The sequence below is a fragment of the Bacillus timonensis genome, from assembly GCF_004799755.1.
GTDB classification, from domain to species: domain Bacteria; phylum Bacillota; class Bacilli; order Bacillales; family Bacillaceae_L; genus Ferdinandcohnia; species Ferdinandcohnia timonensis_A.
The window spans coordinates 1-115,343 of the sequence record NZ_SLUB01000003.1 but is presented as its reverse complement, the minus strand read 5'-3'; the positions used below and the strand labels follow the sequence as shown (position 1 = coordinate 115,343).

Annotated in this window: 112 protein-coding genes, 1 riboswitch and 3 other annotated features (1 of these 116 running past the window's edge); of the genes, 89 read left to right on the top strand and 23 right to left on the bottom strand. The window is 37.3% G+C overall.

Features of this window, described 5'->3' with window-relative positions; genetic code table 11:
- Positions 1 to 2,845, bottom strand: the 5' portion of a protein-coding gene (locus E1I69_RS02905) for a transglycosylase domain-containing protein (protein ID WP_136378135.1). It extends 71 nt beyond the left edge of the window; the window shows 2,845 of its 2,916 coding nt (coding positions 1–2,845); it begins with the start codon at positions 2,843 to 2,845; its stop codon lies off the left edge, out of view.
- Between the two features lie 151 nt (positions 2,846 to 2,996).
- Between E1I69_RS02905 and tyrS the strand changes: the two genes are divergently transcribed.
- On the top strand, positions 2,997 to 4,256 hold the full coding sequence (gene tyrS / locus E1I69_RS02900; protein ID WP_136378134.1) for a tyrosine--tRNA ligase: 1,260 nt from the start codon (positions 2,997 to 2,999) through the stop codon (positions 4,254 to 4,256).
- Positions 4,257 to 4,346: 90 nt separating this feature from the next.
- Here tyrS and rpsD read toward each other — a convergent pair whose 3' ends face one another.
- Positions 4,347 to 4,949: a 30S ribosomal protein S4 gene (rpsD, locus tag E1I69_RS02895; protein ID WP_136378133.1), complete on the bottom strand. Its 603-nt coding sequence runs from the start codon at positions 4,947 to 4,949 to the stop codon at positions 4,347 to 4,349.
- A 403-nt stretch (positions 4,950 to 5,352) separates the two neighbouring features.
- Between rpsD and E1I69_RS02890 the strand changes: the two genes are divergently transcribed.
- Complete coding sequence (locus E1I69_RS02890; RefSeq protein ID WP_136378132.1) at positions 5,353 to 6,774, top strand: sensor domain-containing diguanylate cyclase; 1,422 nt, start codon at positions 5,353 to 5,355, stop codon at positions 6,772 to 6,774.
- A gap of 183 nt (positions 6,775 to 6,957) precedes the next feature.
- Positions 6,958 to 8,133 carry a methionine gamma-lyase gene (megL, locus tag E1I69_RS02885; RefSeq protein WP_136378131.1) on the top strand — a complete coding sequence of 392 codons (1,176 nt, stop codon included), beginning with the start codon at positions 6,958 to 6,960 and terminating at the stop codon, positions 8,131 to 8,133.
- Between the two features lie 35 nt (positions 8,134 to 8,168).
- Here megL and E1I69_RS02880 read toward each other — a convergent pair whose 3' ends face one another.
- Positions 8,169 to 8,648: a GAF domain-containing protein gene (locus E1I69_RS02880; protein WP_136378130.1), complete on the bottom strand. Its 480-nt coding sequence runs from the start codon at positions 8,646 to 8,648 to the stop codon at positions 8,169 to 8,171.
- Positions 8,649 to 8,791: 143 nt separating this feature from the next.
- Here E1I69_RS02880 and refZ point away from each other — a divergent pair, with 143 nt between their 5' ends.
- Complete coding sequence (refZ, locus tag E1I69_RS02875) at positions 8,792 to 9,442, top strand: forespore capture DNA-binding protein RefZ (protein WP_136378129.1); 651 nt, start codon at positions 8,792 to 8,794, stop codon at positions 9,440 to 9,442.
- Here refZ and hisJ read toward each other — a convergent pair.
- Positions 9,432 to 10,253: a histidinol-phosphatase HisJ gene (gene hisJ / locus E1I69_RS02870; RefSeq protein WP_136378128.1), complete on the bottom strand. Its 822-nt coding sequence runs from the start codon at positions 10,251 to 10,253 to the stop codon at positions 9,432 to 9,434. The two genes, refZ and hisJ, sit on opposite strands and share 11 nt — an antisense overlap.
- 173 nt (positions 10,254 to 10,426) lie before the next feature.
- Here hisJ and ezrA point away from each other — a divergent pair, with 173 nt between their 5' ends.
- The 5 genes from ezrA (at position 10,427) to mbcS (ending at position 16,602) form a co-directional block, all read left to right on the top strand.
- Positions 10,427 to 12,121, top strand: a complete 1,695-nt coding sequence (ezrA, locus tag E1I69_RS02865) for a septation ring formation regulator EzrA (RefSeq protein ID WP_136378127.1) — start codon at positions 10,427 to 10,429, stop codon at positions 12,119 to 12,121.
- A 95-nt stretch (positions 12,122 to 12,216) separates the two neighbouring features.
- Positions 12,217 to 13,374 carry a cysteine desulfurase family protein gene (locus E1I69_RS02860; protein WP_136378126.1) on the top strand — a complete coding sequence of 386 codons (1,158 nt, stop codon included), beginning with the start codon at positions 12,217 to 12,219 and terminating at the stop codon, positions 13,372 to 13,374.
- The gene (gene thiI, locus E1I69_RS02855; protein ID WP_136378125.1) at positions 13,364 to 14,563 is read left to right on the top strand and encodes a tRNA uracil 4-sulfurtransferase ThiI; all 1,200 of its coding nucleotides are present in this window, start codon (positions 13,364 to 13,366) and stop codon (positions 14,561 to 14,563) included. Before E1I69_RS02860 ends, thiI begins: the two co-directional genes overlap by 11 nt.
- An 87-nt stretch (positions 14,564 to 14,650) precedes the next feature.
- Complete coding sequence (locus tag E1I69_RS02850) at positions 14,651 to 14,854, top strand: alpha/beta-type small acid-soluble spore protein (RefSeq protein ID WP_136378124.1); 204 nt, start codon at positions 14,651 to 14,653, stop codon at positions 14,852 to 14,854.
- Between the two features lie 173 nt (positions 14,855 to 15,027).
- Complete coding sequence (gene mbcS, locus E1I69_RS02845; RefSeq protein WP_136378123.1) at positions 15,028 to 16,602, top strand: acyl-CoA synthetase MbcS; 1,575 nt, start codon at positions 15,028 to 15,030, stop codon at positions 16,600 to 16,602.
- A 59-nt stretch (positions 16,603 to 16,661) separates the two neighbouring features.
- On the opposite strand, the gene E1I69_RS02840 is transcribed toward mbcS, so the two are convergent.
- From E1I69_RS02840 to E1I69_RS02830, 3 genes are read right to left on the bottom strand one after another with little or no spacing between them, the layout of a single operon-like run.
- Positions 16,662 to 17,696 (bottom strand): ABC transporter permease, encoded by a 1,035-nt coding sequence (locus tag E1I69_RS02840; protein WP_136378122.1) that lies wholly within the window; start codon positions 17,694 to 17,696, stop codon positions 16,662 to 16,664.
- Positions 17,683 to 18,642: an ABC transporter ATP-binding protein gene (locus tag E1I69_RS02835; RefSeq protein ID WP_136378213.1), complete on the bottom strand. Its 960-nt coding sequence runs from the start codon at positions 18,640 to 18,642 to the stop codon at positions 17,683 to 17,685. The genes E1I69_RS02840 and E1I69_RS02835 overlap by 14 nt, the downstream gene beginning before the upstream one ends.
- Before the next feature lie 5 nt (positions 18,643 to 18,647).
- Positions 18,648 to 19,802 (bottom strand): COG1470 family protein, encoded by a 1,155-nt coding sequence (locus E1I69_RS02830; protein ID WP_242634523.1) that lies wholly within the window; start codon positions 19,800 to 19,802, stop codon positions 18,648 to 18,650.
- A gap of 113 nt (positions 19,803 to 19,915) precedes the next feature.
- Here E1I69_RS02830 and E1I69_RS02825 point away from each other — a divergent pair, with 113 nt between their 5' ends.
- The 3 genes from E1I69_RS02825 to E1I69_RS02815 are packed head-to-tail and all read left to right on the top strand — an operon-like array spanning position 19,916 to position 22,810.
- The gene (locus tag E1I69_RS02825) at positions 19,916 to 20,497 is read left to right on the top strand and encodes an RNA polymerase sigma factor (RefSeq protein WP_136378121.1); all 582 of its coding nucleotides are present in this window, start codon (positions 19,916 to 19,918) and stop codon (positions 20,495 to 20,497) included.
- Positions 20,490 to 21,191: an anti-sigma factor gene (locus E1I69_RS02820; RefSeq protein WP_136378120.1), complete on the top strand. Its 702-nt coding sequence runs from the start codon at positions 20,490 to 20,492 to the stop codon at positions 21,189 to 21,191. Before E1I69_RS02825 ends, E1I69_RS02820 begins: the two co-directional genes overlap by 8 nt.
- Before the next feature lie 29 nt (positions 21,192 to 21,220).
- The gene (locus tag E1I69_RS02815; protein ID WP_136378119.1) at positions 21,221 to 22,810 is read left to right on the top strand and encodes an amidohydrolase; all 1,590 of its coding nucleotides are present in this window, start codon (positions 21,221 to 21,223) and stop codon (positions 22,808 to 22,810) included.
- 75 nt (positions 22,811 to 22,885) lie between these two features.
- Here E1I69_RS02815 and E1I69_RS02810 read toward each other — a convergent pair whose 3' ends face one another.
- The gene (locus E1I69_RS02810; RefSeq protein WP_347561766.1) at positions 22,886 to 23,710 is read right to left on the bottom strand and encodes an NAD kinase; all 825 of its coding nucleotides are present in this window, start codon (positions 23,708 to 23,710) and stop codon (positions 22,886 to 22,888) included.
- 328 nt (positions 23,711 to 24,038) lie between these two features.
- Between E1I69_RS02810 and sppA the strand changes: the two genes are divergently transcribed.
- The 9 genes from sppA (at position 24,039) to E1I69_RS02765 (ending at position 31,725) form a co-directional block, all read left to right on the top strand.
- A complete protein-coding gene (sppA, locus tag E1I69_RS02805; protein WP_136378117.1) occupies positions 24,039 to 25,052 on the top strand; it encodes a signal peptide peptidase SppA in 1,014 nt (337 codons plus the stop codon).
- A 17-nt stretch (positions 25,053 to 25,069) separates the two neighbouring features.
- On the top strand, positions 25,070 to 25,561 hold the full coding sequence (locus tag E1I69_RS02800) for an RDD family protein (protein ID WP_136378211.1): 492 nt from the start codon (positions 25,070 to 25,072) through the stop codon (positions 25,559 to 25,561).
- Positions 25,562 to 25,674: 113 nt separating this feature from the next.
- Positions 25,675 to 26,373 carry a DUF2953 domain-containing protein gene (locus tag E1I69_RS24905; RefSeq protein WP_242634521.1) on the top strand — a complete coding sequence of 233 codons (699 nt, stop codon included), beginning with the start codon at positions 25,675 to 25,677 and terminating at the stop codon, positions 26,371 to 26,373.
- A gap of 20 nt (positions 26,374 to 26,393) precedes the next feature.
- Complete coding sequence (gene ytfJ, locus E1I69_RS02790) at positions 26,394 to 26,867, top strand: GerW family sporulation protein (protein WP_136378116.1); 474 nt, start codon at positions 26,394 to 26,396, stop codon at positions 26,865 to 26,867.
- 313 nt (positions 26,868 to 27,180) lie between these two features.
- The gene (gene tpx, locus E1I69_RS02785; protein ID WP_136378115.1) at positions 27,181 to 27,681 is read left to right on the top strand and encodes a thiol peroxidase; all 501 of its coding nucleotides are present in this window, start codon (positions 27,181 to 27,183) and stop codon (positions 27,679 to 27,681) included.
- A 143-nt stretch (positions 27,682 to 27,824) separates the two neighbouring features.
- A complete protein-coding gene (locus E1I69_RS02780) occupies positions 27,825 to 28,817 on the top strand; it encodes a class I SAM-dependent methyltransferase (protein ID WP_136378114.1) in 993 nt (330 codons plus the stop codon).
- A gap of 262 nt (positions 28,818 to 29,079) precedes the next feature.
- Positions 29,080 to 30,267, top strand: a complete 1,188-nt coding sequence (locus E1I69_RS02775; RefSeq protein WP_136378113.1) for an acetate kinase — start codon at positions 29,080 to 29,082, stop codon at positions 30,265 to 30,267.
- Between the two features lie 99 nt (positions 30,268 to 30,366).
- On the top strand, positions 30,367 to 31,200 hold the full coding sequence (locus tag E1I69_RS02770) for an EcsC family protein (protein WP_136378112.1): 834 nt from the start codon (positions 30,367 to 30,369) through the stop codon (positions 31,198 to 31,200).
- Between the two features lie 3 nt (positions 31,201 to 31,203).
- Positions 31,204 to 31,725, top strand: a complete 522-nt coding sequence (locus E1I69_RS02765; RefSeq protein ID WP_136378111.1) for a MogA/MoaB family molybdenum cofactor biosynthesis protein — start codon at positions 31,204 to 31,206, stop codon at positions 31,723 to 31,725.
- 20 nt (positions 31,726 to 31,745) lie between these two features.
- Here the strand turns inward: E1I69_RS02765 and E1I69_RS02760 are convergent, their stop codons facing one another.
- The gene (locus E1I69_RS02760) at positions 31,746 to 32,060 is read right to left on the bottom strand and encodes a hypothetical protein (protein WP_136378110.1); all 315 of its coding nucleotides are present in this window, start codon (positions 32,058 to 32,060) and stop codon (positions 31,746 to 31,748) included.
- A 184-nt stretch (positions 32,061 to 32,244) separates the two neighbouring features.
- Here E1I69_RS02760 and E1I69_RS02755 point away from each other — a divergent pair, with 184 nt between their 5' ends.
- Both E1I69_RS02755 and argH read left to right on the top strand, forming a co-directional pair.
- Complete coding sequence (locus E1I69_RS02755) at positions 32,245 to 33,453, top strand: argininosuccinate synthase (protein ID WP_136378109.1); 1,209 nt, start codon at positions 32,245 to 32,247, stop codon at positions 33,451 to 33,453.
- The gene (argH, locus tag E1I69_RS02750; RefSeq protein WP_136378108.1) at positions 33,450 to 34,826 is read left to right on the top strand and encodes an argininosuccinate lyase; all 1,377 of its coding nucleotides are present in this window, start codon (positions 33,450 to 33,452) and stop codon (positions 34,824 to 34,826) included. Before E1I69_RS02755 ends, argH begins: the two co-directional genes overlap by 4 nt.
- A gap of 25 nt (positions 34,827 to 34,851) precedes the next feature.
- Here argH and E1I69_RS02745 read toward each other — a convergent pair whose 3' ends face one another.
- Entirely contained in the window at positions 34,852 to 35,301 is a 450-nt protein-coding gene (locus E1I69_RS02745) for a universal stress protein (protein WP_136378107.1), read from the bottom strand.
- A gap of 214 nt (positions 35,302 to 35,515) precedes the next feature.
- On the opposite strand from E1I69_RS02745, the gene ald reads away from it, so the two are divergent.
- A complete protein-coding gene (gene ald, locus E1I69_RS02740; RefSeq protein WP_136378106.1) occupies positions 35,516 to 36,637 on the top strand; it encodes an alanine dehydrogenase in 1,122 nt (373 codons plus the stop codon).
- Between the two features lie 139 nt (positions 36,638 to 36,776).
- Positions 36,777 to 37,514, top strand: coding sequence for a hypothetical protein (locus E1I69_RS02735; protein WP_136378105.1), 738 nt, complete (start codon positions 36,777 to 36,779; stop codon positions 37,512 to 37,514).
- A 29-nt stretch (positions 37,515 to 37,543) separates the two neighbouring features.
- Here E1I69_RS02735 and E1I69_RS02730 read toward each other — a convergent pair whose 3' ends face one another.
- Positions 37,544 to 38,638 (bottom strand): M24 family metallopeptidase, encoded by a 1,095-nt coding sequence (locus tag E1I69_RS02730; RefSeq protein ID WP_136378104.1) that lies wholly within the window; start codon positions 38,636 to 38,638, stop codon positions 37,544 to 37,546.
- Between the two features lie 204 nt (positions 38,639 to 38,842).
- Here E1I69_RS02730 and E1I69_RS02725 point away from each other — a divergent pair, with 204 nt between their 5' ends.
- From E1I69_RS02725 to E1I69_RS02715, 3 genes are all read left to right on the top strand, one after another.
- On the top strand, positions 38,843 to 39,526 hold the full coding sequence (locus tag E1I69_RS02725; protein ID WP_136378103.1) for a metal-dependent hydrolase: 684 nt from the start codon (positions 38,843 to 38,845) through the stop codon (positions 39,524 to 39,526).
- Between the two features lie 83 nt (positions 39,527 to 39,609).
- The gene (locus tag E1I69_RS02720; RefSeq protein ID WP_136378102.1) at positions 39,610 to 39,852 is read left to right on the top strand and encodes a hypothetical protein; all 243 of its coding nucleotides are present in this window, start codon (positions 39,610 to 39,612) and stop codon (positions 39,850 to 39,852) included.
- 390 nt (positions 39,853 to 40,242) lie between these two features.
- The gene (locus E1I69_RS02715; protein ID WP_136378101.1) at positions 40,243 to 41,553 is read left to right on the top strand and encodes a CBS domain-containing protein; all 1,311 of its coding nucleotides are present in this window, start codon (positions 40,243 to 40,245) and stop codon (positions 41,551 to 41,553) included.
- A 45-nt stretch (positions 41,554 to 41,598) separates the two neighbouring features.
- On the opposite strand, the gene E1I69_RS02710 is transcribed toward E1I69_RS02715, so the two are convergent.
- The gene (locus E1I69_RS02710) at positions 41,599 to 41,895 is read right to left on the bottom strand and encodes a YtpI family protein (RefSeq protein ID WP_136378100.1); all 297 of its coding nucleotides are present in this window, start codon (positions 41,893 to 41,895) and stop codon (positions 41,599 to 41,601) included.
- A gap of 130 nt (positions 41,896 to 42,025) precedes the next feature.
- Here E1I69_RS02710 and E1I69_RS02705 point away from each other — a divergent pair, with 130 nt between their 5' ends.
- Positions 42,026 to 42,967 carry a DHH family phosphoesterase gene (locus E1I69_RS02705; protein WP_136378099.1) on the top strand — a complete coding sequence of 314 codons (942 nt, stop codon included), beginning with the start codon at positions 42,026 to 42,028 and terminating at the stop codon, positions 42,965 to 42,967.
- A gap of 28 nt (positions 42,968 to 42,995) precedes the next feature.
- Here the strand turns inward: E1I69_RS02705 and E1I69_RS02700 are convergent, their stop codons facing one another.
- The 3 genes from E1I69_RS02700 to E1I69_RS02690 all read right to left on the bottom strand — a co-directional run bounded on the left by E1I69_RS02700 (position 42,996) and on the right by E1I69_RS02690 (position 44,659).
- Positions 42,996 to 43,184 carry a hypothetical protein gene (locus tag E1I69_RS02700; protein ID WP_136378098.1) on the bottom strand — a complete coding sequence of 63 codons (189 nt, stop codon included), beginning with the start codon at positions 43,182 to 43,184 and terminating at the stop codon, positions 42,996 to 42,998.
- Between the two features lie 633 nt (positions 43,185 to 43,817).
- Positions 43,818 to 44,321, bottom strand: a complete 504-nt coding sequence (gene ytrI / locus E1I69_RS02695; protein WP_136378097.1) for a sporulation membrane protein YtrI — start codon at positions 44,319 to 44,321, stop codon at positions 43,818 to 43,820.
- Positions 44,321 to 44,659, bottom strand: coding sequence for a YtrH family sporulation protein (locus E1I69_RS02690; protein WP_116351746.1), 339 nt, complete (start codon positions 44,657 to 44,659; stop codon positions 44,321 to 44,323). Before E1I69_RS02690 ends, ytrI begins: the two co-directional genes overlap by 1 nt.
- A gap of 156 nt (positions 44,660 to 44,815) precedes the next feature.
- On the opposite strand from E1I69_RS02690, the gene E1I69_RS02685 reads away from it, so the two are divergent.
- From E1I69_RS02685 to E1I69_RS02650, 8 genes are all read left to right on the top strand, one after another.
- Complete coding sequence (locus E1I69_RS02685; RefSeq protein ID WP_136378096.1) at positions 44,816 to 48,178, top strand: DNA polymerase III subunit alpha; 3,363 nt, start codon at positions 44,816 to 44,818, stop codon at positions 48,176 to 48,178.
- Between the two features lie 210 nt (positions 48,179 to 48,388).
- Positions 48,389 to 49,618: an NAD(P)-dependent malic enzyme gene (locus E1I69_RS02680; RefSeq protein ID WP_136378095.1), complete on the top strand. Its 1,230-nt coding sequence runs from the start codon at positions 48,389 to 48,391 to the stop codon at positions 49,616 to 49,618.
- Between the two features lie 18 nt (positions 49,619 to 49,636).
- Complete coding sequence (locus E1I69_RS02675; protein ID WP_136378094.1) at positions 49,637 to 50,245, top strand: FadR/GntR family transcriptional regulator; 609 nt, start codon at positions 49,637 to 49,639, stop codon at positions 50,243 to 50,245.
- A gap of 209 nt (positions 50,246 to 50,454) precedes the next feature.
- The gene (gene accD / locus E1I69_RS02670; protein ID WP_136378093.1) at positions 50,455 to 51,318 is read left to right on the top strand and encodes an acetyl-CoA carboxylase, carboxyltransferase subunit beta; all 864 of its coding nucleotides are present in this window, start codon (positions 50,455 to 50,457) and stop codon (positions 51,316 to 51,318) included.
- The gene (accA, locus tag E1I69_RS02665) at positions 51,312 to 52,292 is read left to right on the top strand and encodes an acetyl-CoA carboxylase carboxyl transferase subunit alpha (RefSeq protein ID WP_136378092.1); all 981 of its coding nucleotides are present in this window, start codon (positions 51,312 to 51,314) and stop codon (positions 52,290 to 52,292) included. Before accD ends, accA begins: the two co-directional genes overlap by 7 nt.
- 289 nt (positions 52,293 to 52,581) lie before the next feature.
- The gene (gene pfkA / locus E1I69_RS02660) at positions 52,582 to 53,541 is read left to right on the top strand and encodes a 6-phosphofructokinase (protein ID WP_136378091.1); all 960 of its coding nucleotides are present in this window, start codon (positions 52,582 to 52,584) and stop codon (positions 53,539 to 53,541) included.
- Between the two features lie 78 nt (positions 53,542 to 53,619).
- Complete coding sequence (gene pyk / locus E1I69_RS02655) at positions 53,620 to 55,380, top strand: pyruvate kinase (RefSeq protein WP_136378090.1); 1,761 nt, start codon at positions 53,620 to 53,622, stop codon at positions 55,378 to 55,380.
- 107 nt (positions 55,381 to 55,487) lie between these two features.
- Positions 55,488 to 55,880: an FxsA family protein gene (locus tag E1I69_RS02650; RefSeq protein WP_136378089.1), complete on the top strand. Its 393-nt coding sequence runs from the start codon at positions 55,488 to 55,490 to the stop codon at positions 55,878 to 55,880.
- 33 nt (positions 55,881 to 55,913) lie between these two features.
- On the opposite strand, the gene ytvI is transcribed toward E1I69_RS02650, so the two are convergent.
- Positions 55,914 to 57,029: a sporulation integral membrane protein YtvI gene (ytvI, locus tag E1I69_RS02645; RefSeq protein WP_136378088.1), complete on the bottom strand. Its 1,116-nt coding sequence runs from the start codon at positions 57,027 to 57,029 to the stop codon at positions 55,914 to 55,916.
- A gap of 541 nt (positions 57,030 to 57,570) precedes the next feature.
- Here ytvI and citZ point away from each other — a divergent pair.
- The 25 genes from citZ (at position 57,571) to E1I69_RS02520 (ending at position 82,647) form a co-directional block, all read left to right on the top strand.
- Complete coding sequence (gene citZ, locus E1I69_RS02640; protein WP_136378209.1) at positions 57,571 to 58,689, top strand: citrate synthase; 1,119 nt, start codon at positions 57,571 to 57,573, stop codon at positions 58,687 to 58,689.
- A gap of 84 nt (positions 58,690 to 58,773) precedes the next feature.
- On the top strand, positions 58,774 to 60,048 hold the full coding sequence (gene icd, locus E1I69_RS02635; RefSeq protein WP_207308497.1) for an NADP-dependent isocitrate dehydrogenase: 1,275 nt from the start codon (positions 58,774 to 58,776) through the stop codon (positions 60,046 to 60,048).
- A gap of 83 nt (positions 60,049 to 60,131) precedes the next feature.
- Positions 60,132 to 61,073 (top strand): malate dehydrogenase, encoded by a 942-nt coding sequence (gene mdh, locus E1I69_RS02630; protein ID WP_136378086.1) that lies wholly within the window; start codon positions 60,132 to 60,134, stop codon positions 61,071 to 61,073.
- 253 nt (positions 61,074 to 61,326) lie between these two features.
- Positions 61,327 to 61,803 (top strand): MaoC/PaaZ C-terminal domain-containing protein, encoded by a 477-nt coding sequence (locus E1I69_RS02625; RefSeq protein ID WP_136378085.1) that lies wholly within the window; start codon positions 61,327 to 61,329, stop codon positions 61,801 to 61,803.
- A 116-nt stretch (positions 61,804 to 61,919) separates the two neighbouring features.
- Entirely contained in the window at positions 61,920 to 62,636 is a 717-nt protein-coding gene (locus E1I69_RS02620) for a response regulator transcription factor (RefSeq protein ID WP_136378084.1), read from the top strand.
- Complete coding sequence (gene pnpS / locus E1I69_RS02615; protein ID WP_136378083.1) at positions 62,629 to 64,077, top strand: two-component system histidine kinase PnpS; 1,449 nt, start codon at positions 62,629 to 62,631, stop codon at positions 64,075 to 64,077. Before E1I69_RS02620 ends, pnpS begins: the two co-directional genes overlap by 8 nt.
- A 195-nt stretch (positions 64,078 to 64,272) precedes the next feature.
- A complete protein-coding gene (gene hflK / locus E1I69_RS02610; protein WP_136378082.1) occupies positions 64,273 to 65,241 on the top strand; it encodes an FtsH protease activity modulator HflK in 969 nt (322 codons plus the stop codon).
- Positions 65,238 to 66,167: a protease modulator HflC gene (hflC, locus tag E1I69_RS02605; RefSeq protein ID WP_136378081.1), complete on the top strand. Its 930-nt coding sequence runs from the start codon at positions 65,238 to 65,240 to the stop codon at positions 66,165 to 66,167. Before hflK ends, hflC begins: the two co-directional genes overlap by 4 nt.
- A 158-nt stretch (positions 66,168 to 66,325) precedes the next feature.
- On the top strand, positions 66,326 to 68,956 hold the full coding sequence (gene polA / locus E1I69_RS02600; RefSeq protein WP_136378080.1) for a DNA polymerase I: 2,631 nt from the start codon (positions 66,326 to 66,328) through the stop codon (positions 68,954 to 68,956).
- A 31-nt stretch (positions 68,957 to 68,987) separates the two neighbouring features.
- Positions 68,988 to 69,833: a DNA-formamidopyrimidine glycosylase gene (gene mutM / locus E1I69_RS02595; protein ID WP_136378079.1), complete on the top strand. Its 846-nt coding sequence runs from the start codon at positions 68,988 to 68,990 to the stop codon at positions 69,831 to 69,833.
- A gap of 116 nt (positions 69,834 to 69,949) precedes the next feature.
- Positions 69,950 to 70,585, top strand: a complete 636-nt coding sequence (gene ytaF / locus E1I69_RS02590; RefSeq protein WP_136378078.1) for a sporulation membrane protein YtaF — start codon at positions 69,950 to 69,952, stop codon at positions 70,583 to 70,585.
- A 24-nt stretch (positions 70,586 to 70,609) separates the two neighbouring features.
- Complete coding sequence (gene coaE, locus E1I69_RS02585; RefSeq protein WP_136378077.1) at positions 70,610 to 71,221, top strand: dephospho-CoA kinase; 612 nt, start codon at positions 70,610 to 70,612, stop codon at positions 71,219 to 71,221.
- Between the two features lie 194 nt (positions 71,222 to 71,415).
- Positions 71,416 to 72,447, top strand: coding sequence for a glyceraldehyde-3-phosphate dehydrogenase (locus E1I69_RS02580; RefSeq protein ID WP_136378076.1), 1,032 nt, complete (start codon positions 71,416 to 71,418; stop codon positions 72,445 to 72,447).
- 241 nt (positions 72,448 to 72,688) lie between these two features.
- Positions 72,689 to 73,069: an adenosylmethionine decarboxylase gene (gene speD, locus E1I69_RS02575; protein WP_136378075.1), complete on the top strand. Its 381-nt coding sequence runs from the start codon at positions 72,689 to 72,691 to the stop codon at positions 73,067 to 73,069.
- A gap of 110 nt (positions 73,070 to 73,179) precedes the next feature.
- On the top strand, positions 73,180 to 73,563 hold the full coding sequence (locus E1I69_RS02570) for a cytosolic protein (protein ID WP_136378074.1): 384 nt from the start codon (positions 73,180 to 73,182) through the stop codon (positions 73,561 to 73,563).
- 94 nt (positions 73,564 to 73,657) lie between these two features.
- Positions 73,658 to 74,116: a transcriptional regulator NrdR gene (gene nrdR, locus E1I69_RS02565; protein ID WP_136378073.1), complete on the top strand. Its 459-nt coding sequence runs from the start codon at positions 73,658 to 73,660 to the stop codon at positions 74,114 to 74,116.
- 63 nt (positions 74,117 to 74,179) lie between these two features.
- Complete coding sequence (locus E1I69_RS02560; protein ID WP_136378072.1) at positions 74,180 to 75,562, top strand: replication initiation and membrane attachment family protein; 1,383 nt, start codon at positions 74,180 to 74,182, stop codon at positions 75,560 to 75,562.
- Between the two features lie 25 nt (positions 75,563 to 75,587).
- Positions 75,588 to 76,517 (top strand): primosomal protein DnaI, encoded by a 930-nt coding sequence (gene dnaI, locus E1I69_RS02555; protein WP_136378071.1) that lies wholly within the window; start codon positions 75,588 to 75,590, stop codon positions 76,515 to 76,517.
- A gap of 120 nt (positions 76,518 to 76,637) precedes the next feature.
- On the top strand, positions 76,638 to 77,489 hold the full coding sequence (ytxC, locus tag E1I69_RS02550; protein ID WP_242634526.1) for a putative sporulation protein YtxC: 852 nt from the start codon (positions 76,638 to 76,640) through the stop codon (positions 77,487 to 77,489).
- A 77-nt stretch (positions 77,490 to 77,566) separates the two neighbouring features.
- Positions 77,567 to 77,798: a binding site (T-box leader), on the top strand.
- Between the two features lie 237 nt (positions 77,799 to 78,035).
- Positions 78,036 to 79,967 (top strand): threonine--tRNA ligase, encoded by a 1,932-nt coding sequence (thrS, locus tag E1I69_RS02545; RefSeq protein WP_136378069.1) that lies wholly within the window; start codon positions 78,036 to 78,038, stop codon positions 79,965 to 79,967.
- Positions 79,968 to 80,089: 122 nt separating this feature from the next.
- Positions 80,090 to 80,224: a sequence feature (ribosomal protein L20 leader region), on the top strand.
- An 80-nt stretch (positions 80,225 to 80,304) separates the two neighbouring features.
- A complete protein-coding gene (gene infC / locus E1I69_RS02540) occupies positions 80,305 to 80,823 on the top strand; it encodes a translation initiation factor IF-3 (RefSeq protein WP_161974830.1) in 519 nt (172 codons plus the stop codon).
- Between the two features lie 21 nt (positions 80,824 to 80,844).
- Positions 80,845 to 81,045: a 50S ribosomal protein L35 gene (gene rpmI / locus E1I69_RS02535; RefSeq protein WP_116351718.1), complete on the top strand. Its 201-nt coding sequence runs from the start codon at positions 80,845 to 80,847 to the stop codon at positions 81,043 to 81,045.
- A 39-nt stretch (positions 81,046 to 81,084) separates the two neighbouring features.
- A complete protein-coding gene (rplT, locus tag E1I69_RS02530) occupies positions 81,085 to 81,441 on the top strand; it encodes a 50S ribosomal protein L20 (protein ID WP_010678372.1) in 357 nt (118 codons plus the stop codon).
- A gap of 277 nt (positions 81,442 to 81,718) precedes the next feature.
- Positions 81,719 to 81,988 carry a DUF1294 domain-containing protein gene (locus tag E1I69_RS02525; RefSeq protein ID WP_136378068.1) on the top strand — a complete coding sequence of 90 codons (270 nt, stop codon included), beginning with the start codon at positions 81,719 to 81,721 and terminating at the stop codon, positions 81,986 to 81,988.
- A gap of 71 nt (positions 81,989 to 82,059) precedes the next feature.
- The gene (locus tag E1I69_RS02520; RefSeq protein ID WP_136378067.1) at positions 82,060 to 82,647 is read left to right on the top strand and encodes a TVP38/TMEM64 family protein; all 588 of its coding nucleotides are present in this window, start codon (positions 82,060 to 82,062) and stop codon (positions 82,645 to 82,647) included.
- A gap of 17 nt (positions 82,648 to 82,664) precedes the next feature.
- Here E1I69_RS02520 and E1I69_RS02515 read toward each other — a convergent pair whose 3' ends face one another.
- A complete protein-coding gene (locus E1I69_RS02515; protein WP_136378066.1) occupies positions 82,665 to 83,060 on the bottom strand; it encodes a sigma-w pathway protein ysdB in 396 nt (131 codons plus the stop codon).
- A gap of 109 nt (positions 83,061 to 83,169) precedes the next feature.
- On the opposite strand from E1I69_RS02515, the gene dut reads away from it, so the two are divergent.
- The 3 genes from dut (at position 83,170) to E1I69_RS02500 (ending at position 85,041) form a co-directional block, all read left to right on the top strand.
- On the top strand, positions 83,170 to 83,607 hold the full coding sequence (gene dut, locus E1I69_RS02510; protein ID WP_136378065.1) for a dUTP diphosphatase: 438 nt from the start codon (positions 83,170 to 83,172) through the stop codon (positions 83,605 to 83,607).
- A gap of 79 nt (positions 83,608 to 83,686) precedes the next feature.
- Positions 83,687 to 84,772, top strand: coding sequence for a M42 family metallopeptidase (locus E1I69_RS02505; RefSeq protein ID WP_136378064.1), 1,086 nt, complete (start codon positions 83,687 to 83,689; stop codon positions 84,770 to 84,772).
- A gap of 53 nt (positions 84,773 to 84,825) precedes the next feature.
- On the top strand, positions 84,826 to 85,041 hold the full coding sequence (locus E1I69_RS02500; protein ID WP_136378063.1) for a hypothetical protein: 216 nt from the start codon (positions 84,826 to 84,828) through the stop codon (positions 85,039 to 85,041).
- A 38-nt stretch (positions 85,042 to 85,079) separates the two neighbouring features.
- Here E1I69_RS02500 and sspI read toward each other — a convergent pair whose 3' ends face one another.
- On the bottom strand, positions 85,080 to 85,289 hold the full coding sequence (gene sspI, locus E1I69_RS02495) for a small acid-soluble spore protein SspI (protein ID WP_136378062.1): 210 nt from the start codon (positions 85,287 to 85,289) through the stop codon (positions 85,080 to 85,082).
- A 120-nt stretch (positions 85,290 to 85,409) separates the two neighbouring features.
- Here sspI and E1I69_RS02490 point away from each other — a divergent pair, with 120 nt between their 5' ends.
- On the top strand, positions 85,410 to 86,159 hold the full coding sequence (locus E1I69_RS02490) for a TrmH family RNA methyltransferase (protein ID WP_136378061.1): 750 nt from the start codon (positions 85,410 to 85,412) through the stop codon (positions 86,157 to 86,159).
- Between the two features lie 30 nt (positions 86,160 to 86,189).
- Here the strand turns inward: E1I69_RS02490 and E1I69_RS02485 are convergent, their stop codons facing one another.
- Both E1I69_RS02485 and E1I69_RS02480 read right to left on the bottom strand, forming a co-directional pair.
- A complete protein-coding gene (locus tag E1I69_RS02485; protein ID WP_136378060.1) occupies positions 86,190 to 86,450 on the bottom strand; it encodes a type II toxin-antitoxin system RelE family toxin in 261 nt (86 codons plus the stop codon).
- A complete protein-coding gene (locus E1I69_RS02480; protein WP_136378059.1) occupies positions 86,450 to 86,668 on the bottom strand; it encodes a hypothetical protein in 219 nt (72 codons plus the stop codon). Before E1I69_RS02480 ends, E1I69_RS02485 begins: the two co-directional genes overlap by 1 nt.
- On the opposite strand from E1I69_RS02480, the gene E1I69_RS02475 reads away from it, so the two are divergent.
- The 3 genes from E1I69_RS02475 to pheT all read left to right on the top strand — a co-directional run bounded on the left by E1I69_RS02475 (position 86,650) and on the right by pheT (position 91,431).
- Positions 86,650 to 87,495 carry a TIGR02206 family membrane protein gene (locus E1I69_RS02475; RefSeq protein WP_347561765.1) on the top strand — a complete coding sequence of 282 codons (846 nt, stop codon included), beginning with the start codon at positions 86,650 to 86,652 and terminating at the stop codon, positions 87,493 to 87,495. The two genes, E1I69_RS02480 and E1I69_RS02475, sit on opposite strands and share 19 nt — an antisense overlap.
- Positions 87,496 to 87,554: 59 nt before the next feature.
- Positions 87,555 to 87,792, top strand: a binding site (T-box leader).
- Positions 87,793 to 87,966: 174 nt separating this feature from the next.
- Complete coding sequence (pheS, locus tag E1I69_RS02470) at positions 87,967 to 89,001, top strand: phenylalanine--tRNA ligase subunit alpha (protein WP_136378057.1); 1,035 nt, start codon at positions 87,967 to 87,969, stop codon at positions 88,999 to 89,001.
- Positions 89,002 to 89,016: 15 nt separating this feature from the next.
- The gene (gene pheT, locus E1I69_RS02465) at positions 89,017 to 91,431 is read left to right on the top strand and encodes a phenylalanine--tRNA ligase subunit beta (RefSeq protein ID WP_136378056.1); all 2,415 of its coding nucleotides are present in this window, start codon (positions 89,017 to 89,019) and stop codon (positions 91,429 to 91,431) included.
- A gap of 69 nt (positions 91,432 to 91,500) precedes the next feature.
- On the opposite strand, the gene rnhC is transcribed toward pheT, so the two are convergent.
- Positions 91,501 to 92,436 carry a ribonuclease HIII gene (rnhC, locus tag E1I69_RS02460; RefSeq protein ID WP_136378055.1) on the bottom strand — a complete coding sequence of 312 codons (936 nt, stop codon included), beginning with the start codon at positions 92,434 to 92,436 and terminating at the stop codon, positions 91,501 to 91,503.
- Positions 92,437 to 92,569: 133 nt separating this feature from the next.
- Between rnhC and zapA the strand changes: the two genes are divergently transcribed.
- The 13 genes from zapA to E1I69_RS02395 all read left to right on the top strand — a co-directional run bounded on the left by zapA (position 92,570) and on the right by E1I69_RS02395 (position 107,961).
- Positions 92,570 to 92,839 carry a cell division protein ZapA gene (gene zapA, locus E1I69_RS02455; protein WP_136378054.1) on the top strand — a complete coding sequence of 90 codons (270 nt, stop codon included), beginning with the start codon at positions 92,570 to 92,572 and terminating at the stop codon, positions 92,837 to 92,839.
- Between the two features lie 6 nt (positions 92,840 to 92,845).
- Positions 92,846 to 93,373: a CvpA family protein gene (locus E1I69_RS02450; protein ID WP_136378053.1), complete on the top strand. Its 528-nt coding sequence runs from the start codon at positions 92,846 to 92,848 to the stop codon at positions 93,371 to 93,373.
- Positions 93,374 to 93,498: 125 nt separating this feature from the next.
- Positions 93,499 to 95,217: a DNA polymerase/3'-5' exonuclease PolX gene (gene polX / locus E1I69_RS02445; RefSeq protein WP_136378052.1), complete on the top strand. Its 1,719-nt coding sequence runs from the start codon at positions 93,499 to 93,501 to the stop codon at positions 95,215 to 95,217.
- A 54-nt stretch (positions 95,218 to 95,271) separates the two neighbouring features.
- On the top strand, positions 95,272 to 97,632 hold the full coding sequence (locus tag E1I69_RS02440; protein WP_136378051.1) for an endonuclease MutS2: 2,361 nt from the start codon (positions 95,272 to 95,274) through the stop codon (positions 97,630 to 97,632).
- A gap of 39 nt (positions 97,633 to 97,671) precedes the next feature.
- Positions 97,672 to 98,091, top strand: a complete 420-nt coding sequence (locus E1I69_RS02435) for a DUF350 domain-containing protein (protein WP_136378050.1) — start codon at positions 97,672 to 97,674, stop codon at positions 98,089 to 98,091.
- Positions 98,092 to 98,369: 278 nt separating this feature from the next.
- On the top strand, positions 98,370 to 100,058 hold the full coding sequence (locus E1I69_RS02430; RefSeq protein WP_136378049.1) for a long-chain-fatty-acid--CoA ligase: 1,689 nt from the start codon (positions 98,370 to 98,372) through the stop codon (positions 100,056 to 100,058).
- A gap of 213 nt (positions 100,059 to 100,271) precedes the next feature.
- Positions 100,272 to 100,865 (top strand): TetR/AcrR family transcriptional regulator, encoded by a 594-nt coding sequence (locus E1I69_RS02425; RefSeq protein WP_431731854.1) that lies wholly within the window; start codon positions 100,272 to 100,274, stop codon positions 100,863 to 100,865.
- Positions 100,866 to 101,074: 209 nt separating this feature from the next.
- Positions 101,075 to 101,848: an enoyl-CoA hydratase gene (locus tag E1I69_RS02420; RefSeq protein WP_136378047.1), complete on the top strand. Its 774-nt coding sequence runs from the start codon at positions 101,075 to 101,077 to the stop codon at positions 101,846 to 101,848.
- Positions 101,849 to 101,916: 68 nt separating this feature from the next.
- Positions 101,917 to 102,693: an electron transfer flavoprotein subunit beta/FixA family protein gene (locus E1I69_RS02415; protein WP_136378046.1), complete on the top strand. Its 777-nt coding sequence runs from the start codon at positions 101,917 to 101,919 to the stop codon at positions 102,691 to 102,693.
- Between the two features lie 71 nt (positions 102,694 to 102,764).
- Positions 102,765 to 103,742: an electron transfer flavoprotein subunit alpha/FixB family protein gene (locus E1I69_RS02410; protein ID WP_136378045.1), complete on the top strand. Its 978-nt coding sequence runs from the start codon at positions 102,765 to 102,767 to the stop codon at positions 103,740 to 103,742.
- 384 nt (positions 103,743 to 104,126) lie between these two features.
- The gene (trxA, locus tag E1I69_RS02405; protein WP_136378044.1) at positions 104,127 to 104,441 is read left to right on the top strand and encodes a thioredoxin; all 315 of its coding nucleotides are present in this window, start codon (positions 104,127 to 104,129) and stop codon (positions 104,439 to 104,441) included.
- Between the two features lie 172 nt (positions 104,442 to 104,613).
- Entirely contained in the window at positions 104,614 to 106,386 is a 1,773-nt protein-coding gene (gene uvrC, locus E1I69_RS02400) for an excinuclease ABC subunit UvrC (protein ID WP_136378043.1), read from the top strand.
- A 67-nt stretch (positions 106,387 to 106,453) separates the two neighbouring features.
- Positions 106,454 to 106,632, top strand: a riboswitch (Lysine riboswitch).
- A gap of 84 nt (positions 106,633 to 106,716) precedes the next feature.
- Positions 106,717 to 107,961: an aspartate kinase gene (locus E1I69_RS02395; RefSeq protein ID WP_136378042.1), complete on the top strand. Its 1,245-nt coding sequence runs from the start codon at positions 106,717 to 106,719 to the stop codon at positions 107,959 to 107,961.
- An 89-nt stretch (positions 107,962 to 108,050) separates the two neighbouring features.
- Here E1I69_RS02395 and E1I69_RS02390 read toward each other — a convergent pair whose 3' ends face one another.
- Positions 108,051 to 108,506: a YslB family protein gene (locus E1I69_RS02390; RefSeq protein WP_431731853.1), complete on the bottom strand. Its 456-nt coding sequence runs from the start codon at positions 108,504 to 108,506 to the stop codon at positions 108,051 to 108,053.
- Positions 108,507 to 108,901: 395 nt separating this feature from the next.
- On the opposite strand from E1I69_RS02390, the gene E1I69_RS02385 reads away from it, so the two are divergent.
- The 7 genes from E1I69_RS02385 to racE all read left to right on the top strand — a co-directional run bounded on the left by E1I69_RS02385 (position 108,902) and on the right by racE (position 114,620).
- Positions 108,902 to 109,510, top strand: a complete 609-nt coding sequence (locus E1I69_RS02385; RefSeq protein WP_136378041.1) for a succinate dehydrogenase cytochrome b558 subunit — start codon at positions 108,902 to 108,904, stop codon at positions 109,508 to 109,510.
- Positions 109,511 to 109,581: 71 nt separating this feature from the next.
- The gene (sdhA, locus tag E1I69_RS02380) at positions 109,582 to 111,342 is read left to right on the top strand and encodes a succinate dehydrogenase flavoprotein subunit (protein ID WP_136378040.1); all 1,761 of its coding nucleotides are present in this window, start codon (positions 109,582 to 109,584) and stop codon (positions 111,340 to 111,342) included.
- Between the two features lies 1 nt (position 111,343).
- Positions 111,344 to 112,102, top strand: coding sequence for a succinate dehydrogenase iron-sulfur subunit (sdhB, locus tag E1I69_RS02375; protein ID WP_136378039.1), 759 nt, complete (start codon positions 111,344 to 111,346; stop codon positions 112,100 to 112,102).
- A 167-nt stretch (positions 112,103 to 112,269) separates the two neighbouring features.
- Positions 112,270 to 112,734, top strand: coding sequence for an acyl-CoA thioesterase (locus tag E1I69_RS02370; protein WP_136378038.1), 465 nt, complete (start codon positions 112,270 to 112,272; stop codon positions 112,732 to 112,734).
- A 166-nt stretch (positions 112,735 to 112,900) separates the two neighbouring features.
- Complete coding sequence (gerE, locus tag E1I69_RS02365) at positions 112,901 to 113,125, top strand: spore germination transcription factor GerE (protein WP_010678342.1); 225 nt, start codon at positions 112,901 to 112,903, stop codon at positions 113,123 to 113,125.
- A gap of 231 nt (positions 113,126 to 113,356) precedes the next feature.
- Positions 113,357 to 113,815, top strand: coding sequence for a MarR family winged helix-turn-helix transcriptional regulator (locus tag E1I69_RS02360; RefSeq protein WP_136378037.1), 459 nt, complete (start codon positions 113,357 to 113,359; stop codon positions 113,813 to 113,815).
- A 10-nt stretch (positions 113,816 to 113,825) separates the two neighbouring features.
- Positions 113,826 to 114,620 carry a glutamate racemase gene (racE, locus tag E1I69_RS02355; RefSeq protein ID WP_136378036.1) on the top strand — a complete coding sequence of 265 codons (795 nt, stop codon included), beginning with the start codon at positions 113,826 to 113,828 and terminating at the stop codon, positions 114,618 to 114,620.
- Between the two features lie 532 nt (positions 114,621 to 115,152).
- On the opposite strand, the gene E1I69_RS02350 is transcribed toward racE, so the two are convergent.
- On the bottom strand, positions 115,153 to 115,343 hold a 191-nt coding region (locus E1I69_RS02350), incomplete at its 5' end, for an ATP-binding protein (protein WP_161974828.1).

Below are 115,343 nucleotides of genomic sequence, written 5' to 3'. Positions count from 1 at the left end.
CGTTTCCTTCCTCTGCTGGAGGAGTAACGACTTCCACTTCTGGCTCTGGTTTATAGTCGCCATTCTTAACTAAAACTGAATTTGCAAGTGGCGTTTCTTTACCAGTGACATCAACGGCCGTAACATAATAGGCTCCAACGGAATTTCCAACATTAAATTGTAAATCCTTCGTCGCAGGAATACTTCCAATCTTTTTGAAATCTGCTGTAAAATTAGCAGCGCCATAAACTCGATACCCAATCACGTCATTGTGTTCGTGTTTTGCCCATCTTAAGATCCCAGAAGAAATGGAGGCACCATTTACTTGGGATGGAACAGATCCATTGTCTTTAAGTTCTTCTGTTTCAGTTATAACAAGATTCTTCCAACGATTATTTTTTGGAAGCAGTTGTTCAATAGCTTTTGAATCCTTCAAGTCGTGTTCCTCTAAAAATTCCTTCTTTATCATAATTCCTTCTTGAACAAATTCTTGTGGAGCACTTGCAGGAACTCTATAGGCTTTGCCGTCTACTTCAATGTACTTCCCTTTTACAAGGTTGTCATCAACCTTAGTTGGAACATATTTTGCGTTATAAATATCTGATTGAACTAAGCCAGCTTCCCGACATAAATCAGATGGAAGGAGACCTGAAATTCCACAATAGGAACGTGATACGATTCCACCAGGCATTTTAAAGTTTTCTTTTGGTTGTACAAGTTCAGGCCTAATATCATATACCGCGTTCATTTGTTGGGCCCATAGGAGAGTACTTCTTCTTGAATAGGATAGACCCTTATAGCTTGGAGGTATTGACTTTGGTGTATCATATCCCATCCAAAGGCCGAATGTTACATTCGGGTTTGTTGCAACAAACCATACGTCATGAGTGAAGTTTGTTGTACCCGTTTTACCTGCCCAGTCCGCTTTAAACTTTAAATATCCATTAAGCGATGAAGCAGTCCCGCCATTAATAACATCACGCATCATATCAATCGTTAAATAGGCGGTTTGTGGTGAAAATACATCAACAGGCTCACTTTCATGTTCGTACACGATCTCGCCATCGTTTGTAACGATCTTATCAATCATATAAGCATCTATAAACTTTCCCTCGTTCGCAAATGTCGCAAACGCATTTACATTCTCTTCGACAGAAACACCATATGTCATCCCACCGATGGCAAGTGCAGGTGCGTGGTAATCTTGTTCAACTAAGGAAGTGAACCCCATTTTTTCTAAAAACGTAATTGGTCTCTGATCAAACGCTTTTAAATATGTTTTGATAGCTGGAATATTCTTTGAGATTTGTAATGCATGTCTAACAGACATTAAACCATCAAAGTCGAATTTACCGCCCACGTTTTGTGGGGTGTAATTTCCATAGCTGAATTTCACATCGGCTATGACACTTCCTGGTTGTACTAATCCTAATTCCATGGCTGGTGCATAATCCAAAAGGGGTTTCATTGTTGACCCATTAGGACGAGGGCTTAGCGCATGGTTTGTTTGTTCACGTTCGAAATCACGTCCGGCTACAAAACTAATAATTTTACCTGTGCTATTTTCAATCAGAACAGAACCCGTTTCTTCCGGTTCCATCACTTTTTCCTTTTCACCTGTTTCCGTATCAATAACCTTATCTTCAGGTTGATCTGGACCAAAATATTGATAGTTTTTTACTACCTCTTGCATCGTGTCAAAAATTTCCTTGTCAATCGTAGTATGAATTTTATATCCATTTTGACGAAGGTTTTTGTCAGCTATTTCATGGTAGTGACTTTGTAGTTCTTTGTTCTCTTCAAGATCTTTTTCCTCGTATCCGTCGTCTTTAGCCAATTTTTTCATTAGAATATCTCTGGCACGCTTTTCTACTTCGGCAGTTAACCATGGATATTTTTCAGTAGGCTCTGACTTTGGTGGAGCAAAGTTTGCACGAACATCATACGCCAACGCTTCCTCATATTGCTGTTGGGTGATGAAGCCACCTGTAAGCATCCGCTCCAACACCGTTTTCATTCGGTTAAGTCCGGGTTCTATGTTTTCTTTTACTTTTCCTCCCTGATTTGAGAAGGGAGTATAGACATATGGGTTTTGTGGTAGACCGGCGATAAAGGCTGCTTGTGGCAGATTTAAATCCTTTGCATCTACACCGAAAATCCCCTGTGCTGCCGTTTGTACACCTGCAATATTTCGACCAGATGAATTACGGCCATAAGGAATAATATTAAGATATGCTTCTAATATTTCATTTTTATCAAAAAACTTTTCAAGCCGTAATGCAATTAAGATTTCCTTTGCTTTTCGATCAAACGAAACTTCATTTGAGAGAATTTGGTTCTTAATCAATTGCTGGGTGAGTGTACTTCCACCAGTTTGGATAGGTGAATTTGTCACATCCTGCACGATTGCACGTAAAATGGATTTGGGCACAACCCCATTATGCTTATAGAAGTACTGGTCTTCGGTTGCAATTACTGCATCCTTCACATATTGAGAAATTTCATCCAAGGATACTTCTTCACGCTGAAGGTCTGCTCTCAATTGACCAAGATAGATGTCGTTTGCAAAATATACTTCTGTATTTTCTTCATAATTATAAATATCTTTCTGTAAACTTTCATAGTCTCGAACAGGTTCGTCCTTTACTAGGGATGCAAAGTAACCAGCACCTGCCCCTCCTGCAAAGCCAAGACCGAGTATTGTGATGATAAAGAACAGTAAAAATAAATTCCATACAACACCATATGTAACTCTGACACCTTTACGGGTCTTCTTGCCAGTAATTGCTTTAGCTACTTTATTCGATGTGACTCTTTGCCAAAAAGAGTTAATTTTTTCAAATAGTTGTGATTTTTTAAAATTCATAATCATCCCCCTAAAAATCCAAGTTTATTATAGCATATACCATAGTGACTTTAGTATTTTTTTGTGAATTTCCAGTATTTAATTTGACAATATTAGACATAGTGTGATAGAAAAACCTTATTATAAGGTTAAAAGGAGAATTGAAAAGATAATGAATGTTATACAGGATTTGACCTATAGGGGGCTTGTAAATCAAGTAACCGATCAAGAAGGGTTACAGAATATATTAGCGAATGAAAAAATTAAATTGTATTGTGGGTTTGATCCAACAGCAGATAGCTTACATATCGGCCATTTAGTAGGGATCTTGACATTGAGAAGATTCCAGTTGGCTGGACACCAACCGATTGCTTTAGTTGGGGGCGCTACTGGACTAATCGGTGACCCAAGCGGAAAAAAAGCGGAAAGAACGCTCAATCCGCAAGAGGTTGTTGTACAATATAGCAATAGCATCAGGGAGCAACTTTCTCGCTTTTTAGACTTTGAATCAGAAGGAAATCCAGCTCAAATTGCGAATAACTATGATTGGATCGGAAGCTTGGATTTAATCACTTTCTTGCGGGATATTGGAAAAAGTTTTGGACTCAATTACATGTTGGCTAAAGATTCAGTCCAATCACGTTTAGATGCCGGTATCTCATTTACAGAGTTTAGTTATATGATTTTACAATCCTATGACTTTTTAAAGCTGTATGAAAATGAAGGCTGCCGACTTCAAATTGGCGGAAGTGACCAATGGGGAAATATCACGGCTGGATTAGAATTAATCCGTAAGACAGTCGACGACGCCAAAGCATTTGGTTTAACCATTCCACTTGTAACAAAAGCAGATGGAACAAAGTTTGGCAAAACTGAAGGTGGTACGATTTGGTTAGATAAAGAAAAAACGTCACCATATGAGTTTTATCAATTCTGGATCAATACGGATGACCGCGATGTTGTTCGTTATTTGAAATACTTTACATTTCTTTCTAAAGAGGAAATTGAAAATTTGGAAGCAGAAATCCAACATGCACCAGAAAAACGTTTAGCGCAAAAGACGTTGGCGGAAGAGGTAACCAAATTGGTACACGGTGAGGCTGCGCTAGAACAAGCGGTGAAAATTTCTGCAGCATTGTTCAGTGGTACGATTAATGAGTTAAGTGCGGAGGAAATTAAGCAAGGCTTTAAGGATGTACCTTCCTTTGAATTTGAAGGGGAAGCAGAGGTTAGTTTAGTTGATTTATTGGTTATGAGTAAGATTTCTCCTTCGAAGCGTCAAGCACGCGAGGATATTGGTAATGGTGCCATCTATGTAAATGGTGAGAGAATCCAAGAGGTAGATGCGGTTCTTAACGAGCAACATCGTATTGAAGGTCAATTCACAGTGATTCGTCGTGGTAAGAAAAAGTATTTCTTAATCAAATACTAAAAACTAAAAATGCAAAGGTGTTCCTTTAGGGGCACCTTATTTTATATATAAAAAAAGAGAAAAGGGATGTCCCTTTCCTCTTTAGGAAGATTAACGTGAGTAGAACTCAACGATGAATGCTTCGTTAATTTCTGCTGGTAGTTCAGAACGCTCTGGTAAACGAGTGTAAGTTCCTTCTAACTTTTCAGCATCAAAAGTTAAATATTCTGGTACGAAAGTAGTAGCTTCGATCGCTTCTTTGATTGTAACTAGGTTACGTGACTTTTCACGAACAGCAATAGTTTGACCAGGTTTTACACGGTAAGATGGAATATCAACACGGTTTCCATCAACAAGAATATGACCATGGTTAACTAATTGACGTGCTGCACGACGAGTGCGAGCAAGACCAAGACGGTAAACTAGGTTATCTAAACGTGATTCAAGAAGAATCATGAAGTTTTCACCAAGAATTCCTTGCATTTTGCTTGCATTTGAAAATGTGTTGCGGAATTGGCGCTCATTCACACCGTACATATGACGAAGCTTTTGCTTTTCTTGTAATTGTAAACCATATTCAGAAAGCTTCTTGCGTTGGTTTGGACCATGTTGTCCTGGAGCGTAAGGACGCTTTTCTAATTCTTTACCTGTACCACTTAATGAAATGCCAAGACGACGGGATAATTTCCAGCTTGGACCTGTATAACGAGCCATGAATGACTCCTCCTTCAGTGTTTTTATTTTGTTGTAAAATAAAAACAGATGTGATTAATGCCCTTGACTATTTTGTTTTCATGTATCTTCGCCCTAGCAGCCAAAGGTTACGTGATACACCATCTATGAGCTAAAGCTCATAAGAGGAACAAAATAAAACAAAAACTACTCACATATGCTGCAATATTTTACACAACGACCATTATATGATTTTTAGATTAGGAAGTCAAGTTTTCATAAAATGATATAAAAATCAGTAAGAACTGCATCATTTTCCGTGAAATTTGAGATTTAACATGAAATTTGTAATAAATTTGGATTTTTTGATAGATAATGAGACATTTTCGTGCATTTTCTATTATAATAAATGTATTAAGTACAAATGTCAGATGGGTGATTAATCGTGAAGTTTCCAAATGAAGAATTAAGATATGAGCAACTATTTAGAGTAACCTCGAAGTTTCATTCAACGATGGATATTGATGCTGTGCTTGAAGAGGTTTTAAATACATTGCAAGATGTATACCCATCGTTTACATATACCTTATTTCTTGCACATGATAATACAAGACATAATGTTATTCCTATTAAGGAAATTAAAGAATATGAACATGGCGACAACTCGCCTGTCATGCAAGCGTTTGTAACAGGAAGTTTGCAACTTGAAAATTTGGCTGCTGAAAACATGTCCAATATTTATGCTCCGCTAAAAGGGCGGCAAGGAGTTTATGGAGTATTACAAATCAATGCTTATGATGTGGTGGAATTTCCTACATCAGAAATTCAGTTTATTGAATTATTGGCCAACACTGCTGGACATGCATTTGAAAATGCGCAACTGTACCAACAATCTAAGCAATTAATAGCGGATCTTCAATTAATTAACGAAACTTCACATAAATTAAATTCGAATTTGCGTTTAATAGATACATTGACATTTATGTCATCCCAAATCAGAAATTCTTTTGGCGCCGATGAGGTAGGTTTCTTTTTACAATCGAATGAGCAAATAGAGGTACTTCCTGGAAGTACTACTTTTTTTGAAGAAGGGCATGGGGAGCCTTATGTTTTATATAGCCTTGACCGGATCCTCTCAGAAAAAGAGCCTCTTTTTATCGGAGATTTACAGGTAGAACCAGCATTTAAAAGTTCCTCTTATCGTTCGATGATGTCCGTTCCAATGGTACAACGTAATGAAATTTTGGGAGTTGCCATTGTCTTACATGAATCACCATATTTCTTTTCTTTCGAAAAATTTAAGCTTCTCCAATCATTAATTCACCATTCATCCTTGGCTTTTACAAATTCGATTCTTCGAGAAGAACTTGAAAAGCTTGTGATTACGGATTATTTAACAAAACTCTACTCTCGTAATTATTTAGAGGATTGTGTCCAAGAATCATTGGAAACAGACGCTTTTGGTACGTTTATTTTAATTGATATTGATGATTTCAAAAGAATTAATGACACGTATGGTCATCAAGTCGGGGATGAAGCGCTCGTTCAAATTGCCAATCTAATTAAGGAAAACATCCGTGATCACGATATTGGAGCAAGATGGGGCGGAGAAGAGTTGGCCATTTATTTGCCGAAAGTTGGTTTAACGTCAGGGATTGCCGTTGCCGAGCGACTTGGAAAAAGAGTCGAGCAGTTATCAAATCCAAAAGTAACAATTTCATGTGGTGTTGCAACATGGTACAAGGAATCTAAAGAAACATTCCAAAGTCTTTTCCACCGTGCAGACAATGCGTTATATGTTGCAAAACAGTCAGGAAAAAATCAAGTCATAGCAAGTGAAAATAAAGTGGTTGAAGGACATTCTTAATCGAATGTCCTTTTTTTAATTGACCTAACGGCAGGTGCACAATTTCTGTTTTTGGAGGCAGGACCTGTCAAAAGCATCCCCAAAAACCAAGTATTCCACTAAGAAATAAGAAAACGCTTTCAAAACAAGCATACTTGTCATATGCTAATGATAGAATTGAAGGCTTAAGGGGGAGAAGGGAGCATGAGTGAAAGTAAATCTTTTGATACATTAGCGATACATGGAGGCGGGGCAGTATCCCCAAATGGGAGCTTAGCACCACCGCTTTACCAAACGTCAACCTTTACTTTTGAGTCGGCAGAACAAGGAGAAGCTCGTTTTGCAGGTATAGAAGAGGGATATATATATTCACGTTTAGGCAATCCGACAGTAAAGCTTTTAGAAGAAAGAATTGCAATCCTCGAAGGTGGAGAAGCAGGACTTTCATTTGGATCAGGGATGGCTGCGGTCTCTGCTGTATTGCTTGCCCTAACAAAATCTGGTGATCATATTCTTTGTTCACAAGGGCTATACGGGTGCACGTTTGGTCTTCTTCAAATGATGGAGGAGAAGTATAATATCAATCATGATTTTAGCGATATGGACGATGAGGAAGAAATACTTTCAAAAATAACTCCACATACAAAATTAATCTACATCGAGACACCCATTAATCCAACCATGAAGCTTATTGATTTACAAAAAGTGGTTACAATCGCTAAACGACATCATATTCCAGTTGTCGTTGATAATACCTTCTGTTCGCCATATTTGCAACAGCCGATAAAATTAGGCTGTGATATTGTTGTTCACAGTGCGACAAAGTATATCGGAGGACATGGTGATGTGATCGCAGGACTTGTCATCGGGAAGAAGGATTTTATCCAACACGTTGCGATGACAACGAAAAAGGATATAGGTGGGATTATGTCTCCGTTCGATGCTTGGCTTTTACTCCGCGGATTAAAGACCTTACCGGTACGAATGGACCGCCATTGTGACAATACAGAAAAAATTGCATCTTTACTAAAAGAACATAAAAATGTGGAGCGGATTTTTTACCCAGGAGATCCAGAAAGTCCTGCCTATGAGATTATGAAAAAACAAATGCGTCGGCCTGGAGGGTTAATTTCCTTTACCATTAAGGGTACAAAGAAGGATGCGCAAAATATTTTAAACCGTGTCAAATTAATTAAAATAGCAGTGAGTCTTGGAGATACTGAAACCCTTATCCAACACCCAGCCACTATGACACACGCAGTTGTTCCGGAAGAAGCACGGTTGAAAATGGGAATTACCGATCATTTAATTCGTCTTTCGGTTGGACTAGAAGCATGGGAGGACATTTGGGAAGATTTAAAACAAGCGTTAAATGGGTAACAAAAAACCAGTGGGGACCCCACTGGTTTTATTTTTTATATATGTTTTTCCAAGACTTTCACAAATTCTTCTAAACATTGCTGGTCCACTTCATCAAAGCGTTCCTTGATAGGACTGTCGATATCCAACACACCAAACACTTCACCATTTTTCATAATTGGAACAACGATTTCTGATTGGGATGCACTGTCACAGGCGATATGTCCTGGGAAAAGATGAACGTCTGCAACTCTTTCAGTTTTTTGATTTTGTGCGGCAGTACCACAAACGCCACGTCCCATCGGAATTCGTACACAAGCAGGTAACCCTTGGAAAGGTCCAAGAATAAGCTCATTTCCTTTTTTTACATAAAAACCAACCCAATTAATAGTGTCTAAAAATTGGTTAAGCAATGCTGAGGCATTGGCTAAGTTTGCGATTTGGTCTTGCTCATCTTCTAGTAGAGCTTTAAGTTGTTTTGTTACGAGTTTATAGTCTTCGGCTTTCTTGCCTTTATATTGTTCGACATGAAACATGTTTCTTCCCCTCCATTTGAGTTAATCCTACATAAATAATATCAAATCATAACGTATCGTGCGTGACTTGTCGATAAAATCTTAAAGGAATCTACCGTGGCATAGCGAAATCTATACAATATTAAGGGTGAGGTGGGTTCGTTATGAAAAAAAGTATGAAAGACAAAATTATAGATTCATCTGTTTTTTTATTTAATACAAAAGGCTTTGATGGCACAACAGTTCGTGAAATCGCTAGAAAAGCAAATTGTAATGTTGCCAATATCTCCTATTATTTTGGGAATAAAGAAGGTTTACTTGAACATCTTGTTTCCTCTTATTTAGAAGGATATTTGAGATTTGTTGAACTTGCCTATATTGAATTGGATAATAAAACGGCCAGAGAATGTTTATTGCTTGCGATCAGAGGCATTATGGAATACCAAAAGGAAAATCGACAGCTATCGCGATTTGTCCAAAGGGAAATTTCCTTTGATACCACATTGATTCGTGAAATCATGACCACCTATATGGCAAGGGAAAAATACTATTTTCAAACCATTTTTGAAACCGGGATGAAGCAACAGGAATTTGCCCTTATACCAATTCCGTATGCCATTATGCAGTTAAAGGGTATGTTATCAATGCCATATTTATATCCTCAATATATGTCAGAGGTTCTTCATTTAATGCCTTATGAACTGTATGTGAATGAGCAATATTGCCATGAAATCGAAAAATGGGTCAACACGACTATTTGTAAACATCCACAATCGGTAAAGAATAATGTAACCCCATTCCCTGTCAATATGTAGTCGGCGAAACGAGAACAGCACCTTTATATAAATCATTAAACCCTTGATTTAAATCCTTCCTGCTGTGGGCATCGGAACCATAGACAAGAGGGATTTTTCGTTTTATGGCTTCTTTAATAATTTGTTCGTAAGGATAAACCTCCCGACAAAGAGGTTTATTAATACCAGCGCCATTATAGTCCAAAGATAGCCCTTGTTCAGCTATCATATCTAGAATCGTGTTTGTTCTATCGGTGAAACTTTTGGATGCAGGAAATTTTTTTTGAAACTTATGAACAAGCGTCATATGACCTATTCTTTTTGGTTTATATGGACCCAGGTCTGATGTAACTGAATTTAATAATGTATGAAAGTAAGCTTCATAAACGGCCTCTACTGATGAAAAGTCCCGTACCATCGTTTCAAACACATCAGGGCTGTAATCAAGACAATAGTATTGATTTTCTCTTTTTAGGAAGTGAACAGATAGAATACTATCATTCAAGTAGCGACCATACTCATTTAAAAAGGCTTTTGTATCCACTTCATATCCCTCAATAAAGTCGACCTCCAACCCGATATTAATTTTAATCTCGGATGCAAATCTTTTTTGAAGCTCAGTTAAAACGGTAAAATAATTTTCTAATTTATTTGGATCCATTCCACTGTCCATTTGGGGCGTGGGATCAACAAATCGTGTGGGAAGTGGTGCGTGCTCAGTGAACGAAATTTCATCAAATCCTAATTGCCTTGCCTGTGCAATATAATCCTCAAATGCATCCTTTGTACCATGTGGACAAAAGGGTGTATGGACATGACCATCTGCTTTCATCGACAAATCCCTCATTTTTTTATAAAATTTGTAAAAAACTTTAAAAGTTTTAGTCAAAAATTGTCGTTTACATGGTATCATAAATACATTATAAAAACATTTCAATAGAAATTTATATAAAAAATACATAAATGTTTAGAATAGATTGATTGTGGGAGCAAGGAGGCCAAATTATGGAAATCATAATCGGCATAATCGTAGTAATAAGTGTAGTTGCTATTTTTGGATTTTATTCAAGAAAAAAGATATATAAAGATGTAGATAGGTTAGAAGCCTGGAAGATAGATATGATGAATCGACCCGTTACCGATGAAATTGCAAAGGTAAAAGATCTCAATATGACAGGTCAAACTGAGGAATTATTTGAACGCTGGCGAAAACAGTGGGATGAGATCGTCACAGTTGGACTTCCCGATGTAGAAGAATTATTATTTGATGCAGAAGATCTTGCAGATAAATATCGATTTGGGAAAGCGAAACGAGTACTTTCTCAAATCGAAGCCATTTTAAACGATGCTGAAAGCCACATTGCAGTGATTTTAGAAGAACTTAAGGATTTAGTTGGCAGTGAAGAAAAAAATCGCGTAGAGGTTGATGAATTAAATCAATTATATCGTGAGATAAAGAAAATTTTACTTGCGCATCGACATACCTTTGGTTGTGCGGAAAAACAACTTGAAACAAAACTAGAGGGTATTTATGGGAAATTTAAGGAATATGAAGAAGCTACCACTAATGGGAACTATTTCGAAGCAAGAGAAATCGTACTTCTCATTAAGGATGCTCTTGCTGTAACAAAACAGCAGATGGACGACATCCCTCATTTGCTGCATGAAAGTGAAACCGCGCTCCCGAACCAATTAAATGAAGTTGCAGAAGGATATAACCAGATGGAACAGGAAGGTTATTCTCTTGAACATCATCAAATTGAAAAAGAAGTCGAGAGAATGAAGGAGCAATTAACTCAATATATTGTTTTAATTGAAGAGCTAAAGCTTGAAGAAGCGAAAAAAGGGTTGGATGAAACACGAGAATCACTTGATACCATCTATGATTTACTAGAAGCGGAAGTAAAGGCAAATCAGTTTGTTAAAAACGAGGTTGAAAAAATCGAACAGGATCTTGAAGACTTAATTGAAGGTAGTAAAATCACAGAGGAAGAAACATCATTTGTGCAGCAAAGCTATCATGTGAATGACCAAGATCTTGAGCGCCACCGTAATATCGTGAAACAAATCAAACTACTTGTAAAACAATATGTTTCGATTCAAGCAAAGCTTGAGGAGGACCAAATTGCCTATTCTTTAATTAGAAATGAACTTGAAGAAATTTACGGGAAAATCCAAGATGTAAAGCAAGAGCATTTACAATACTCTGAAATGCTGAAAACTCTTCGCAAAGATGAACTGCATGCACGGGAACAAATCTTGGAAATGAAGAAGCAGCTTGCGGATGCAAAACGTCTTATTTCAAAAAGTAATATACCAGGTCTGCCTGTTAAATATTCGGAACTTATGTCGGAAGCAAAATTATCTTTAACACAAGTCATGTCAACGCTTGAGGAAAAGCCACTAAATATGAATACGGTCAATCAAGCCTTGCAAATTGCCCTTGATTTAATTTCACAGACATATAAAAATACAGAAGAAATGATTGAGCAAGTATATCTTGCAGAAAAAGTCATTCAATATGGCAACCGATATCGTAGCCGAAATCCGAAAATTGCAGTAAGTTTACTAGAAGCTGAAAACTCCTTTAGGAATTTTGAGTATGCACTTGCACTAGAGCAAGCAGCAACTGCAATTGAGGATGTGGATCCGGGAGCACTGAAGAAGATTGAAGTTTTACTTGATGACAATCGTGAATAAACAATGGACCTCGAAACTTGGGGTCCTTTCCTTTTTTCATCCAATCCATTTTATGATATGATTTTGATGCAAATAAGCTTATTAGGGGAAATTTGATGATCTACTTAGATAATAGTGCAACAACAAAACCATTTGATGATGTCATTGATTCATATGTAAAAGTTTCAACTAGTTATTTTGGGAATCCTTCTTCTTTACATGGCATAGGTGGGCAAGCTGAAAAGCTTCTAAGTCAGTCACGCACACAAATTGCATCCCTCTTACATGTAAAACCACAGGAGATTATTTTTACATCCGGTGGGTCTGAGGGAAATAATTTTGCAATCAAGGGGATTGCTTTACAATATCAAAATCGAGGTAAACATATCATTACAACATCAATTGAGCATCCTTCTGTAAGTGAAGCCTGCAAGCAATTGACAGACCTTGGGTTTGAAATAACCTATCTTCCAGTTGATAAAAATGGAGTCGTATCGATTGAAAGCTTAAAAGATGAAATCCGTGAAGATACAATCTTAGTTTCAATTATTCATGTAAATAATGAGGTTGGGTCAATCCAACCGATAGAAGAAATAGGTCGGCTTTTAGAAAAATATCCGAAGATTATTTATCATGTTGACCATGTACAGGGAATAGGTAAAACCTATTTAGATTTTCATAAGGCGAAACTGGATTTATGTACGATTTCAGGACATAAGTTTAATGGCCTAAAAGGAACGGGAGTACTTTTTGTTCGCCAAGGTGTTCGAATCCAATCCTTAATCTCTGGTGGGGATCAAGAAATGCAAAAAAGAGCAGGCACAGAAAATGTAGCCGGCTTAGTGTCTCTTGCCAAGGCATTAAGGTTAACAATGGAGAAAAGAGATGAAGCTATCCATCATCTCACGGCTCTAAAAAAGGCGATTATCCAAAGTTTATTAAAAATGAATGGAGTCAAGATTCATACACCCGAGGATAGTAGTGCTCCACATATTATAAATTTTTCAATTGATGGGTTAAAGCCTGAGGTTTTTGTACATTTATTGGAGGAGCAGGAAATATACGTGTCGACAACCTCCGCATGCTCATCGAAAAAAAATGAACCAAGTAAAACGTTGCTTGCTATGGGAGTACCAGAAGTTGAAGCAAATAGCTCAATTCGGATCAGTCTATCCCACGAAAGTAAAATGGAAGAAGTTCCGATTTTAATAAATGCGATTGAGATTGCAATACAGAAATTACAAAATGTAATGGGGGAAAGAAATGGAATATGATCACATATTAATACGATTTGGCGAAATCACAACAAAAGGTCGAAATCGCAATTTGTTTATAAATAAACTTTCAACTCAAATACAAAGAAAACTGACAAAACATCAGGGACTCACATTTGAAAAAACAAGAGACCGAATTTATATCAAGCTTAATGGAGAACCCCATGAGGAAATTGTGGAAGTCCTCAAAAATATCATTGGTATTCAATCCTTTAGTTTAGCATTAAAGGTTATCAGTGAAATGGAACATATTAAAGAAGGCGTTCTAGCAGCCTTTAAACAGTTAGATCACAAAGGAAAATCATTCAAAATATCAGCTAGACGTTCAGATAAGAGCTTTCCACTTGATTCCAATCAGTTAAATTATGAATTAGGGTCACATATTTTAAAGAATATCCAGGAAATCAGTGTCGATGTGCATAACCCTGATATCAATATGCGTGTAGAGGTTCGTAAGGAAGCAACTTACATTACCTTTAAGGATGAGAAAGGCTTAGGTGGACTTCCAGTCGGCTCAAGCGGGAAAGCCATGCTCATGCTTTCAGGAGGTTTAGATAGTCCTGTTGCAGGCTTCCTAGCAATGAAAAGGGGATTAACACTTGAAGCAGTGCATTTTCATAGTCCACCATACACAAGTGAACGTGCACGCCAAAAGGTAATTGACCTTGCACAGCAGCTAACTGATTTTGCAGGTACGATTAAGCTGCATATTGTGCCATTTACTGAAATTCAGACCACCATTCAAAGGCAAATTCCGGAAAACTATACATTGATTTCAACTAGACGAATGATGCTTCGTATCACCGATGAAATCAGAAGAAGGCGCAATGCGCTGGCGATTGTAACTGGAGAAAGCCTTGGACAAGTAGCAAGTCAAACATTAGAAAGTATGCATGTCATAAACAATGTCACTAATACACCGATTATTCGACCACTGGTCACTATTGATAAGTTTCATATTATTGATATGGCAAAGAAAATCAATACACATGATATTTCGATACGTCCATTTGAGGATTGCTGTACGATCTTTACTCCAGCTGCACCAAAAACAAGACCAAGACTAGAGAAAATAACACACTATGAAAGCTATACTGATTTTGAAAGCTTGATTGAAAAAGCAGTGAATGAAACAGAAATAATTACTTTAGATGGTTCTAAAAAAGAAGAGATTGAAGACCTATTCTAACAATTTGTTGTGAACATTTACCAGTGGTATAAATGTATTTTGCTATGTGATTTTACACATTATATACTCACAAGGAGGTGAAGTCACATGGCAAACAACAACAATAGCAATCAACTTCTAGTAGCTGGTGCACAACAAGCTATTGATCAAATGAAATATGAAATTGCAACAGAATTTGGTGTAAACCTTGGTGCTGATACAACTTCTCGTGCTAACGGTTCTGTTGGTGGGGAAATCACTAAGCGTTTAGTATCTTTCGCTCAACAACATATGAGCGGAGGTAACTTCTAAAAAATATATATAAATGGCTACAAGGACGGGCTCATACCCGTCCTTTTCTATTTGATTCATCAAAATTGGAATCAAGTATTATAACCTGGTCATAATTTTTTCACAAAACCCCTTCCAAATTGGTTGAAATATTATATATAATTAGACTATAAAAAAGTGGAGGAGGAATGATCGTGAAAAGAGAAGATTTAATTGCACCTGCAAAGTATAATCTTGTACAGGAAATTGAAAAATTTGCAAATGACCCAAAGAAGCTTGCATTAAAATGGGAAGATGAGCAGGGAACCAAAAAGGAAATCACATACGTAGACCTCTTCAAAAAAGTTAATCAAATTGGAAATACTTTAATGAACAAAGGCCTTAAGAAAGGTGACAAAGTATTAATTATTGTTCCTCGTCTAGTCGAAGCATACATGGTTTATTTAGGAGCGTTAAAAGCTGGATTAGTGGTTATCCCGAGTTCTGAAATGCTCCGTACGAAAGATCTTCAATATCGAATTACTCATGGAGATGTTAAGGCGATTATTAGCTATCACCCATATTGTGACCAATTTTTATCCATTGAAGGTATCGACCATATTCAAAAGTTTGTAGTGGGGGATAAAGTAGATGGATGGGATTCTTTAGAAGAGAATATGAAAAATCAATCTGATCAACTACATGCAGTAGAAACAAGTAAGGACGACATGGCTTTCTTATCTTACACATCTGGGACAACTGGTAATCCAAAAGGAGTCGTTCATACACATGGGTGGGCATTTGCACATCTAAAAACAGCAGCACCCTATTGGCTAAGTATCAGTGAATCAGATACTGTATGGGCGACAGCAGGTCCTGGTTGGCAAAAATGGATTTGGAGTCCATTCCTTTCGACGCTCGGAAGTGGTGCAACTGGATTTGTGTATAACGGTAAATTTAATCCAAATAAATATTTGGAATTGCTTAGTTCATATAAAATCAATGTCTTATGTTGTACGCCAACTGAGTATCGCCTCATGGCAAAGGTAGAAAATCTATCTGATTACTCACTGCCGGATCTACATAGTGCTGTATCAGCGGGTGAACCTTTAAACAGGGAAGTAATTGACACATTCAAAAGAGAATTTAACGTAGAAGTTCGAGATGGGTATGGACAAACAGAAAATACATTACTAGTAGGTGTATTAAAAGGAATGACAATTAAGCCTGGTTCTATGGGCAAGCCAACACCAGGTAATAATGTAGAAATTGTTGATGAGTTTGGTAAGCCTTGTGCACTAGGGGAAGTGGGCGATATTGCTGTCCATGTAGACACTCCAGCTCTTTTTAAAGAATATTACAAGGACCCTGAAAGAACAGCCATGCAATTTAGAGGCGATTACTACATTACAGGAGACAAGGCGAAAAAAGACGAAGATGGCTATTTTTGGTTTGAAGGGCGTGGTGATGATATTATCATTAGTTCAGGCTATACCATTGGGCCATTTGAGGTTGAAGATGCACTTGTTAAGCATCCATCTGTAAAAGAGTGTGCAGTTGTTGCAAGTCCTGATGAAGTGCGAGGGAATATTGTAAAAGCATTCATTGTATTACGTGAAGGTGTTGCTTCCACTGAGGAACTAGTAAAAGAGCTACAGGACCATGTCAAACAAATGACAGCACCTTATAAATATCCAAGAAAAATAGAATTTGTAAATGACTTACCGAAGACAACATCAGGAAAAATTAGAAGAATTGAGCTTAGACAAGCGGAAATTGCAAAAGCTTAACATAAATATAAAATAAGGAAAGCCAATCCTCTACTAGTGGATTGGCTTTTCTTCTTCTACTATGCCCGAATTTCTTGTCTCATAAATAAGATATAGGCAATAGCAAAGCATACTAATGATGCAGCAACTAAACCAGTTAGTTGAGGCCAAATTAGTAATAGACTCTGTGTCAATGGCAATGGACTAGCAACAGCCCCTATCGTTTGCTCCATGGTTAGTGGACCAAGACTTCTTACAGTAGGTGAAAGAAGTGTAGTTGTCGATTCATTAAATAAATAGCTTGGTGATAATCGAAGCATATTTAAAACCATGCCCTGCTTACTTAGGATTTCCTCAGTGTTCGGATTCTCAGCAGGATTTAAAAGGGATTTTGAAATTAGCCCTACAATCATGGAATAAAACAAACTGAAAAATAACCAGACAGCGATACTGGACAAAGCAGAAGTAGCAGCCTGCCTAAAATAGATTGAAAACAAAATACCAAGATTTAACCAGAAAGCAATATATACAATGCATAAAAATAGGAAAAAGAATATTCTACTAAACTCTTCCAACGTAGGTGGAATTCCTAAAATCAAAATACCAAGGGCCATCACAAGAAAACCCAATGAAAAAAATAATACAATGTTAATTAACAGGGCTGCAACAAATTTTCCATTGATTACAAAATCTCTTGGGATTGGCTGTGCCATCAGCCGGCTTAACGTTCCTTTATTTCGTTCTGAATTTATCGCATCAAAGCCTAATGCAATTCCAAGAAGGGGGCCAAGAAAACCTACAAACGTGATAAAGGATGGCAGTGTACCGTCTGATACTGTAAATAACTTTAAAAACAAGTATGAATCTCTTGCTATTACTTGGGCATCTTCAGTTGACTCAAGTGAATCTTGAATAGTCAAAACTGCAGTATAAAGTGAACCAATGCAGGTAAGAGTAATAATTCCTAGTAGAATGATGATTCGCCAGCTCGTAATATTATCCGTAAATTCTTTACGAACTATGGCTAAAAATGCACCGGGATTCTTGATTATCTGATTTGTATTTAAACTGCTTCGATTGTGAAAGATTTTTTTCGGTAAATTAGCGAGATTCATGAACATCACGCCCTTCAAAATAACGGTGGTAAATTTCATCTAGTCCAAAATCTTTTTTGCTAATATGGTACAAAAAGGCCCCTGAATGAATAATGGTACGACTAATAGAGGCAGTCATATCCTTCTTACAGTATATCTCAAGCGAGTTTTCGTTTAATACTTCAACTTTATTCACATCTGCAAGCATTTTTAATTCATTTAAAACTCGTTCATGAATTGAACTAGCAATCACTTTAATCACAAAGGTATCCTCTAATAAAAGCTGCTGGATAAGTTCTTCCAAATTACCATGAGCCAGCAACTTGCCATCAACAAAAATTCCGACACGGTCACAGATTTGTTGAACTTGGTGCAGATGGTGTGAAGAAAGTAAAATGGTTTTCTGATCTTTTTCTTTTAATTCTTTAATAAGATGTAAAAAGTCTCTTACACCTTCGGGGTCAATGCCAAGTGTTGGTTCGTCTAGAATAATAACTTCAGGGTCTTTCATAAGCACATCTGCTAAACCAAGTCTTTGCCGCATCCCTCTCGAGTATTTACCTGTCTTTTTATGTGCCGCATCCATAAGATTTACCCTCTTTAACAGTATCTCTGCTCTAGCAATTGCTTGTTTCCGATTAATATTATTTAGACTTGCCGTATAGAGAAGATTTTCTAGGCCTGTCATATGATGATAAAAGTCTACATCATCTGGTAAATACCCTACCTTTTGCTTAACCTTAATTGGATTACGCGTAGAATCAATGCCACAAACTTGAACTACTCCTGAGCTTGGGCTGCTTAGCCCTAGCATCATTAAAATAGTTGTAGTTTTACCGGCACCATTTGGTCCAAGTAAACCAAATATTTCACCTTTCGATATGGAAAGAGACAGATTTTGCACGGCAAATTGATGTTCATAACGTTTTGTTAGCTGTTCTAGTTTAATAATAGAATCAGTTTCCAGCAACTTTATCTCCTCCCATATTTTCGAAAGATGTAATATAATCCGCCAAGTACTCCAATTATTATAAGGATTGCAACTACACCCCACAAAGTGGACGTTTCAACAGATACACGGAACGTCGCTTTTGAAGAAGTTTCAGCTGCTGATGCAGTAAATTCAGTGACATAGTCTCCTGCAATTGCTTCATCAGGAGCAATAATGGTCGCCTTAATGGTCTTAGAATCTCCAGGCTTAAGCTCAGCTATAGAACTAGAATCGAATTCAGTTTCCCAATTTGGAGGTGTGTTGGACGTAATATTTACATCAACTAAAGGAGCTGTTCCAGTATTTGTGATTACAAGATCAATGACTCGGTCATTACCTGCTGTTATATCTGTACTTAGATTTCCAGTTGGTGTACTGATTTCTATTCCATAAGAACCTGTTATAACTGCTTCTAATAGTAAATCTGCCGAGGTAGTACTTGTTGAGGCACTTATTGGAATCTTATAAGTTCCCGCTTTTACATCTTCAGGAGGAGTAACCTCAACGGTAACATCTTTTGTCTCATTGGGTTCAATTGTGATGGAAGAAATGGCGTCCGACCCTGTTTTAAATCGAACTCCCCATCCTTTCTCTACTGTTGAATTTAGCGCATAATTTTGTTGTTCTGCAGTACGATTTCGTAACTTTACCGTATAGGTGAAATTTGAATCGGCATGACCTTGTAAATTTTTTTGATCAGATGTTAGCTCGGATTCAAAGGAACCTTGTTCAGTTAGCGTTATAAGCAATGGTAATCTACTTTTGTTACCCTCGTCAGAAGCAACTAAGGAAAAACGATAATCAGCCTTTTTTGCATCTAATGGGACAATAATATCAACATTCACTGTTTCCTCACTATTTCCTTTCACGGAAAGTTCACGGATATTTCTTCCACCTGATGCAATGGTATAGTCCCATCCTTCCGGCATGTTTTCAAATTCAAAAGACATGTTTTGAATAGTTGAACCAGTATTGATTACATCAATGGAATAAGAAATCGTTTCACCGGGAGTTGCCGAAATTCCCGTGAAAGGAGTAAATAAGGAAATATTTTCGGCAGCATGAACTTTTTCAACACTTAAGATTGACAAAGTAACTACAAAAATTGAAATAATCCGAATAAACATTGGCTTCATTTTCTTACCTCCTACATTTTTTCATCCTTGATACGAGAAAAATAGATAAATGGATTTATCTTTTTGAAAAAAGTTTGTAAAATTTATTTAAAAGATAATCAGAGGCGATTTTTATGGACCAAAATCAGGAAAGCATTGAATTATTGCAAAACATTCTAAATGGTTCTCGCGAAGCTTTTGACCTTTTTTATGAAAAGCATTATTCGTTTGTGTACAATATTGCATTACACATAGTAGGGGACCATAAAGAGGCAGAGGATGTAAGTCATGATGTGTTTCTAGAGGTTTTTCAAAAAATAAGACAATACAATTCTTCTAAAGGGAGTGTAAGAGCATGGCTAGCAATAAAAACAAAAAGTCGTTCACTGGACCGATTGCGAAAAAATAAGCCTTTCCTAATCAACCGATTAGAAGACATTTTAACGAAAAAAGAAAAAGGGGCCGATCTTCAATTTCTTTCAGAGTTACAAAAAAGCATTATTATTGAAGCATTAAATCATCTTCCAGATGAACAAAGGGAAGCCCTTATTAGGTCCTATTTTCAGGGAGAAACTCATAAAGAGATTGCGGACTCGATGGAAAAACCATTAGGGTCAATTAAATCATTAATTCGCTATGGGATTAACAATCTTAGAAAGCAGAAGCCGCTAATAAGGTGGATGGAATCTAGTGGTGGTGATAATAATAATGGGTAAACATGTTGCAGAGCAAAAATTAATAGACTTTACATTAGGCCAACTAAATGAATTGGAATCCAATGTAGTTAAACTACATATGGAACAATGTCCCCGTTGTCATGAAAGAATGAATCATTGGGCTAAAATAGTATCAGTTGAAACAAATTTAGCTACATTTACTCTAGATAAAAAAGAAGATGTTTGGAAAAAAATTCAACAAAATATAGAGGGGAAGAAGAAACGACAATCAAACATGTTTCTTAAATTCTGTAGTGTGGCAGCGAGTGCAGTTCTATTAATAGGCTTGGCAAACCTATATTCTATTAATAATAAGCTTACAATGGAAGATTTACAGGAACAACCTGCTACAACTTTCTTAGAAAATCCAGATACGAGGCAGTTTAATATTGTACCTCTTTCTCAAAGAGATAACATAAATGGCGGAATTTGGATTAATAACGTTACGAAAGAGTTGCTTATTGAAATCAATGGGCTGGCAAATTTGGAAAGTCAAGATCACCAATTGTGGATTATTTATAAAAATGAAGATATGCAAGGTGCCATAATACCAACTAAAAATGGTTCGTCGAAAATGTATATGCAAGGGATGGATATCAATGAATTTAAAATGATTAAAGCAAGTGTTGAGCCCAAAGGTGGAAGCCTCTATCCAACTGGACCAGAAACTTTTTTAGTAGAAATAAAAGACTAAAATGCAAAAAAAGATAGGTGAGATGTAATATGGGAACTTTATGGACGGGTGAACGAATATACACAATGGAACGAGAACAAAATGTGGTTGAAGCTGTATTTGTAGAAGATGGGATCGTCATTGCTACCGGTTTTAAGGATGAATTAGAGAATAACTATAATTCTCTAATTACAAAAAGAATGGACCTAAAAGGAAATACGATGTTTCCGGGGTTTGTAGATAGCCATATGCACCTCATCGGCCATGGCGAAAAGCTGTTAAAGCTCGATTTTTCTAACATGACATCTTCCACGCAAATTTCGAACGCCATTCAAGAATATATAAAAGATAAGCCAGCAGGCCAATGGATTATTGGGGAAGGGTGGAATGAAAACCAACTTCCTGATCGAAAGATTTTCCATAGAAGCGAACTCGATGAACTTGCACCTAATTATCCGCTCATGTTAAAAAGGATTTGCAGACATGCTGTTGTTGTAAATACAAAGGCATTAGAATTGGCAGGCATTACAGACGATACGCCAAATCCTGAAGGTGGAGTAATTGTAAGGGATCTTAATGGAAATGCTACAGGCTACTTGTTAGATCAAGCACAGGAGCTTGTTAAAAAAGTAATTCCAGAGGTAACCGAAGAATACATTCAAAATGCGCTTCATGTGTCAATTGAAGATTGTCTTCGAGTAGGTCTTGTTGGTGGACATACGGAGGATTTGAATTATTATGGCGGATTTTTACGTACCTATAAAGCATTTCAAAAAATAATTAATGAAGACAATTGTAAATTTCGTGCAAATCTTTTAGTACATCATGAGGTAGTTGAAGATATGCACCATTTAGGGTATAAATTTGGCGAGATGGAAGATTTACTAGAATTAGGTGCAATGAAAATTTTTGCCGATGGGTCTCTCGGAGGCAGAACGGCATTGCTCAGTCATCCGTATAATGATTCACCTGATACGTCTGGAGTAGCCATCCACCCACCTGATGAACTCAAAGCACTTGTTCAAAAGGCCAGACGTTATAAAATGCCAGTTGCTGTACATGCAATAGGAGACCTCGCGTTTGAATATGTGCTAAATGCGATAGAAGAATTTCCGCCATTTGGAAATCAACGAGACCGTCTGATACATGCTCAAATTTTGAGGAAAGAGTTAATCGAGCGAGCAAAACAATTACCACTTATTCTCGATATTCAGCCAAGATTTGTCGTTTCAGATTTTCCATGGGTAGTTGAAAGAATTGGTGAAGCGAATATGAAAAATTGTTATGCATGGAAGACTTTGTTGCGGGAAGGCCTTTATTGTGCAGGAGGATCTGATGCACCGATTGAACCGATTGATCCCCTTTTAGGTATTCATGCAGCCGTTACAAGACAGAAACCTGGCGAAGAAGAGGTATACATGCCTGAACAAAGGATTTCCGTCTACGAGGCTGTTCAGTTGTTTACAACGGGAAGTGCTTATGCTATTGGAAAAGAGAACAGTCTGGGAAAAATAGCTCCAGGGTTTAAAGCGGATTTTACAATTCTAGATAAAGATCTTTTTCAAATCAATGAAGATGAAATTCTGAATACAAATGTAATGATGACAGTAGTTGATGATACTGTAATGTATGAACGTTAAGCAAAAAGACCAAGTGGTAAACTTGGTCTTTTAGATTACTTTCTTGTCTGGTTCTAGGCGCGCCTTGCACAATCCTTACAAAAAAGTTCGTTTTACTTTTTCCCAGAAAGAATTATCTTTTAATTTTACAGTTTTAATTCTTTTCTCACTTAACTTAATATCAATTTGCTTTACATTACGGATGCTAAGTGCTTCATTGTCCATCCCAATGGTAGGAAAGTCGTTTCCATCCTGAACATCACGTAATGTTAATTTTCTGGTTCCGCTTAAAATAAATGGAGAATCGAGGGTTCGATATTGATTTGTATTTAATGATGCAAGTTCAGTAACTTGCATACAAGGAAGCAGTGGGTCCACAACAGCCCCTCTCACTGATTTATTATAAGCTGTACTTCCAGTTGGGGTCGAAATAATCATGCCATCACCACGGAATGTTTCGAAATGCAAATCATCAATATAGACTTCTAAAACCAAGGTTTTAATGATAGCTGAACGAATCGAGCATTCATTCAAACAATAAAAGGATGGGTTGTTATCCACTTTCACTTCAATGATTGGGTATCTGCGAACTTCGACTTTTTCATGTAACATTGCTTCAACCATCTTGTCAGTCTCATCGGCATGGAAATCACAATAAAGGTTTAATGCGCCAGTTGTAGAGATTCCAACATAAAGACAGTCCTGGCGGAAGTTTGTTTTGCGAACGGCTTGTAGGAAAGTCCCATCTCCTCCTATACTGACAATAATGTTAGCCTTATCAGCGTCATCTACAACTGTAAATTGATGCTCTTTCGCAAGTTGATGTAGTTGTTCAACATATTCAATTAGTTTATCTTCTTTTCTATAAAAGAAATAGAGATTTCGACGTTCCATTTTAATCTCCTCCTGATTTTTTAAAATGAAATGGTATAAACTATTAAAACTATTATGTGACTTTATTTTAAGTTTATCAATTAAATGAAACTATTTTGGTTCTGATTCGTATTTATTTTTGAACAAACTTTAAACTTTATTCGATGGGGGTGGGACCCCCATCGAATAAAGTTTAAGCCTCCGGCGGATGCCACAGATTTTCAAAGGAAACTTTTCGAGCATGAGATCAAAGACTAAAAACGCCACATCCTGTGGCAACGTCTTTGTGACCCACCTCATGTGGGCCTAAAAAATCTGGGCACAAATACGCCAAGGCACATTTGATACAGTATCCATCATGTAGGAGGAAAAAGAAATGAATGGGAAACGGTGGGCAGCATTAGGTATTGCTGCAGTCATATTTGTATTTTCAATCTTTTTTAATTTCGCAACAAATTTAGCCTCGAAAAACTTCAGTAGTCTATCAGATGAATTTCTAGCAACTTCAAATGAAGATTTTCTCGAAAATGTAGTAATCGAAGGTAAAGGCATGGATAAGATTCTCGTATTATCTGTTAATGGAGTCATCCAGGATACAGGTGAAGACGTAACTTCTTTCTTCCAAACAGCCGGTTATCAACACCAGACATTCTTAAAAATGATTGAAAAGGCGGAAAAGGACAATACAGTGAAGGGAATTATCCTTAAAGTGAATTCACCTGGTGGCGGTGTTGTTGAAAGTGCGGAAATACATAAAAAGTTGACAGACCTAAAAGAAAAAACGGATAAACCAATTTACGTGTCAATGGGAGCGATGGCAGCTTCTGGCGGCTATTATATTTCTGCCCCAGCAGACAAAATTTTTGCTACTCCCGACACCATGACAGGTTCACTTGGAGTGATCATGCAAGGGATTAATTATAGCGGGCTAGCTGAAAAATATGGTGTGAAATTTGAAACCATTAAAAGTGGTCCTTACAAGGATATCATGTCTCCAAGCAGAGAAATGACAGAAGAAGAAAGAAACATTATGCAAACGATGGTCAATAATGCCTATCAAGGATTTGTGAATGTAATCGCAGATGGACGTAATATGTCTGAGGATGAGGTTCGTCGTATTGCAGACGGACGAATCTATGATGGGAGACAAGCCAAGGAAAACCATCTAATTGATGAACTAGGGTATTTTGAAGATACGGTTGAAGCCATGAAACAAGATTTCGATCTTGGAAATATCAAAGTTGTCGAGTATGAAACTAATTTTGGTTTTGGCTCCCTCTTTTCGATGAGTGCGAAAAAAATGTTCAATGATGACATCGAAATGGCAACTTTAGTTCATCTCTTATCACAGCCAAATTCACCTAGAATGATGTACTTGTACGCGGAATAGGGGGGACTAAATTGAATATGGATCTAACACATGGAGGAGTTCGGGACAGTCATTATGTTCACGATCATACAGATCGGCCAGTCATTCAAGACAAGCCGAGCTATGTTGGCTTTTGGATGCGGTTTTGGGCCTATTTATTAGACTTAGTTGTGATTGGAAGTATAAATCGTATCTTAATCTATCCAGCCTTCCGAGCCCTAGACATACCATTATCTGAAAGTCATATATTTAGTGCGACATCAATTGCAACTGCTGTTGTCTTTTATTTATATTTCATATTGATGACGAAATTTTTTAACCAAACATTAGGAAAAATGGTGTTTGGGATAAAGGTTGTTTCTCTAGACGGAAAAGCCCTCAGCTGGGTGACAGTTCTCTTTAGGGAGTTCATTGGCCGATATATTTCAAAGCTCTTTTTCATCGGCTATATCATCGTCGCTTTTCTACCAAAAAAACAAGGAATTCATGATCTTTTATCTGATACAACTGTCATACATGCGAAGAAGTAAGGGTGTCCTCTGGGCACTCTTTTTTTATCGAGAAATATTACCAAAGATACCCTTTTTGTGTATTTTTTTCAAGATGGTAGGTGATAATGAAACATTGAAAGGATGTGAGTGTTGTGAAGTGGTTATTATTCATTTTATTATTTCTGGTCCTCCTTATCCTTCTTATTATGATAACAAGACTAACCATTTTTATCGAAGCAAATCACTCACAGGACGATGACCATATTAAGATCAGATTCAGTATTTGGTTTGGGCTGATAAGATATACCATTAATGTCCCTATGGTAGCAGTTGACAATGAATCGCCAAGCGTCGTGTTCAAGAAGGAGAAAAAAGGAAATGTCGCCAAAGATGAGAAAAAGAAAAAGGAGAAATTCTCTGTACATAATTTAATGGATAATCTCCATGATACTAAAGTAATCATTCAACGTGTCATTGATGTAGTACCAATACTTAAGAGCTTTTTAAAGAAAATTACTGTTTCAAAATTTGAATGGCATTCCCATATCGGGGTGGGAGATGCTGCCAATACTGGAATGATCACGGGGCTTGGATGGTCTATTAAAGGGACAATTGTCGGAGTGATGAGCCATTATTTCAGCCTAAAAACCCCTCCTGATTATTCCATCACACCCTCATTTCAGGTAGCCGTATCCGAAACTAGGCTAAGATGCATGATTCATTTTCGAATCGGGTATGCTATGGTTGCTGGAATCAAAGCAATTAAAAGATGGCGAGGGGGTCTACCGAAATTTAAGTCCCAGACCCTTTCAAAGCTTAATGATGCCGATTCGGATAAAAAATCAGTTTAGATTGTCGGGAGGAATGTATGATGTCTGATCATCCAATACAGGGTTTAATGAAGACCGCAATGGAAAATTTAAAACAAATGATCGATGTGAATACAATCATCGGAGACCCTGTTGAAACGCCTGATGGGAGCGTTATTTTAACTGTTTCAAAAGTTGGCTTTGGATTTGCTGCAGGTGGTAGTGAATTCAAGGGACAAGGTGAGGGTGGAAAAGATAGTGGTAGCGGTAGTAGTGGAGAACAACAACAACAACAGCAACAAGGGTCTAATCTCCCATTTGGTGGAGGTAGTGGTGGCGGAGTTTCAATTACACCAATCGCTTTTTTAATTGTTAGTTCAAATGGTGTTAAAATGCTTCATCTGGATGAAAGCACTCATTTATTTGAAAAACTACTTGAACTTGCACCACAGGCTGTTGATAAAATCCAACAAATGATGAAAAAGAATAATCAAGATCAGCAAAATCAACAGAAACAACAGGATTTTGATATATAAAAATTGGTAGAGAGTTAGCTGTCTTACAGTTGACTCTTTTTTACTTTAATCAGCCGCAAACCTAGCTGATTAAAGTAAGCCTCCGGCGGAGACATGCGATTTTCAAAGGTAATTTTTCGAGAGTGGGATCAAAGACTAAGAGCGCCACTTCCTGTGGCAACGTCTTTGTGACTCACCTCCTGTGGGCCAAAAATCTGGCGCAAATACGCTAAAGCGTATTTGCTTTTCTTTTTCATTCGAATTCATTGCAATCCTTTTGAATTAAAGATATCATTTACACTGTACATATAATTTAAAGGAGGATTTTGGAAAAATGGCAAATATCACATTTAAAAACAATCCAGTCACTTTATTGGGCAATGAAGTAAAAGTTGGGGACAAGGCTCCAGATTTTACTGTATTAGCAAATGATTTAACACCAGTCACACTTGCAGACTCAAAGGATTCTGTACGTTTAATAAGTGTTGTACCGTCACTAGATACAGGTGTTTGTGATGCACAAACTCGTCGTTTTAACGAAGAAGCTGCTGGTTTAGGTAATGTTAAGATCTTAACCATAAGTGTTGATTTGCCATTTGCACAAAAGCGTTGGTGTGGTGCAAACGGTATTGAGAATGTTCAAACTCTTTCTGACCATCGTGATCTATCTTTCGGAGAAGCATATGGTGTAGCTATTCAAGAACTACGTTTATTAGCTCGTGCCGTATTCGTCGTTGACAGCAGTGATACAGTAACATATGTAGAATACGTAAGCGAAGCAACAAATCATCCAAATTATGAAGCAGCATTAGAAGCAGCAAAAGCAGCTAAGTAACATAGAAAAGCGCAAGCGCCTAATGTAGTTAAGTTAAGGGAATCCCAATCTAAATTGGGGTTCTTTTTTTAACTTTGTTGAACTACTTCACTATTTCTTTTAAAATAAAAGGATATGTTAAGTGTACGAAAGGGAGAAAAAAAATGGCACAAATATCAGCAGTTGAAAAACTATTTACCGTTATCGACAATACAGCAACAATACTTAAAGAAGAATTAGCATGTACATATTTAGAGGCAGTTGCAGAAACGGGAGAAAACCTATTTCAAAACACCATCCTACAAGAAGAATTAAGTGAACTATCCAAAAAGCGTATCGAAAAAGAATATACCCATGTCAAACTAGATCAATATGCAGTTGAAGAAATTCGCAAGTCCTATCAGCTTGCTGCTTTAAAAGGAATGAAAGAAGCCACACAGGCAAACCATGAAATGACACCAGACGCCATTTCTATCTTTATGGGATACCTTGTTTCAAAATTCACTGAAGGTTGGAAAGGATTCAGCATTTTTGATCCGGCTGTTGGTACCGCAAATCTCTTAACAACTGTACTCAACCAAAATCAATCGAAAGAAATTGACGCATTTGGGATTGATGTCGATGACCTTTTAATTAAAGTGGCATATGTTAGTGCGAATCTACAACGGCATTCCATCCAATTTTATAACCAGGATAGTCTACAGCCACTATATATAGACCCTATGGACGTAGTTGTCAGTGATTTGCCTGTCGGCTATTATCCAAATGATTTAGGAGCAGCGAGTTTTGAACTTCACGCTAAAAAAGGTCATTCATACGCTCACCATCTTTTTATTGAACAAAGCCTTAAATATACAAAAGAGGGTGGTTATTTATTTTTCCTTGTTCCAAATCACTTATTTACAAGTGAGTATGCAAAGGAATTAAATTCATTTCTTAAAGAGCATGCTTATATCCAAGGAATGATTCAACTCCCACTTACGTTGTTTAAAAATGAAAAGTACGCGAAAAGTATTTTTATGATCCAGAAAAAAGGACCTAATGTCAAGGCGCCTAAGCAAGCCCTGCTTGCCAACCTGCCAAAGCTTTCAAACCAAACAGCAATGGCAGGAATTATCAAACAAATCGATGATTGGTTTAAGCAAGAGAAATATTAATTGTAGATAAGGAGATCCAAGCGGGTCTCTTTTTTATTGTGATTAGCAACTACTTTAGGATTTTCTTAGGTTTATAGCGCTTTCCATTATCTGAATATAAGAACATTATGGCGAAAACGGTACCAAACCGGCGAACTCCTTGAAAAGTTTTTGTACCGATGTTTAAATGAAAATGGCATCAATGAAACTGTGTCGTTTTGCATAGAATAATGTAGAACAAAATTTTACATATAATAGTGATTTAAACAAAGGAGCGGACGATATGTCGAAAATCATTGCGATAAATGCAGGAAGCTCTTCACTAAAATTTCAATTGTTTGAAATGCCGAGTGAGGAAGTTATTACGAAAGGAATCTTTGAAAGAATTGGACTTGAAAGAGGAGTTTTTACAATTTCAGTTAATGATGAGAAGATAACAACAGAAACTGAACTTCCTGATCATGCTATTGCAGTTAAAATATTACTAGATAAACTAACTGAATTAGGCATCATAAAATCCTTAGATGAAATTGAGGGAATTGGGCATCGTGTTGTACACGGTGGTGAATCATTTGCTGATTCAGTTGTGATTAATGATGAAGTTTTAGCAGAAATAGAAAAGCTATCGGAATTGGCACCATTGCATAATCCAGCTAATGTTACTGGAATCAGAGCCTTTTATAAAGCATTACCAAATGTTCCAGCAGTAGCCGTTTTTGACACAGCCTTCCACCAAACAATGCCTGAAAAGTCATTTTTATATAGTCTGCCTTACGACTATTATAAAGACTTCGGGATTAGAAAGTATGGTTTCCACGGAACATCCCATAAATATGTATCACAACGTGCAGCTGAACTTTTAGGCAGACCGTTAGAAGAGCTTCGCCTATTATCATGTCATCTAGGAAATGGTGCAAGTATTGCTGCAATTGAAGGCGGAAAATCAATTGATACATCCATGGGCTTTACACCACTTGCTGGAGTAACGATGGGAACACGTTCTGGTAATATTGACCCTGCGTTGATTCCATTTATCATGGAGAAAACAGGGAAAACAGCAGATGAAGTGTTAAATGTGTTAAACAAAGAAAGTGGAATGCTAGGTGTTTCTGGATTCTCAAGTGACTTGCGTGATATTCAGGAGCAAGCGGACCAAGGAAACAATCGTGCTGAATTAGCTCTTGAAGTTTTTGCTAGCAGAATCCATAAATACATTGGATCATATGCAGCACGTATGCATGGTGTGGATGCAATCATTTTCACAGCAGGTATTGGTGAAAACAGTGACACAATTCGTGCAAGAGTATTAACTGGTTTAGAATTCATGGGCGTATATTGGGATCCAATTCTAAATAAGGTAAGGGGGAAGGAAGCATTTATTAGCTATCCGCACTCACCTGTAAAAGTTATTATCATTCCTACTGATGAGGAAGTTATGATCGCCCGCGATGTCATGCGTTTAACAAAATAAAGATTGATGGACAAACTCTCTGAGGGTTTGTCTTTTTTATTACCTATTCTTGCAATATGATATAATACACATAGTCAAAGTTGGAAACGGAGGATGAATATGGATTTTACAGAACGGGAACGACAAGTTTTAACAGATATTGAAAAATGGTCAGCCCAAATGCATCATGAACAAACGGATTTTGAAATGACCTACGACAAATGGCTTGAAAACTCGTTAAGTCTTATTCCAGAGAATATCCGGACCGAGTTCTTTTCAAAACTAGATAATTGGCTATTTCATTTACATGCGATCCTTCAAGGCTCACAATTTCAAGTGGACGCAAGAGAACGATTAATCGGTTCGGCACGAATCTTTAAACAAGACATAGATGACATTTCGGATTTGAAAGAACTCACAATCGATGAGCTTACATACCTCGCTGAAAATCAGATAGCGAAGCATCACCTTTATTCATTTGCCCACGGAGGCTTGTCAGGTACTGGGGGATTATTGCTGCTTGGAACGGATATACCAGCGATTACAATCCTAAATCTTCGCATTGTCCAATTAATTGCGATGACATATGGGTATGAAGTAAATACACCATATGAAATGATGACATCATTAAAGGTATTCCATGCGGCGACATTGCCAAAACGGATGCGCTATCAAGGATGGGAAGCTCTTATTAGGGATGCGGATGGAAACAATCAAAACCAATATTTTTACAATGGGTCAGAGGAGTTAACCGATGAAACTTGGCTTGAGTTGCCTTTAAAACATATAGTAAAAGCAATCGCCATTTCAGTTTTACGTAAGCGAATGATTCAAGGGATTCCTCTTATTAGTATGGCAATTGGTGCTGGAATGAATTATCAACTTACAAGGCAGGTCAGCGACTTTGCCCATAATTATTACCGTTTTCGTTTCTTGAATGAAAAGGAGTCATAAGATATGAGTGTGCAAGAACACAAGCAAACAACACCAACCTCTGTCACATGCAAAGTTATTACAATAAGTGACACTAGAACAAAAGAAACAGATAAAAGTGGCCAACTAATGATTACTCTTCTTGAAGAATATGGCTTCAAAGTATTAGACTATAAAATAGTGAAGGATGAGGAAGTTCATATTGAAAAAGCTATACGTGAAGGCTGTGAACACGAAGAAATTGATGTTGTTCTAACGAATGGAGGCACTGGCATTGCTAAACGTGATGTGACCATTGAGACCGTTTCAAAATTGTTAGATAAAGAAATCGTTGGATTCGGGGAATTGTTTCGAATGCTAAGCTATACGGAGGATATTGGGTCGGCCGCGATTCTTTCAAGAGCCATAGCAGGCGTTAGTAATGATACGGCCATATTTTCAACACCAGGTTCTTCTGGAGCAGTAAAGCTTGCAATGAAAAAATTAATTTTACCTGAACTTGGTCATGTTGTTAGGGAAATAAACAAGGATATTAAAAAAGTCTAATCGTTGAGATTAGACTTTTTCTATTGGTGTATTTTCGTTGATATACCTTGATTCATTCTGTACCAAATCCATAAATCATTGATGATGGAGGCACATTCTGAAATTTCGTTGTTTAGTTCACAGGAACGTACAAAATCAGGCTCATTGCTTAGTTGTTCTTGTTTTTTATTAATAACGGTTTCAATTTCTGAAATGCGATCAGGGATATGCCCCCTGATTTTTTCCCATTGAAACAATATATATTGCTGGGCTTCCTCAGAATACTCTTCCCACTCCTTTTCTAAATAAGGAAGTAGAATTCCAAGTCGCTCATCAAAAAGAAAGTAATCCCCCATCATTACCACTCCTAGTAAGTCTTGCTCCTATTCTACATGACCGGGTAGCTATTATCTATGAAAAAAGTTTTTTTATTTTTCTTTTAGTTTGCTATTGAAAAATGTAGAAAGAGTTGCTAAAGTAATACATTATAAATGTATAAATATAAAAGTATATGAATTATTATTCGAAAGGGAGATACAGATGAGCAAAAATAAAGTGGTTTTAGCCTATTCAGGTGGTCTTGATACAAGTGTTGCTGTTAAATGGTTACAGGAGCAAGGGTATGATGTCGTTGCTTGTTGTTTAGATGTTGGAGAAGGCAAGGACTTAGGGTTTATTAAAGAAAAGGCAATTACAGTGGGTGCTGTATCTTCATATGTCATTGATGCGAAAGAAGAATTTGCAAATGAATTTGCGCTTGCCGCTTTACAAGCACATACACTTTACGAAGGGAAATATCCGTTAGTGTCAGCATTATCTCGTCCATTAATCGCAAAAAAATTAGTTGAGGTGGCGGAAGCAGAAAATGCAGTTGCAGTTGCACACGGCTGTACTGGAAAAGGAAATGATCAGGTTCGCTTTGAGGTTTCAATTAAGGCATTAAATCCTAATCTTGAAGTTTTAGCACCAGTTCGTGAATGGAGCTGGTCACGTGAAGAAGAAATCGAATATGCGAAACAACATAATATTCCGATTCCAATTAACTTGGATAGTCCATTTTCAATTGACCAAAATCTTTGGGGACGCAGTAATGAGTGTGGTATTTTAGAAGATCCATGGGCTGCTCCACCAGAAGAAGCATATGAATTAACAGCATCTCTTGAAGAATCGCCAAACACACCTGACATAATTGAAATTGGTTTTGAACAAGGTGTACCAAAAACAATCAATGGTCAGCAATATCCATTATCTGAACTAATTCTTGAATTAAACCAAATTGCTGGAAAACACGGGGTGGGTCGTATCGACCATGTCGAAAACCGACTTGTTGGGATTAAATCTCGTGAAGTTTATGAGTGCCCTGGTGCAATGACGTTAATAACAGCACATAAGGAACTCGAAGATCTTACACTTGTAAAAGAAGTGGCACATTTCAAACCAGTTATCGAGCAAAAGTTAACTGAATTAATTTACAATGGATTATGGTTCTCACCATTAAAGGATGCATTACTTGGCTTCTTAAAAGAAACACAGAAAAATGTCAATGGGACAGTTCGTGTAAAACTCTTTAAAGGGCATGCAATTGTGGAAGGACGTAAATCGGATAATTCATTGTACGATGAAAAGCTTGCGACTTATACGTCAGATGATGAATTTGATCATAATGCTGCAGTTGGTTTCATTTCATTATGGGGCTTACCAACAAAGGTGAATAGTATCGTAAATAATAGCAAGAAGGTAGAAGTATGAAAAAGCTTTGGGGAGGAAGATTCACCAAAAGTGCTGAAGCATGGGTAGATGAGTTCGGTGCATCGATCTCCTTTGATCAGGAACTGGTGAAGGAAGATATTGAAGGAAGCATTGCCCATGTAACCATGCTTGGTAAATGCGGAATACTTTCAACGGAAGAAACAGATACAATTAAGTTAGGGTTACTTACCTTATTAGAAAAAGCCAAAAATGGTGAATTAGAATATTCTGTTGCAAATGAAGATATTCATTTAAATATCGAAAAAATGCTTATTGACGAGATTGGGCAGGTCGGTGGTAAGCTTCATACAGGGCGAAGTAGAAATGACCAAGTTGCAACAGATATGCATTTATACTTGCGTCAACAAGTCATTGAAATCATCGATCTCGTTGAAGAACTACAGGATGCAATCGTGGAACAAGCAGAACTCCATGTTGAAACAATAGCGCCTGGATATACACATTTACAGAGGGCACAGCCCATTTCATTTGCCCATCATTTGTTGGCCTATTATTGGATGCTTGAACGCGATAAGGAGCGTTTAACAGACTCATTAAAAAGAATCAATATGTCACCATTAGGAGCGGGAGCCTTAGCAGGCACTACTTTTCCTATCGACCGTTACTACAGTGCAGAGCTTTTAGGCTTTGAAAAGATTTATGAAAATAGTATTGATGCTGTTAGTGATCGAGATTTTATCGTCGAGTTTTTAAGCAATGGCTCGATGATTATGATGCATCTTTCGCGTTTTTGCGAAGAGTTAATTCTCTGGTCTTCTCAAGAATTTAATTTTATTGAGATGGATGATACTTTTGCAACGGGAAGCAGTATTATGCCACAAAAGAAAAACCCTGATATGGCTGAGTTGATCCGCGGTAAAACAGGTAGAGTTTATGGAAATCTCTTTGGCTTATTAACTGTCCTTAAAGGAACACCACTTGCGTACAACAAAGATATGCAAGAAGACAAAGAAGGCATGTTTGATACTGTGAAGACGGTAAAAGGATCCTTGAAGATTTTTGCTGGAATGGTGTCAACTATGAAGGTGAAAAAAGAAGTGATGGCAACCGCTGTTAAAAAGGATTTCTCAAATGCGACAGAGCTTGCGGATTATTTAGCCTTAAAAGGACTACCGTTTAGAGAAGCTCATGAAGTGGTTGGAAAGCTAGTGCTAATTTGTATTGAACGCGGTGTCTTTTTAGGAGATTTACCTCTTGAAGTGTTTAAAGAATCATCTGCACTCTTTGATGAAGACATTTATGAAGTGTTATTACCTGCAACTGCTGTAGCTCGTCGTAAGAGTGCAGGAGGAACAGGATTTGATGAAGTATACAAGGTTTTACAGCAAATAAAACAAACAAAAAAATCGTGATTGCTCACGATTTTTTTGTTATATCTTAAAGATCTTTTTCTGTTCGAACAACCATGACATCACATTTTGCGTAGCGTGTAATGTTTTCAGAAACACTGCCTAAAAGGAACCGTTCGACAGCGTTAAGACCAGTCGCACCACAAATGATTAAATCAACTTGATGCTTTGGCGCAATATCCTTTGCAATTTTTATTTTAGGAGATCCGTATTCTAATAGTGTATCTATATCTTCAATACCTGATTCTTCAGCCATTTGCTCATAGCGCTTCAGCAATTCTTTCCCGAATTTTTCAGATTCCTCTGTAAGGTTTAGCTGGTATGCACCAATTGTTGCAAATTGTTTTAAGTCAATCACATGAGTAATAATCAGTTCTGAATGGTACCGCTTACAAACGTCGATTGCTTTTTTAAAAGCCCATTCAGCTTCCTTAGAACCATCAACAGCAACAAGGACTTTTTTATAGGAAACTAGCATTTTAATGCCCCCTAAATATAGATATAGTCTATCTACTATTAGTATAGCACTGCATATGGCTTGAAAAGGGAAATATATTGTATAAAAAATGAATTTTTTATGGATTATTAGAAAGAAAAATACTGTTGTGTAAGTGTTTTCATTATTGTTATAATAAGGTTTGTAATTTTAAGGAAAAAAAGATAGTTGATCATAATTAGAGGAGTGTTTTTACATGCGTATTGGTGTACCCCGGGAGATTAAAAATAACGAAAACCGCGTTGCGATGACGCCGGCTGGTGTAGTGAGCCTTGTAAGCGCCGGCCATGAAGTTTACATAGAAACCAACGCTGGTGCTGGATCTGGTTTTACAGATCAACAATATGCCGATGCAGGGGCAATAATTGTGAATACACCAAGTGAAGCATGGCGAACGGAAATGGTCATGAAGGTTAAAGAACCGCTGCCAGAGGAGTATCAATATTTTCGTGAAGATTTACTCTTGTTCACGTATTTACACTTAGCTGCAGAGCCGGGACTGACAAAGGCTCTTGTTGAGAATAAAGTCATTGGACTTGCCTATGAGACCGTACAGTTACCTAATGGTTCCCTTCCATTGCTAACTCCAATGAGCGAAGTTGCAGGAAGGATGGCAACGCAAATCGGTGCTCAATTTTTAGAGAAGCCACATGGTGGTAAAGGTATTTTACTAGCCGGAGTACCTGGAGTACATCGTGGGAAAGTGACGATCATCGGTGGAGGAGTTGCAGGTACTAATGCGGCTAAGATGGCAGTGGGTCTTGGAGCACAAGTGACGGTTATCGATTTAAATCCAGACCGTCTTCGCCAGCTTGATGATATTTTTGGTGCAGATGTAACAACACTTATGTCAAACCCACTTACTATTGCAGAAGCAGTGAAGGATTCAGACCTTGTAATCGGGGCAGTACTTATTCCAGGAGCAAAGGCTCCAAAACTTGTAACAGAAGAAATGATTGTTTCAATGGCACCAGGTTCTGTAGTCGTAGATATTGCCATAGACCAAGGCGGGATTTTTGAAACCACGGACAAGATTACAACACATGATAATCCAACCTATATCAAACATGAAGTAGTCCACTATGCGGTTGCGAATATGCCTGGCGCTGTACCTCGTACATCAACTTTTGCATTAACGAATGTTACTGTTCCATATGCATTGATGATCGCAAACAAAGGCTTCAAGAATGCATGTTTGGAAAATGATGCTTTGTTTAAAGGAATCAATACGCTTGATGGGTATGTAACGTATAAGGCGGTTGCAGAAGCACATGGAACTTCCTATTCAGATGCAAAAACACTTATAGAAAATAGATAAATCATAAGGATACCTGTTAGGTATCCTTACTTCGTTTTCAGTAACTAATCATTGTCACCTTTTATTATGCATAAAAATAAGATAAAGAAGAGTCTGTAGTGAGTAATACGTCTACTAATGAGTAAAGGAGTGCACAAGTATGGGTTCATCCGTTTTTTATAATGGATCATTAGCACCCTATGTTCACCGACCAACGCCTTCCGAAACAAAAAATCCCAATCAATCAACCTATTATTCGAATTTTGTATCTGAACATATAAAGTTGCAGGAAAAATACAATGAAACCATTAAAGAATATATAAAAAGTAATGAAGTGTTAATCAAAAAGTTAGCGGAGGAACAAAAGGGGTTTCAACATCAATTTTTTCATTATGAACAGAGACAAAGGGATAACGATGAAAAGCTTACAAAGAAAATGAGGGAACAGAAAAATTTATTGGAGGTATTTGTTGGCTTTATGAAGAAACAGGAAAAATTGAATGAGACAGCAGCTAAGCAGCATGTGGAACATAAAGACCAGCTTGAGATTTTAGGAAGAATTGTTCGAAATCAAGAAATCTTCAACGAAAAAGTTGCTGAGAATATGAATCTCGTGAAGGAGCAATTTGACCAAATCATTGCTTCCTTAAAAAATCACGAATTGAAAAATGAAACGATTTCAAAACAATTTGAAGAAAAAGATGAAAAAGATCAGGAAATCGTAAATACCATTTCAGAACAAAAGGAATTGTTTTTTAAGGTGTTAAATGGGTTACAGGATAATAAAGAACAATATAATATTTTATTTGATTATGTGCGTAATCAGGATAACTTTAACCATAAGTTATTTGAATACCTTTGTTCAAAATTTGAGGAAGAAGAAAATGCAATCAATTAAAAAGGACCCCAAGGGGTCCTTTTTCATCTTTATTTCGTAATAAGTTCCTTAGGGAAATTAGTTAAGGTTTTAGCTCCATCAGTGGTGATAATCATATCATCCTCAATTCGGACGCCGCCGATTTCTGGAACATAAATGCCTGGTTCTATGGTAAATACCATTCCCTTTTGTAAAAGCAAATCATTCGTTTCATTCATGGATGGAAATTCATGAACGTCAATTCCAAGCCCGTGCCCAATTCGATGTGTGAAATATTCCCCATAACCAGCATTTGAAATAATCGATCTTGCAGCCACGTCGATATCTCCAACTCTTGTTCCAGGTTTACATGCATCAACAGCTGCTAATTGAGCTTTTAATACGGTGTTATAAACCTCACGTTGTTGATCTGAAATCTCACCAAAAGCAACAGTTCTTGTAATGTCTGAACAATATCCATCGAGAATAACACCTAAATCAAATAGAACAAAATCACCTTTTTTGATTGTTTCAAGACCAGGTTTTCCATGTGGTGCTGCTGTTTTTAGTCCTGTTAATACCATCGTATCAAAGGACATTTGTCGGATTCCTTTTTTCTTTAATTCAAATTCGATTGTCGCTAACACATCTAGTTCTGTTTTTCCTTCAGCGATTGCTTCTACCCCAACTTCTACTCCGTAATCAGCAAGCTTTGCTGCTTCTTGGAGAATAGCTACCTCTTGGTCTTCTTTAATCATGCGTAACATATGTAATTTTTCTTCAGCAGATACGAATGTCGTCGAAGGGAATAACTTTTGAATTTGCTCAAATCGCTCCACGGTTAAATGCTCTTTTTCAAGAGCCAAGGTGGATACATTTACATTTCGTTTTGAAAGGGAATGTTGGATAAGTTCCCATGGATTATCTGTATCACTAAATCCGATGATTTCATATTGCCAGCCTGCATTTCGTGCTTGCCCAAGCTCCATATTAGGACAAATTAAGATAGGCTCCTCGTCTTGAAAAACGAATAAACCGAGAAGTCTTTCATGTGGATCTGTATAAAAATTTGTTAAGTAAAATACATTTGGAGTAGACGTAATAAAACTACACGCAATGTCCCTTTCCTTTAACCAACTAGAAAGCTGTTGTAATCGTTGATTCATATTTGACACATCCTTTTGAATAATAAAGAATACTGTTCAATTTTATCACTTTGTAGGTTGAAGCGAAAGGTTAGGACATCATTTGAAAAATAATTTAGGGTTTGTTTTCATTAGGAAAAGGGTATAAAAAAGAGGGAAAGTACGCATGAAAAAAGAAGTAATATAATATGGTTTCTACATACAATTTTGGAAGGGGAGATCCATATGAAGGTATCGTATCATGGACATTCTGTCGTCAAAATTGAAACGGGTGGTAAGACTATCATAATTGACCCGTTTATTACTGGTAACCCGATTACAGACTTACGTGCTGCTGATGAAAAAGTCGATGTCATTTTACTCACACATGGGCATGGAGACCATGTTGGCGACACTGTAGAACTTGCTAAGCGTAACTCGAGCCTGGTGGTTGCACCAAATGAACTTGCTGTTTATTTAGGATGGCAGGGATTGAAGGTACATCCAATGCATATTGGCGGAGCGCACCAATTTGATTTTGGAAAGGTGAAGTTTACTCTAGCTTTTCACGGCTCAAGCGTAGAAATTCCTGAGAAGAAGGAGTTCGTTTATACTGGTATGCCAGGTGGAATTTTATTTACGGCTGAAGGAAAGACTATTTATCATGCAGGAGACACTGCCTTATTTTATGACATGAAGTTAATCGGTGAACTTAACGACATCGATGTTGCGTTCTTACCAATTGGGGATAATTTTACAATGGGACCAGATGATGCTTTAATCGCAGCGGAGTGGTTAAAAGCAAAGACAATCATTCCAATTCACTACAATACATTCCCGGTTATTCAGCAGGATGCCGATGACTTTGTCTCAAGGCTAACCTCTACTGAAGGAAAAGTTTTATCGGCAGGGGAGTCAATTGAATTATAAACTTACAAAGACGCGACGTTTCGCGTCTTTTTTCTAGGCTTGCCTCATAGAATAATACAAGCATAGGTAAAGGAGGAAAAGGTATGCACAATAGATTATTACTATGTTTATTGCTTTGTGGGGTTTTGCTTTATTATGGGGTTCCACGCTTATCGATAGGAGCAGAAGGACTAGAAGGTATTTTTTCGATTTCGTGGCTAGTTTTTGCATTAATTGTAGTAAGTGGAAATCTAATTGGTCTATTGTATAATCCAAAATCTGCTCAAAAAGTGACAAACCTACAAGGAGCGTCAGCAAAACGTAGACAAAGAATGAGGAATTACTAACATCGACCAGCTTATGCTGATTGATGTTAGTAATTAGCCTCCGGCGGATGCCACGATTTTTCAACGGAAACTTTCCAGCATTAACTGGCACTAAGCCCTCACTGAGGGCAATTGCCAGTAAAAGCCTGATTGGTTCAACTAACAATCTGCGGAAAAACACATCCACAGATTGAAGTTTCACTGTATCTCGCGTAAGATCAAAGACTAACAACGCCACTTCCTGTGGCAACGTCTTTGTGACCCACCTCGTGTGGGCCTAAAATCGGGCGCAAATACGCCTCGGCGTATTTGATTTCTATATAAAATTGAATAAACCGCGCTTCACCCGTATAATAAAGGTAAGAAAATAACGGAAATAGATAAAAGAATGATTATTAGAGGGTGAAGAGCTTGGCGACAAAGCATGAGCAAATATTACAGTATATTGACACACTTCCGATTGGTGAGAAAATTTCGGTTCGACAAATTGCCAAGGATATGAAGGTGAGTGAGGGTACGGCCTACCGTGCAATCAAAGAAGCCGAAAATAAGGGGTATGTTAGTACAATTGAACGTGTGGGAACCATTCGAATTGAACGTAAGAAGAAGGAAAACATTGAAAAGCTGACCTTCGCAGAGGTAGTTAACATTGTCGATGGACAAGTGCTTGGGGGAAAAGCCGGTCTGCATAAAACCTTAAATAAATTCGTCATCGGTGCAATGAAGCTTGAGGCCATGATGCGTTATACGGGTGCTGGAAACCTGTTGATAGTTGGTAACCGTACAAAAGCACATGAATATGCATTAAATGCGGGAGCTGCTGTATTAATTACAGGTGGATTTGACACAGATGAGCAAGTAAAAAAACTTGCTGATGAGCTACAACTCCCTATTATCTCGAGTAGCTATGATACTTTTACGGTTGCAACGATGATTAATCGCGCAATTTATGATCAGCTCATTAAAAAGGAGATAGTATTAGTTGAGGATATATTAACACCAGAAACTGAGACAGTAAGCCTTCACCTTTCTGATAAAGTGGAGAAATGGTATGAACACAATACTGAAACAGGACACGGACGTTATCCAGTAATTGATCGCCAATCAAAGGTAGTTGGTATGGTGACTGCAAAGGACATTATGGGACAAGACCCTAATACATCAATTGAAAAAGTAATGACAAAAAACCCGATGACGGTAAACGGAAAAACATCTGTTGCATCTGTATCTCACATGATGGTATGGGAAGGAATTGAAATGCTACCGGTCGTTGACCAATCAAATCGTTTGCAAGGAATCATTAGTCGTCAGGATGTATTAAAAGCTCTTCAGATGATTGGGCGTCAACCTCAGGTAGGAGAAACAATCGATGATATTGTTACAAATCAATTAATGGATATTTCTGCTGATGGAGAACCTATTTATCAATGTGAAGTAACTCCACAAATGACTAATTACTTGGGGACCATTTCCTACGGTGTGTTTACTACAATTGTCACTGAGGCGGCCAATAGGGTACTTAAATCCTTTAAAAAAGGTGATCTTGTTATTGAAAATATGACAGTTTATTTTATGAAGCCTGTTCAAATTGATAGTATGATGGAAATTCATCCGCGAGTATTAGAGGTTGGAAGAAGATTTGGGAAAGTCGATGTTGAAGTTTTCAATGGTGGAGTCGTTGTTGGTAAGGCAATGATGATGGCCCAATTAATTGAAAGGTAGATTAGTAAGAGAAAAAAAGAGACGCTAACGCGTCCTTTTTCATTCTTACTTTTGCTCTGCTTCTTTTATAACTAATGGCTGATAATGCTTATAGGCACGAAACCCTGCCCATGTACTTCCCCCACCAACAATGATCAGGATCGTTCCAATTACATATGAGATTGTAGAAGGATGAACAAAGAAGGCATTTAAACCAAATAGACCAACAAATAGTCCGAGTGCCATACTAGACTTCGCAGAGAGCCATTGTTTTTCAACGGGGCGTCTTGTGCGAAAGTATTTTGTTTTATAATAAAAATAAAATACAAGTGCAAAAATGATAAACAAAACAAGTATTTTCATAAATAGCTTCCTCCAATTCTAGATTGCTATACCTATTGTAACTAGAACAAATCTAAATTGCTAGTGAATAGAATGTGGAAACTTCGTGAAGAAAAGAGAACAAAATGGGTATTAAATAAGGAGAACTGAAATGATTCAAGAGATTCTAAGAACAATAACAGAATTTGAGACGATTATCATTCATCGCCATGTAAGACCTGATCCAGATGCATATGGGTCACAATGTGGTTTAGCAGAAATCTTGACAACATCCTATCCAACTAAAAATATATTTGTTGTTGGTGAGGATGAACCCTCTTTACTCTTTCTAAAGGAAATGGATAAGATATCTGATGAAACTTATAAAGAGGCTTTAGTGATCGTTTGTGATACTGCAAATCAGGACCGGATTTCAGATCAGCGCTATAATCAAGGCAAAAAACTAATTAAAATTGACCATCATCCAAATGAAGACCTATATGGAGACCTTTTATGGGTTGATACAAAGGCAAGCTCCTGTAGTGAAATGATTTATGAGCTTTACCTTCAAGGGAAAAATCAAGGTTTTACCCTCTCACAGGAGGCTGCGAAACTTCTATTTGCTGGAATGGTCGGAGACACCGGTCGATTTTTATTTCCAAATACAAATCCAAAGACATTTACATATGCAGGAGAATTACTCAAATCTGGTTTTGATTTTCCGCTAGTGTATGAAAATTTGTATAAAATAAAGGAAAATGTCGCTCGTCTAAGTGGGTATGTTTATCAGAATTACAAAGCTACCGATGATGGTGTGGGCTGGATGACAATTCCAAATGATGTTTTGAAAAAATACAATGTAACACCTGCTGAAGCATCGCAGCTTGTAAGTAATTTAGGAAATATCGAAAATCTTAAGACATGGGTGTTTTTCGTAGAGGAAAAGGATCAAATTCGTGTCCGTTTACGCTCTAAAGGACCGATCATTAACGAAGTTGCCAAAAAATATAATGGTGGTGGTCATCCCCTTGCATCAGGAGCTACCATCTATTCATGGGAAGAGGTAGAGCAGGTCATTGCTGATTTGCAGGAGGTTTGCAGACGAAAAAAATAAAGTCGCTCCATTTGCATGCGACTTTTTTTTAGTTATCTACCTTCACGGGGATGAACCAAGAGCCTAAATCTGTTACTTCTTCAAGAACATTAAGGTTTAGTGCTTGAATCTCTTTCTTTAGCGCATTGATGACATCTGGGGATTCTGCGTAAGCAGAGTACCCATTTTTTAAATGTGTCATTTTTTCATTTAAGAGTTTTCTTCGGTTAATATACATATTTTCCCTCCTCGTATGTTTTAATTACATTTTATTTCAATTTCCCTCAAAAATGCTACATGTTTTTTAAATTTTTGAAAAATTTAAATATATCTGTAACAAAATGTTCACTTTATAATGATAATTGGTCTGTTTTGCACCTCAAAATGGAACCTGTTACTCCAAAGTCAGTAAATATTCGGACAAGGAAAAGCAAAAACATCGCGGTTGTGTCCGAAGTCGAGGCATCTTCAGACAAAGGAAAGCAAAAACATCGCGGTTGTGTCCGAAGTCGAGGCATCTTCAGACAAAGGAAAGCCAAAAAATCGCGGTTTTGTCCGAAGTCGTGTAACTCCTTTAATATTAGAATTTACTTCACCCAGGAAACACACTGTTGCATCTTTAACTTTGGACTGAAAAGCAATTCACCGACAATATCACACCTATTTTCAAAAGCATATTCTCATGTACAACAAGTATTGTCATACCCCAAAAAACTGATGTGAGATTTAATTATTTTTTTACAAAAACTGAATTAAACGTTATTATAACAAGAAAATTAAAGCGTGAATTCGTATGTGAATTCACGCTAAGAACGTATTGTAATTTACTGTTTTGCACCCTGAATCGACCAGTTAAAATTGGAGGCTTCAATTATTTAACCTGTTCGATATTGAGTGTGATTTCAAGCGTTGTATCAAAAAAGACGGTGTGAATTTTGAGTCTATACTTTTTATCGTCCAGTTCATACACACTATTTTCAATGGTCCTAAAAAGGAGCTGTTTATTTTGGGAGACTGTTTGAATATCCTGTCCAATTAAAGAGTTCAGGTCTTCAATTACAGCGGTTTTCATGTGATGAAGATTGAGTGAGCTAAGATCAAAATTCTTTTTATTCGCAAAATCCACCTTGAAGTCTTGAATTTTAAGTTTATTTTTGTTTTCATCATTTAATTTTTGCATATCTTCAATAAGAATATCCTTACTTTTTTTTAGGTCTTTAATTTCGTCCTCCTGTTGTGTAATCTTTCGAATTTGATTCTCCTGCAACACTCCAAACTGAAACAAAAAGATAAACCAACTTAATAAGGCGCCGATTACAATACCAGCGAAAAATCGTTGCCAACCGGGTTTTTGATGATAAGGTGGGACTCTCATTAGGTGATGTGCTCCTGTGTAAACCACTCAATAATTCTCCACCCGAATTGAGCTCCTCCCATAGCCGAGACAATAAGAAGAAATTGTTTAAAGACATCTTTTGTCTGTCCAAGAAAAATACCTTTTTCAAAGCTATAAAAGGTATCGAAAGTCCCGCCAATTGCAGCAACAAGGGCCCAAATTTTCAACTTACTTGCCACCGAATAGATTTCAGATAAAGGTGCTTGACCTGACATAAAGGCACCGAGCCCGCCGATTAATGATCCACCTAAAAGAACCCCGAGCGCAATAAAAAAGCTATGAATAAATGCAGGCATAAAAGCATCTTTTATTTCCATTTGGACACCCTCTTTTTGAAATTGATAATTATTAAATGTTTTAATACATGTATATGGACAAACCGTACAAACTATGAGTTTTGTTTTGCTTGTTTCATAAATAGGACTATAATTAAAGTAATCAATAGAACGATTAATGAAAGAGGTGGGATTTCATTGCCTTTTGTTCATCTACAGGTTCAAAGCGCATACAGCCTTTTATCAAGTGCTGCTAAAATAGAAGCGTTGGTTGAAAAGGCGAGCAACCTTGGGCTTAAAGCATTGGCGTTAACCGATGAAAATGTAATGTATGGTGCAATAGCTTTTTATAAAGAATGCAGGAAGCGTGGAATCAAGCCAATTATAGGAATGACTGCCTCCGTGTTGTCGGAGGAAGAACACATATCTTATCCTGTAGTATTGCTTGCAAAAAACAACAAAGGATATCAAAATCTACTAAAAATTAGCAGTGCCATCCAGACGAAATCTAAAGAAGGAATTCCTAGAAGATGGTTATCCCAGTATCGCGAGGGATTAATCGGAATTTCACCGGGTCTTAAAGGGGACATTGAGCAAAGTCTCAAGAATGGAAATTACGAGGAAGCCACCAAGCGGGTGATATCTTATAAAAAAATCTTTGAACAAGAAAGCTTTTATTTATCTGTGCAGGACCATGGCTTGCGAGAAAACGTTGAAATAAACAAAAACCTTTTCGCAATAAGTGAAGAACTAAAAATACCATTGGTTGCTACAAATAACGTTCAATACATAGAGCAAGCAGATTCATTCGCTCACGAATGCTTGTTATCCATTAAAAATGGGTCTAAGCTCTCAGATGAAGATCGACCCGTTCTACCAAGTAAGGAATATTATTTAAAATCTCCATCACAAATGAGTGAGCTTTTTGCTGAAACTCCAGAGGTTCTTGAAAATACAATACGCATCGCTGGACAGTGTCATGTTGAAATGGAATTTGGTAAATTTGCATTACCTAAATACCCAGTTCCGACTCAAGAATCGGCAGAGGACTATTTATCTAGAATCTGTCTCAACGGATTGAAAGAAAGGTATCAAACTCCTTCTGATGAACAATTTGAAAGACTCCAATATGAGCTTCAAGTCATCAAAAAAATGAATTTCAGTGATTATTTTTTAATTGTTTGGGACTTTATGAAATATGCTCATGAAAATGGTATTGTGACGGGACCAGGAAGAGGGTCGGCAGCCGGTTCATTAGTCGCATATGTTCTTTATATTACGGATGTTGATCCACTGGAACATCAGTTATTATTTGAACGATTCTTAAATCCTGAAAGAATATCTATGCCAGATATTGATATTGACTATCCTGATAACCGAAGAGATGAAATGATTGACTATGTCTCAAAAAAATACGGAAGACTGCATGTTGCACAAATCATTACTTTTGGAACGTTAGCTGCAAGAGCTGCGCTTCGGGATGTTGGTAGAGTGATGGGAATCTCTCCTAAGGAAGCGGATTTTCTTGCCAAACAAGTTCCTAGTAAGCTTGGAATTACTCTGCAACAAGCCTATGAAGAATCACAAGGGCTACGGGAATATATTCAAAATATCGAAATTGGACGAAAAATCTTTGAAACAGCAAAAAAAATAGAAGGTTTGCCAAGACATACTTCTACCCATGCTGCTGGGGTTGTCATAAGTGAACAACCGTTAACCGATTTAATTGCTATTCAAGAGGGGCATAATGACGTTTATTTGACACAATACCCGATGGATATACTCGAGGAAATAGGCCTCTTAAAAATGGACTTTCTTGGCCTTCGCAATTTGACCCTAATCGATAATATCAGATCAATGATTAAGCGGGGGACTGGAAAGAGTATTGACCTATCGACCATTCCATTGGATGATCCAAAAACATTTGCCTTGTTAAGTAAGGGCGATACAACCGGGGTTTTCCAACTAGAGTCAAGTGGAATGAGAAGTGTTTTAGTCAGACTTCAGCCGAATGTCCTGGAAGACATCGTGGCTGTAAATGCTTTGTACAGACCGGGTCCAATGGAAAATATCCCATTGTATATTGCACGTAAGCATGGAAAAGAAGCTGTGGAATATCCGCACTCTGACTTGAAATCGATTCTGCAAATGACATATGGCGTTATTGTGTATCAGGAACAAATTATGCAGATTGCCTCAAAAATGGCTGGATTTAGTTTAGGAGAGGCTGACCTTTTAAGGAGAGCCGTCAGTAAAAAGAAGAAAGAGGTTCTTGATAAGGAGCGGGAGCATTTTATTCAAGGTAGTTTGAAGAAAGGCTATACCGAAAAAACAGCAAATGAGATTTACGATTTAATTGTTAGATTTGCTAATTATGGTTTTAACAGGAGTCATGCTGTTGCCTACAGTATGATTGCTTATCAGCTTGCCTATTTAAAAGCTAACTATCCGCTTTATTTTATGGCTGCATTACTTACAAGTGTCATCGGAAACGATGACAAGTTAGGACAATATATTCGTGAATCAAAGCAAATGGGGATAACCATTCTGCCTCCTTCGATTAATAAAAGCTATTATCCATTTATAGTTGAAAAGAAGGCGATTCGCTTTAGTTTAGCGGGAATCAAAAGTGTAGGGGTTGCCGCATTAAAAGAAATGATTGAAACCCGAAAAGTTAAGCCGTTTTCGGATCTGTTTGATTTCTGTGTGAGAAATTCCATGAGAAGCATAAACCGACGGACGATAGAATCGTTAATTTGTTCTGGCGCCTTTGATGAATTTGGTGAACATCGGGCAACTCTGTTAGCTACTTTAGATGTGGCAATTGAGCACGCAGAACTTGTTCGACCGAAAGATGATGAAAATCAGTTTGAGATGTCTTTTGGTGATGATTTTGGACTTAAGCCAAAATATGTTGAAGTTGAACCTTTTAAGGAAATGGAAAAATTACGCTTTGAAAAAGAAGCACTCGGCTTTTATTTATCCAGTCATCCCATTTCAGCCTATTCGACTTATTTAAAGAAAAACGGAGCAATCGCAATTTCGGATGTTTCCCATTATCTACACCAAAATGTTGTGATAGGTGGATTCATCACAAAAGAGAGAACCATACGCACAAAAAAAGGTGAAGTAATGGCCTTTTTGACAATTAGTGATGATACAGGTGAAGTAGAAGGTGTTGCCTTTCCAAGAACATATACTCAGTCTGCAAATCTTTTAAAAAACGAGGCGTTATTATTACTAAAAGGCAAGATTGAAAATCGGAATAATCAATTGCAGATGATTATTAATCAAGTACAGGCATTACCTGATCAAGTAGATTTACCGGAGGAAGAGAAGAAACTGTTTATAAGGATGGAAAAAAGGCACCAAGAAGATCAAGCTTTTATCAATTTAAAAGAATTGTTAAAAGAATATCCTGGGGAAATTCCAGTTGTGTTATATTACCAGGAATCTCAAAAAACAATTCAGCTTCAACAAGAACTTTGGATTAGTCCTAATCCGAAATTTTTAGCCGAAATTAAGAAATTAATGGGTCAACAAAATGTGGTGTTTCAATAACAAACTCTTTACAGGAATAGCATATATGTTATATTGTAATAGAAAAGCGAGTGGTCATACCACTATTCATTCGTGTAAAAGGAAATTCTAATTTACTAGTTTTCATGAAAAAGGTTGGACAAGTTTTTAACCATTGCTTTTATGACTCTAACTGGTGCCAAAATGTAAGGTTACCAAGTTTTCTTTATAACAAGGAGTGAAAAAAAGGAAATGACTCTAAGAGAAGAAGCTCTACATATTCATCAAATTCATAAGGGAAAGCTTGAATCAAAATCAAAAATTCCAGTAAGAAATGCAAAGGATTTAAGTTTAGCATACTCACCTGGTGTAGCTGAACCATGTAAGGTTATTTACGATGACAAGTCCAAAGTGTATGAATACACAATGAAGGGGAATATGGTAGCTGTTGTTTCTGATGGGACCGCAGTCCTTGGCCTAGGAAACATTGGTCCAGAAGCCGCTCTTCCAGTAATGGAAGGAAAGGCCGTATTGTTTAAGAGCTTCGCAGGTGTAGATGCATTTCCAATTTGTTTGAATACAACAGATGTTGACAAGATTGTGGAAACTGTAAAATTACTAGAGCCAACTTTTGGTGGAGTCAACTTAGAGGATATCGCTGCTCCAAATTGCTTTGTCATTGAGGAGCGTCTTAAAAAAGAAGCCAATATTCCAGTTTTTCATGATGATCAACACGGTACCGCGATTGTTACAGTTGCTGGACTAGTGAATGCATTGAAGCTTGTTGGGAAGAAAATGTCAGAAATAAAAGTGGTTGCAAACGGAGCAGGTGCTGCAGGTATTGCCATTATTAAACTTTTATACCGTTATGGTGTTCGTGACATTATTATGTGTGACTCTAGAGGTGCGATATATGAGGGGCGTACCTTTGGTATGAATGATGTAAAAGCAGAGGTAGCGAAATATACAAATCGTCAACGCATTGAAGGCTCTCTTGCGGATGCCCTTCAGGATGCAGATGTCTTTATAGGAGTGTCTGTAGAAGGTGCCCTCACAGCAGACATGGTTAAAACAATGAATCAGGATGCAATTATATTTGCTATGGCAAATCCTAATCCTGAAATTATGCCCGATGTAGCGTTAGAAGCGGGTGCTAAGGTTGTCGGAACAGGAAGATCTGATTTTCCGAACCAAGTAAATAATGTACTTGCATTCCCAGGAATTTTTAGAGGGGCTTTAGATGCTAGAGCAACTCATATAAATGAACAAATGAAAATTGCGGCTGTTGAAGCAATTGCATCATTGATATCTTCCGAGGAACTTCGACCTGAATACGTCATCCCTGCACCATTTGACCCGCGTGTTGCACCAGCAGTTGCAGCAGGTGTGGCGAAAGCAGCAATGGAAACAGGGGTAGCAAGAATCACTGTTAATCCAGAAGAAGTTGCGGAGAAGACAAGACGTATGGCCATTATTGAATAATTGATCGGGTGTGGTAATGTGACAACCCATAATTCTAAGGTTTACATTGAAATTGTGAAACAAATTAGGTCCATCATTCAAGATGATGGACTTTCCACTGGGGATAAAATCCCTTCTGAACGAGAGCTTTCTGATCGTCTTAATGTGGGGCGTTCCTCGGTAAGAGAAGCATTAAGGTCGCTTGAATTATTAGGCCTTATTGAGACAAGAAGGGGTGAAGGTACCTTTTTAAAGGATTTCGGGGATCACCAGTTGATTCATTTACTAGGTACCTTTATTATCCAAGGAGATAAAACAAAAGACGATCTCCTCGAAACAAAACAAACTCTTGAAAAATCCTGTATTGAATTAGCAATTTATCAAATAAACGATCAAATGATTACAGAATTAAAAAGGACCATTTGGGATGCTGACGATCCCGAGGAATACCTATTTAAAACCATTGCCGAAGCAACAGGTAATCGACTTTTACTGCGAATCTGGGTCGTTATTAATGAATATGTGAAGTTTATTAATGAAAAACAGACACATGAAATAAACAAAGAAGGTTTTGATGAGTTACTTGACGCACTTTGTAAAAGAGATGTGGAAAAAGCTTTATCTGCCTATGAAAAAATCACTTTGTAGGAATTTGTCGCGCTCTTATTGACATATTCCTACAAAAAATAAAGAAGACATTCAGTAAAGTATAAGTACATGCTTTTTTGGCAACGAAGGAAGATAGAGATTTTCCTTTTTTTCGTTACTCAACTTTATGTCTTAAAATCATGATTATTATAAGGTGATAAATTCCAACGAAAAAGCCATTTCCATTGAAATGTGTGAGGAGGTTTATTTTGTTAAAAGACTTTTTTGTAAAGAAGAAAAAATATGCTTCAATCCCTTCAGAACAGGCAAGACAAGATGTTCCAGAAGGAATTATGAGCAAATGCCCAAACTGTAAAAAAATCATGTATACAAAGGAATTAATGAAAAACGATAAGGTTTGTATGAACTGTGGCTATCATTATCAAATGACTGCTTATGAAAGAGTCGAGAGCTTACTTGATGAAAATTCTTTCGTCGAGTTCGATCATGATATGGTGTCTGAAAATCCGCTTGGATTCCCGGATTATTTAGAAAAGCTAAAGAAGGACCAAGTTAAAACAGGTATTAATGAAGCTGTTGTTACTGGTGAAGGAACTATTGATGGTAATCGGGTTATTTTAGCCATCATGGATTCAAGCTTCCGAATGGGCAGTATGGGTTCTGTTGTTGGTGAAAAGATTACAAGAGCGATTGAAAAAGCAATGGAGGAAAAAGTGCCATTTCTGATTTACACGGCTTCAGGTGGAGCAAGAATGCAAGAAGGTGTGCTTAGTTTGATGCAAATGGCAAAAACGAGTTCAGCCTTAAAGCTCTTTAGTGATCAAGGTGGACTGATTATTTCAATTATGACTCATCCCACGACAGGCGGTGTCTCAGCAAGCTTTGCTTCTTTAGGAGATTTTAATTTTGCAGAACCTGGTGCATTAATTGGGTTTGCTGGAAGAAGGATTATTGAGCAAACCATCCGTGAAGAGCTTCCAGAAGATTTTCAAACAGCCGAATTTTTATTAAAACATGGTCAATTGGATGCTGTTATCCACCGTCATGAATTAAAAAATACATTGGCAAATATCGTAGACATTCATATGAACGGGGGTGCGGTAAATTGGTAGGTGAACTAGAATTTGAGAAACCAGTTGTGGAATTGAAAAAAAAGATAGCTGAATTAAAAGAGTTTACAAGTGACTCGAATGTTGATCTTTCAGATGAAATTTCAAAACTTGAATCAAGACTTCAAAAACTAGAGAATGACATCTATAGTCATTTAAAACCGTGGGATCGTGTGCAGATTGCTCGCCATCCTGAAAGACCAACAACCCTTGATTATATTGAACATATTTTCACGAACTTTTTCGAGTGTCACGGTGATCGCTTCTACGGGGACGATGCTGCCATAGTTGCTGGTATTGCTAAATACCATGAATTACCTGTAACCGTAATTGGGCACCAACGTGGAAAAGATACGAAAGAAAATATTAAAAGAAACTTTGGTATGCCACATCCCGAAGGATATCGGAAAGCACTTCGATTAATGAAGCAGGCCGAGAAATTTCGACGACCAATCATTTGTTTCATTGATACGAAGGGAGCATATCCTGGTAAAGCAGCAGAAGAACGTGGACAAAGTGAAGCTATAGCAAAAAATCTATTTGAAATGGCCAGCTTAACTGTTCCAGTTATTTGTATTGTTATTGGAGAGGGCGGAAGTGGTGGAGCTCTTGCTTTAGGTGTTGGAAATCACATCCATATGCTTGAAAACTCAACATATTCTGTTATTTCTCCTGAGGGTGCAGCTGCGTTACTTTGGAAAGATGCTGGACTTGCGAAAAAAGCTGCGGAGTCTATGAAAATTACTGCTCCGGACTTAAAAGAACTCGGAATTGTAGATGAAATCATTCCTGAAATTAGAGGTGGTGCGCATAAAGATGTTGCAGAGCAAGCCGCTTCTATTGATACAGTACTATTAAAATCATTAAAAGAATTACGCAAATTAACCAATGATGAGTTAGTCCAGCAACGCTATCAGAAATATAAAAAGATAGGCCAATATAAAATAGCTGAAAAAGATTTTATCGGAGTTCGGTAAAAAGTTGACGTGCTTCTAACACAATGTGTTGAGCACGTTTTCCTTTTTTGAAATTTCAAAAAATCGATATGACTTTTTTTGTAAGCATGATTTACGGATTTCCCCCTCTGTGTAAAATTCCGTTTATTTTTTGTTTTTTCGGCAAGTTTCACACTTTTTTCTTTATTTAATGCGTTTTCATAACTTGTTTTACTTATATATTAGTGTTATTTTATACATATTGCGAAAGAATAGTAAAAGCAAATAAAGTACTAAGTTCACGATTATTTTTTACATAGAGGTGGAAAAAATGAAAAGAATAGGTGTTTTAACGAGTGGTGGGGATTCACCTGGTATGAACGCTGCGATTCGTGCTGTTGTTCGTAAAGCAATCTATCACGATGTTGAAGTATATGGAATTTATCAAGGATATGCAGGCCTTATAAGTGGACAGATTAAAAAGTTAGAAATTGGAGATGTCGGTGATATCATTCATCGTGGTGGTACAATGCTTTATACAGCACGCTGTTTGGAATTCAAGACAGAGGAAGGTCGTAAACAAGGTATTGAACAACTCAACAAATTAGGGATTGAAGGCTTGGTTGTAATAGGCGGTGACGGTTCATACCGTGGCGCTCAAAAATTAACCGAACTTGGTTTTCCATGCGTAGGTGTTCCAGGTACTATTGACAATGACATCCCAGGTACTGATTTTACAATTGGTTTTGACACAGCATTAAATACGGTAATTGATGCAATTGATAAAATTAGAGATACAGCAACTTCACATGAACGTACATATGTAATTGAAGTAATGGGTAGACATGCTGGGGATCTTGCATTATGGGCGGGATTAGCCGGCGGTGCTGAAACAATCTTAATTCCTGAAGTTGATCATGACATGAATGAAGTTGTTGCAAAGCTTAACCGAGGTCATGAACGTGGTAAGAAACATAGTATTATTGTCGTAGCTGAAGGTGTCGGCAGCGGTGTTGAAATCGGGAAGAAGATCCAAGAAACGACAAATTTTGAAACGAGAGTAAGTGTACTGGGGCATATTCAGCGTGGTGGTTCTCCAACTGCAACTGACCGTGTATTAGCTAGCCGTCTTGGAGCAAGAGCTGTTGAACTTTTGCTTGATGGAAAAGGTGGAAGAGCGGTAGGGATTCAACAAAATCAATTAGTAGACCATGATATTATGGAAATCTTAGATCGTAAACATACAGTAGACGAAAAAATGTATAACCTGTCGCAAGAACTATCAATTTAATGAAGACTTCGGTATAATTCACTGTGGAAGTTTTGGTAGTCGCTTTGTAAAAAAGCGATTATAGAGGAGGAAAATGTAATGAGAAAAACAAAAATAGTATGTACGATAGGACCAGCAAGTGAAAGTATCGAAAAACTTGTTGCTTTAGCAAACGCTGGGATGAATGTAGCAAGACTTAATTTTTCACATGGTGACTTTGAGGAACATGGTGCACGTATAAAAAATATTCGTGAAGCATCTAAAATAACTGGCAAGAATATTGCAATTTTATTAGATACTAAAGGACCGGAAATTCGTACAAATACAATGGAAAATGGTGCAATTGAATTAGTTGAAGGATCCAATATTACTATTTCAATGGAAGAAGTTGTTGGTACACCGGAAAAATTCTCGATTACATATCCGGGTCTTATTGACGATGTCCATCCAGGTTCTAGAATTTTATTAGATGATGGCTTAATTGGACTTGAAGTAGTAGAGGTTAGCCACCAGAATCGTGAAATTCTAACAAAAGTATTAAATAGTGGAACATTAAAAAATAAAAAAGGTGTAAACGTACCGGGTGTTAGTGTAAACCTACCAGGTATTACTGAAAAAGATGCAAAGGATATTGTATTCGGTGTCCAACAAGATGTTGATTATATCGCAGCATCCTTCGTTCGTCGTGCATCAGATGTATTAGAAATTAGAGAATTATTGGAAGAAAACAACGGAAAGAATATTCAAATCATCCCTAAAATTGAAAACCAAGAGGGTGTCGATAATATCGATGAAATCCTTGAAGTATCAGATGGACTCATGGTAGCTCGTGGAGACCTAGGGGTTGAAATTCCTGCTGAGGAAGTACCACTCGTTCAAAAGGATTTAATTAAGAAATGTAATGCAGCTGGTAAACCAGTCATTACAGCAACTCAAATGCTAGACTCCATGCAACGTAATCCTAGACCAACTCGTGCAGAAGCTAGTGACGTTGCAAATGCGATCTTCGATGGTACTGATGCGATTATGCTTTCGGGTGAAACTGCAGCTGGTTCATATCCGGTTGAGGCTGTTCAAACAATGCATAATATTGCTTCCCGTGCTGAAGAGGCTTTAGTACATCGTGAAATCTTGTCTCAACGCAGTAAAATCTCTGGCACTACAATTACAGATGCGATTGGTCAGTCGGTAGCTCATACTGCACTTAATCTTGATGTTTCTGCGATTGTTACACCTACTGAAAGTGGACATACAGCAAGAATGATTTCAAAATACCGTCCAAAGGCACCAATTATTGCGGTAACTGCAAGTGAATCAACAACAAGAAAGCTTTCTCTTGTTTGGGGCGTATACCCACAAACAGGAAACGTGGCAAAATCAACTGATGAAATGCTCGATAACTCTGTTGATGTTGCGTTAGGAACTGGAATCATCAAACCTGGTGATTTAGTTGTCATTACAGCTGGTGTACCAGTTGGAGAGCGTGGAACAACTAACATCATGAAGATTCATGTTGTTGGCAACACCGTTGCAAATGGACAAGGAATCGGTAGAAAAACAGCTTTTGGAAAAGTAGTCGTCGCTCATAATAGTGAAGAAGCAGCAGTAAAGATGTATGATGGAGCAATCCTTGTCACACCTGCAACTGACCGTGATATGGTTAAATACGTGGAGCAAGCTTCAGCGTTAATTACGGAAGAAGGCGGTCTTACTAGTCATGCGGCTGTAGTAGGATTAAGCATCGGAATTCCTGTCATTGTCGGTGTTGAAAAAGCAACAACTCTATTAAAGGATGGACAAGATATTACTGTTGATTCTGCTCGTGGAGTTATATATGAAGGACATGCAAATGTTTTATAAGTAAGAGAAAGAGAAGGGCGGCCTTCTCTTTTTTTTTAGCACTACTTTTTTAAGTAAAGGAAACGTATAATAGAGGAAAAGCCTTCATCTCTCGAGGAGGATTTCATATGAGAATATTACTGGCATTAATTATTATTGTACCAACTCTTGAAATAAGTGTTCTTATTTTTTCAGGTAAGACACTTGGAATTCCATTTACTTTACTGTTAATCATTCTTACAGGAGTAATTGGTGCATGGCTTGCAAAAAAACAAGGGCTGGAAACGATTAGTCGGGCAAGGCAACAAATGGACTTAGGGCAAGTGCCAGGGGAAGCAATAATGGATGGTATATGTATCTTAATAGGGGCTGTCTTGCTTTTAACTCCCGGCTACATTTCCGATTTGGCAGGTTTTCTACTGCTCCTTCCCGTAACCCGTAATTTCATTAAGCCGATTATAGTGAACTGGATCAATCGAAGAATGAATAGAGGTCATTTTACCGTAATACGTCGTTGGTAAAGAAAAAGAAAAAGCCATTACACGGCTTTTTCTTTAAACTTCTTTTCCGATGATAAAATGCCATATATCTTGAAATACACCTGTTGTATATAAGGTCCTAATGATGACTAGAATGACGGGTCCGACAATGAGTCCGATGAAACCAAATAATTGAAACCCAACGAAAAGCGATATCAAGGTTGCTAAAGGATCTAGTCCAATACTTGATGAGATCACCTTTGGTTCCATTACTTGACGCTGTACAATTACGACAAGATATAAAATTCCTAACCCGATTGCGAGTGGAATTTGTCCACTAAATGCGGAATATATAATCCACGGAACAAACACAAGGCCAGTTCCTAAGTATGGGAGAAGATCAACAAGTCCAATTATTAAGGCAATTGTAATTGCATAATCGACCCGTAAAATTAATAAACCAACCAACACAATTCCCGCGGTTATCGATATCAAAGTTGCTTGAGCTTTAATGAATCCAAATAATGCTTTCTTAAGTTCTACAAATATTGATTTTCCACTTGTTCTAGCTTTAACAGGGATGAACTTTCGCCCCATAATTATAAATTTATTCCAATCCTTGCTTATGAAAAATGTTGCTAGCAGTGAAAATACAATAACTGTTGCTGCATTCGGTAACCACCCAAGAAATTTAGGAATATTTTCTAAGAATGCTTTTACAAACTCCCCGACATTTGTTGCAATGGTAGTACCTACATTGCTTACATTATCCATTATGGTTTGCTGTTGGTCTTGCTCTAAATTATGGAACATGCTTGTTATTCTCTCGTATAAAGGAATAATTTGACCAACTATTAAATCTTCAAAATAAACCACTAGCTTTTCAAAATGTTGTGGAACCTCTTTGGATAAATAGTTTGCACCTGAAATAATTTCGGCTATTAATAGTGTTAGGAATCCTGTGAAAATACCAAATACAACGAAGATCCCTAAAAATACGGATAAACCTCGAGGCATCTTTCCTTTACGTTCTAAAAAGTTAACCAGAGGGTTAATAAGAAAAGCGATTATTAAGGCGAAAATAAACGGATATGTAAGTTTAAATAAAAAATAAAGCAATATGAAGCCAATGACTACTAAAGCAATAACCAAAAGAAATCGAAGAAAACTGTACACATATTGAATGTTCAAACTTTTTCCTCCCTAGTTAATTCTTACATCTTATTTTACAATCACATAGAAAACTTTAAAAGTAAATACGAAGTAATGAATAATAAAGTTTCCAATTATGGTGAAAAAATTGTAAATATGATATTATACGTAAGAGCGAGAAAAAATTTCGTGAACAAACTGCAAAAAGTAAAATTAGCTATATCTTGAGTTATATTGCTAATTTAGGTATTCGACTCTGTTAGATAGTAAAAGAGAAAAATATTTTTGCGTAATAATAGTTTATTAGGAAAATTCGTCTCTTTTGATTCACAAAAGTCTGATTCTTTATTATAATAGAGTCGAGAGTTACAACTTTTCTACATAGCACCTGCTAATTCTCGTAATTGTCACAATATTATTGTGGTATTTGTGACATTGAATGTTTTATTTTAAAATGAAAGCATTTACTTCACGGAATGACGAGTATTTATCGCTTACTCTAAGTGATGATTGTTTTTGAGCATGCGCTCAATTTACCTCTTAAGGGGGGTAGGGGAATATGAAAAAAGGAGAGGGTCTTATGACAGCAACAAAGGGACTTGAAGGAATTGTAGCTACTACTTCTTCAGTTAGTTCAATTATTGATGACACATTGACGTATGCAGGATTCGATATTGATGAATTAGCTGAAAATGCTAGTTTTGAAGAGGTTGTCTATCTACTATGGCATCGCAAACTTCCAAATAAAGAGGAGTTAGCTGAACTAAAGCAGCAACTTGCTGATAATGCAAGTCTACCTCAAGAAGTATTAAATCATTTCAAAACATATCCAATCGACAAAGTTCATCCAATGGCAGCTCTTCGCTCAGCAGTTTCACTACTAGGGCTTTATGATGAAGAAGCAGATGTAATGGATCCAGAAGCAAATTATCGTAAGGCGATTCGTCTACAAGCAAAATTACCTACAATTGTTACCGCTTTTTCTCGTGTGCGAAAAGGATTAGAGCCAGTTTCTCCACGTACTGATTTAAGCTTTGCTGGAAACTTCTTGTATATGCTAAGTGGTCAAGAGCCAAGTGAGATTGCAGAAGAAGCATTTAATAAAGCACTTGTTTTACATGCTGACCATGAACTTAATGCATCTACTTTCACGGCTCGTGTTTGCGTTGCAACTCTTTCCGATATTTATTCAGGCGTTACTGCTGCAATTGGAGCATTAAAAGGTCCTCTTCACGGTGGTGCGAACGAGGCAGTTATGAAAATGCTTACTGAAATCGAAGAAGTTGAAAACGTTGAACATTATATAAAAACAAAATTAGCTAATAAAGAAAAGATTATGGGATTTGGGCACAGAGTATACCGTAAAGGTGACCCACGTGCTAAGCACTTGAAAGCAATGTCTCAAAAGTTAACAACTATTACCGGAGAACCAAAGTGGTATGAGATGTCAACGGAGATTGAGAAGATTGTTACAAGTGAAAAACCATTACCACCCAATGTTGACTTCTACTCAGCATCTGTATACCATAGCTTAGGTATTGATCATGATTTATTTACTCCTATCTTTGCAGTAAGCCGTGTTTCAGGTTGGTTAGCTCATATTCTAGAGCAATATGAGAACAACCGTTTAATCCGACCACGTGCTGAATATACTGGTCCTGGAATGCAAAAATACATTCCGATTGACCAAAGAGGTTAATAAATCTATACAATATATAATAATGAAAGAGAAGTATTTCAGGAGAAATTCTTCCTGAGATACTTCTTAGAATTTTAGGAGGTAATACTAGTGGCAGGAGAAAAAATTACAGTATCAAATGGTGTACTAAACGTACCTAACAACCCAATTATTCCTTTTATTGAAGGTGATGGAACTGGTCCAGATATTTGGGCAGCAGCGTCACGTGTATTAGAAGCAGCAGTTGAAAAAGCATACAATGGCGAAAAATCAATTGTTTGGAAAGAAGTATTAGCAGGTGAAAAAGCGTTTAATCAAACTGGCGAATGGTTACCAGAAGAAACATTAGATGTTATTCGTGAGTACATAATTGCTATTAAAGGACCTCTTACTACACCGGTTGGTGGTGGTATCCGTTCATTAAACGTTGCATTACGTCAAGAGCTAGATTTATTTACATGTCTTCGTCCTGTTCGTTACTTTACAGGTGTACCTTCACCAGTTAAACGTCCAGAAGATACAGATATGGTAATTTTCCGTGAAAACACTGAAGATATCTATGCTGGTATTGAATATGCACAAGGTTCTGAAGGTGTTCAAAAACTTATTAACTTCCTTCAAAATGAACTAGGTGTTAATAAAATCCGTTTCCCAGAAACTTCTGGAATTGGAATCAAGCCAGTTTCTGAAGAAGGTACAAAACGTCTTGTACGTGCCGCTATCAACTATGCGATTGAGCAAGGCCGTAAGTCAGTAACGCTTGTTCACAAAGGAAACATCATGAAGTTTACTGAAGGAGCTTTTAAAAACTGGGGCTACGAGCTTGCTGAACAAGAATTTGGCGATAAAGTATTTACTTGGGCACAATATGACCGCATCGCCCTAGAAGAAGGTAAAGATGCTGCTAATAAAGCTCAAGCTGACGCTGAAGCTGCAGGAAAGATAATTGTAAAAGATTCTATTGCGGATATCTTCTTACAACAGATCTTAACTCGTCCTCGTGAATTTGATGTTGTTGCTACAATGAACTTAAACGGTGATTACATTTCTGATGCATTAGCTGCACAAGTTGGTGGAATTGGAATTGCACCTGGAGCAAATATTAACTATGAAACTGGTCATGCAATTTTCGAAGCTACACACGGAACTGCACCTAAATATGCTGGCTTAGACAAAGTTAATCCATCCTCTGTTCTTCTATCTGGTGTATTAATGCTTGAACACCTAGGTTGGAATGAAGCTGCAAGCCTAATCATGAATTCAATGGAAAAAACAATTGAATCTAAAGTTGTAACATACGACTTTGCTCGTCTAATGGAAGGCGCAACAGAAGTTAAATGTTCAGAGTTTGCTAATGAACTAATTAAAAACTTAGGCTAATCATAATTATAAGTAACTACCCTCAAGAATGAAGTTTATCTAAGGGTAGTTACTTACTTTCGTATGAATAGGGAGGATATATAATGAGTCAATTCAAACGCAAAAAAATCTCTGTAATTGGTAGTGGATTTACTGGTGCAACAACAGCTTTTCTACTTGCTCAAAAGGAATTAGGAGACGTCGTTTTAGTTGATATTCCACAAATGGAGAATCCTACAAAAGGGAAAGCTCTAGATATGCTGGAAGCAAGTCCTGTTCAAGGATTTGATGCAAATATTACCGGTACAGCAAATTATGAGGATACAGCTGATTCTGATATTGTTGTCATTACAGCCGGAATTGCTCGTAAACCTGGTATGAGTCGTGATGATCTTGTTCAAACAAACCAAAAAATCATGAAAAGTGTTGCCCAGGAAATTGTAAAACATTCTCCAAACAGCTATATCATTGTATTAACAAACCCAGTTGACGCTATGACATATACAGTGTTTAAGGAATCTGGTTTCCCGAAAAATCGTGTTATTGGCCAATCAGGCGTACTCGATACCGCTAGATTCCGTACATTTATTGCCCAGGAACTAAATTTATCAGTAAAGGACATTACTGGATTTGTCCTAGGTGGTCATGGTGATGACATGGTGCCACTTGTTCGTTACTCCTATGCAGGAGGCATTCCACTCGAAACCTTAATTCCAAAAGATCGTTTAGACGCTATCGTTGAACGGACACGTAAAGGTGGCGGTGAAATTGTCAACCTATTGGGAAATGGAAGTGCATATTATGCACCGGCAGCTTCCTTAGTCGAAATGGTTGAAGCAATTTTAAAAGACCAGCGTCGTGTCCTACCTGCAATTGCATATCTGGAAGGTGAATATGGCTTTACCGGAATTTACCTTGGTGTTCCAACCATTCTAGGTGCAAATGGCATTGAAAAAATCATCGAACTTGAACTAACAGAGAAGGAAAAAGCAGAACTTGCAAAATCTGCGGATTCCGTAAAAAGCGTCATGAATATCCTAGCCTAATCATAATCTAGAAAAGCGTAAGGCGCATAGCCTTAGGCGACAAGCATAAGACGAGCGCTGACAGAAGGCGCTTTTTGCCTTCCGAAGCGATTGGCTTAGACCAGAGAGCCGATGGCGCCTGAAGCTAGACATCGAAAACTACGTAAAAAGTTTTAAGCTTTCTTATCTTTTAAAGAAAAATTCGGGGTCGCCCCGAATTTTTTATACATAACATTGTAATCGTTTTCATTTTAATGGAGGTGCTTTTCTTTTCATGTTATTAGGGAAAAAACGAAAACTAGGTAGAATGATTGATGAAATAAACGTGGGTGAAAAATTAACATTAACGGAGAAAATAGAAGACAAAGACTTGCTATTATACTTAGGATTGACGAATGATGCAAATCCTCTTTATATTCAACATGATTATGCATCTCAAACTCCTTTTAAGAAGCCGATAGTTCCCACAGTTATGCTGACTGGTATTATATCTGCAGCAGTATCAAAATATTTACCTGGACCAGGTAGTCATATTCTTAAGCAGGAAATTGAATTTTTACAGCCTTTGTACCATTACGATACAGTTCAATTTCTTTTTGAGGTTACGAAGGTTCATTTTCATGACCATACTGTTGAAATTTCAGTTACCGCATTGGATGAAGATGAATCTAAGGCAATTGAGGGAAGACTACTCGTCTGTCCTCCACACCGAATTACCCCGATGGAAGGGAAAATATTGGAGAACTTTTAGAGAGCTATGTCTCTCTTTTTTGTTTTTTCATGGCAAGTCAAGAAATGTTAATCTATAATGATTTTATAGAGATAAAAAATGATGCTGGGGTTTATCTTTTTTGATGGAGGAAGACAATGAAGAAAAAAGTATTGGTTGTTGAGGATGAACGTTCAATTATTACATTGCTTCAGTACAACCTACAACAGGCAGGCTACGAGGTCATTACAGCTATGGACGGCGAGGAAGGCTTGGAGAAAGCCTTAGCAGAAAGACCTAGTTTAATCGTCCTTGACTTAATGTTGCCAAAATTGGATGGTATAGAAGTGTGCAAACAACTTCGCCAAAACAAGGTTGATATTCCAATCCTAATGTTAACCGCAAAGGATGACGAATTTGACAAAGTTTTAGGTTTGGAGCTTGGGGCTGATGACTATATGACAAAACCATTCAGTCCAAGAGAAGTAGTCGCCCGAGTAAAAGCAATACTTAGAAGAACAAGTATAAACGAAGTCAACTCAGAAGACTCTACAGTATCTCCACAAATTGTGATCGGGCTTTTACGGATTTTGCCGGAAAATTTTGAAGCCTATTATAATGAGGAAGCACTTGACCTTACACCAAAAGAATTTGAACTTCTTGCGTATTTAGCAAAGAACAAAGGCAGGGTTCTAACTCGAGATCAACTTTTAAGTGCGGTTTGGAATTATGATTTTGCTGGTGATACAAGAATTGTGGATGTTCACATCAGTCATTTACGTGAAAAAATCGAAAAGGATTCGAAAAAAACAAGTATGATTAAAACAGTAAGGGGATTAGGCTATAAGCTTGAGGAGCCAAAACTCTATGAATAAATTTCAGTCGAGACTTCTATTTGCGATTATCTTTTTAATTATTATTGTTTTTCTTTGTATGGGTTTTATGTTAGGCCAATTTATAAGTAGTCTGATTACAAATAGTGCGGAACATGGAACTTCCGTAGAAAAAACAGTCCAGCAGGTCTGGATTGCTCTAATTGTTTGCCTAGGAATCGCATTGGTTATTATTCTTTCGCTTATCGTTAGAATCACGACCACCTATACAAAGCCAATAGATGCTGCAACAAAAGCGGTTAAAGAGCTTGCAAAGGGAGATTATCGAGCAAGAACCTATGAAGATCATATAAGTGCTGCTGGATTACTTGGACAATCTATCAATATTGTCGCAAGAAATATTGAAGAAATGACAAAATCCTATGAAATGCAGCATGACCGGTTACATACGTTGATTGAAAATATGGGGAGCGGACTATTATTCATTGATAGCAAAGGATATATTAGTATTTTCAATCGAACGATCAATGAGATATTCAAGATTGACCAAGACGATTTAATGGGCCAGCTTTATTATGAAGCATTTACTCATAAAGAAATTGTAACTTTGATAGAAGAAATTTTTATGACAGAGCGAAAGTTACGAAGACAAATCCATCTGACGATTGGATCCGAACAAAAGGACTTTGAGGTATACGCTACGCCAATTTTAGGAGCAAATGTGGAATGGAAGGGTGTTGTTCTTGTCTTTCACGATATTTCAGATTTGAAAAGACTTGAACAGATGCGAAAGGACTTTGTTGCAAATGTTTCCCATGAACTTCGTACACCGATTACCTCCATTAAAGGGTTCGCAGAGACATTATTAGATGGAGCAATGAATGATAGGGAAGTCCTTGATGAATTTTTAACTATTATCCTTCATGAAAGTCATCGTCTTCAAGTCCTCATTCAAGATTTATTGGATTTATCAAAGATAGAGAATAAAGGATTTTCCCTAAACCTATCACGTGTAAATGTGAGGGAACTTTTAGAAAATAGTTTACGGATGCTTAGATCAAAGGCCGAAGAAAAAGAAATTCAATTAGAACTTACAGTAGATGACTTAACAACAGTAATTGAAGGGGATATGGACAGATTAAAACAAGTATTTATCAATGTCATAAATAATAGTTTGTCATATTCTCCAAATAAAGCGAAGGTCGCAATAAAAGCAACAAATCTTTCTGACGATGTTGAAATACAAATAATCGATACAGGTATTGGAATTGAAGAAAAAGAGCTTTCGCGAATTTTTGAAAGATTTTATCGTGTGGATAAAGCGAGGAGCAGGAACTCCGGAGGCACAGGGTTAGGTCTTGCAATTGTGAAGCATATTATTGAGGCGCATGGAGGGGCTGTACAAATCACTAGTAAGGTAGGGGAAGGAACTACGGTTACGATTCGTTTAAAAAAAGAAATATCATCTAGTAAAATAGAGTAATTTTACAAAATGTTTACAATAGAAACATATTCCCTTAATATCCAAACCTTATGATGATTATGAGAACCCCTTCATTCAGGAGGCCAAACTTTTTTGACAAGGATGTATGATCCTTGTCATTTTTTTAACATTTAAATGAAACCTTTTTACATGATATTCGTATATGAATATGTAGATATATTGAGGGGGGAAAGCATGGTTAGTTTGAAACGAATTTATACAATTGTTGGACTAAGTGTGCTCGTTCTGATTTTAGGTGTAATTGGATTTACATCCTGGTATACTGTCGATGAATCAGAGCAAGCCATTATTTTAACCTTTGGGAAAGCAGACGAAGGAATTACAGAGCCAGGACTTCATTTTAAAATGCCATGGCCGATCCAAGACGTAGAGAAACTGCCAAAAACAACGTACAGTTTACAGTTTGGATATAATCAAAAGGATGGCGAAATAACAGATGTGCCAAAAGACACCAAAATGATCACAGGTGACGAGAATATTGTTCTTGCCGATATGGTTGTCCAATGGCAAATTACGGATCCTTCAAAGTTCTTATTTAATTCAGAGGACCCGGAGCAAATTTTATATAATGCTACTTCTGCATCATTAAGAAGTATAATCGGAAGTTCTAAAATTGATGATGCCTTAACATCTGGTAAAGCTGAAATTGAAGCTGAGGTAAGAGAATTATTGACCGATCTTTTAAAGAAATATGATATTGGTGTTTCTGTAACAGCTGTTAAATTGCAGGATGTAGAACTGCCAAATGATGAAGTTCGAAAGGCATTTACGAATGTAACAGATGCTCGTGAAACGAGAAATACAAAAGTAAATGAAGCTAACAAATACCGGAATCAAAAATTGAATGAAGCAAAAGGGGAAAAAGAAGCCCTAATTTCTCGTGCTAACGGGGATAAAGCAGCCCGTATCGAAATTGCACGTGGAGATGTTGCGACATTTAATGCATTATACAATGAATATGTTAAAAATCCTGATATTACTAGAAAACGTCTTGTTCTAGAAACATTGGATCAAGTGTTACCAAATACAGAAATTTATATTATGAAGGATGATGGCAATACGATGAAATACTTGCCAATTCGTCCAGTTGGAAGCCAAGCACAGGTTCCTCCTGTAGAAACAGAAGGGAGTGGTAACCAATGAGTGAAAATGTCGTGGACTTAAATGAAAAAAAGGGTTCCAATAAATTTAGCAAATACACAAAAGGTGGAATCATTTCACTAATTGTTATTATTTTAATAGGTCTTGTTTTGGTGAATATATTTATCGTAAGAGAAGGCGAATATAAGGTCGTTCGTCAGTTTGGAGAGGTTGTCCGAATTGAAGAAAATCCGGGTCTTTCCTATAAAATTCCGTTTATCCAATCAGTTGAAACTTTACCAAAATATCAAATGATTTATGATGTTGAGGAAGCTGAAATCAATACGAAAGATAAAAAGCGAATGATGATTGATAATTATGCGATTTGGCGTATTGAAGATCCGAAACAAATGATATCTACAACAAGGACAGTCTTAAATGCAGAAGCAAAGCTTGATGAATTCGTCTATTCTGCAATTCGTACAGAACTGGGTCAATTGAATTATGATGAGATTATTAATGATGAGAAGTCTGAACGTGGTAGTCTTAATGATCGAATTACAGACATTGTAAATAAAAACCTTGCGGAAGACAAATACGGAATCGTTGTTACAGATATTCGTATGAAGCGTACGGATTTACCAGCTGAAAACGAACAATCCGTATATACGAGAATGATCTCCGAGCGTGAGTCAACTGCTCAAAACTATCTCTCTGAAGGGGATGCTAAGAAGAATGAAATTGAAGCTGAAACGGATAGAGAAGTAAAAGTCATTATTTCAAAAGCTCAAGCTGACGCTGAGGTTATTCGAAGTGAAGGGGAAGGGGAAGCAGCTCGTATTTATAATGAAGCCTTCTCTAAGGACCCAGAGTTTTACAACCTTTTCCGTACGTTAGAATCCTATAAAACTACAATTGATGGAGAAACAGTCATTATTTTACCAGCTGATTCTCCGTACGCGAGATTGTTAATGGGATACACTGACTGACGATAAACGAAGTTCACACGTATGAAGTAGCCGTTATTTTCTATTCTGTTCATGACATGCTAAAATGAACAGTAGGAATTGACGGCTTTTTTTATGAGTTTCAATGGTTGTATGGAAGATAATAGGTCCCAAGTTGTCATAGAAAGGAAGGATTTTTCTTGAATAAAAAGATTGTTTTAGTGGATGGAAATAGTATTGCATACCGGGCATTTTTTGCCTTGCCACTTTTGAATAATGATAAAGGTGTACATACGAATGCTATTTACGGCTTTACGATGATTTTGAACCGAATTCTTGAACAGGAGAAACCAACACATATTTTAGTAGCATTTGATGCTGGAAAAACGACGTTTAGACATAGTACTTTTAGTGAATATAAAGGTGGTCGACAAAAAACACCACCTGAGCTTTCAGAACAGTTTCCATTTTTACGAGAGCTCCTTGATGCCTACAAGATTGCCAGATATGAATTAGAAAACTATGAAGCCGATGATATTATTGGGACATTATCACTTCAAGCTGAAAAAGAAGGCTTTGAGGTAAAGGTTATCTCAGGCGATAAAGACCTAACACAACTCGCATCAGACCGTGTTACCGTAGATATTACGAAAAAAGGGATTACTGATGTTGATTCATATACGCCTGATTTTATCAATGAAAAATATGGAATCACGCCAGAACGAATTATCGATATGAAAGGACTTATGGGGGATAGTTCGGATAATATTCCAGGTGTCCCAGGCGTGGGTGAGAAAACAGCTATAAAATTATTACAAGAGTTTCATACATTAGAGGATCTACTAGACTCGATTGATAAGGTGAGCGGAAAGAAGCTGAAAGAAAAGCTTGAAGAACATAAGGAACAAGCTATCATGAGTAAGCAACTTGCGACAATCTATCGTGAAGCTCCTATTGAAATTGGAATTTCTGAGCTTGAGTATAATGGCTATGATGGTGATCAGGTGATTAAACTTTTTAAAGAGCTCGGATTTAATTCATTGCTGGACAAAGTTGAGGGCAGCGAGAAAATAGAAGACCAGCCTTTAGAAGAGATCTCATATAAGATTGTTGATAGAGTCACTGATGATATGTTTTCTTTTGAATCTTCTTTGATTGTGGAAGTGCTTGATGAAAGCTATCATCGAGCAGACATTCAAGGAATTGGGATATCAAATGAAAACGGGAATTTTTATATTCCAACAAAACTTGCTCTTGAATCAGAAACATTTAAGGAATGGGCAAAGGACAACGATAAAAGGAAAATCGTGTTTGATGGAAAAAAATCACTTGTTGCGTTGAGATGGAAGGGGATCGACTTACAAGGAATTGACTTTGACTGTTTAATTGCCTCATATATTTTAAATCCATCTGATTCAACCGATGATGTTGCTGCAATAGCAAAATTAAAAGGAATTACAGATGTACAAACGGATGAAACGGTGTACGGAAGAGGTGCGAAACAAAGCATACCAGACGAAAAAGAACTTTCTGAACATATTGTTAGGAAGGCAGTTGCTCTTAAGAAGCTACAAGATATTTTCCTTCAAGAATTACAAGAAAATGAACAATATAAGCTTTTCACCGATTTAGAAATGCCATTATCGCTAATATTAGCCGAAATGGAAGCAACCGGGGTTAAGGTTGATGTGGAACGTTTAAAAGCAATGGGAGAAGAATTAAAGGCACATCTTCAAGAGCTGGAACAAAAGATTTATGAACTCGCAGGAGAAGAATTTAACATTAACTCTCCAAAGCAGCTTGGTGTCATTCTTTTTGAAAAACTTCAACTAACCGTTTACAAGAAAACAAAAACAGGCTATTCAACGTCTGCTGATATTCTTGAAAAACTGGCTAAAGAGCATGAAATCATTGAATATATTTTGCATTACAGACAAGTTGGAAAACTTCAATCAACCTATATTGAAGGTTTATTAAAGGTTGTTCATGACGATACATGTAAGGTTCATACTCGATTCCAGCAAGCTTTAACACAAACCGGAAGGCTAAGTTCAACAGATCCAAACCTTCAAAACATTCCAATTCGCTTAGAGGAAGGACGAAAAATAAGACAAGCGTTTGTTCCATCGAAAAAGGATTGGTTTATGTTTGCTGCTGACTATTCACAAATTGAACTAAGGGTGCTTGCTCATATAGCAAATGATGAAAATCTAATCCAAGCCTTTACGAATGATCTTGATATTCACACAAAAACTGCGATGGATGTGTTCCATGTAAAAGAAGACGAAGTAACCTCCAATATGCGTCGACAAGCAAAGGCTGTTAACTTCGGGATTGTGTATGGAATTAGTGACTTTGGACTGTCTCAAAACCTTGGAATTACGAGGAAGGAAGCGGGACAATTTATTGAGCGTTATTTTGCAAGCTTCCCAGGTGTTAAAGAATATATGGAAGATATCGTTGAGGATGTCAGACAAAAAGGGTATGTTTCAACTCTTCTTCATAGAAGAAGATATATTCCTGAAATTACAGCTCGTAATTTTAATGTTCGTAGCTTTGCAGAAAGAACTGCGATGAATACTCCAATTCAAGGAAGTGCTGCTGATATTATCAAGAAAGCAATGATTGATATGGCGGCGAGACTAAAAGAAGAAAAGCTTCAAGCAAAACTGCTGTTACAAGTACATGATGAATTAATTTTTGAAGCACCAGAAGAAGAAATTGAGACTTTGAAAAAGATTGTACCAGAAGTAATGGAAAATGCCATTTCCTTAAAAGTACCATTGAAGGTCGATTATGCGTACGGAAAGACCTGGTATGATGCTAAATAGTATTCTTTTTAAGAGATAAGGAAGTGATCAAATGCCAGAATTACCAGAGGTTGAAACAGTTAGACGAACGTTAACTCAGCTTGTAAATGGAAAAACGATTAAAGATGTGAAGGTGCTATGGACTAAGATAATCAAAAAACCAGAAGAACCAGAACAATTTTGTGACGCTCTTCGTGGTCAAACCATTCATGATGTAGAGCGAAGAGGAAAGTTCTTAAAGTTTATATTAGATGATTATGTGATGGTTTCGCATTTACGCATGGAGGGCAGATATGGTCTCTATGATAAAGACGAGCCATATGATAAGCATACCCATGTATTGTTTGCTTTTACAGATGGAACGGAGCTGCGCTATCGGGACGTTCGGAAATTTGGAACGATGCATTTATTTAGTAAAGGGGAGGAAGAAGAGAATCTTCCCTTATCTCAATTAGGACCAGAACCATTTTCCAAAGAATTTACACTTGAATATTTAGAGAAAAAGCTAGCAAAAACCAATCGGAAGATTAAAGTTGCACTACTTGATCAAACAAATGTTGTTGGGCTGGGGAATATTTATGTGGATGAGGCTTTATTTAGAGCGGGAATATATCCTGAACGCGAAGCGAATTCCCTGACAAAAAAGGAAATGAAGAAACTCCACCATGAAATCATTCAAACATTGAATAATGCTGTTGAAAAAGGTGGAAGTACAATCCGATCCTATGTGAACACACAAGGTGAGATTGGGATGTTCCAATTGCAACTATTTGTTTATGGTCAAAACGGAAAAGCATGTCAAAAATGTGGAACCGAAATAGAAAAAACCGTCGTCGGCGGAAGGGGCACCCACTACTGCCCAAAATGCCAAAAAAATAAAACAAAACGAAAAAAATGAATAAAGGCTAAATCAGATAAATGTGATGCGTCATTTTTCTCCTCCTCGGACATTTCACATGAAGTGGGCTCTCTCCATATACTTATCTTATATCGATAGGAAGGAGATTCTATGAGATGTCCCAGTTCGCATCACTCATTTTATTAGCATTTGCAGTTAGCTTAGATAGTTTTAGTGTTGGATTCACATACGGTATGAGAAAAATGAAAATACCATTCAGGTCAATCATTACAATAGCCTGCTGCTCAGCCGTAACTATGGCGGCTGCCATGGGGCTGGGTAAATCAATTGCTCTTTTTGTTTCACCAGAAATAGCCGACCGGCTTGGCGGTATTGTACTCGTAATTATCGGTGCCTGGGTATTGTTTCAGTTTTTTCGTCCATCATCCCAAACACCAGAACACAACGAAGAAAAACTAATAGCGAAGGTTGAAATAAAATCGCTTGGACTTGTTATCAATATTTTAAAGAAGCCTATGGTTGCCGACCTTGACAAATCAGGAACCATTACTGGTCTTGAAGCATTTTTACTAGGTCTTGCCCTTTCGCTTGATGCTTTTGGTGCAGGAATTGGTGCTGCTTTATTAGGCTTTTCTCCATGGGTAATGGCTTTGTTGGTGGCCGTGATGAGCTCCCTTTTTGTTTATACAGGTATGAAAAGTGGTTCCGTTTTTTCAAAGAAAAGATGGGTACAGAAATTTTCATTTTTGCCAGGAATTCTATTGATTTTAATAGGAATTTGGAAATTCTAAAATACAGCAGAGGGGATAGAATACGTGACATTAACAATCGGATTAACAGGTGGAATCGCAAGTGGAAAAAGTACAGTATCACAGATGTTTAAAGAAGCAGGAATTGTTGTAATTGATGCTGACGTTATTGCACGTAAAGTTGTTGAAATTGGCGAAGAAGCATATGAACAAATTGTTGAATCATTCGGCGAAGAAATTTTATTACCAGATAAGACGATTGATCGTCCAAAGTTAGGATCGATTGTCTTTTTCAGTGAAGACAAACGACTTATATTAAATTCAATTGTTCATCCAGCTGTTCGAAAACAAATGTTGAAAGAAAAAGAAGAGCATATGAAGAACGGTGAAGAAACAGTTGTGTTGGATATCCCATTATTATTTGAAAGTAAATTAACCTCCTTAGTCGATAAAACCCTCCTCGTTTATGTTGATTATGAGACACAGTTATCACGTCTTTTGAGTCGCAATGGTTTTACCAAGAAAGAGGCAGAGGCTAGGATTCAATCACAAATGCCCCTTAAGGACAAAATTCAATTCGCAGATGCTGTGATTGATAACAATGGTACAATTGAAGCTACAAAGGATCAGTTTCATGCAATTTGTGAACAATGGGGTATTCAAGGTAAAGTTTTATAACATAATCAAGGTGTCTCAAATAGATGAGATACCTTTTTCTATGCTTATACATAAACAAGGAACATTCCAAAGTTGTATTAATAACCATTTTTATAAAAAATCAGAATAAAAATGTTACATATCTAACCTAATGTGTTATACTAATCATGAAAGTTTAGGTTAAATTGTATAACATATATCCTGGAGGGGTTGTAATGAAGCCAAGAATCGCAATTAATGGATTTGGCCGTATTGGTAGAATGGTATTTAGAAATGCAATCATGGATGATTCATTAGAAATAGTTGCAATCAATGCAAGCTACCCTGCTGAAACGCTAGCACATCTCATAAAATATGATACAAATCACGGAAAATTCGAAGGTGACGTCATTCCTGGGGATGACTCATTGTTAGTGAATGGGAAGCGCATACAACTTTTAAGCTCCCGCGATCCGTTAGAGCTTCCTTGGAAACAATTAAATATAGATATTGTGATTGAGGCAACAGGAAAGTTTAACTCAAAGGAAAAAGCGAACTTACATTTACAAGCTGGAGCGAAAAAGGTTATCTTAACAGCACCTGGTAAGAATGAAGATATTACAATTGTGATGGGTGTTAACGAAGATAAATACGATCACGACAATCATTTGATTATCTCAAATGCATCTTGTACAACAAATTGCTTAGCACCAGTTGTAAAGGTGTTAAATGAACAGTTTGGAATTGTAAACGGTTTAATGACAACCGTTCATGCGTATACAAATGATCAAAAAAATATAGATAATCCACATAAGGATTTACGAAGAGCAAGGGCTTGTGCACAATCCATTATCCCAACCTCAACTGGAGCAGCAAAAGCATTATCACTTGTGTTACCAGAACTGAAAGGAAAATTGCATGGAATGGCACTTCGCGTCCCAACTCCAAATGTCTCGTTAGTTGATTTAGTTGTTGATGTTGAGCGAGATGTTACGGTTGAAGAAATAAACGAGGCCTTTATTACTGCTTCAGTGGGAGCATTAAAGGGGATTTTAGGTTTTACAACTGAACCACTAGTTTCCATTGATTTTAATACAAATCCACATTCATCCATTATTGATGGCTTATCAACGATGGTCATTGCAGATCGAAAGGTAAAGGTATTGGCTTGGTATGATAATGAATGGGGATATTCTTGTAGAGTTGTAGATTTGGCAAAATATGTAGGTGCAAAAATCATCCAAAAAACAGAAGCTAAAGTAGGCTAACTTAGAAATTGAAGAAAACCTTCCTAATTGATGGAAGGTTTTTATTTTTTATTTATTTACTGTTGCTAAAAGTATATAAACAAAGTATACTAAATTTCGTGAACTTCTTAAAAGCTTATGCTTTTGTAGCTACTTAAAGGGTTAGGACCTCTCTGGACTAACTTTCCCCCGTGGTAGTTATGCTCATGCTTTACGCGAAGAACTCACCCGAAATTATTGTAAGAGGGGGAACAACTTAATTATGGAAACAATGGGACGTCATGTAATCTCAGAATTATGGGGTTGCGATTTTGAAAAATTAAATGACATACATGGTATTGAAGAAACGTTTGTTCAGGCAGCACTTAATTCAGGTGCAGAAATTCGTGAAGTAGCCTTTCACAAATTTGCTCCACAGGGAGTTAGCGGTGTTGTGATTATTTCGGAATCACATCTAACGATTCACAGTTTTCCAGAACATGGTTATGCGAGTATTGATGTTTACACATGTGGGGATTTAGATCCAAATATTGCTGCTGACTATATTGCTGAGGCGCTTGGTGCACAAACACGTGAAAATATTGAACTCCCACGTGGTATGGGTCCGGTGAAAGTTAAGCCAGCGCAGGTTAAAGTACTTTAAAAATAAATATGAATCATCTAAAATAGTAAGAGGTGTAATAAACTACACCTCTTTTTTTACATTTATAACATAGATCTAATACTATATAAAGTTTATAAGGAGTGGGATATATGGGAATGCAAGCGTTCTTTTCTAATCACAGTGAAACAAGAGACAAACATTCGGACGAGCTTTTAAGAAGTCATTATTATAAAACATCAAATAAAAAAGCGATCGAAGCAGTAAAAAAGGTTATTCAGAATTTAGATGGCTACCATCTCAACTCAGTATCAGAAGAACGAGGAGAAATGAGCATCTCCATCAAGAAAGGAAGAAAGGCCTTTGTTGTAGCAACAATTGTCTCCGTCAGACCCTTTGAAACAGCCATTGACTTTGCAGTAACAACAGAAACATTACTGCTACCTATCGATTTTGGCTATAGCCGAAAGGTAATCATGAATTTATATCAACACCTAGATAAAGAGCTACCGCTAATCGGAAAAGGAGAATCTTAATAACAGCAATTTCCTGAGTAAAAACCCTTGTCCTACTAAAGTCTTTCTTATAAGATGAATACATAGAGTTCTCCTCGGAAGGGAGTTGTTACCAGTGAGATGCCCTACTTGTCACCATAATGGAACAAGAGTTTTGGATTCGCGTCCGGTTGATGATAGTCGATCCATCCGCAGAAGACGTGAATGTGAAAAATGCCAATATCGTTTTACAACCTTTGAAAAAGTGGAAGAAATTCCTTTAATTGTGGTTAAAAAAGAAGGAACACGTGAGGAATTTAGCCGGGAAAAGATGCTCCGAGGGCTAATTAAAGCATGTGAAAAACGTCCGGTTTCTTTAAAGCAATTAGAGGATATCACCCACGAAGTTGAAAAGGAATTGAGGAGTCAAGGGATTGCAGAAGTGAAAAGCGATACGATTGGTGAGTATGTCATGAATCATCTGGCAAAGGTAGATGAAGTGGCATATGTTCGCTTTGCATCTGTATATCGTCAGTTTAAAGATATAAATGTATTTATTGATGAATTAAAGGAATTAATTAAACGGGAACGTTAAGGGCTTAAGAACTTTTAAGCTCTTTTTTTCACTACTAAAGAAGAAATGGAAGGCCTTGATGAAATGGAGCATTGGAAGGAATTAGTACCAGTTGATCGCTACATCGTTCATGCTGCAGACCTTTTGCATGACTATGATCGGAAAATTGTCTCATTGCTATACCAGCCTCTAATTGGCATGAAAGCCTTCAGTCTTTATATGACCCTGTGGAGTGAATTAGAGCAAAACCGACTTTGGAGTGATGAAAGTACCCATTATACATTAATGGCGCTCCTTCAAACGAATCTTGAGGAAATTTTTCAAGAACGATTAAAGCTTGAAGGAATTGGACTTTTAAAAACATTTGTAAAGTCTGATGAAAATTCTAGAAGTTTTATCTATGAACTGCAGGCACCTCTTTCGCCAAAAGCTTTTTTTACGGATGGTGTGCTTAATGTTTACTTATATAATAGGCTTGGTAAGAGTAAATTTTTTAAACTTAAGCAGTTCTTTTCAGATAGTGAAATCGATATAGATACGTACAAACCCATTACAAAAGCTTTTAGTGAAGTATTCGAATCGGTTAAAGTAAAAATGATTTCCACAATTAGTGATGAAATGCAACATAATCTTGACCGAGATGAAAATACAGAATTCATGGACCGAAATGAAGATAAAAAGCTGTTAATCGAAAATGAAAACTTTAATTTTGATTTGTTCTTTGCGGGGATTTCCGAGGTGATGATACCTAAAAAGTCGATTACCCCTCGAGTAAAAGAGGCAATTACAAAGCTCTCCTTTCTCTACGGAATTGATCCGATTGAAATGCAAGGGATTGTTATGAGTGCCCTTGACCCCAATGAAAAAATTGATATTGAAAAGTTAAGAAAGGCTTCAAGGGATTGGTATCAATTTGAAACGGGAAATGAATTACCTACTCTGACGGAAAAAATTCAACCATTGGCCTCTCAAACGATGGTAAATAAAGTTCCGCAAACAAAGGAAGAGGAATTAATTCAAAAGCTTGAAAGAATTTCCCCGAAAGAGTTTCTAATTGATGTATCTGGGGGAGCACAGCCGTCTGTCTCCGAATTAAAAATTATTGAAGAGGTCATGTTCCGACAAAACCTTCTTCCAGGTGTTGTGAATGTACTGTTATATTATGTCATGTTAAAATCAGATATGAGACTAACGAAGTCCTATGTTGAAACTATTGCCAGCAACTGGGCACGTTTAAATATTAAGACAGTAAAAGAGGCAATGGAAACAGCTAAGAAGCATAATTGGACCGCTGATAAAAAGACCAATAAATATAAAAGACAACCAATTCGCAAAGAATTATTGCCTGATTGGTTAAAGCAAGAAGAAGGACCGCAAGCAGAAACTCCAAAACCGGAGGAAACACATGATCCATCGTTTGAGGAAAAGAAGCGTTTATTAGAAGAAAGGCTAAAAAAATATAAATAACAATTTTTAATACGGAGGTGAGAATATGAAACCTATCCAAGATTCTTTGAAAAGTCTCTCTAACAATGGAGGATTTCAGCAACGTTATGAGCAAATTAAGCATGAAGTATTAAATCATCCAGAGGTACGAGATTTTATTAATAATCATCAAGACCAAATAACTAGTGATATAATTAACAGGAGTCTAGTTAAACTGTACGAGTTTATTAATCAAAGTAAGGAATGTAATAAGTGTGAAAGCCTTGAAACCTGTAAAAACATGCTTCAAGGCTACCATCCACTTCTTGAAATAAAGGGAAATGCAATTGATTTAAGATATGACCGTTGTCCACGTAAGGTTATGAATGATGAACAGGTAAAATATAAGTCCCTTATTAAAAGTATGTATATACCAAAAGATATTCTAGAGGCATCAATGGCGAGCCTTGAATCAGACGAAGGTCGTTATGATGCCATCGTGCAAATTGATGATTTTTTAAGTAATTATGAACCTGGGAAACGCCTGCAAGGATTATATTTATATGGTTCTTTTGGAGTTGGAAAAACCTATCTGTTAGGTGCAATTGCAAACGAGTTAGCACGTAAAAAGGTAGCGTCCATGCTCGTGTATGTACCGGAATTTATGCGAGAATTAAAGGGTTCCCTACAAGATCAATCCATTAATTCTAAAATTGATGCAGTCAAAAAGGTCCCCGTTTTAATGCTTGATGATATTGGAGCAGAATCGATGTCCAGCTGGATGCGTGATGATATTCTTGGAAGTATTCTACAATATCGAATGCTTGAAAACCTACCAACCTTCTTCACTTCAAACTTTGATTTCAAAGGACTTGAACACCACTTATCCTATACACAACGTGGTGAAGAGGAAAAGGTAAAAGCAGCTAGAATCATGGAACGAATTAAATATTTAGCGAAACCAGTTGAACTTAAAGGGAAAAACCGTCGCTACTAACTCATTTAGCTATCTCAAAAAAGGGGATAGCTATTTTTTATATTCTAAAGTTGTCCCATTAACCATATACATGTAACAGGGTAATGGTATTGGTGAAATGGGGGGACTAGCTTGATTGAAATGCATTTTCAAGAAATAACAGATGCACAAAAAATGTATAAGAGCTTACTAAGTAAGGCGAAAGCTCTTTCTATAGATTACATAGAGGTTGTAAATGAAGAAGAAAATGTGGTGGCGGTTTTCGCATCAGAAAAAACAAATTATGTTGTACAGGTCGTGATTATTCCAGTAATGACCGAATTTATAATCAAAAATAAAGAAGATCAATGGATTTTGGATTATATCGAAAACATATTTTACTTTACTGATTTTGAAGAGAAAAAACAAATAGTAGAGATTGCAAAAGCGTTAATGGACGGGAATAACCCTGATATCCCTGCTGTACAGGATGTCGTTCCACGGGAACAACTGATAGCTGAAGCACTTCACGAATTCCTGAAGGTTCCCATTTCTTTCTCCTTTGAATCGTTTTTAAAGTTTCGTATGCGCTCGTATAATGAGGTATTATTACAAATTGTAGAGTCTGCAATTGACGAGTACAAACTAGAGCAAGAGTATCAAACGTTTATCCAAGGACTGCGAGAATTTCGAGAAAAGCGGGAACCGAAACTTGAGCAATTACATATTTTACATGATGAGCAATTTTATTTTTATAATGAAACATTTACTGAGATTAAACGAAATGAGCTTTTTAAGTTCATCGATCGAAAATTAATTTTACATCAGCCGATGTATATTGATTCTGCAGTCTTGGCACCATTAGTATCAATTGCACCTAAATCAATATCAATTTATACGGATCAGATTGATAATGGAATGATCCAAACCATTCACAACATTTTTTTAGAGAATGTTACGATTTATACAAAGAAGTCTTTTGAAAATAATCGTCTGAAAGCAAAAAAAATATAAAAGATGTGAAGTGCCCTTGATTTAACTTTTAAATAAGACTATAATACATTCATATTACAAATGATACATGTATAATTTTAAAAGTGATGATGAGGACACGATGGTATAATTACGGTTTTTAGAGAGGGAAGCCATGGCTGGAAGCTTCCTAACACGAATAATACTATTACCACCTCTAAACTTCAGTAGTGAACCTTTGTTTACAAAGTTGTAATTACTGACGGGTTAACCGTTATTTATTTCTTGAGCCACTCGATTCTTTTGGGTGGAAACAAGGGTGGAACCACGATACGTATACTCGTCCCTTTTATTAGGGACGGGTATTTTTTATTTTCACATTTTATATCTAGCTCCAGGCGCCATCGGCTCGAGGTCATAAGCTAATCGCTTCGGAAGGTAAAATGCACCTTCTGTCAGCGCTCATCTTATGCTTGGACTTGCACAGGAAGTGCTGACATCGACGTTCGCCACAGGACGTGGCGGTAGTTAGTCGATGTTCCGCTACCAGGCGCCTTGCGCTTTTAATTTAAAAGGAGTTGAAAACTGATGTCAGATGTAGTAAAAATTACATTCCCAGACGGAGCAGTGAAGGAGTTTCCTAAAGGAACAACAACAGAAGAAATTGCAGGCTCGATCAGCCCAGGACTAAAGAAAAAATCAATTGCCGGTAAATTTAATGGCAAAGAAATTGATTTGCGTACTGAAATCCATGAAGATGGTGAAATAGCAATCATTACCCAAGATACTGATGCAGCATTAGAAATCATGCGGCACAGTACAGCTCACTTAATGGCACAAGCGATTAAGCGTCTATACAAAGACGTAAAGCTTGGTGTAGGTCCAGTTATTGAAAATGGCTTCTACTATGATATCGATATGGAAAAGTCATTAACACCTGAAGATCTGCCTGAAATTGAAAAAGAAATGAAAAGGATTGTAAATGAAAATCTTGAAATTCACCGGGTTGAGGTCTCACGTGATGAAGCGATTCGTCGCTACGAAGAAATTGGTGATGAGCTAAAGCTTGAGTTGATTCAAGATATTCCACAAGGAGAACCTTTAACAATCTATGAGCAAGGTGAATTCTTTGACCTTTGTCGTGGTGTTCATGTTCCTTCAACAGGAAAAATTAAAGAATTTAAACTATTAAGCATAGCTGGTGCATACTGGCGTGGGGATAGCGACAACAAGATGCTTCAACGTATTTATGGGACTGCATTCTTCAAAAAAGCAGAGCTTGAAGAACATCTTCGTTTTCTTGAAGAGGCTAAAGAGCGTGACCATCGAAAAATAGGTAAAGAATTAAGTCTTTTTACAAACTCACAAAAAGTTGGTCAAGGTTTGCCATTATGGCTTCCGAAAGGTGCTACTATTCGTCGTGTGATCGAACGTTATATTGTGGATAAAGAAGTTAGACTTGGTTATGACCATGTGTATACACCTGTTCTTGCAAATGTCGAGCTCTATAAAACATCAGGTCACTGGGATCATTATCAAGATGACATGTTCCCGGTAATGGAAATGGATAATGAAGAGCTTGTGCTTCGTCCAATGAATTGCCCGCATCACATGATGATCTATAAAAATGGCATTCACAGTTATCGTAAGCTTCCAATCCGTATTGCTGAATTAGGAACTATGCATCGTTATGAGATGAGTGGAGCATTATCTGGTTTACAACGTGTTAGAGGGATGACTTTAAATGATGCCCATATCTTTGTTCGTCCTGACCAAATTCAAGAAGAGTTTAAACGCGTTGTTAATCTAATCTTAGAAGTATATAAAGACTTTGATATTAAAGACTACAGCTTCCGTCTTTCTTATCGCGACCCAGCTGATACTGAAAAATACTTCGATGATGATGCGATGTGGGAAAAAGCACAATCTATGTTAAAAGCTGCAATGGATGACCTGGGCCTTGACTATTTTGAGGCAGAAGGGGAAGCAGCATTCTATGGTCCAAAGCTTGATGTTCAAGTTCGTACAGCGCTTGGAAAAGATGAAACACTTTCAACTGTTCAGCTAGATTTCTTATTACCGGAACGCTTTGATTTAACTTATATCGGCGAAGACGGAAAACAACATCGTCCAGTCGTCATCCACCGTGGTGTTGTATCAACAATGGAACGCTTTGTTGCTTATTTAATTGAAGAATACAAAGGCGCATTCCCAACTTGGTTAGCACCTGTTCAGGTTCAAGTTATTCCCGTTTCTCCAGACGTTCATTTAGACTATGCGAAGAGTGTTCAGGAAAAACTTCAAGCTGAAGGCTTACGTGTAGAAATAGATGATCGTGATGAAAAGATTGGCTATAAAATTCGTGAAGCCCAGATGCAAAAAGTTCCATTTATGCTTGTTGTAGGAGACAATGAGATGGGGGAAAATGCAGTAAACGTACGTAAGTATGGCGAGCAAAAATCAGAAACTATGTCTTTTGATACATTTCTTGCGGCTATCCTACAAGAAGTTAAAAAATAAAAAAAGTCTTGTCAAAGAGTAAAGTGCATGCTAGAATAAGTTTCGTTGTGTTATTCCAGTCATGCACCGTTTGACAGAAACCATCTTAAATGTTATACTTTTTAAGGTAATTGAATACTTGTTTGAGAAAGTAGAAGCACCCGCTTCTCACCTGATTGACGCAAATTGCAGTTGGTAGGTCTTACGTTCATTAATCATTAATGTGTAAATGAATTGTAATAGTGTGGGTGTATATACATTCACACTTTTTTATTTGTCTCAAATCTGTAAAATGCGCAAGATTTCAAACGAGGCATTCAGTAGAAATGTGTAAGTGAAAAAACCTTGGAGGTGGCTAATTATTAGCAAAGACATGATGGTTAACGAGGGCATTCGTGCCCGTGAGGTTCGTTTGATTGGTTCAAATGGTGATCAGCTAGGAATTAAATCCAAAAGTGAAGCATTAGAAATTGCTGCTAGAGCAAATCTTGATCTTGTACTAGTTGCCCCAAATGCGAAACCACCTGTATGTCGTATTATGGACTACGGTAAATTCCGTTTTGAGCAACAGAAGAAGGAAAAAGAAGCTCGTAAAAATCAAAAGGTTATTAACATTAAGGAAGTTAGACTTAGTCCGACAATTGATGAGCACGATTTTAATACAAAGCTTCGTAACGCAATTAAATTCCTTGAAAAAGGCGATAAAGTAAAAGCGTCCATTCGCTTTAAAGGTCGTGCGATTACACATAAAGAAATCGGTCAACGTGTTTTAGATCGTTTTTCTAAAGCTTGTGCTGAAGTTGCTACTATTGAATCACATCCAAAAATGGATGGAAGAAGCATGTTTTTAGTACTAGCACCTAAAACTGAAAAGTAATGAAACGAGGAGGAACTCCCTATGCCAAAAATGAAAACACACCGTGGATCTGCAAAGCGTTTTAAGAAAACAGGATCTGGTAAACTTAAACGTTCACATGCATATACAAGCCACTTATTCGGAAATAAATCTCAAAAGCAAAAGCGTAAGCTTCGCAAAGCTTCACTAGTTAGCAAAGGCGATTTCAAACGTATTCGCCATATGTTAGACAACATTAAATAATCTGTGAACGATTGATATAGATTCTAGGAGGGAAACAAAATGCCAAGAGTAAAAGGCGGAACTGTTACACGCAAACGTCGTAAAAAGGTATTAAAATTAGCTAAAGGTTATTTCGGTTCAAAACACACTTTATATAAAGTTGCAAACCAACAAGTAATGAAATCATTAATGTATGCTTATCGTGACCGTCGTCAAAAGAAACGCGACTTCCGTAAGCTATGGATTACTCGTATCAATGCAGCTGCTCGTATGAATGGTCTTTCTTATAGCCGTTTAATGCACGGACTTAAAGTAGCTGGTATCGAAGTAAACCGTAAAATGCTTGCTGATCTAGCTGTTAGCGATGAAAAAGCATTCGCAGAATTAGCAACGGTAGCTAAAAACAACCTAAAATAAAAAAGCGGAAGCGACTTGACCAGAAATGAGGAAACTGGAGACTTCGACTAAGAGGCGTATTTTGCCTCTGCCGGAGAAGTTGAAGTTTCCCGAATTTCTAGTCGCTGAAGCTAGACTACAAATAAGTCTAGGTAAAAAGGTTACTCCCATTGTAAAATGAGAGTAACCTTTTTTGTTTGACCTTTTCAGCTAAAAACCATAGAAATGAAATAACGACCATAGAAACAAAATAAAAACCATAGGACGCATTTTTCGCTCCAAAAAGGAAGGTAATCTCGTGTACTCAATTCTTGTAATCTATGTCATTCTAAACGTATATGGTTTCTTACTCATGTACATCGACAAAAATAGAGCTAAAAACAACAAATGGCGCATCTCTGAAAAACATATTTGGATTGTCTCAATGGTAGGCGGCGCGCTTGGAACAACTTTTGGTATGAAGCAGTTTCGACATAAGACGAAGCATAAGCAATTTGTCATCCTTCTTCCTGTTCTTACAATCCTTACAATCGCCATTTATGTTTATATTTTAGTTACCTTGTCATAACAACTTGTACGATTGTATATGCTTAAATAGCACTTTTCTTATAAATTTATCGGAAGAGGTGAGTTGTACACTTGGATGATACGATGACACTGCTGTTTGTTTTTATTCAATCCACTGGACTGCTTGCCCCCATTATTTTTATTGGTATCCATCTTATCCGTCCTATCTTTTTCATACCAGTTCCTGTCGTATGTATCGTCGGGGGCATTTTATTCGGCTCTGTTTTTGGAACGCTTTATTCCATACTAGGATTAACAATGCTTAGCATTCTTTTTTATTTCTTATATCGGCAGGTTCCAAGATTGTCCAACAAAATTAATACACTCAAGCAAAAATGGTTAGGAGACAAAGTGAATTTTACCATTGGGCAAATTGCAATCTTACGTCTTATTCCTTTTATTAATTTTCACCTGTTATCACTATGTATTATGGATGTTACAAGGTATTTTCGAAACTATGCCAAAGCCTCTTTCTATACAAATATCCCAGTAGCCCTTCTCTATACCGTTTTCGGTCAATTTATCCGTGAATTCTCTACAACCGTGATTCTCGCTATACTCCTTGCACTTACTCTATTGTTCTATCTACTTCGAGAAAAACAGGTTATTATCAAATGGCATGAATTTTTTAATCCTAAAGCAGGAAGGTCATTTCAATGAAAAAAACAGTCGTGGAGTTAACGCTCACGACTGTTTTCCTTTATCAGTTCTTTTATTGGACTTTTCCAATCAATTTTCGCATGTGGATAAACTTCATTAATTCTACGCTCAATGTATTGAAAATCCGTATAGGTTAATCCCTTCAAATTATCAGTTTTGGCCCATACAAAGATAGATACAACCTCGAATGATTTTTTGGTAGATCCTAAATATTTTTCCCCTTCAAATAAAACTCCCTTATACGTTAATAAAAAGTTTTTATGGACATTAGCTAGGTCATCAAGCCAGTAGAATTCCTCTTTTTCTTGAGCAAGCTCAAGCTTCCTCTTTGGATTTAGTACGTACTTGAAAATCCGATATAATAAAAAGATGATTAGAAGTAAGATGACAAAACGAATAAGTATAACAAACATAAGAGGACTCCCTCCATTTTCAATCTGCCAACATATACGAATAACCTATACAAAAGGTTTCAAGTTATTTTAAATTTGTTATAATTTTTTTCTAGAGGAGGATTTTTGTATGACATACAACTTAAAAGTAATGCTGCTAAACGAGGATGCAAGGCTTCCATTGCAAGCAAATCCGGGTGATGCAGGCTTAGATTTATTTTCGGCTGAAGAAAAAGTGATTAAACCGGGGGAAGCAAAATTCATTAAAACGGGAATCAAAATGGAGCTGCCACCGGGAACAGAAGCACAAGTACGACCAAGAAGTGGACTAGCACTCAAACACTCCGTAACGGTTTTAAATAGTCCAGGGACCATTGATGAAGGCTATCGGGGAGAAGTTGCGGTCATCTTAATTAATCATGGAAAAGAAGATTTTGTAGTGGAAAAACAAATGCGGATTGCACAAATGGTCATTGCTGAAGTAGCTCAGGTTAACTTGCTACAGGTTGAGGAAGTGGCAGCCTCTGAAAGAGGAGAAGGCGGTTTTGGTTCAAGTGGAACTAAATAGAAAAGTCTAGAATTGCCGAGTTGCCACTATTTTCTGTATAATGAAATAGTCAAATTAACGAAAGTTAGGTGATTTATCGATGACAAAGCTTGATGAAACATTAACGATGCTAAAAGATCTTACCGACGCAAAAGGTATTCCTGGTAATGAACGAGAGCCTCGTGAAGTCATGAAAAAATACATAACTCCATATTCTGATGAACTTTCTTATGATGGACTAGGAAGTTTAATCGCAAAAAAAGAAGGTAATCCAACTGGTCCAAAAATCATGATTTCTGGGCATTTAGATGAAGTTGGCTTTATGGTAACACAAATTGATGAAAAAGGATTTTTACGTTTCCAAACCGTTGGTGGCTGGTGGTCACAGGTTATGCTTGCACAACGAGTAACAGTAGTCACAAGTATTGGAGATATTACGGGTGTAATAGGTTCTAAACCACCACATATCCTAACTGCTGATGCACGTAAGAAGCCTGTTGAAATCAAAGATATGTTCATTGATATTGGTGCGGCAAATAGAGAGCAAGCTCTAGAATTTGGAGTAAAACCTGGTGACCAGGTTGTTCCATATTTCGAATTTACAGTCATGAATAATGAAAAAATGCTACTTGCCAAAGCATGGGATAACCGAATTGGCTGTGCGATTGCAATAGATGTTTTAAAATATTTAAAGAACGAAGAACACCCAAATGTTGTGTATGGAGTTGGTTCGGTTCAAGAGGAAGTAGGTCTTCGTGGTGCCAAAACAGCAGCAGCGATGATTAAGCCCGATCTTGCAATTGCCGTTGATGTGGGTATTGCAGGAGATACACCTGGAATTTCAGAAAAAGAAGCAATGAGCAAAATGGGGGAAGGTCCTCAAATCATTCTATATGATGCTTCTATGGTTTCTCATAAAGGCTTGCGTGATTTTGTTGTTGGAGTAGCGGATGAACTTAGCATCCCATATCAGTTTGATGCGATTGCTGGTGGTGGAACAGATGCAGGCTCAATCCACATTTCCCTAGAAGGTGTTCCAGCTTTAGCGATTACAATCGCAACGCGCTATATTCATTCACATGCCGGTATTCTTCACCGTGATGATTATGAAAATGCAGTAAAACTTATTGCAGAAGTGATTAAACGTCTAGACAAAGAAACAGTTAATAAAATAAAATTTGATTGATAATCAAATACGCCTTGGCGTATTTGCGCGCCCGATTTTTAGGCACACAGGAAGTGGCGTCTTTAGTCCTTGATCTTACGCGAGATACAGTGAAACTTCAATCTGTGGATGCATTTTTCCGCAGATTGTTAGTTGAACCAATCAGGCTTTTACTGGCAATTGCCCTCAGTGAGGGCTTAGTGCCAGTTAATGCTGAAAAGTTTCCTCTGAAAAATCGTGGCATCCGCCGGAGGCTTTCACTTTATTCGGCAGGAACTTCTGCTAAATAAAGTTAAAAGCCGATGATTTTTGTCATCGGCTTTACTCATTATTGCTTTAATCCTTGCTCCAATGTTGAGAGCATTTCTTGTTTTTCCTCTTGGCTTGCATTTTCCCAAATCACTTCAAATAATACTCCTAATCCTGGAAGCATTTTTTCTTCGCCACTTTGAATGGCATCAACAATCGTATCTTCTAATTCTGCTTGAGAATTTCCAGAGACATTATGCTTAACAGCATGTCTTAAGTTCAAATTCATTTACAAGCACACCTTTCATATGTAACTTTTCATTTGTATCTTTTACACGTTCCGCCTTTTTTATGTATTTACCATAGGATATAATGGAAAAAGAATTAGCTAAAAGGAGCAAAAAATACGTTGAAACGAATTGAATCAAATAAAAATCCTCAAATTAAACAATGGAAAAAACTACATACAAAGAAAGAACGTGACAAGACTGGAACTTTTATGATTGAAGGGTTTCATTTAGTAGAAGAGGCTCTAAAAAGTGATGTTATCATAAGAGAATTGATTATTTGTGAAGCGGTAGATATCCCCTCAAGCTGGAATGTAGATAATCTATCCTTCACGATTGTGACAGAAAAGATTATGCAGGAAATAAGTGATACGGATACATCACAAGGGGTAGCTGCCATTTGTGAACAGTATTCGGTAAAAGAGGGCGGGCAGTTTACAAGGTTGTTATTAGTAGATGCTGTACAAGATCCTGGCAATCTCGGCACGATGATTCGAACGGCAGATGCAGCAGGTATGGATGCTGTGATTATTGGTGAAGGAAGCGTTGATGTCTATAATTCAAAGGTAGTTCGTTCTACACAGGGCTCGATTTTTCATCTGCCTATTGTGAAAGAAAACCTACATGAAACGATTGATCGGCTTAAACAAAAAGGTATTAAAGTTTACGGGACATCTTTAAAGAATGCAGTTGACTATAAACAAGCTCCTGTCGAAGATTCCTTTGCATTAATAGTCGGAAATGAAGGAAACGGAGTACAAGCAGAAATACTAGAAAAAACAGATCAAAATCTCTATATTCCAATATATGGAAAAAGTGAATCTTTAAATGTAGCAGTAGCAGCGGGGATTTTACTTTATCATTTGAGGTAAGATTGTGTTGATAGGGGCGATGGATGGACGTTAGTAACGTTTATAAATATCGCCTCGAAAACCAATTTTAATAACATGAACTATTAATTTACCTTCAATTATTTCATAAATAATTCTTATATCTCCTACACGTTTTCTATATAAATTAAGGTTTGATAGTTTCTTTACGTTTGAAGCAGAAAATGGGGTTTCCTGTATCTCTAATAAAGCATCTTTAATTCGTAGTCGGGTGTTTTTATCGAGTTTCTTTATGAATCTTTCAGCATTCTTGTCAATTAATAAGGTATACATTATTTGTAATCCTCATCTAATTCTTTAATTAAATCATCTAACGTGACAAATTCACCATTATTCATTCTTTGCCGTGATTTTTCGATTTCTTTTAACTCTTCTTCCGTTAATGGCTCATCGTCCTCTGGAATTAAGGATTTTAAGAATTCTGCTGGATCAGGTAGTTTTTCCTCAGGTAAATTATCAATAATTCGTTTTAATTCTTCTCTCTTGTTCATTAAATTCATCCTTTCTTATTTATTTAATTAATTATACACTGTACATAAAGATTTCAAAATATATTGTAGCTTGTAATAAAAGAATTGTTAAAAATTCAATTACGGTAAGGGGTGCGAGCGTTATTAACGACTTTTTTGGGAAGTCTGCTGTAGGTGAACCGTTTCAATGGCTAACTTTTTCACATGTCGTGATGCTAGGCTTGCTTTTAGTCTCGGGTATTCTTTTATTTCTTTTTAGAACCAGACTCACAAAAGGAAAATCAGTCATTCGTTATACATTGGCACTATTTTTATTAAGTAGTGAACTGTCTCTTTATGTTTGGTATGTATTTACGGGAGTATGGGACCCAATTGATTCCTTACCTTTTCAGCTTTGCTCAATTTCGCTTTTTTTGAGTATTATCATGTTACTGACTAAGAGCCACTTGTTATTTGAGGTAACCTATTTCTTAGGCATAGGTGGTGCCTTACAAGCAATGCTTACACCAGAGCTTGCTTATGACTTTCCACATTATCGTTATTTTCACTTTTTCCTAGCTCACATTGCGATAATCCTTGCAAGTTTGTATATGATTTGGTACGAGAATTATAGACCGACTTTCAAATCCATATGGAAGGCTTTTGCGGGATTGAACATTATCGCCTTAGTCGTCTTTTTCGTCAACGAAGCAACTGGTGGAAACTATATGTTTCTCGCGAAAAAACCAATAAACCCAAGTTTAATCGACTTTCTCGGTCCGTACCCTTGGTATATCTTATCCTTGGAAATTGTTGCATTGATCATGTTTTTTATTCTCTATCTCCCATTTATGCGAAAAAAGAATTAAATTGGGTTTGATTTGCACCTTGAAGATACGTATAATATAATTTATATGCTTTACATATAGAAAAAACAGTGATAGAGACCAGTAACTTTCCACTCACTATTCAGGGAGAAAATGCCGTGACTGCAAGCATTTTTATAGAAGAAGAAAGTGAATTCACCTCTTGAGTTGGCACTTGGACCGTCTAAACATTTGGCGTAAAGGTGTACCGGCATTTGCCGTTATCGAAACGAAGTGAACAATTATGATGGTGTAATTGTTAACAAGGGTGGTACCGCGAATCTAAACCTCGTCCCTTTTTAGGGATTGAGGTTTTTTATTTTGTCTTAATGTCTAGCTCCAGGCGCCATCGGCTCGAGGTCACAAGCCAATCACTTCGGAAGGCAAAAAGCGCCTTCTGAAAGTAGCCGTCTTGTGCTTGTCGCCGATGAAACGGGCGCCTTGCGCTTTTCTAAGAAAAAGGAGGAATTATTAATGCAAGAAAGATTACTTGAGCTGAAAGAAGAAGCTCTTGCAAAAGTAGAGGCTGCAACGAATCTTAAAGAATTAAATGATATTCGTGTTGCTTATTTAGGTAAAAAAGGACCGATCACGGAAGTACTAAGAGGAATGGGTAAGCTTTCAGCTGAAGAGCGTCCAAAAATGGGAGCACTTGTCAATGAAGTTAGAGAGCAAATCACTGAAAAACTAACTGCAAAACAAGAACTACTTGAAAAAGAAGAAGTCGAAAGGAAACTAGCATCTGAAACAATCGATGTCACTCTTCCAGGGAGACCGCTTAAAGTAGGAGGGCCTCACCCACTTACGAAGGTTATTGAAGAAATTGAAGATTTATTCCTAGGAATGGGATATTCCATTGCGGAAGGACCTGAAGTTGAAAAGGATTATTACAATTTTGAAGCGTTAAATTTACCGAAGGATCACCCGGCAAGGGATATGCAGGATTCATTCTATATCACCGAGGATATTCTCCTTCGTACCCAAACATCTCCTGTTCAAGCAAGAACAATGGAAAAGCATGAAGGAAAAGGACCTGTAAAAATCATCTGTCCAGGTAAAGTATACCGCCGTGATAATGATGATGCGACCCACTCTCATCAATTTACACAAATTGAAGGATTGGTGGTTGATGAAAACATTCGTATGAGTGACCTTAAAGGTACATTAAATACGTTTGCGAAAAAGATGTTTGGTGAGGATCGTGAAATTCGTCTGCGCCCAAGCTTTTTCCCGTTTACTGAGCCTTCAGTAGAGATGGATATCTCGTGCTTTAAGTGTGGCGGAGATGGTTGTAATGTATGTAAGAAGACAGGTTGGATTGAAATTTTAGGTGCCGGTATGGTACATCCAAATGTTCTAGAGATGTCTGGATTTGATTCAAAGAAATATACAGGATTTGCGTTCGGAATGGGCCCAGAGCGTATTGCGATGTTGAAATATGGTATTGATGATATTCGTCATTTATACACAAATGATAATCGTTTCATCAAACAATTTAATCGGGCTTAAGGAGGGAGAATAAGAATGTTTGTTTCATATAAATGGTTGCAGGAATACGTTGATTTAACAGGAGTAACGGCAGAAGAATTAGCAGAAAAAATTACGAGAAGTGGAATTGAAGTAGAAGGTGTCGATCATTTAGGAGAAGGCATTAGCGGGATTGTCGTTGGTCATGTATTAGAATGTGAGCAGCACCCAAATGCTGATAAATTAAATAAATGTCTTGTTGATGTAGGTGAAGGGGAGCCTGTTCAAATTATTTGTGGAGCACCGAACGTTGCAAAAGGCCAAAAGGTTGTAGTCGCTAAGGTAGGTGCTGTCTTACCAGGCAATTTTAAAATCAAAAAGGCAAAGCTTCGTGGTGAAGAATCAAATGGAATGATCTGTTCTCTTCAAGAGCTTGGCTTTGAATCAAAGCTTGTTTCGAAGGAATATGCTGAAGGGATTTTTGTTTTCCCGCATGATGTAGAGCCTGGAACAGACGCAATTGCTGCGTTAAATCTTGATGATAAGGTTCTTGAGCTTGGATTAACACCAAATCGTGCTGATGCTATGAGCATGATGGGGGTTGCATATGAGGTTGCGGCTATTTTAGGAACAGACGTAAAACTACCACAACCAAAAGTATCAACATCAGGGGAAAAAGCGAAGGATTACATTTCGATTTCTGTAGAAGCGAAGGAAGATAATCCATTATATGTAGCACGTGTAGTGAAGAATGTAAATATTGGTCCATCACCTTTATGGCTTCAAACACGTTTGATGGCAGAAGGAATCCGCCCACATAATAATGTTGTCGACATTACAAACTACATTTTATTAGAATATGGTCAACCACTACATGCGTTTGATTATGACCGACTAGGTTCTAAAGAAATTCTTGTTAGGCGGGCAAACAATGGAGAAAAGATTACAACACTAGATGATGCTGAGCGTACATTAACGGATGAACACCTAGTAATTACAAATGGAACCGTTCCAGTTGCCCTTGCAGGTGTAATGGGTGGAGCGAATTCTGAAGTGAAAAGTGACACAACAACCGTTTTAATAGAGTCTGCTTATTTTACAGGAAGCACAATTCGTAAGTCATCTAAAGACCACGGTTTACGTAGTGAGGCTAGTGCGCGCTTTGAGAAAGGAATTGATCCAAATCGTACTCGTGAAGCAGCAGACCGTGCAGCTGAACTAATGGCGGAGTTTGCTGGTGGAGAAGTTCTTGAAGGTGTTGTGGCTGTTGATACTCTTGATATTGAGCCAGTAAATGTTTCTGTAACACTTGATAGAATCAACAAAGTGTTAGGTACTGAAATTTCAAAAGAAAAAGTAGAAGCGATTTTTACGAATCTAAAATTCTCATTTACTGTGGATAATGATACATTCCATGTAACTGTACCTACTCGTAGACCTGACATTACAATCGAAGAGGACCTAATTGAAGAAGTAGCGCGACTATATGGATATGATGAATTACCAACAACTCTTCCTGTTGGAGAATCAAAACCTGGCAGATTAACGGATTATCAAGCAAAGCGTCGTTTAGTGAGAAGATATTTAGAAGGTGTTGGATTATATCAAAGCATCACATATTCACTTACAAGTGCTGAAAAAGTAAACAAATATGCACTTGAACAAACTGAGCCAATTCGTTTGGCTATGCCGATGAGTGAAGAACGCAGTCTTTTAAGATTAAGCCTTCTTCCACATTTATTAGAGGTTGTTTCACATGATCTAGCTCGTCAAATTGATAGTGTAGCAACTTACGAAACAGGATCAGTATTTATTCCTAGACCAGACCAAGAACTACCTGAAGAAAAGGAACACTTAGCAATTGCCCTAACAGGATCATGGTTATCACCAACATGGCAAGGTGAGAAAAAAGCGGTAGATTTCTATGTAGTAAAAGGAATTTTAGAAGGGCTGTTTGAAAAGCTTGGTCTTGAAAATAGAACTTCATTCCTACAAGCTAGAGTGGAAGGCATGCATCCTGGACGAACAGCTGCTGTGTTATTAGATAACAAAGAAATTGGGTTTGTTGGCCAAGTTCACCCAAATGTTCAAAAAGACCTAGATTTAACGCCAACGTATGTGGTTGAATTATCATTAAAGGATGTTCTAGAAGCCGATGTTGAAGAAATCCTTTATCAACCAATTCCACGATTCCCGTCAATGACTCGTGATATTGCACTTGTTGTTGATCAATCAGTGGCTGCAGGTGACATGAAGCAGGTTATTATTGAAGCGGGTGGTAAGCTACTTCGCGATGTTACAATCTTTGACCTTTATGAGGGAGAGCGTATGGAACCTGGTAAAAAATCAGTTGCTTATTCAATCAAGTATTTTGATCCAGAACGTACGTTAACTGAAGAAGAAGTAACAAAAGCACATGAAAAAGTACTAAAAGCTGTTGCTGAAAAATTCAATGCAACTTTGCGTTCATAATAAAAAATGGAGGGGGTCACATTGGACCCCCTCCATTTTTTTGTCTAGCACCAGGCACTAGCGCCTTTCTTATATCTTAGCTATTTTCTTTGCTTTTTCTGTATTTGCAAAATGAAGCTTTGTGAAGCTACGTAGTGCACTTATTCCATGCTTTTTGATCAGTTTAGCAGCAACTACATCAACTTGGGCTCCAGCCCCCTTTTTTAATTCAAGGCCAGCCTTTTCACTTAGCTTATCAAATTCCTTAACGAAAGAATACCTTGCTATGATGGAAGCAGCGGCGACAGATAAATGAACACCTTCTGCCTTTGTGCTGAAATACACATCGTCTTTTATAATTTCCTTTTGACCGCTTAAATGTTTGAAATACACATCAGGAACAGCGAATTGGTCGATTAAAATACCGTCTGGTGTAGCGGGAGCAATTTTTCTTAGGACATGTCCTATTGCTTGGTTATGTAGCAATGCCTTCATTTTACCTTGAGTCATGCCTTTTGCTTGAAGTTCATTGTATTTTTCATTATGTAAAATTAAAAGGCTATATGGAATCACATGAATAATCGATTCAGCAATTTCACAAATTTGTTTGTCATTTAAATCCTTGGAATCTTTAACCCCAAGTTCCTTTAGCAAAGCAAACTTTTCATTCGAAACATATGCGGCGACAACAGTCATTGGACCAAAATAGTCACCTGTCCCAACCTCATCAGAGCCAACCATTGAAAGTGTTCCGATATCGGGTGGTAAACCACTATTTTTAGCAATAGATTTCTTATTAGCAGTCGTTTTAGTAGAAGTTTCTGAACTTCCCCATTTATCCGCTTCAACAGCAGCGCCATTTCCTTGAAATAATACTTTCCCAGATTTATATGCTGTAATGGTACAGCTTGGTAGTTTAGCAACAAAAACCCCACCCTGTGGGACCTTAGCCTGTAATTGGCTTTTATAATGTGATTTCATTTTTTCAATCGTACCGGGGGTACACTTTAGGACAGTATTAGACAAAATTAACTTTCCCCTTACATATTTAGATATGATTCTTTATAATCTATCATAACGTTTGTTGAGATTTCTTTCCATACATATCGTGTTCGTGGTATTATTATCTGTAGGATTGACTAGAATGGAGGCCAACTACTTGTCACAGACACAAAAAACAAAAACAACTGTAGATATATATGGACAGCAATATTCGATAATCGGGTCTGAGAGCACAAGCCATATACGCCTTGTGGCCTCAATTGTCGATGATAAAATGAGAGAAATTAGCAGTAAAAATCCCTCTCTTGATATTAATAAACTGGCAGTTTTAACAGCCGTAAATATAGTCCATGAACATTTAAAGCTAAAAGAAGAATATGAAGAACTTGAAAAACAATTAGAACAAGCAAAAAATGAAAAGGATTGACGTGATATGTTCGATTTAGTCTTAATAATCATCCTTTTAATGGGATTTATAATTGGGTTAAGAAGAGGATTTATTCTCCAAATCGTTCATCTGACCGGGTTTATTGTTGCATTTATTGTTGCCTACCTTTATTATGATGAACTTATGCCAAAATTAGTATTATGGATTCCATATCCAACATTCGGTGATGCCGAAACGATGAAGTTCTTATTTGAAAGTACAAATTTGGAAACAGCTTATTATCGTGCCATTGCCTTTGCTATTATCTTCTTTGCCACAAAGTTTCTATGGCAAATCATTGGATCAATGCTAGACTTCCTTGCAAATCTACCACTTTTAAAACAAATCAACGGGTGGGCTGGAGGTCTATTAGGTTTTGTTGAAGTCTATTTAATTGTGTTTATCGTACTTTATATTGGAGCACTCCTCCCGGTTGAAATCGTTCAGTCTAATCTTAATGATTCATTTATGGCTAAGATGATTGTCCAACATACCCCATTCTTTACAGGTAAAATTAAGGACTTGTGGATTTAACTTCTCTCTAACAGAGAAGTTTTTTTTGTGAAAATCAGTTTTTAACCCACAAAAAGTGACTTTTTTACAAAAAATCTGTATCATTTTGGTTAGTTGAACGTAAGGAATATAGGTAGGTGGTAACCATGACAGTCAATAAAAAAGATGTAATCCATCTTTTAGAAACAATTGCAATTTATATGGAGTTAAAAGGGGACAACCCATTTAAAATATCAGCCTTTCGAAAAGCAGCAGCTGCCCTTGAGAATGATGACAGAAGCTTATCAACAATCGATGACTTCACATCATTACCTGGAATTGGCAAAGGAACAGCGGCGGTGATTACAGAATACATCGATACTGAAGAATCATCAGTGTTAAATGAATTAAAAGAAAAGGTACCTGAAGGCCTAATCCCCTTACTTAACCTGCCAGGACTTGGTGGCAAAAAAATAGCCAAGCTCTATCAGGAACTAGGTATAGAAGATATGGAAATGTTAAAACAAGCATGCCAAAATGAAAAAATTCAGAGTCTAGCAGGCTTCGGAAAGAAAACGGAAGAAAAAATACTTGCTGCCATTGAGGAATATGGCAAACGACCGGATCGCTTGCCGATTGCTTTAATGCTTGCACTAGCTGAAGAAATTGAGGAACAGCTTAGTAAGATGGATGGAATTCACACATTTTCCCGTGCAGGCAGTCTTCGCCGGATGAGAGAAACAATCAAAGACCTTGATTTTATTATTGCAACAAATGAACCTGAAAAAGTGCGAGAACAGCTTTTACAGCTAAACGGCATTAATGGAATTATAGCAAGTGGAGATACAAAGGTTTCCGTCCAAATTTCATATAGCTATGATATTTCGGTTGACTTTCGTCTCGTGAAACCACATGAATTTGCAACGACTCTTCACCATTTTACGGGAAGCAAAGACCATAATGTGAGAATGAGGCAATTAGCAAAAGAACGTGGTGAGAAAATTAGTGAGTATGGCGTTGAAAACAGTGAATCAGGTGAAATAAAAACGTTTGAAACGGAAGAAGAATTCTACCGATATTTTGGACTTACCTTCATCCCGCCAGAGCTTAGAGAGGATGGCTCTGAGGTAGATGCATTCCAAAAGAAAGTGGACCATATTCAGCTCGAAGATATAAAGGGTGATCTCCATATGCATACATCTTGGAGTGATGGTGCCTACACCATCGAAGAAATGGTAGAGGCTTGCAGGAATAAAGGTTATCGTTATATGGCGATTACAGACCATTCCCAATACTTACGCGTGGCGAATGGGCTAACACCTGAGCGTTTACTAGAACAACACAAAGAAATCAAAAGATTAAATGAAAAATATGACGATTTTACAATATTTACAGGTGTTGAAATGGATATCTTACCAGATGGCAGTCTTGATTATAACGACGACATTATTCGAGATGTTGATGTTGTGATTGCATCCATCCATTCAAGCTTTTCTCAACCAAGAGAGAAAATCATGCAGCGTTTAAAAACGGCTCTTGAAAGTCTACATGTAGATATTATCGCACACCCTACTGGAAGGATTATCGGGCGAAGAAAAGGGTATGACGTAGATGTCGATATGTTAATTGAGTTAGCAAAAGAAACAAATACTGCGTTAGAACTAAATGCGAATCTGAACCGATTGGACCTTTCTTCAGAATATATTAAAAAGGCACAGGAGAAGGGCGTAAAACTAGTCATTAACACGGATGCTCATAATTTGGACATGCTAGAGGATATGGGATATGGCGTTTCCGCTGCAATAAAAGGGTGGATTAAAAAGGAGAATGTCATTAATACATGGGATAAGGATGAGCTCATTGCATATCTAAAACGAAATTTATAAGATTAAATCGGAGCCTTGATGTTGAAGCAGTTGGTGCAAGAAGGGAGTTTAAGCATGCAACCACGAGTTTTAAAGGTATTAGAGTTTGATAAAGTAAAGGAGCAGCTCAAACAGCATGTCTCATCCTCATTAGGAAGAGAAAAAGTAGATAAAATGATCCCATCCACAAATGTAGAGGAGGTTATTTTTCTACAAGAACAAACAGATGAAGCTGCGAAGGTATTACGCTTAAAAGGGAATGTTCCGCTCGGAGGATTAACAGATATTAGAGCTTCCATAAAGCGAGCTAGCATCGGTGGAGCTCTAAATACGATGGAGCTATTGGATATTGCAGGTACAATTTATGCCGGACGTCAAATGAAGAAATTTATAGAGGGCATGATTGAGGATGATATTGTTCTACCTATATTAGGAGAACTAGTTACAAGCATTACGCCCTTATTCGAGCTTGAACAAAAAATAAAAAACAGTATTGATGATAATGGAGTGGTCATGGATGGCGCGAGTGACAAATTACGTGGAATTCGCGTACAGCTCCGTAGCAGTGAAGCAAGAATTAGGGAAAAACTTGAACAAATTATTCGTTCGTCATCCGCCCAAAAAACACTTTCAGATGCCATTATTACGATTCGTAATGACCGATATGTAATCCCGGTTAAACAAGAATACCGTGGGACATATGGCGGAATCGTTCATGATCAATCCTCTTCAGGTGCTACACTATTTATTGAACCGCAATCAGTAGTGGAGCTTAATAATGTACTGCAAGAGGCGAGAGTGAGAGAAAAACAAGAAATTGATCGCATTTTACTCGAGTTGTCAAATGAGGTAGCAGGTGAAGCTGAATCACTTTATCAGAATGTCGAGACACTTGGTGAACTTGACTTTATGTTCACAAAAGCGAGCTACAGTAAAAAAGTAATAGGCTCGAAACCAAAAATTAATGGCGATGGGTATGTCCTAATAAAAAAGGGCCGCCATCCGTTAATTGACCCACAAGTAGTGGTTCCTAATGATATTGAGCTTGGTAAAGACTTTACTTCAATCGTTATTACTGGTCCAAATACAGGTGGTAAAACCGTGACATTAAAAACAATCGGATTATTAACGATTATGGCACAATCAGGTTTACAAATCCCTGCACAGGAAGAGTCAGAGATTGCGGTATTTGAATCGGTGTATGCTGACATCGGGGACGAACAATCGATCGAACAAAGCTTAAGTACGTTTTCATCCCATATGGTAAATATTGTAGATATTTTAAAGCGTGTTGATGAAAATAGTTTAGTGCTTTTTGATGAATTGGGAGCAGGAACCGATCCACAGGAAGGAGCTGCACTTGCAATTTCCATTCTTGATGAAGTCTATAATCGTGGTGCGAGGGTGATTGCTACAACGCATTATCCAGAGCTTAAAGCATATGGATACAATCGAGAAGGGGTTATAAATGCAAGTGTTGAATTCAATATAGAAACATTGAGCCCGACATATAAGCTATTAATTGGAGTCCCCGGACGAAGTAATGCATTTGAAATTTCAAAACGTCTTGGACTTTCAGATAAGATTATAAAGCTCGCAAAAAGTCATATTAGCTCTGAAACGAATACAGTTGAAAATATGATTGCATCCTTGGAAAAAAGTAAAAAGGATGCTGAGCAAGAGCTTGATGACGCAGAAGAAATCCGTAAACAAGCTGAAAACCTTCATAAGCAGCTACAACAGCAAATCATCGAATTTAATGAACAGCGTGATAAATTATATGAAAAAGCTGAACAAAAAGCAGCTGAAACAATTGAAAACGCAAAAGCTGAAGCAGAAGGTGTTATTCGCGATTTACGTAAAATGAAACTTGAACAACAATCACTTGTCAAAGAACATCAATTGATTGATGCGAAAAAACGCTTGGAAAATGCCGTTCCAAAGCTTACAGAAAAAACAAGTAAACAATCTGTTGTAACGAAAACGAAGAGAAAGCTTGTTCCAGGTGACGAAGTGAAGGTAATCAGTTTAAATCAAAAGGGTCACCTAATTGAAAAGGCTGGAAATAATGAATGGCAGGTACAAATTGGAATTTTAAAAATGAAAGTAAAGGAAAATGACCTTGAGTATGTGAGTAGCCCGAAACCAGTGGAAACAAAACCTCTTGCAACAGTAAGAGGTAAAGATTATCATGTTAGTCTGGAGCTTGACTTACGTGGTGAACGATATGAAAATGCACTAGCAAGAGTGGAAAAATACATTGATGATGCTTTATTAGCGGGATATCCACGTGTTTCGATTATCCATGGAAAAGGAACTGGTGCCCTAAGGCAGGGAGTTCAAGAATACCTGAAAAATCACCGTTCTGTAAAATCAACAAGATTTGGGGAAGCAGGAGAAGGTGGAACAGGCGTCACGGTTGTAGAACTCAAATAAACACAAATGAAGTGCAATCTCTAATAGGGAGAGAAGAAGATGGAGCAATTTTGGGATAATGAGTATGTGTTAACAGCTGCTAACTACAGTGTGGTTATACTGTGTATGGTTCTGTTTATGGCCATATTTGAATTAGTCACCAAATATAAAAATTGGGAAGAAATCCAAAAGGGGAACCTGTCAGTCGCAATGGCAACCGGTGGGAAAATCTTCGGAATCGCAAATATATTTCGCTACTCCATTCAAAATCATGACTCACTCTTCGTCATGATCAGCTGGGGCGTATTTGGATTCTTCCTCCTATTAATTGGCTATTTTATTTTTGAATTTCTAACTCCAAGGTTCAACATCGATGTTGAAATACAACAAGATAATCGCGCAGTAGGGCTGATATCCTTAATCATATCAGTGGGACTTTCATATGTAATTGGCGCAGGGATCGGAAATGGTGGTTTTTAAATATGGAAAAGCTAGCTAAAATTTTGTTAGTAGTTAGTGGAATCTTTGTGGTCATTGGAATAATATATTTGGTTTTATAACGTATGGGGCTGATGGAATAACCATTAGCCCTATATTTTTGTCGTAAAATCGTAGTAAACAGCAACAACAATTCATGAATGTAATTGTCACGGAATATTCATTATACTATAATGAGTATAAATGGTTTGAAAATTCAAACTGGTCATTGAATACGTATTCGTATTCTCGATAAAAAAGTGAATAAGGGAGGTTATCAGATGGAGTTAGAAAGACCGTGGTTAGCAAATTATCCGGAGGAAATTCCACATACGCTTGAATACGAGAGCATTCCGATTCAAACGTATTTGAAACGAACAGCTACTGAATATCCTCAAAAAACAGCAGTTCATTTTCAAGGAAAAGAATTAACTTTTTCGCAGGTGTATGAGGAGTCATTGAAGCTAGCAAACTATCTGGTGGAGCAAGGGATCAAAAAAGGAGACCGAATTGCCATCATGTTGCCAAACTGTCCCCAAGGTGTTATTGCCTATTACGGTGTATTATTTTCAGGTGCGATTGTTGTCCAGACGAACCCTTTGTATACGGAAAGAGAACTTGAGTATCATCTAATGGATTCAGGTTCAAAAGCAATCATTACATTGGATATCCTTTTTCCACGTGTCTCAAAAGTGAAAGCGCTAACACAACTTGAACACATCATTGTGACCGAAATTAAGGATTATCTACCTTTCCCTAAAAATTTAATTTATCCTTTCATTCAAAAGAAGCAATATGGTATTGTAGTTAAAGTTGAGCATGAGGGTACGAACCACTTGTTAAGGGAAATTATCAAGAATTCCGAGGCAAAAGAAATCGATATAGAGATTGATCCAGAAGAAGACCTTGCATTATTACAATATACAGGAGGAACAACGGGTTTTCCAAAAGGAGTAATGTTAACACATCGTAATTTAGTTGCAAATACAATGATGTGTTCAAAGTGGATGTATAAATGTAAAAAAGGAGAAGAATCTGTATTAGCAATTCTTCCATTTTTCCATGTATATGGCATGACCACAGTATTAAATCTCTCGATAATGATGGCTTCCAAAATGATTCTTATGCCAAAATTTGACGCAGGAGACACATTAAAAACAATTCATAAGATGAGGCCAACATTATTTCCGGGTGCACCAACAATGTACATTGGATTATTGAATCACCCCGACCTTAATAAGTATGATTTATCTTCTATTGATTCCTGTATTAGTGGTTCGGCAGCATTGCCACTTGAAGTTCAAGAACAATTTGAAAAAATAACTGGTGGGAAGCTAGTCGAAGGCTATGGATTATCGGAGGCCTCCCCTGTAACACATGCGAATTTACTTTGGGGTCATCGTGTAAACGGCAGTATTGGGTTGCCATGGCCAGACACAGATGCAGCTGTGCATTCAATGGAAACAGGTGAGCCTGTCGGATTTGGTGAAATTGGTGAAATTGCTGTAAAAGGTCCTCAGGTCATGAAAGGATATTGGAATAAACCCGAGGAGACAGCAGCAACATTTCGAGATGGCTGGTTATTAACAGGTGATTTGGGTTATATGGATGAGGATGGATTTTTCTATGTGGTAGATCGCAAAAAGGATATGATTATTGCGGGTGGATTTAATATTTACCCAAGAGAGGTAGAGGAAGTCCTTTTTGAATATGAAAAGATTCAAGAGGCTGTTGTTGCTGGAATTCCTGATCCATATCGCGGTGAAACTGTAAAGGCATATGTTGTTTTAAAAGAAGGTCAGCAATGCACAGAAGAAGAGCTTGATAAACATTGCCGTAAGCATCTGGCTGCCTATAAAGTTCCAAGAGTCTATGAATTTAGAAAAGAATTACCTAAAACAATGGTAGGTAAAGTACTGAGAAGAGTGTTAGTGGAAGAAGAAAAGGAAAAACGAACCAAAGTAAATTAAGATTTAGGATCAATCAGCTCTATAGACATCTATGTATGAACATAAGCTAACGAGCCATGATGTGAGCCTATGGCTCTCCTTCTTTTGAATGGAAAGAACCAATAAGAATCATGTCAACTTTAATAATAAACTATTCTTGACAGTTGTTGGTTTACGTTTTATCATAGAAATATGAATGACTATTCATTCATTTTTCTGAAAGGAAGTAAGGTCTTGAAAAAAACAACAAAACCAAAATACAAGCAAATCATAGATGCGGCAGTAGTTGTCATTGCAGAAAATGGATATCATCAATCACAGGTCTCAAGAATTGCGAAACAAGCAGGCGTGGCGGACGGGACGATTTATCTCTATTTTAAAAATAAAGAGGACATTCTTGTGTCGTTATTCCATGAAAAAATGGGAGAGTTTATTGAAAAAATTGAAGCTGAGATAGCAGGAAAAACGAGTGCGGCGGAGAAGTTATTAACATTGGTCGAAAAACATTTTGAACTTTTATCTGCTGATCATCACCTTGCAATCGTTACACAGCTGGAATTAAGACAATCAAATAAGGAATTACGACACCGAATTAATGAAGTCCTAAAAGGATATTTAAGAACAATCGAAACGATTATCCAATTTGGTAAAGAAAACGGTGAGTTTAATCCGAATCTTGATGTCCGGTTAGCGCGACAAATGATTTTTGGCTCGATTGATGAAACAGCAACCACGTGGGTGATGAACGAGCAAAAATATGATTTGTCAGCATTGGCAAAAGATGTTCATGCCTTATTAGTAAATGGTTGTGGAAAGACACGCCAGTAAAGTAAGTGTTCAAAAGGAGGTTGAAAAGGACCGAGAAGTTCGAGGCGGTGTAGCTTTGAGTACCGCAACGTATGCAGTTAATACGTGAGGAACGGAGAAGCAAGCCAACGAAGAAATTCGATGTGTCATCTTCAACCAACTTTTTGAACTTCCTATAAGAGTTATTTTAGAGGTGTGTTACATACATATACATTATAGGAGGGATCTTAGTGGAGTTTTTTAAAGTAAAAATTGATGAGTACATCGCTACAATTTCCTTTAATCGTCCTCCAGCAAATGCATTATCGACTGCAGTTTTGAAAGAGCTTACAAGTTTGCTAGAGACACTAGAGTCTAATGATTCTGTGCGAGTTTTGGTTATACATGGGGAAGGGCGATTCTTCTCTGCTGGGGCTGATATAAAAGAATTTACAACAATCAACTCTGGTGAAGAATTTTCTAATCTTGCAAGAAAGGGTCAAACCATACTTGAAAGAATGGAACGATTCCCAAAACCGATTATTGCAAGTATTCACGGTGCAGCCTTAGGCGGTGGGCTAGAGCTAGCAATGGCATGTCACTTCCGTCTTGTGAGTGAAAAAGCGAAACTTGGCTTACCTGAGTTGCAGCTTGGACTTGTCCCGGGATTTGCGGGTTCTGCACGCTTACCACGTTACGTTGGAATTGCTAAAGCTGCTCAAATGCTGTGGACAAGTGACCCGATTAGCGGCGTCGAAGCAGTCCAATACGGTCTTGCAAATCAGGCTTTCCCAGAAGAAAAACTTCATGAGGAAACGTTGGAGATTGCAAAAAAGATTGCCCAAAAAAGCCCTTTAGCGTTAAAAGCAACTATTGAATTGTTAAACTCAATGAAAACTGAACAATATGAAGCAACAGTTAAACGAGAGGCTGTTTTATTCGGTGAAATGTTTGTCTCCGAAGATGGACAAGAAGGAATAACTGCGTTCGTCGAAAAACGACAACCAACGTTTAAAGGAAAATAACAGATAACAAGTGTTTAAGAAAACACATAGATTTTGACGAAAAAGCACAAACCTTAGGAGGGAAACACATGAACATCTTTGTTATTTTGAAAAGAACATTTGATACAGAAGAAAAAATCGTTGTAAACAACGGCCAAATCAGTGAAGATGGTGCTGAATTTATTATTAACCCTTATGACGAGTATGCGGTTGAAGAAGCGATTAGACTTCGCGATGCAAATGGTGGAGAAGTAACGGTTGTAACAGTTGCTACGACTGATGAAGCCGATAAAGAATTACGTACAGCGTTAGCCATGGGTGCAGATAAAGCCGTAATGATTAATACAGAAGATGACTTAGAAGATGGAGATCAGTATTCGACCGCCAAAATACTAGCTGAATACTTAAAGGATAAGGATGCCGATATCATTTTAGGTGGAAATGTTGCAATTGACGGTGGTTCAGGTCAGGTCGGTCCACGTGTTGCAGAACTTTTAGATATTCCTTATGTAACAACCATTACAAAGCTTGAGGTTGATGGCTCAAACGTAACAGTCGTTAGGGACGTAGAAGGGGACTCTGAGGTGATTGAAACTTCTTTACCATTATTAGTCACATGTCAACAAGGATTAAATGAGCCTCGTTACCCATCCTTACCTGGCATTATGAAAGCGAAGAAAAAGCCACTTGATGAGCTTGAGTTAGATGATTTGGATTTAGATGAAGATGATGTAGAAGCAAAAACAAAAACAATTGAAATCTACCTTCCACCTAAAAAAGAAGCGGGTCGTATGCTTGAAGGCGAATTAGAAGACCAAGTCAAAGAACTGGTATCACTTCTTCATAATGAAGCAAAGGTAGTATAACCGAATCTGAATAGATGTTTTTGTATCCAATTTCAAGAAAATCACTCAACTAATCTAGGGGGTTACGCATAATGTCAAGAAAAGTTTTAGTTCTAGGAGAAGCACGTGATGGTGCGTTACGTAACGTATCTTTTGAGGCTATTGCAGCTGGTAAAACAGTGGCTGAAGGTGGAGAAGTCGTTGCAGTTTTGGTTGGAGACTCGATAAGTTCATTGGCAAATGAATTAATCCAATACGGTGCAGACAGGGTTGTAACAGTAGAAGATGAGAAATTAGGATCTTATACTCCTGATGGATTCTCTCAGGCTGTGTTAGCTGTTATTGATGCCGAATCACCGGAAGGTTTAGTATTTGGTCACACTGCATTAGGTAAAGACCTATCACCTAAGATTGCAAGTAAACTTAATTCTGGTTTAATTTCAGACGTAACGGCAATTGAAAGTGCTGGTGGAAACATTGTTTTTACTCGTCCTATTTATTCAGGTAAAGCGTTTGAAAAGAAAATTGTGACGGACGGATTGATAATCGCAAGTGTTCGCCCAAACAATATTACCCCACTTGGAAAAGATGAATCGCGTACTGGAGAAGTTACATCTTTATCCGTTGACATTAAGGACTTACGTACAATTGTAAAGGAAGTGGTTCGTAAGGCAACGGAAGGTGTTGATCTGTCTGAAGCGAAAGTTGTGATTGCAGGTGGACGTGGAGTAAAAAGTGCAGAAGGATTTGAACCATTAAAAGAATTAGCAAATGTACTTGGTGGAGCGGTAGGCGCTTCCCGCGGTGCATGTGATGCTGATTACTGTGACTACTCTCTTCAGATTGGTCAAACGGGTAAGGTAGTTACGCCAGATTTATATATCGCTTGTGGTATCTCGGGAGCTATTCAGCACTTAGCTGGGATGTCAAACTCTAAAGTAATCGTAGCAATCAACAAAGACCCTGAAGCAAACATCTTCAAGGTTGCAGACTACGGTATCGTTGGAGACCTATTTGAAGTTGTGCCAATGCTTACAGAAGAATTCAAGAAATTAAAAGTAAATGCATAATATGTAGCGAAGCGAGCTAACTAGCTCGCTTTATATATGGATGATTTTTTCTATTTACTCTTGAATAAAATATGGTATACTAAGCAAGCGATGAGCTCAATTGCATAAGTCGAGTTGAACTGCCTATTGGCAAGCACTATGTGGAGTGTTGTCTCTCGCCGCAATACGCAAAAAGACGTCCTATGTGGGCGTCTTTTTCTATCTGTCATTCTGATTCCATACATATCAGCGTAATAATTTGGGGAAGATGATTATAGTGTCTAGTCTTATCAATCCTGTTTTAGCTAATTTTAGATGTTGAAGCAAATCATTCGTAAAATGACATTCCAGATGTTATACTCTTGGTATAATTTCAAAGTTGTAACATATTTAGGAGGGGTTTAAATGGCTATTACAAACGTAACGGATCAAACTTTTGACACAGAAACAAAAGAAGGTGTAGTTTTAGCAGATTTCTGGGCACCTTGGTGTGGACCTTGTAAGATGATTGCTCCAGTATTAGAAGAATTAGATTCTGAAATTGGAGATAAAGTAAAAATCGTAAAGCTTGATGTAGACGATAACCAAGAAACTGCAGCTAAGTTTGGTGTAATGAGCATCCCAACTTTACTTGTTTTCAAAAACGGTGAAGTTGTTGACAAAGTAGTTGGTTACCAACCAAAAGAAGCTCTAGCTGGAAGACTAGCTAACCATTATTAATCCAAAAAACAGCCGCTAGGCTGTTTTTTTTGTTTGCTCTTTTTTAATAAAAGGAATTCCTTATTTTTACACATACAACTTCTGCATAAAATGTTACAATATTAGGTACGGCTTATCTAGATGTAAATGCACAAAGATACATTAGATTTTATAACAGATGGAGTGGTGAAAAATGCACGATCATCTTAAAGAAAAATTAGCGATATTACCGGACCAGCCTGGTTGTTATTTAATGAAAGACAGGCAAGGAACCATTATTTATGTAGGAAAAGCGAAAGTGTTAAAGAATCGTGTTCGGTCTTATTTTACAGGGTCGCATGATGGTAAAACATTAAGACTTGTAAATGAGATTGAGGATTTTGAATATATTGTAACATCTTCAAATATTGAAGCACTCCTATTAGAAATAAACTTAATTAAAAAATATGATCCAAAATATAATATCATGCTAAAGGATGATAAGACATATCCGTTTATTAAAATTACTGCTGAAAAACATCCTCGTTTGTTGATAACGCGGAAGGTGAAGAAGGATAAGGGTAAATATTTTGGACCATACCCGAATGTACAAGCTGCAACTGAAACAAAAAAACTATTAGATCGGATTTATCCTTTGCGAAAATGTTCAACGCTACCAGATAAGGTTTGCTTGTATTATCATATCGGTCAATGTCTTGCTCCTTGTGTGAACGAAGTATCTGATGAAACAAATAAAAAGATGGTAGACGATATTATTCGCTTTCTAAATGGTGGATATAAAGAGATTAAATTGGAATTAACAGAAAAAATGATAAAGGCTTCGGAAGAACTTGATTTTGAGAGAGCAAAAGAATACCGTGATCAAATCACAAATATTGAAACAACAATGGAAAAACAGAAGATGACGATGACCGATTTTATCGATCGAGATGTTTTCGGTTATTCCTACGATAAAGGCTGGATGTGTGTTCAAGTCTTTTTTATTCGTCAAGGTAAATTAATAGAACGGGATGTTTCTTTATTCCCATTTTACAATGAGCCTGAACAAGATTTCTTAACTTTCCTTGGTCAATTCTATTTGAAAGAAAATCATTTTAAACCAAAAGAAGTTTTACTTCCTAGTTCAATTGATCATGAGATTGCTGAACAATTACTAGAAGTAAATGTTCAACAGCCTAGTCGGGGAAAGAAAAAACAACTAATAGACTTAGCAACAAAAAATGCTAAAATCGCATTAAAGGAAAAATTTACTCTCATTGAACGTGATGAAGAGAGAACAATCAAGGCAGTAGAGAACTTAGGTCAACGATTGGGAATATACACTCCACATCGAATCGAGGCATTTGATAACTCAAATATCCAAGGAGCAGACCCTGTTTCAGCAATGATTGTTTTTACAGATGGGAAACCAGATAAAAAGGAATACAGAAAATACAAAATTAAAACGGTTCAAGGTCCTGATGATTATGAATCAATGCGGGAAGTAGTGCGAAGAAGATATAGTCGCGCACTCAAAGAAAACCTTCCATTGCCTGACTTAATCCTCATTGATGGTGGAAAAGGTCATCTTGCTGCAGTAAGGGATATTCTAGAAAATGAGTTAGGATTAGTAATCCCGTTAGCAGGGCTAGCGAAGGATGATAAGCATAGGACTTCAGAGTTATTAATTGGGGAGCCGCCTAAAATTGTAGAATTACCAAGAAATAGCCAGGAGTTTTATCTACTCCAACGAATTCAAGATGAAGTACACCGTTTTGCGATTACCTTTCACCGTCAAGTTCGTGGGAAAAGTGCTTTTCAATCAGTGCTTGATGATATTCCTGGGGTCGGTGAAAAACGAAAGAAAGCAATACTAAAGCATTTTGGCTCAATCAAGAAGTTAAAAGAAGCAAGTATTGAGGAAATTCAACAAGCGAATATTCCTCGCCCTACAGCTGAAGCCATCTATGAAAAATTAAAGGAATAGTCGTTGCTATTTTAAAAATACTCTGATATAATCCTAACTAATATAATATTACACTTCATTACGTTGAAGTGATGATAGAGGTGCAAGCTTTATCAGTATGCAATAGGAGGGGGATGAGCCCCTATGATGATTGCTGAAAGGAAAGTTTGCCGAAGTGAAAAAGGACTCATATCCTTTTTTGCTGGTCTTATGTTTAAGAGACGTAAGATTGTCAAGATGAATTCATCTTGGAGAGCTATCTCACGGTGTGACACGTTGTTTTTACGTATATCACAGCAATGAGATAATCTCATTGCTGTTTTTTTATTATTTGAAGGAGAGGGTATAAGCATGGGGATCATCGTTCAAAAGTTTGGAGGCACCTCTGTAGGGTCACCGGATAGAATTAAAAATGTTGCTAATCGCGTTATTCAAGAAGTGGAAGCAGGAAATCAAGTTGTGGTTGTTGTATCAGCAATGGGTAAAACAACAGATCAGCTTGTGAGCCTAGCAAATGAAATAACAAGCTCGCCAAGTAAACGCGAGATGGATATGTTGCTAAGTACAGGTGAACAAATCACAATTGCTCTATTATCAATGGCCCTACAGGAACAGAGGCATGAGTCTGTATCTTATACAGGCTGGCAGGCTGGAATTGAAACGGAGGCTATACATAGCAATGCCCGTATTGAAAATATTGAAGTTTCAAGAGTAAACGAAAGCTTAAAAGAAGGCAAAATCGTTGTCGTTGCAGGATTCCAAGGGATCAGTAGCTCTGGAGATATAACAACTCTTGGACGAGGTGGTTCTGATACAACCGCTGTTGCACTTGCAGCAGCATTAAATGCTGACAAATGTGATATCTACACAGATGTAACAGGTGTATATACAACAGATCCTCGTGTAGTACCATCTGCTCGTAAACTTCATTCCGTTTCCTATGATGAAATGCTGGAGCTTGCGAACCTAGGTGCAGGCGTACTTCACCCACGTGCAGTCGAATTTGCCAAAAACTTTGAAATGCCGCTTGAAGTTCGTTCAAGTATAGAGCTAGAAAATGGAACCGTTATTGAGGAGGAAGTTTCAATGGAAAAGAATCTAGTTGTTAGGGGAATTGCTTTTGAAGACCAAATAACAAGGGTAACCGTTTCTGGATTACCAAATGAATTACACACACTTTCAACCATCTTTGGTACACTTGCAAAGAATGGTCTAAACGTAGATATCATCATTCAAAACCAGACAGATGAGAATCATACAAATATTTCATTTTCAGTAAAAACTCAAGATTTACGCGATACATTAGCTGTTTTAGAAAATAATAAAGATTTATTAAAATATGAAAGCATCCAACATGAAGATGGGTTAGCGAAGGTATCGATTGTTGGCTCTGGAATGGTTTCAAATCCAGGGGTTGCAGCTGATATGTTCCAGGTACTTGCACAAGAAAACATTGAAGTTAAAATGGTAAGTACATCCGAAATTAAAGTCTCTACTGTTGTCGATCAAGCAAGTATGGTGTGTGCGGTTGAAGCTTTACATGATTCATTTAATTTAGCTGCAGTTGAAGAAGAAAAAGCAAAAGTGAGACTATAATTTAATTTCAAACAGGGTCGTTCAAAGGTGTTTATTAGCTTTTGGGCGCCCCTTTTGTATATAAAAAAACTGCACAAAATGTGCAGGAATTAATCTTCGGTAATATCTTTCTGGTCCCACTTTACCGTAAAGATGATACTTTGAGCTCGCCTTTTTTGTTGTTCAAAGCTTTCGGTGATCCGATTTTTCTGTTGTTGAATTTGTTGAGCAAGAAAACCAGATTCAAGTTGGAAGGTACAAATATCCTTACGTTTAAAACGAGATGAAACGATGGAACCATCCAAATGAAATTCAATGGAGTTCTTATCTGAACGCTCTACTTTAAGGTCTCCCCATCCAGCATCATGAAAAAACGCAATAATTTCTTCAATCGTTGGTAAGGGGAATCTGCGGGCAAGATTTTTTCCAGCCCAGTATAAAATCTGTGGAGTTTCTTTTCCTAATAGGTCAGGAATTAAAATTTCACGTATGAGTTCATATCCAAAAACAGAAACAGTCTGTTCGCTTAGGTTTACATTTTGTTCATTGATGTTCATGTTCTTCACTGCATTCCCCTCTTTCTCCATTCATTATTATAAACTATCGGAGATAAGAAACACATGAATTTTTTTGTTTCTTTTTGTCATATGAAATGGATTTGTACGACAGGTTAGGCCAAATAAAAGTGTCAAAATATTATCAGATTCATGAATAAATTGTGGACGTGTTTCCTTGACGCTCTTGCTTTATGGGAGTAAAATGAATTTGTTACATTATACTGATAAAAGAAAATTGCGGCTACATTTGTTTTTTTATCTATGAAAAAAGTATTTTGTAGTTTCCTGCAAAGGTTTTCAATTGTCAGTTTTTAATTCGTCCTTTTATATAATTTTGCAGGATGAGGAATGAAAATGAAGTACCAAAAGGTACGGTTTATTATTAAGGGGGGGTAAATTAAAGTATGGCAGGTAATCGTGAGTTTTTTAATCGCAGGATCCATTCGTTATTAGGTGTGATTCCTGTAGGGGTATTCTTATTGGTACACTTAACAGCGAATAATTTTGCGACAAGAGGAGAAGAAGCATTTAACAGTGCTGCTGGTTTTATGGGAAATCTTCCATTTAGAATCTTTCTAGAGGTAGTTATTATTTATCTACCATTAATATTCCATGCGATTTACGGTCTCTATATTGCCTTTACCGCAAAGAACAATGTGAGTAGATACGGTTTCTTCCGTAACTGGATGTTCTTCCTGCAACGAATAACAGGAATCATTACTCTAATTTTTGTAGCATGGCATGTATGGGAAACACGTATTCAAGCAGCTTTTGGAGCAGAAGTTAACTTTCAAATGATGGAAGAGATCTTAAGTTCACCAGCAATGCTTATTTTCTATCTTGTTGGTGTAATCTCAACAATTTTCCATTTCTCAAATGGCTTATGGTCATTTGCTGTAAGTTGGGGGCTTACAATAACTCCTCGCTCTCAACAAATTGCAACATATGTTACAGTCATTATTTTTATTGCATTATCTTACGTAGGTGTATCAACAATCTTAGCTTTCGTTTAAGAATTTAAATATTTGAACGTTCACGGTTACATATACAAGTTGAACGATCTCTTTATTGGGAGTGAGTTACTTTGAGTCAAGGAAAGATTATCGTAGTTGGTGGTGGATTAGCTGGGCTAATGGCTACCATCAAGGCCGCGGAAGAAGGAACACAAGTTGATTTATTTTCACTCGTACCGGTAAAACGTTCTCACTCTGTTTGTGCACAAGGTGGGATTAACGGTGCGGTTAATACAAAAGGTGAAGGGGATTCTCCTTGGATCCACTTCGATGATACAGTATATGGTGGAGATTTCCTCGCTAACCAAAAGCCAGTTAAGGCAATGTGTGAGGCAGCTCCTGGAATTATTCACTTAATGGACCGTATGGGAGTTATGTTTAACCGTACACCAGAAGGTTTACTTGATTTCCGTCGATTTGGTGGTACTCAACACCATCGTACTGCATTTGCTGGTGCAACTACTGGTCAACAATTGCTTTATGCATTAGATGAGCAAGTTCGCCGTCATGAAGTAGCAGGGCTTGTTACCAAGTATGAAGGATGGGAATTCCTAGGAATCATTCAAGATGATGAAGGAGTTTGTCGTGGTATCGTAGCACAGAACCTTCACTCTATGGAGATTCAATCTTTCCCTGCAGATGCTGTTATCATGGCTTCGGGTGGACCTGGAATCATCTTTGGTAAGACAACTAACTCAGTTATTAACACTGGTTCTGCTGCATCTATTGTGTACCAACAAGGTGCATATTATGCAAACGGTGAGTTCATTCAAATTCACCCAACTGCAATTCCTGGAGATGACAAACTTCGCCTAATGAGTGAATCTGCTCGTGGTGAAGGTGGACGCGTATGGACATACAAAGATGGTAAACCTTGGTACTTCTTAGAAGAAAAATATCCTGCATACGGAAACTTAGTTCCACGTGATATTGCAACACGTGAAATCTTCCATGTATGTGTAGATATGAAGCTAGGTATCAACGGTGAAAACATGGTTTATCTAGATCTATCACATAAAGATCCAAAGGAACTTGATATTAAATTAGGTGGAATTATTGAAATCTATGAAAAATTCATGGGTGATGATCCACGTAAAGTTCCAATGAAAATCTTCCCAGCTGTCCACTACTCAATGGGTGGATTATGGGTTGATGATCACCAACAAACAAACATTCCTGGTTTATTTGCAGCAGGAGAATGTGATTTTTCACAGCACGGTGCAAATCGATTAGGTGCCAACTCGCTATTATCAGCTATTTACGGTGGAATGGTTGCAGGTCCAAATGCAGTTCATTACATCAATGGACTTAAAAAAGGTACTGATTCTATATCTTCATCTGTATTCGATAGCCACGTAAAACAAGAGCAAGAAAAATGGGATAACATTATGTCAATGGATGGTACGGAAAATGCATACATCCTTCACAAAGAACTTGGTGAATGGATGACAGATAACGTAACCGTTGTTCGATACAATGACAAGCTCTTAAAGACAGACGAAAAGATTCAAGAACTTTTAGAACGTTACAAAAACATTAATATCAATGACACGTCTAAATGGAGTAACCAAGGTGCGACATTTACTCGTCAATTACAAAATATGCTTCAGCTAGCACGTGTAATTACAATTGGTGCTTATAACCGTAATGAAAGCCGTGGAGCACACTACAAACCTGATTTCCCTGATCGTAATGACGAGGATTTCTTAAAAACAACAATGGCTAAATTTACTGGGAAGGATTCTGCGCCTGCATTCCATTATGAAGAAGTAGATACTTCATTAATTGCACCACGTAAACGTGACTATACAAAGAAGAAGGAGGAAAATTAAGATGAGTGAAAAAACAGTTGAATTTCATGTAACTCGTCAGGATACTCCAGACTCTGAACCATATGTATTAAAATTTAAGGTTCCATACCGTAAGAATATGAATGTTATTTCCGCTTTAATGGAATTTCGTCGTAATCCGGTAGATCTTAATGGAAATAAAGTAGCCCCAATTACCTGGGATATGAACTGTTTAGAAGAGGTTTGCGGTGCTTGTTCAATGGTTATTAATGGTAAACCTCGTCAATCTTGTTCAGCCCTTATTGACCAACTTGAACAACCAATTAAACTTGAGCCAATGAAGACATTCCCTATTGTACGTGACTTGCAAATTGACCGTAGTAGAATGTTTGATTCATTGAAAAAAGTAAAAGCTTGGATTCCAATTGATGGAACTTATGATTTGGGTCCTGGTCCTCGTATGCCAGAGAAGAAACGTCAATGGGCATATGAATTATCAAAATGTATGACATGTGGTGTATGTTTAGAAGCCTGTCCGAACGTTAACAGCAAGTCTGATTTCATCGGACCAGCTCCATTATCTCAAGTTCGTTTATTTAATGCTCACCCAACAGGTGCAATGAATAAGAGTGAACGCTTAGAAGCGATAATGGGCGATGGTGGTCTTGCAAACTGTGGTAACTCACAAAACTGTGTGCAGTCTTGTCCAAAAGGTATTCCACTTACTACATCTATTGCTGCTCTAAACAGAGATACATCTATCCAAGCATTCAGAAATATGTTTGGTAGTGACCAAGTCTAATAGAAATACGAAAGCACTCCTTCATGTAAATGGAGGAGTGCTTTTTTACGAAAAGAGTTGTCACCATGGTGACAACTTATAGAAACCTCAAAAATTCCTTCTTTTCCATTAGAAGAAGGCACCACTTTACTGTAAAGTGAATAATCTTATGTAAGGGAGCTATTGGAATGAAACATATTACGTATATCGATGATATTGAGACATGGGAGAATGCATTTGATTTTTTTCAACCGATTCAAGTCCGCTTTTCCGAAACAGATATGTTTGGACATTTAAATAACACTGTACCCTTTACTTATTTTGAGGAAGCAAGAATTCAATATTTTAATAAAATTGGGTTTATGCAAAAATGGACCGACAAATCCAGTGAAGCAATCCCCGTAGTTGCAAGCCAACAATGTGACTATTTGAAACAAGTCTTTTTTGGAGAACAGCTTAAGTTATTCGTCAAAATAAATCAGCTTGGCAATTCCTCAATGGATATTCATTATATGGCAAAGGACAAAGAAGGATCCATTTGTTTCGTCGGTAGGAGTACATTAGTTCAAATGTCTAAGCGAACAGGAAAAGGGGAACCATGGTCTGATGAGATGAAACATATGTTAAAAAAGCACCTAACCTATATTGTATGAGCTAAGTAGAACGAATATACCAAGGCATTAAAAAATGGACGCGAAAATGTCTACATATCAACCTTTTAACAGTCACAGCAATACTCTCCTTCTCATACTATATTGTGACTAAATATATACCCATCCAGTAGTTCAGCTCGAACCTTAGCAAGGAGGGTTACAATACTTGAAGGAGAAAGAGTTTCAACCAAAACCGCTACTAACAAAAAGAGAGAGAGAAGTTTTTGAATTACTAGTTCAAGATAAAACAACGAAAGATATCGCAAGTGAACTATTCATTAGCGAAAAAACAGTTCGTAACCACATTTCGAATGCGATGCAGAAGCTGGGAGTAAAGGGGCGTTCTCAAGCAGTTGTAGAGCTCCTTCGTATGGGAGAACTTGAACTTTAAGTATTACCGGCTACACTTTACACATGTAAGGTAGCCGGTTACTTATTTAGGCAACAACTACATATTTCGATATACTTGAACTTGCTTTTTGCGCGAAAAAAGTAGAAAATAAGAATAATATAGTTTTTTCCTGAAATGAAGAAGTTCTTACGAATCATATATTTTCACTAACTGTGACACGAGAGAAAGCAGTTGGTTTTACACTAAAAAACCTTACTAGGAGAGGATGTAATGACAGTTCAAGGGAGCAATGATACTAAAGACTACCAAGTAATCGCTGATATCGAAAAATCGCTTCGTTTTATTTCCGGCTTACTTAAACAAAAAGGTCGTGAAATCTTAAGTAACTTCACCATTACAACACCACAGTTTATCGCCCTTCAGTGGTTACTTGAACATGGAGATATGACAATTGGTGAATTATCAAATAAAATGTACTTAGCTTGTAGCACAACAACCGATCTTGTTGATCGAATGGAAAAAAATGAGCTTGTGATGCGTGTAAAAGACCCAAAAGATCGTCGTGTCGTTCGAATTCATTTACTTGAAGAAGGGGAACGTATCATCGAGGAAGTGATTAAAAAAAGACAAGATTATTTGCACGAAATCATGGAAAACTTCTCTGACGAAGAAGTGATCCAATTAGAAAAAAGTCTTAGGAAATTACATCAAGAAATGCGAGTAGAATGAGGCGAAACGTTTGAAAAGACCAATTGGAGTTATAGATTCTGGGGTGGGCGGTTTAACCGTTGCTCGGGAAATAATTAGACAATTACCTAATGAAGAAATCATATATCTAGGTGATAACGCAAGATGTCCATATGGGCCAAGACCTAAAGAAGAAGTTCGTCAGTTTACATGGGAGATGACGAACTATTTATTGTCACATGAAATTAAGATGCTTGTTATCGCCTGTAATACAGCAACCGCCCTCGTTTTGGATGAAATCCAAGCAGAGCTTTCCATCCCAGTAATCGGCGTAGTCTACCCAGGAGCAAGAACCGCATTAAAGGTTACAAAAAATAACTATGTTGGTGTCATCGGAACAGTCAACACAATTGAAAGTGGAGCTTATGAAGATGCACTAAAATCAATCAACAATCAAATCAGTGTCGAAAGCCTTGCATGCCCTCAATTTGTTCCACTAGTTGAAGCAGGCGAGTTTGTCGGCCAAAAAGCTGAACAAATTGTCGCAGATTCACTTGAGCCACTACGAGGTAAGGATATTGACACTTTGATTCTCGGCTGTACCCATTATCCAATACTTCGTAATACGATCCAAGCCTATCTAGGAAATAGAATTAAGCTTATCGATTCCGGAGCCGAAACTGCGCGCGAGGTCAGCACTGTATTATTCTATAGTGGACTCTTAAACAAAAAGGCGAGGAAAAGGAGCCACTTATTCCTCACAACAGGCGAGAAGGAAATCTTCCAACGAATCGCCACCAACTGGTTTGAGAAACCGGTCTATAATGTGAAATCGGTAAAGTTATAGGAATGAAAAGTCCCGGGGTGGGGCTTTTTTGTTTGCCTTACTTTGGATTGTAGATATTTCACTATATTTCTTGGAACATGGAAAAAGTGCAAAGTGATTTCGTTCTCAAAGATAAGCTTTCATAACTATTAGAGGAATCAAAGGATAATGTTACCATCACTGTTTGAACAAAGTACAAGTGAAGGTAAGAATAGGAGCTAATCGTACCCCCACGCAACGTCCATGGCCGGAGTGAAGGTAAGAATAAAGGCTAATCGTGCCCTCACCCAATGTCCATGGCCGAAGTGAAGGTAAGAATAGAGTCTAATCGTACCCTCAAGCACCGTCCTGAGCCAGAGTGAAGGTAAGAATAAGGTCTAATCGTACCCTCGTATAAGGTTCACAGCCGAAGTGAAGGTAAGAATAGAGTCTAATCGTACCCTCAAGCACCGTCCTGAGCCGGAGTGAAGGTAAGAATAAGGTCTAATCGTACCCTCGTATATAAATGTCAACACAAATATGTACATTTTTGCTTGTTTAAGGATGTACAAAATTACTCATTTTCTATCGTAAAATGATCCTTTAAGCGGTAGGAATCCCCCACCATTGTCACGACTGTCGCATGGTGTAAAATACGGTCTAGAATGGCATTTGCCAGTTTAGGTTCCTGAAAGACTTCATCCCATGCTTTAAAATTTACATTTGTTGTTAAGATAGTACTTCGCTTTTCATATCGCATATCAA

Bases quoted from the DNA above. Each gene is read 5' to 3' on its own strand.
- E1I69_RS02440 (WP_136378051.1), top strand. From the start codon at position 95,272: ATGCAACCACGAGTTTTAAAGGTATTAGAGTTTGATAAAGTAAAGGAG.
- E1I69_RS02700 (WP_136378098.1), bottom strand. From the start codon at position 43,184: ATGTATATTAACCGAAGAAAACTCTTAAATGAAAAAATGACACATTTA.
- E1I69_RS02775 (WP_136378113.1), top strand. From the start codon at position 29,080: ATGTCGAAAATCATTGCGATAAATGCAGGAAGCTCTTCACTAAAATTT.
- ezrA (WP_136378127.1), top strand. From the start codon at position 10,427: ATGGAAATCATAATCGGCATAATCGTAGTAATAAGTGTAGTTGCTATT.
- E1I69_RS02480 (WP_136378059.1), bottom strand. From the start codon at position 86,668: ATGAACAAGAGAGAAGAATTAAAACGAATTATTGATAATTTACCTGAG.
- pheT (WP_136378056.1), top strand. From the start codon at position 89,017: ATGTTTGTTTCATATAAATGGTTGCAGGAATACGTTGATTTAACAGGA.
- E1I69_RS02505 (WP_136378064.1), top strand. From the start codon at position 83,687: ATGACAAAGCTTGATGAAACATTAACGATGCTAAAAGATCTTACCGAC.
- pyk (WP_136378090.1), top strand. From the start codon at position 53,620: ATGAGAAAAACAAAAATAGTATGTACGATAGGACCAGCAAGTGAAAGT.
- E1I69_RS02620 (WP_136378084.1), top strand. From the start codon at position 61,920: ATGAAGAAAAAAGTATTGGTTGTTGAGGATGAACGTTCAATTATTACA.
- tpx (WP_136378115.1), top strand. From the start codon at position 27,181: ATGGCAAATATCACATTTAAAAACAATCCAGTCACTTTATTGGGCAAT.
- E1I69_RS02560 (WP_136378072.1), top strand. From the start codon at position 74,180: ATGGAGCATTGGAAGGAATTAGTACCAGTTGATCGCTACATCGTTCAT.
- rpsD (WP_136378133.1), bottom strand. From the start codon at position 4,949: ATGGCTCGTTATACAGGTCCAAGCTGGAAATTATCCCGTCGTCTTGGC.
- E1I69_RS02840 (WP_136378122.1), bottom strand. From the start codon at position 17,696: ATGAATCTCGCTAATTTACCGAAAAAAATCTTTCACAATCGAAGCAGT.
- E1I69_RS02385 (WP_136378041.1), top strand. From the start codon at position 108,902: ATGGCAGGTAATCGTGAGTTTTTTAATCGCAGGATCCATTCGTTATTA.
- E1I69_RS02825 (WP_136378121.1), top strand. From the start codon at position 19,916: ATGGACCAAAATCAGGAAAGCATTGAATTATTGCAAAACATTCTAAAT.
- E1I69_RS02725 (WP_136378103.1), top strand. From the start codon at position 38,843: ATGAAGGTATCGTATCATGGACATTCTGTCGTCAAAATTGAAACGGGT.
- ytfJ (WP_136378116.1), top strand. From the start codon at position 26,394: ATGTCTGATCATCCAATACAGGGTTTAATGAAGACCGCAATGGAAAAT.
- citZ (WP_136378209.1), top strand. From the start codon at position 57,571: ATGACAGCAACAAAGGGACTTGAAGGAATTGTAGCTACTACTTCTTCA.
- E1I69_RS02735 (WP_136378105.1), top strand. From the start codon at position 36,777: ATGGGTTCATCCGTTTTTTATAATGGATCATTAGCACCCTATGTTCAC.
- mutM (WP_136378079.1), top strand. From the start codon at position 68,988: ATGCCAGAATTACCAGAGGTTGAAACAGTTAGACGAACGTTAACTCAG.
- E1I69_RS02360 (WP_136378037.1), top strand. From the start codon at position 113,357: ATGACAGTTCAAGGGAGCAATGATACTAAAGACTACCAAGTAATCGCT.
- E1I69_RS02485 (WP_136378060.1), bottom strand. From the start codon at position 86,450: ATGTATACCTTATTAATTGACAAGAATGCTGAAAGATTCATAAAGAAA.
- E1I69_RS02830 (WP_242634523.1), bottom strand. From the start codon at position 19,802: ATGAAGCCAATGTTTATTCGGATTATTTCAATTTTTGTAGTTACTTTG.
- rplT (WP_010678372.1), top strand. From the start codon at position 81,085: ATGCCAAGAGTAAAAGGCGGAACTGTTACACGCAAACGTCGTAAAAAG.
- E1I69_RS02800 (WP_136378211.1), top strand. From the start codon at position 25,070: ATGGATCTAACACATGGAGGAGTTCGGGACAGTCATTATGTTCACGAT.
- mdh (WP_136378086.1), top strand. From the start codon at position 60,132: ATGAGTCAATTCAAACGCAAAAAAATCTCTGTAATTGGTAGTGGATTT.
- E1I69_RS02860 (WP_136378126.1), top strand. From the start codon at position 12,217: ATGATCTACTTAGATAATAGTGCAACAACAAAACCATTTGATGATGTC.
- E1I69_RS02580 (WP_136378076.1), top strand. From the start codon at position 71,416: ATGAAGCCAAGAATCGCAATTAATGGATTTGGCCGTATTGGTAGAATG.
- dut (WP_136378065.1), top strand. From the start codon at position 83,170: ATGACATACAACTTAAAAGTAATGCTGCTAAACGAGGATGCAAGGCTT.
- E1I69_RS02395 (WP_136378042.1), top strand. From the start codon at position 106,717: ATGGGGATCATCGTTCAAAAGTTTGGAGGCACCTCTGTAGGGTCACCG.
- ytrI (WP_136378097.1), bottom strand. From the start codon at position 44,321: ATGAGAGTCCCACCTTATCATCAAAAACCCGGTTGGCAACGATTTTTC.
- E1I69_RS02745 (WP_136378107.1), bottom strand. From the start codon at position 35,301: ATGCTAGTTTCCTATAAAAAAGTCCTTGTTGCTGTTGATGGTTCTAAG.
- E1I69_RS02720 (WP_136378102.1), top strand. From the start codon at position 39,610: ATGCACAATAGATTATTACTATGTTTATTGCTTTGTGGGGTTTTGCTT.
- E1I69_RS02415 (WP_136378046.1), top strand. From the start codon at position 101,917: ATGAACATCTTTGTTATTTTGAAAAGAACATTTGATACAGAAGAAAAA.
- E1I69_RS02435 (WP_136378050.1), top strand. From the start codon at position 97,672: ATGGAGCAATTTTGGGATAATGAGTATGTGTTAACAGCTGCTAACTAC.
- E1I69_RS02820 (WP_136378120.1), top strand. From the start codon at position 20,490: ATGGGTAAACATGTTGCAGAGCAAAAATTAATAGACTTTACATTAGGC.
- polX (WP_136378052.1), top strand. From the start codon at position 93,499: ATGACAGTCAATAAAAAAGATGTAATCCATCTTTTAGAAACAATTGCA.
- thrS (WP_136378069.1), top strand. From the start codon at position 78,036: ATGTCAGATGTAGTAAAAATTACATTCCCAGACGGAGCAGTGAAGGAG.
- argH (WP_136378108.1), top strand. From the start codon at position 33,450: ATGAAAAAGCTTTGGGGAGGAAGATTCACCAAAAGTGCTGAAGCATGG.
- E1I69_RS02815 (WP_136378119.1), top strand. From the start codon at position 21,221: ATGGGAACTTTATGGACGGGTGAACGAATATACACAATGGAACGAGAA.
- E1I69_RS02850 (WP_136378124.1), top strand. From the start codon at position 14,651: ATGGCAAACAACAACAATAGCAATCAACTTCTAGTAGCTGGTGCACAA.
- ytaF (WP_136378078.1), top strand. From the start codon at position 69,950: ATGTCCCAGTTCGCATCACTCATTTTATTAGCATTTGCAGTTAGCTTA.
- rpmI (WP_116351718.1), top strand. From the start codon at position 80,845: ATGCCAAAAATGAAAACACACCGTGGATCTGCAAAGCGTTTTAAGAAA.
- refZ (WP_136378129.1), top strand. From the start codon at position 8,792: ATGAAAAAAAGTATGAAAGACAAAATTATAGATTCATCTGTTTTTTTA.
- tyrS (WP_136378134.1), top strand. From the start codon at position 2,997: ATGAATGTTATACAGGATTTGACCTATAGGGGGCTTGTAAATCAAGTA.
- E1I69_RS02410 (WP_136378045.1), top strand. From the start codon at position 102,765: ATGTCAAGAAAAGTTTTAGTTCTAGGAGAAGCACGTGATGGTGCGTTA.
- E1I69_RS02430 (WP_136378049.1), top strand. From the start codon at position 98,370: ATGGAGTTAGAAAGACCGTGGTTAGCAAATTATCCGGAGGAAATTCCA.
- ald (WP_136378106.1), top strand. From the start codon at position 35,516: ATGCGTATTGGTGTACCCCGGGAGATTAAAAATAACGAAAACCGCGTT.
- E1I69_RS02710 (WP_136378100.1), bottom strand. From the start codon at position 41,895: ATGAAAATACTTGTTTTGTTTATCATTTTTGCACTTGTATTTTATTTT.
- pfkA (WP_136378091.1), top strand. From the start codon at position 52,582: ATGAAAAGAATAGGTGTTTTAACGAGTGGTGGGGATTCACCTGGTATG.
- E1I69_RS02765 (WP_136378111.1), top strand. From the start codon at position 31,204: ATGAGTGTGCAAGAACACAAGCAAACAACACCAACCTCTGTCACATGC.
- pnpS (WP_136378083.1), top strand. From the start codon at position 62,629: ATGAATAAATTTCAGTCGAGACTTCTATTTGCGATTATCTTTTTAATT.
- hflC (WP_136378081.1), top strand. From the start codon at position 65,238: ATGAGTGAAAATGTCGTGGACTTAAATGAAAAAAAGGGTTCCAATAAA.
- sdhB (WP_136378039.1), top strand. From the start codon at position 111,344: ATGAGTGAAAAAACAGTTGAATTTCATGTAACTCGTCAGGATACTCCA.
- E1I69_RS02450 (WP_136378053.1), top strand. From the start codon at position 92,846: ATGTTCGATTTAGTCTTAATAATCATCCTTTTAATGGGATTTATAATT.
- hisJ (WP_136378128.1), bottom strand. From the start codon at position 10,253: ATGAAAGCAGATGGTCATGTCCATACACCCTTTTGTCCACATGGTACA.
- sspI (WP_136378062.1), bottom strand. From the start codon at position 85,289: ATGAATTTGAACTTAAGACATGCTGTTAAGCATAATGTCTCTGGAAAT.
- E1I69_RS02690 (WP_116351746.1), bottom strand. From the start codon at position 44,659: ATGGAAATAAAAGATGCTTTTATGCCTGCATTTATTCATAGCTTTTTT.
- E1I69_RS02705 (WP_136378099.1), top strand. From the start codon at position 42,026: ATGATTCAAGAGATTCTAAGAACAATAACAGAATTTGAGACGATTATC.
- megL (WP_136378131.1), top strand. From the start codon at position 6,958: ATGAGTGAAAGTAAATCTTTTGATACATTAGCGATACATGGAGGCGGG.
- E1I69_RS02730 (WP_136378104.1), bottom strand. From the start codon at position 38,638: ATGAATCAACGATTACAACAGCTTTCTAGTTGGTTAAAGGAAAGGGAC.
- E1I69_RS02370 (WP_136378038.1), top strand. From the start codon at position 112,270: ATGAAACATATTACGTATATCGATGATATTGAGACATGGGAGAATGCA.
- hflK (WP_136378082.1), top strand. From the start codon at position 64,273: ATGGTTAGTTTGAAACGAATTTATACAATTGTTGGACTAAGTGTGCTC.
- trxA (WP_136378044.1), top strand. From the start codon at position 104,127: ATGGCTATTACAAACGTAACGGATCAAACTTTTGACACAGAAACAAAA.
- E1I69_RS02755 (WP_136378109.1), top strand. From the start codon at position 32,245: ATGAGCAAAAATAAAGTGGTTTTAGCCTATTCAGGTGGTCTTGATACA.
- E1I69_RS02770 (WP_136378112.1), top strand. From the start codon at position 30,367: ATGGATTTTACAGAACGGGAACGACAAGTTTTAACAGATATTGAAAAA.
- E1I69_RS02880 (WP_136378130.1), bottom strand. From the start codon at position 8,648: ATGTTTCATGTCGAACAATATAAAGGCAAGAAAGCCGAAGACTATAAA.
- thiI (WP_136378125.1), top strand. From the start codon at position 13,364: ATGGAATATGATCACATATTAATACGATTTGGCGAAATCACAACAAAA.
- E1I69_RS02650 (WP_136378089.1), top strand. From the start codon at position 55,488: ATGAGAATATTACTGGCATTAATTATTATTGTACCAACTCTTGAAATA.
- ytxC (WP_242634526.1), top strand. From the start codon at position 76,638: ATGCATTTTCAAGAAATAACAGATGCACAAAAAATGTATAAGAGCTTA.
- speD (WP_136378075.1), top strand. From the start codon at position 72,689: ATGGAAACAATGGGACGTCATGTAATCTCAGAATTATGGGGTTGCGAT.
- E1I69_RS02780 (WP_136378114.1), top strand. From the start codon at position 27,825: ATGGCACAAATATCAGCAGTTGAAAAACTATTTACCGTTATCGACAAT.
- dnaI (WP_136378071.1), top strand. From the start codon at position 75,588: ATGAAACCTATCCAAGATTCTTTGAAAAGTCTCTCTAACAATGGAGGA.
- E1I69_RS02515 (WP_136378066.1), bottom strand. From the start codon at position 83,060: ATGTTTGTTATACTTATTCGTTTTGTCATCTTACTTCTAATCATCTTT.
- uvrC (WP_136378043.1), top strand. From the start codon at position 104,614: ATGCACGATCATCTTAAAGAAAAATTAGCGATATTACCGGACCAGCCT.
- E1I69_RS02680 (WP_136378095.1), top strand. From the start codon at position 48,389: ATGACTCTAAGAGAAGAAGCTCTACATATTCATCAAATTCATAAGGGA.
- E1I69_RS02760 (WP_136378110.1), bottom strand. From the start codon at position 32,060: ATGGGGGATTACTTTCTTTTTGATGAGCGACTTGGAATTCTACTTCCT.
- pheS (WP_136378057.1), top strand. From the start codon at position 87,967: ATGCAAGAAAGATTACTTGAGCTGAAAGAAGAAGCTCTTGCAAAAGTA.
- E1I69_RS02570 (WP_136378074.1), top strand. From the start codon at position 73,180: ATGGGAATGCAAGCGTTCTTTTCTAATCACAGTGAAACAAGAGACAAA.
- E1I69_RS02625 (WP_136378085.1), top strand. From the start codon at position 61,327: ATGTTATTAGGGAAAAAACGAAAACTAGGTAGAATGATTGATGAAATA.
- sppA (WP_136378117.1), top strand. From the start codon at position 24,039: ATGAATGGGAAACGGTGGGCAGCATTAGGTATTGCTGCAGTCATATTT.